Source organism: Pseudomonas sp. BRG-100 (assembly GCF_000737955.1).
Classification (GTDB): Bacteria; Pseudomonadota; Gammaproteobacteria; order Pseudomonadales; family Pseudomonadaceae; genus Aquipseudomonas; species Aquipseudomonas synxantha_A.
Genome location: NZ_JPRX01000001.1, coordinates 1,660,177 through 1,775,519 on the forward strand (window position 1 = coordinate 1,660,177; position 115,343 = coordinate 1,775,519).

Genomic DNA, 115,343 nt, shown 5'->3' on the forward strand with positions numbered 1-115,343 from the left:
CCATTTTCGAGCTGCAGCCATGAGCCCGCTGGACGTCCAACAACTGCGGGAGGCCACGCCCGGTTGCCAGTCGGGCCTTGTGCACTTCAACCATGCCGGGGCGTCCTTGCCCAGCCAGGCGACGCTGGACGCCATCATCGAACAGTTGCAACACGAAGCCCGCAACGGCCCGATGGAAGCCGGCGAACAGGGCGCCGTGCTGGTGGAAAACGCCCGCCGCGCCGCCGGGCAACTGCTCAATGCACCGCCCTCCTCGATTGCCTTCGCCAGCAGTGGCTCAACGGCCTGGAGCATGGCGTTCCAGGCCCTGGGGCCTTGGCGGCCGGGCGACCGCATCCTGGTGGGGCGCCATGAATGGGGCGGCAACCTGGCGAGCATGGAGTTGGCCGTGCAAGCGGGCGCGCGCGTGGAAGTTATCCCCTGTGATGCCACCGGCGCGGTTTGCCCGGTAGCACTGGAAGCGATGCTCGACGCCCACGTGAAGCTGATCGACCTTGCCTGGCTGCCGGCCAACGGCGGCCTGATCAACCCGGCCCAGGCCATCGGCGAAGTGGCTCGTCGTCACGCCATCCCCTACTTTATCGACGCAGGCCAAGCCGTCGGCCAATTACCGGTGGATGTGCAAGCGTTGCAGTGTGACGTGCTCAAATCCGCCGGCCGCAAACACCTGCGCGGCCCGCGCGGTACTGCACTGCTGTATGTCAGGCCGGATTTTCTTGGGCACCTGAACCCGGCCCAACGCGACGTGTTTTCGGCGCCCTGGACCACCGACGGCTTCGACCTGCGCAACGACGCCCGGCGCTTCGAAACCAGCGAAGTGTCCGTCGCCCTGCTGGCGGGCTTGGGCAATGCATTGCAAGAGATCAATCGACTGGGGATCGAGCGGGTGTGGGAAAGGATCTCGCAGACCAGCGCCCGAATCCGCGAAGCGCTGCATCAGATACCTGGGATTAGCCTGCATGACCTGGGCAGTAAACATTCGGGCTTGATCGCTTTCAACCTGGCCGGCTGGGATAGCTTTGAACTCAAGCGGCGCTTGGGGTTAAAGCGCATCAACATCGGTGCCAACGGCGTGGCCTATACGCCGCTGGATATGCAAGCACGTGGGTTGCGCAGTATTGCGCGCCTCTCCGTCAGCCCACTCAACACCGATGACGATATCGAACTGTTGATCAAGGCCCTGCATGAATTGAACGCTTAAACCTCGATGTCCACCCACAAGCCCTGGCGCGGCGCGTCTTCGATCAGCGGCGCCACAGGCACCGTGTTGTCAGCATTGAGCAAGTCACCGGGGATAGGCAAATGCTGCTCGGCGTCATCGTCGGCTTCGCGCCGACGCTTGTGCTGCTCCTGCTGACGACGCTGCTCTTCGCGCAACAGAAAGGTCGATTGCTCGGCATCGCCTTTTTTCAGGTCGATCGTGCTCTCGCTGGAGCCCGGTTGAACGGGCACCACCGGCGGAATATCCGGCTTCTGGCGTGCCGGATCGAGTTGCGACGTGACCGGCACAACACTGACGGGCAGCATGGGTGGCAGCATGATAGTTATTCTCCTGATCAACAGGCTGTCGGCGGGTTGCAGGGCGACTTGAGCGCAGGCTCGCCAAGCTGTGACTCAGTCGACACTCGCAAGTGCCCGCCACCCGTCGATTCAGCACTCTGCCCGCCGGCCAAACGGAGTAGTTTTTGTCAGAGTCCTTGGGCGCAAGGGCTTGTTCCGTTAAGATAGTCGGCTTTTTCACGGCGGGAGTCAGGCAGCATGGCGCAGCAGTATCAACCGGGGCAACGCTGGATTAGTGACAGCGAAGCAGAGCTGGGGTTAGGCACCGTTCTGGCACAGGACGGGCGCTTGTTGACCGTGCTCTATCCGGCCACTGGCGACACCCGCCAGTATGCGCTACGGAATGCGCCCCTCACTCGCGTGAGGTTTTCGCCGGGTGACACCATCACCCATTTCGAAGGCTGGAAAATGACCGTACAGGAAGTCGACGACGTCGACGGCCTGCTGGTCTACCACGGCCTCAATGGGCAGAACGAGCAGGTCACCCTGCCGGAAACCCAACTGTCCAACTTCATCCAGTTCCGCCTGGCCAGCGACCGTCTGTTCGCCGGGCAGATCGACCCGCTGGCGTGGTTCTCGCTGCGCTACCACACGCTGGAACACACCAGCCGCCAGTTGCAGTCCTCGTTGTGGGGCCTGGGTGGCGTGCGTGCACAACCTATTGCGCACCAACTGCACATCGCTCGTGAAGTCGCTGACCGTATCGCGCCGCGGGTCTTGCTGGCTGACGAAGTGGGCCTGGGCAAGACCATCGAAGCGGGCCTTGTGATCCATCGCCAACTGCTCTCGGGCCGCGCCAGCCGTGTGCTGATCCTGGTCCCGGAAAACCTGCAGCACCAGTGGCTGGTGGAAATGCGCCGCCGCTTCAACCTGCAGGTCGCGCTGTTCGACGAAGAACGCTTTATCGAAAGCGATGCCACCAACCCGTTCGAAGACACCCAGCTTGCACTCGTTGCGCTGGAATGGCTGGTGGACGACGAGAAAGCCCAGGACGCGTTGTTCGCCGCTGGCTGGGATTTGCTGGTGGTCGACGAAGCGCACCACCTGGTGTGGCATGAAGACAAGGCCAGCGCCGAATACTCGCTGGTCGAACAACTGGCTGAAGTGATCCCAGGCGTGCTGCTGCTCACCGCCACCCCGGAACAACTGGGCCAGGACAGCCACTTTGCGCGCCTGCGCCTGCTGGACCCGAACCGTTTCCACGACCTGCAAGCCTTCCGCGCCGAGAGCGAAAACTATCGCCCGGTGGCCGAAGCCGTGCAGGAGCTGCTCGACAAGGGCCGCCTGTCTCCGGCCGCGCACAAGACCATCCAGGGTTTCCTCGGTAACGAAGGCGAAGCCCTGCTCAGCGCCGTCAACGATGGCGACAGCGAAGCCAGTGCGCGCCTGGTGCGTGAACTGCTCGACCGCCACGGCACCGGCCGCGTGCTGTTCCGCAACACCCGCGCTGCCGTGCAAGGCTTCCCCGAGCGCAAGCTGCACGCCTACCCGCTGCCGAACCCGGATGAGTACCTCGAACTGCCGTTGGGCGAACACGCCGAGCTGTACCCGGAAGTCAGTTTCCAGGCGCAGCCGGATATCGAGGAAGAAAACCGCTGGTGGCGTTTCGACCCGCGTGTCGAGTGGCTGATCGATCAGCTGAAAATGCTCAAGCGCACCAAGGTCCTGGTGATCTGCGCCCACGCCGAAACCGCCATGGACCTGGAAGACGCCTTGCGCGTGCGCTCCGGCATCCCGGCCACGGTGTTCCACGAGGGCATGAACATCCTCGAGCGTGACCGCGCCGCCGCCTACTTTGCCGATGAAGAGTTCGGCGCCCAAGTGCTGATCTGTTCGGAAATCGGCAGTGAAGGCCGCAACTTCCAATTCTCCCACCACCTGGTGCTGTTCGACCTGCCGTCCCACCCCGACCTGCTGGAACAGCGTATCGGTCGTCTGGACCGGATCGGCCAGAAACACGTGATCGAACTGCACGTACCGTACCTGGAAACCAGCCCGCAACAGCGCCTGTTCCAGTGGTACCACGAAGCGCTCAACGCCTTCCTCAACACCTGCCCGACCGGCAACGCCTTGCAGCATCAGTTCGGCCCGCGCCTGCTGCCATTGCTCGAAGCCGCCGACGACGGCGAGTGGCAAGCCTTGATCGACGAAGCCCGTGCCGAGCGCGAACGCCTGGAGCAGGAGCTGCACACCGGTCGTGACCGCTTGCTGGAACTCAACTCCGGCGGCGCCGGTGAAGGCGATGCGCTGGTCGAGGACATCCTTGAGCAAGACGACCAGTTCGCCCTGCCGATCTATATGGAAACCCTGTTCGACGCCTTCGGTATCGACAGCGAAGACCATTCGGAAAACGCGCTGATCTTGAAACCCAGCGAAAAAATGCTCGACGCCAGCTTCCCCCTGGGTGACGACGAAGGTGTAACCATCACCTACGACCGTAACCAGGCGCTGTCGCGTGAAGACATGCAGTTCATCACCTGGGAACACCCGATGGTGCAAGGCGGCATGGACCTGGTGCTGTCCGGTTCCATGGGCAACACCGCCGTGGCGCTGATCAAGAACAAGGCGCTCAAGCCGGGCACCGTGCTGCTGGAACTGCTCTATGTCAGCGAAGTGGTTGCCCCGCGCTCGCTGCAACTGGGCCGTTACCTGCCACCAGCGGCTTTGCGTTGCCTGCTGGACGCCAATGGCAATGACCTGTCCGGTCGGGTGTCGTTCGTGACCTTGAATGACCAGCTCGAAAGCGTGCCACGGGCCAGTGCCAACAAGTTCGTGCAGGCCCAGCGCGATCAGCTCACGCCGCGCATCAATGCCGGTGAAGAGAAAATCGCCCCGCGTCACGCCGAGCGTGTGGCCGAAGCCAAGCGCCGCCTGGCCGCAGACACCGACGAAGAGCTGGCGCGCCTGACCGCGTTGCAAGCGGTCAACCCCACCGTGCGTGACAGCGAGCTGGTTGCCTTGCGCAATCAACGCGAGCAAGGCCTGGCCATGCTCGACAAGGCGGCGCTGCGACTGGAAGCGATTCGCGTGTTGGTGGCGGGCTGATCATTCGCTGTCAGTAGAAGGCCCGCGCAATGCGGGCCTTTTTTATTCGATCCTTCAGGACCTCATCGGGGGCAAGCCCCCGATAGGCATAGGTATCTACACAACTTTATAGCTGCCGATCGTAACCACGATGCGAAGCGAGCCGCTCTTGATTTTGATCTGCTTTTGATCTCAGGCGCCCCGTTAAACCACGCTGGCCGGAATTCGACGGGGATTTGGGGGGTAAACCGGCAGGGATGCCGGTTTAGCCGCCCCGCGCCATGGATGGCGCGTGGCGGCGGCCCCCCAAATCCCTGTCGGATTACGGGCACACCGAGCCTAGGCGAGGTGCCGAGTGGTGGGGCAAGAGCGTTTTGCTTACTTTTGCGCTTTTCAAAAGTGAGCCGCCGTAAGGGCGGAACCAATAGCGGCCTTTACCCAAACAACGGATATGTACTCGGTCTGATCCAACATCCTGGTCGGCCCTGAGGCCGCCATCGGGAGCAAGCCCCCTCCCACATTTGACCGAGTTGTCTGAACTCTACTCGGTCAGTGTGGGAGGGGCGGTGCGACGATTCGACTTGCTCCCGATAGGGTCACCGCGGTCTCAAGCTGTAGCGGCAGCCGCCGGCACCTCAACCGCACTCAACCCATCCTTCATGCGCTTGGCATCACGCACAAAACTGCGCGAGGCCTGAAACAGAAACAGCATGGTCAAGAACAGCGCCACCGGAATCAGGTACATGGCGTCATGCAACCCCACGGCTTTATACGCCTCAGTCATTTGCTCTGCCCCGGCCGCATACATTGCCGAATGGGCAAAGTGATCGGACAGCGCCCCGACCACCACCGGCCCCATGCCACCGCCGAGCAAATACAGGCCTGCAAAGAATAGCGCCATGGCCGTAGCGCGCAGGCGCGGTTCGACCACGTCCTGGATCGCGGTATACACGCAGGTATAGAAATTGTAGGCAAACAGCCAGCCCACGCTGAACAGCGCGACAAACACGCCAATCTCGATACGCCCGGCATGCAAGGCCCAGGCAGTAGTCACCGTGGATATGATCAAGCTGCACGCGGCAAACAGCAGACGGCCGTTGGCGACCCGCTGATGGATCTTGTCGGCAATCCAGCCACCCAGGGTCAAGCCCACCAGACCGGTCAAGCCGACGATCACACCGGTGGCGACGGCCGCGTCCTGCAATGGCAGGAGGAAATAGCGTTGCAGCATCGGCACCAGGAACGAGTTGCACGCATACGTGGCAAAGTTAAAGCACAACCCGGCCAGCACCAGCCACAGGAAGGTCGGCACCGCCAGTACGCGGCGGATCGGGCGGTCGACACGCTCCTGGGACACTTGCACGGTTTCCGCCGCGCCGCGTTTAGGCTCTTTGATATAGAACATGAACACCGCCAGGATCATTCCGGGCACGGCGGCGATAAAGAATGGGGCACGCCAGCTATCAAACGCCTTGACCATCGCGCCAATGGTGAAAAACGCCAGCAGCAGCCCCAACGGCAGGCCAAGCATGAAAATCCCCATGGCCCGCGCGCGGCGGTGGGCGGGGAACAGGTCGCCGATCAGTGAATTGGCGGCCGGCGCATAGCTGGCTTCCCCGATGCCGATGCCCATGCGCACCAGGAGGAAGGTCCAGAAACTCCCGACCATGCCATTGACCGCCGTCAGCCCGCTCCAGGCGAACAGGCCCCAGCCCATCAATTTGCTGCGCGAGCCGGTGTCGGCCAGTCGCCCGAGCGGCAGCCCGGCAAGGGCGTAGACGATGGTAAAGGCAGTGCCGATGATACCGAGCTGAAAGTCGCTCAGGTGCCATTCCATGCGGATCGGCTCGATGATGATCGCGGGGATGGTGCGATCGAAGAAGTTGAACAGATTGGCCAGGAACAGCAGGAACAGAATGCGCCAGGCATTCGCCGCTTGGGTCGAGTTCTGCATGGGTCCGTCTCTTTTATTGTTATGAGCGCTACGATGCCCGATGCATCCTGCCCGGTACCTGCAACATAGTCAGCTGAGGCGGGGTTGTCTGTAATGATTCGTAAAGCTGATAGGGCATGATTTCACCCGGTAACACGGGGATTTGTCCCACAAAAATATAAGTGCGCGCCCCCCTTCCCAACGGCCATGGCACGGATAGAATGGCGAGCCTTCCTGTAACACCCCCAACCTACTTTCTTATTGATGACGCCCATGTCCGAAGCCAGTCCGTGTCTGAATTGCGGTGCCTGCTGTTCACACTTTCGCGTGTCTTTCTTTTGGGGTGAGTGCGCCTCATCCGGGGGCACGGTGCCCGATGATCTGGTGGTGCAGATCAACCCGACCCGGGTGGCAATGATCGGCACCGATCAAAAACCTGCGCGCTGTTGCAGCCTTGAGGGCGAAGTGGGCAAAAGCACCAGTTGCTCGATCTATGCACAACGTTCGAGCCCGTGTCGCGAGTTCGATGCTTCCTGGAGCCAGGGTGTGCAGAACGTTGATTGCGATGCTGCCCGTGCTGCCTTCGGCCTGGCCCCTTTGCAAGCTCCGCCGTTTGAACTGGACCTGCCCATCAGCGCTTAGCACCAAACGCTATGCACAGCATGACAAATTAATTGAGATCAAAATGCCATTACCCATGGCAAATCCCAGGAGGCTTCTATACTCGACATGGTAGGTCATCGCCTCTGGCAGTGACGTGGCTCTATGACGGGATACGCTATGGAATGGCTGGGCCAGTATTTTTTCACCGACCTTCCAGACAGCGGGCATTTATTGCTCAATTGCAGTCATAACCCCTTTCTGGTGCTACTGGCGTACCTGGTTGCCTGCGCAGCGGGGTTCGGCACCCTGGACATGGCCGAACGCGTCGGCCATGTAGAAGACCCCACCGCCCGCCGCCACTGGCGCTGGCTGGGAGCGGGCTGCCTGGCGGGCGGGATCTGGTCGACCCATTTCATCAGTATGCTGGCCTTCCAGGCCCCAATCGCCATTCATTACGAATTGCTCACGACGTTTGCCTCGCTGTTGATCGCCCTGATCGCCTCGCTGTTCGCCATGAAAACCCTCAGTCATGCCCATCTGCGTTTGCACCAATACCTGCTGGCTTCGGTATGGATAGGGCTGGGCATCGCGCTGATGCATTACGTGGGCATGGCGGCGATGCGCTCCCAGGCGCAGGTGTACTTTGAATCGCGGTTGTTCATGGCCTCGGTGGCGATTGCCATCGTTGCCAGCCTGGCGGCGTTGCTGCTGTCCAGTTACCTGCGCAACGGTGCCGGGGTGTTTCACCAACTGCTCAAGTACGCCGCCAGCCTGGTTCTTGGCGCGGGGATCCTGAGCATGCACTTCACCGGCATGGCGGCCATGCAAATGTTGGTACCCAGCGGCGCGGACTTGTCGTTGCCGGTGGACAACAATCCGATTCAACTGGGCCTGTCGGTGGCGGTGATTACCCTCTTGGTGATCGGCAGCGGTGTCAGCGCAGCTCTGGCAGACAAAAAACTGCAGCACAAGGAACGTGACCTGCGCCGGGTCAATGCGCTGCTCAGCGAACTCGACCAGGCCCGCGCCTCACTGCAACAAGTGGCCCATTTTGACGCGCTGACCAACTTGCTCAACCGCCGTGGTTTCAATCAGATCTTCGCGGAGAAAGTTGCAGAAAAAACCCGAAGCCAAGGCATGATGGCGGTGATTTTCCTCGACATTGACCACTTCAAGCGCATCAATGACAGCCTCGGCCATGACGCTGGCGACCAGTTGCTCACGGTGCTGGCCGGGCATATCAAGGGCTCGATACGTAGCCGTGAGGATGTGGTCGCACGGTTTGGCGGCGATGAGTTCTGCATCCTGATCAATATCCATCACCGTGACGAAGCGCGGCACATGGCCCAGCGCATCATGCAGAAAATGAAAGAACCCATCGAACTGGCCGGCCGCCGCATGGTGATGACTACCAGCATTGGTATCAGCCTGTTCCCCGACGATGGCCACACCTGCGAAGAACTGCTGAAGACCGCCGACCTGGCGCTGTACCAATCCAAGGACACCGGGCGCAACAGCCTGAACTTCTTCAGTTCCAACCTGAAAACCCGCGCCTCCCTGGAACTGCAACTGGAAGAGGAGCTTCGTGCCGCATTGCGCGCACGCGCCGAACTGGTGTTGTTCTATCAACCGATCTTCGACATGAAACTGGGCAAGGTCACGCGCCTTGAGGCACTGGTGCGCTGGCAACACCCCCAGCATGGGTTGCTGGCCCCGGACCGGTTTATCGGGATCGCCGAGAACAATGGGCTGATCGCCGAGTTGGACCACTGGGTATTGCGCCAGGCCTGTCACGACCTGAGCCTGTTGTCTGACCGGGGCTACACCGAGCTGACCATGGCCGTGAACTGCTCGGCCCTGAACCTGGCGCGGGACGAGCTGGCCGATGAAATCGAAGACGCCCTGCGCTTTGCCGGCGTGGCGGCCAACCGCCTGGAACTGGAAGTCACCGAAAATGCGCTGATGGGCAATATCAGCAGCACCCTGGCGCTGTTGCGGCAAATCCGCGCCCTGGGGGTCTCCCTGGCGATCGATGATTTCGGCACCGGCTACTCATCCCTGGCCTATCTCAAGCGCCTGCCGCTTAACACCTTGAAGATTGATCGCTCGTTTATCCAGGACATCCCCAAATCCACCGCAGACAGCGAAATCGTCCAGGCGATTATCGGCATGGCCCACACCCTGCACTTGCAGGTGGTGACCGAAGGTGTGGAAACCCAGGCGCAGTTTGAGCTATTGCTCAAGCACGACTGTGACTTCATCCAGGGTTACCTGCTCAGCCCGGCGGTGCCGTTCAACGACATCATCGGTGTGATGCAAGGCATTGCGATGCGCAATCCGCTCTACCCCTTCAGCGTGGAAGGCAATAAAGACAGCACGCCCACCAAAGACCCTGCGCCAGTGCGAATCTGCCCGCCGTCTATTGTCAGGCCAATTCGCTGAAGCCCAAATCAGAATGCTGGTGGTGCGACGACTGCAATCGCCAGTGCCATGGCACACATGGAAACAATTCTTCAGCGGTTTCCCGGCGGCCTGAACTGTTCCCGTGACGTTTACGTCACCCTAGGCTGTGACCTTTCTCTACGGCAAGGTGCCATCACTGGCAACGCGGTTACTCCGCTACACACTTATGGGGACAGAAAAGGTGCACCTTTTTCGCGCACTCCATTCTTACGCCGCCCTTTCCTGGATCAGAATCCAAGGCGAGACCACCACCGCCCACAGGCTTGGATCACGCTCCACCAAGTCCAATGCCCGCGTTGCAGACACTTCGCCAAGGCTCCCTGAAGCCAGCCAGGCGGCGACTTTATCACGGTTGTCTTCAGCCATTCCCTCGGCCGCTTCGATCAAATCCAGTCCGGCATCGACCCACAATAGGGCACCCTTGGCAAAGAACGGCTCTAGCTCCTTCCAGGAAATTTCAGCGGTTTCACCGAGCAGCTTGGCATAGAGGGTGCTAGGTTCTTGCGTCATGGGAGTTCACCTGAGTAAAAAATCGGCGCAATCATAGCCTTCTGACTCAGGCAGAAAAACCCAGTAGCAAATGAGGTAGCGATTGAAAGGGCCGGGAAAGCCAGGGAACACCTTGAAAACGGGTGTAAGCCCGCCGCAATTCTGTCTTTTTCTTTCATTTAAGCGACACGCTCAGGTTTTGCCCCCCGTTGCCAGCTTTTCAATTGATCAACCGGCGCTCTACACTGTACCGGTACAGTTGCCAGGGCAATACCGGGGGGATATCCGCGATATCTGATCCGGTTCTGCAGCTCACAAGGCCGCTAGAACTATAAAAAATACAACAGTAAGAGTGGAGCACTATGAATAAGGCTACTAAGCAGATTTCCAAACTGTTTGCCGCTATGGTCCTGGCTGGGGTTGCCGGCCATTCGTTCGCAGCCGACACCATCAAGATCGGCATCGCCGGTCCCAAGACCGGTCCGGTAACGCAATACGGCGACATGCAATTCATGGGTGCCAAGCAAGCCATCAAGGACATCAACGCCAAGGGCGGCGTGGATGGCAAAATGCTTGAAGCCAAGGAATACGACGACGCTTGCGATCCAAAACAAGCGGTCGCCGTAGCCAACAAAGTGGTCAATGACGGTGTCAAGTTCGTAGTCGGCCACCTCTGCTCCAGCTCCACTCAGCCAGCGTCGGATATTTATGAAGACGAAGGCGTCATCATGATTACCCCGGCTGCCACCAGCCCTGAAATCACTTCCCGTGGCTACAAGCTGATTTTCCGCACCATTGGTCTGGACAGCGCACAAGGCCCGGCAGCCGGCAACTACATCGCCGACCACGTGAAACCGAAAATCGTTGCGGTACTGCACGACAAACAGCAGTACGGTGAAGGCATCGCTACCGCCGTGAAAAAGACCCTCGAAGAAAAAGGCACCAAGGTTGCCGTCTTCGAAGGCTTGAACGCCGGCGACAAGGACTTCTCCTCGATCATCCAGAAACTCAAGCAAGCCAACGTCGACTTCGTCTACTACGGCGGCTACCACCCTGAGCTGGGCCTGATCCTGCGCCAGGCCAAGGAAAAAGGCCTGAACGCCAAGTTCATGGGCCCAGAAGGTGTCGGCAACGACTCCATCTCGCAAATCGCCCAGGGCGCTTCCGAAGGCCTGCTGGTGACCCTGCCGAAATCCTTCGACACCGACCCTGCCAACAAAGCCATCGTTGAAGAGTTCACCAAGAACAAGCAGGACCCAACCGGTCCGTTCGTGTTCCCGGCGTACTCCGCGGTTGAAGTCATCGCCGGCGGTATCGCTGCCGCGAAGAGCGAAGACACCGCCAAAGTGGCTGAAGCCATCCACGCCGGCACCTTCAAGACCCCTACCGGCGACCTGAGCTTCGACGCCAAGGGCGACCTGAAGGACTTCAAGTTCGTGGTCTACGAATGGCACTTCGGTAAACCAAAAACCGAAGTTTCCCCTCAGTAAGCCAGGCGTTACTGGTCAACAAGCCCACTGTGCAAGCAGTGGGCTTTGTTTTACGAGGTTTATGGGCCATGTCACCCGCGATCCGGGCGCTGGCTCACCTGAAAATCTTAAAACCGTCACCAGCGGTTCGCTGGCAAACGCTTCGTGCAACCTGGTCACAGAACAGGGCACCGAGCCGGAAATGACTCCACCAGTGAAATGCGTATCGGGTTTTTAGGAGCGCTGTAATGCCTGAGATCTATCATTTTTTCCAACAGCTGGTTAATGGCCTGACCATTGGCAGCACCTATGCCTTGATAGCCATTGGCTACACAATGGTTTACGGCATCATTGGAATGATCAACTTCGCCCATGGCGAGGTATACATGATTGGTTCCTATGTGGCCTTCATCGCCCTTGCCGGGCTGGCCATGATGGGGATCCACTCCCTGCCGCTGTTGATGACCGCTGCGTTCCTGGCATCGATCATCGTGACCAGTGCCTATGGCTACAGTATCGAGCGGGTTGCCTACCGTCCCTTGCGTGGCAGCAACCGTTTGATCCCGCTGATTTCCGCCATCGGCATGTCGATTTTCCTGCAGAACACCGTATTGCTGTCCCAGGACTCCAAGGACAAGTCCATTCCCAACCTGATCCCGGGGAGCATCTCCTTCGGCCCGGGTGGCGCACAAGAAGTGCTGATTTCGTACATGCAGATTCTGGTTTTCGTGGTCACCCTGGTGGCCATGCTGGGCCTGACCCTGTTCATTTCCCGCTCCCGTCTGGGGCGCGCCTGCCGGGCCTGCGCCGAAGACATCAAGATGGCCAACCTGCTGGGCATCAACACCAACAACATCATCGCCCTGACCTTCGTCATTGGTGCTGCGCTGGCGGCCGTGGCGGCCGTGTTGCTGAGCATGCAATACGGCGTGATCAACCCCAACGCCGGTTTCCTGGTGGGCCTCAAGGCCTTTACCGCAGCGGTATTGGGCGGCATCGGCAGCATTCCGGGCGCCATGCTCGGCGGGCTGGTGCTGGGTGTGGCCGAAGCCTTTGGCGCCGATATCTTCGGCGACCAGTACAAGGACGTCGTAGCGTTCGGCCTGTTGGTTCTGGTGCTGTTGTTCCGTCCGACCGGCATCCTGGGCCGTCCGGAGGTTGAGAAAGTATGAGCAGATATCTTAAATCGGCGTTTTTCAGCGCCTTGCTGGTATGGGCCGTGGCCTTCCCGGTACTCGGCCTCAAGCTGAGCATTGTCGGCATCAACCTGGAAGTGCATGGCACCGGGCCCGTGACCCTGACCGTCATCGCCTTGTGTTCGGTGCTGATGTTTCTGCGCGTGCTGTTCACCCAGCAGGTCGGTGCCTTGTTCAAGGGCAACCGTGCTCCGTTGGTGTCGCCCAAGGTCAGCCAATTCCTGACCCTGCCGCGCACCCAGCGCTACATCATCATCGGCCTGATTATCGCCGCGCTGATCTGGCCATTCTTCGGCTCACGCGGTGCGGTCGACATTGCGACGCTGATCCTGATCTACGTGTTGCTGGGCCTGGGTCTGAACATCGTGGTGGGCCTGGCCGGCCTGCTCGACCTTGGTTACGTGGGCTTTTACGCCGTGGGTGCCTACACCTACGCGCTGCTCTCGCACTACCTGGGTTGGAGCTTCTGGATCTGCCTGCCGCTGGCCGGCATGGCGGCCGCTACGTTCGGCTTCCTGCTGGGCTTCCCGGTGCTGCGCCTGCGCGGTGACTACCTGGCCATCGTGACCCTGGGCTTCGGTGAGATCATCCGCCTGTTCCTGCGTAACCTCACCGATATCACCGGTGGGCCCAACGGTATCAGCAGCATTCCCAAGCCAACGTTCTTCGGGCTGTCGTTCGACCGCACCGCCGCTGAAGGTATGCAGACCTTCCACGAGTACTTCGGGATCGCCTACAACCCGGTCAGCAAAGTGGTGTTCCTGTACCTGGTGGCGCTGCTATTGGCGTTGGCGGCACTGTTCGTGATCAACCGTTTGCTGCGCATGCCCATCGGCCGTGCGTGGGAAGCGTTGCGCGAAGATGAAATCGCCTGCCGTGCCCTGGGCCTGAACCCGACCATCATCAAGCTTTCCGCGTTCACCCTGGGCGCCGCGTTCGCCGGTTTCGCCGGCAGCTTCTTCGCTGCGCGCCAGGGCCTGGTTACCCCGGAGTCGTTCACCTTTATCGAGTCGGCGATCATTCTCGCCATCGTGGTATTGGGTGGCATGGGCTCGCAACTGGGCGTGATCCTGGCGGCGATCGTGATGATCCTGCTGCCGGAAATGATGCGTGAGTTCAGCGAATACCGCATGTTGATGTTCGGCGCCATGATGGTGCTGATGATGATCTGGCGCCCTCAAGGCCTGCTGCCCATGCAACGTCCACACATGGAGCTGCGCAAATGAGCCGCGAGATCCTGAAAGTTGAAAACCTGAGCATGCGCTTCGGCGGCTTGCTGGCGGTCAATGGCGTGGCCCTGACCGTGAAAGAGAAACAGGTCGTGGCGCTGATCGGCCCCAACGGTGCCGGCAAGACCACGGTGTTCAACTGCCTCACCGGCTTCTACAAGCCGAGCGGCGGCAGCATCCTGCTGGACGGCCAACCGATCCAGGGCCTGGCGGGTCACGAGATCGCTCGCAAGGGCGTGGTGCGTACCTTCCAGAACGTGCGGTTGTTCAAGGACATGACCGCAGTCGAGAATCTGTTGATCGCCCAGCATCGTCACTTGAACACCAACTTCTTCGCTGGCCTGTTCAAGACCCCAGCGTTCCGCAAGAGCGAGCGCGAGGCCATGGAATACGCGGCGTACTGGCTGGACAAGGTCAACCTGACCGAGTTTGCCAACCGCCCGGCAGGCACCCTCGCCTACGGCCAGCAGCGTCGCCTGGAAATCGCCCGTTGCATGATGACCCGCCCGCGGATCCTCATGCTCGACGAACCTGCCGCGGGCCTGAACCCCAAGGAAACCGAAGACCTCAAGGCGCTGATCAGCGTGCTGCGTGAGGAAAACAACGCCACGGTGCTGTTGATCGAACACGACATGAAACTGGTCATGAGCATTTCCGACCATATTGTGGTGATCAACCAGGGCACGCCGCTGGCCGACGGCACGCCGGAGCAGATCCGCGACAATCCTGAAGTGATCAAAGCCTATCTGGGGGAAGCGTAAAATGTTGCAGTTCGAAAACGTTTCCACGTTCTACGGCAAGATCCAGGCCCTGCACGACGTCAATGTCGAAGTGCGCCAGGGTGAGATCGTCACCCTGATCGGCGCCAACGGTGCCGGCAAATCCACCTTGCTGATGACCCTGTGCGGTTCGCCGCAAGCCTACAGCGGCAGCATCCGCTACATGGGTGAAGAGCTGGTGGGCAGGCACTGCGCCGAAATCATGCGCAAGAGCATTGCCGTGGTACCGGAAGGCCGCCGCGTGTTCTCGCGCCTGACCGTGGAAGAGAACCTGGCCATGGGCGGGTTCTTTACCGACAAGGGCGACTACCAGGAACAGATGGACAAGGTGCTGCACCTGTTCCCCCGCCTCAAGGAACGCTTCAGCCAGCGCGGCGGCACCATGTCGGGCGGCGAGCAGCAAATGCTCGCCATCGGCCGGGCGCTGATGAGCAAGCCCAAGCTGTTGCTGCTGGACGAGCCCTCCCTGGGCCTGGCACCGATCATCATCCAGCAGATCTTCGATATCATCGAACAGCTGCGCAAGGACGGGGTGACGGTGTTTTTGGTGGAGCAAAACGCCAACCAGGCATTGAAAATCGCTGACCGGGCCTATGTGCTGGAAAACGGCCGGGTGGTGATGCAGGGCACTGGCGAGCAACTGCTGACGGACCCGAAGGTGCGAGAAGCATATCTGGGAGGTTAAGACCCGGTTACTGAGTAAACTGGATCTAAATGTGGGAGGGGGCTTGCCCCCGATAACGGTATATCAGTCACATGTCCTGTGCCTGACACACTGTCATCGGGAGCAAGCCCCCTCCCACATTTTGTTTTGCGTAACTTGAAAAAAATTCGACTGGTTTTGTAACGAACTCAATCCCCCTCTCTCTAGTGGTGCAAGCAGGCAATCAAGCCTGCGCATTCGACCACTGCTGGAGACACACCATGACCACCAAACTGTCCGCCGCCACCCTCGTCCTCGCCCTGGGTTCGGCCCTGAGCCTGTCCGCCCTGAGCACCACTGCCCACGCAGCCGATGACATGCAGAAATGCTTCGGCGTGGCTGAAGCCGGCAAGAACGATTGCGCCGCAGGCGCCGGCACCTCTTGCGCCGGCACCTCCAAAACCAAGGACCAGGCCAATGCCTGGAAGCTGGTCCCCGCCGGTACCTGCACCAAGACCCCAAGCACCACCTCGCCGACCGGCTTCGGCCAGGAAACCGAATTCACTGCCAAATCCTGAAACCTTGTGCAGCCTGAGTACTGATGATGACGCCTACATCCCCTTACACGGTCTCACCGACTCAGGTGCCCGGCCTGCCCTTGCGGGCCGGGCTGGGGTTGAAGACCGAGCACTTCACCCAAGTGCTTGAGACCGGCCCCGATATCGGTTTTTTTGAAGTACACGCCGAAAACTACATGGTGGCCGGTGGCCCGTTTCATCACTACCTGGGATTGATCCGTGAGCAGTACCCGCTGTCGTTGCACGGCGTGGGCCTGTCCATCGGCGGCGAAGGTGCCCTGGATCGCGAACACTTGGCACGCTTGGCGACGTTGATCGAGCGCTATCAACCCCAGTCTTTTTCCGAACACCTGGCCTGGTCCAGCCACGGCCCGGTGTTTCTCAACGACTTGCTGCCGCTGGCTTACGACGCCACCACCCTGAACCGAGTGTGCGCACATGTTGACCAGGTGCAGAGCACACTCAAGCGGCCGATGCTGCTGGAGAATCCCTCGACCTACCTGCAGTTCCAGCGCTCTACCCTGGATGAAACCGACTTCATCAGCGAGGTCATCCGCCGTACCGGTTGCGGCCTGCTGCTCGACGTCAACAACGTCTACGTATCCTGCATCAATCACCAGCGCGATCCATCGGCCTACATCGACGCCCTGCCCTTGCACGCAGTGGGAGAGATTCATCTGGCCGGCTTTGCCGAAGACGCAGACAGCCTGGGCGACCGCCTGCTGATCGATGACCACGGCGCGCCTATCGATAACGCCGTGTGGCAACTGTACGAGCACGTGCTGGCGCGGACCGGTCCGGTAGCTACATTGATCGAGCGGGATAACCAGGTGCCGCCCTTCAGCATATTGCAGGCCGAAGCCCGGCAGGCTGAAAGCTATTTGTCGCAGGTGGCCCGATGAGCCTTCAACAGGCATTCGCCCACGCGCTGCTGACGCCGGACGCAACCTGCCCCGAGGAGGTGTTCAGCAGGAACGGGGCCGACCCGGCGAGTCGCTTCGCGGTGTATCGCAATAATGTCCACAGCGCGTTGATAAATGCGCTCGTCGCCGCCTATCCGGTGACGCGGCAACTGGTTGGCGATGAGTTTTTCCACGCCATGGCCAGCCTGTATGTCCAGGCTCACCCGCCCACCAGCCCTTTGATCAGCGAATACGGCAGCACGTTGGCAGCGTTTATCCAGCGCTTCGAACCGGCCTCAAGCGTGCCATACCTGGCAGATATCGCTCGGCTGGAGCGCCTGCGGGTTCGGGCTTATCACGCGGCGGATCGCCAGGCACTGGATCAGCACAGCGTGCTCCAACAACTGCAAGGCTGCGCGCAGCTGGGGCAATTGCGGGTGCGACTGCATCCATCCCTCGAAACATTGGAATCTCCCTACGCGATCGTGTCGGTTTGGGCTGCGCACCAGACCGACGGGGTTATCGCCACCTTGAACCCATGGTACGCCCAAGGCGCGCTGGTCCTGCGCCACGGGTTGGCGGTCAAGGTGTTCGCCATCGACAGCGGCTCGGTGACGTTTATCAACCGCCTCAACCAAGGCGCCGGGCTGGAGTTGGCCATCGCTGACGCCCTTGAAGCCTCAGCCGAATTCGACTTGCACCAATGTCTCACGCTGCTGATCAGCCACGACGCCATTACTCATTTGCATCTGCCACCCAAGGTATCGCCATGAACACTCCCGCTCCGTGCCTGGTAAAACGAACCGTCGCACTGTTTGAAAAAATCCCCTACAGCCTGATCGCGTTTATTGCGCGCTTCTCCATTGCCGCAGTGTTCTGGAAATCCGGGCAGACCAAGGTCGAAGGCTTTGCCATTGACGTGATCAGCGGCACATTCCAAGTCGGTGAACCCAAGCTCGCCGCCTCGACACTCTGGTTGTTTCGCAGCGAATATCAGTTGCCCCTGGTGCCGCCGGAGGTGGCCGCGTACCTGGCAACCTTTGCCGAGCACTTTTTCCCGGTATTGATCCTGCTGGGGTTTGCCACACGCTTCTCGGCCCTGGCCCTGATCGGCATGACCTTGACCATTCAGTTGTTCGTCTACCCTGACGCCTACCCCACGCACGGCACCTGGCTCGCGCTGTTGTTGCTGTTGCTCGCCAAGGGGCCAGGCCGCTTGTCCATCGACCACCTGATGGCCCGTCGCTTGCGTTAAAGCCGATCCAGCGCCTCGCCGCTGCGCCGGAACCAATCCACCAGGTAATCGGCCAGCACCTGGGTGCGTCTCGGCAGGCCACCCTGGTAGGGATGAACCAGGTACATCGGCATTCGGCGTGTCTGATAGTCGCGCAGGATCCAGCGCAATCGCCCATCGGCCAACTCCGTCGGCAACACGTAGGACGGCAGGCGGGCGATACCGGCGCCCACCAGGGCGGCTTTTTTCAGCAGGTTGTAATGGTTGGAGGCAAACGTGCCGCTCACCCGCACTCGCAGTAATTCATGCTGCTGGTGATACAACCACTCCTCACGACCGCTGTAGTGACTGTTGAGCAAGCAGCTGTGCGTCGACAGGTCCGCCGGGGTCAGCGGTTCGCCATGCTGCTCCAGATACGCCGGGCTGGCGCAGGTCACCTCGTGCCAGGCCAGCAGAGGCTTGGCGACCAGGCGTTCATTTTCGATGGCAGCCGCGCGCACGCCCAAGTCAAAGCCATCGCGCGCCAAGTCTCGGTAGCTGTTGTTAAGCTCCAGCTCGATCTGCACCTGCGGATATTGCCGCGAAAACTCCAGCAACAAGCCATCGAAGAAGGTTTCGCCCAGCGACACCGGCACGGTCATACGCACAGGGCCGGCCAAATCATCCTTGAGCCGCGCCAACGCCTGCCGCGCGCGTTCTACCTGTACCACCAGCGCTTGTGCCTGGGGCAGCAACGCCGCGCCGGCCGCGGTGAGGCTGAGCTTGCGGGTGGTGCGGTGCAACAGCACCACGGCAAACTGCGCTTCCAACTGGCTGATGCGCTTGGACAACTGCCCTTTGCTGCAGCCCAGCTGTTCGGCCGCCACGGTGAAACTGCCCGCTTCGATCAGCACAGCAAAGGCTGCCAGATCATCCATTTCGCTCATGGATTGTTTCCATTTGAAAACCAAAGGTTGCCTATTAGCGCGTTTATTCGCCTGAAAAGCCACACTAGACTGGACCTTCAGTTAACCCCCTGGAGGAACAGCACGATGAAAATCCTATTGATTGGTGCCAGCGGCACCATAGGTTCAGCGGTCAAGGCAGAGTTGGCGCAACGCCACGAAGTGATCAGCATCGGCCGTACCAGCGGCGACTTCCAGGTGGACATCAGCGATAGCGCCTCGATACGCAGGCTGTTCGAGCAGACCGGCAAGTTCGACGCCCTGATCTGCGCCGCAGGCAGTGTGAACTTCGTGGCACTGGGAGAGATGAGCCACAGCGATTTCGAACTGGGCCTGCGTGACAAGCTGATGGGCCAGGTCAACCTGCTGCTGATCGGACGCGAATACGCCAATGACGGTGCCTCGTTTACGTTCACCAGCGGCATTCTCAACCGCGACCCGATCCGTACCGGTGCCTCGGCCGCGCTGGTCAACGGCGCGCTGGATGCCTTTGTCAAAGCCGCGGCGATCGAGTTGCCACGGGGCTTGCGTGTCAATTCGGTGAGCCCGACAGTGCTGCTGGAAGCCATGGGCAGCTACGCTCCATACTTTCGTGGGTACAAACCGGTGCCTGGTGCAGATGTGGCGTTGGCCTACTCGAAGAGTGTCGAGGGCTTGCAGACAGGGCAGACCTTTATCGTGGGCTGACCTGCCAAAGAAGGTTCTCGGTACCTGCCACCTTTAGTGCAGGTACCGAGTTGCCCATTCCGCAGCCAAGTCTTTGGGCACGGCTACTCTTAAGCTGCCCCCCATAATCCCTTGAACGTGGCTGGTGTATAAACGGCGACCATCGATATAAAGCGTCATCTGCTTTCCGTAGGTCAGCGTGGTAATGGCTGTGGTACGCGCCTTGGCCTCTTCGCTTAACGTAATGCTGGCCGATACGGTATCCGCATTCAGATTGTGGATACTCTTGAGTTCAAGCGAGATCTCGGTGAAGTCATTAGCCGACGAATACTCCAACCTCGCGGCGTCCTCAGCAAACACCGAAACGCTGGCAAACAGCAGTCCATATGCGCTCCATTTATTTGTCATCGCAACGCTCCCAGGCAAAGTCATCAACCCTTGCATACCGCCCCCGTCCTTGCATCAGTAAAGGCTTAAAGGCTGACGTATGCCGCAGGTATTGGTTTCGAGCTGTTTACAGACTTGTGGTGCGACGCGAGGCTGCGTAACGTGGCGGCACTTGTTTTGGAGACCCGATCAATGCGCGCCGCCCGTACTCTTGCACTGTTTGCCCTGCTGCCCCTGTTCACCGCTTGCCAGATGTTCGAGAGCGAGCCGGCCAAACCGTCTACTGCCGGGCTGACCCGTATGCAGGGTGAGTTGACCGCTGTGGAGGGCAAATTGTTGTTCCAACCGTGCGGCGACAAACGCAACTATGTGGTCAACGACACCGGCGGCACCAGCATCCTGCAGGAAGCCGCGTCCCTGGCCGGCCAGCAAGGCGCGTTGTTTGCCGACCTGCGCGGCAAGTTTTCCGGGGTTGCCAGCGGCACCCAGGGTTCGCTCGACCTGCAACAACTCTATCGCGTAGAGCGCTCGACCTCAGCCTGCGACGATCCGGACTTCAAGCGCATGATCCTGCGCGCCAACGGCCATAAGCCGGCCTGGGCAATGAATGTCACAGCCAAGGGCATGGTGCTGGAACGCGAAGGCCAGCCACCGCTGGCGGTGCCCTACGTCGAAGAACAACTGGGCGATGGGCGCTTCAACCTGATGACCGAAGCCAATAACCAGCACATCGAACTGTGGGTGGCGCCCCAGCGCTGCGTCGACAGCGTGAGCGGCAGCCTGCAACACATGAGCGCCGAGTTGCGGGTGAACGGCCAGGTGCAGCGTGGCTGCGCGGCGTTTGGCGGCTCCCGGGACGACTGATTGTGCCTTGGGCTGTTTTAACCTGACGGAAAACCACCTTTGGGGCTTATAATCGCCGGTTTGCAAAACAGCCGGCCTCCTTGCCCGCCGCCTACCGGATCCTGTCATGTTACGAATCACCGAACTCAAGCTGCCCATCGACCATCCCGAAGAAGACCTGCGGCCTGCCATCGTGCAGCGCCTGGGCATCGCCAGTGATGACCTGCTCGATTTCACCCTGTTCAAACGCAGCTACGACGCCCGTAAAAAGTCGTCGGAGCTGTGCTTCATCTACACCGTCGACCTGAACGTCAAGGGCGAAGCCGCCCTGCTGCTCAAGTTTGCCGATGACCGCAACGTCAATCCCGCGCCGGATGTCAGCTACAAGGTCGTGGGCCAGGCGCCGGCAGGCTTGGTTGAACGGCCGATCGTGGTGGGTTTTGGCCCCTGCGGGATCTTCGCCGGGCTTCTGCTGGCGCAGATGGGCTTCAAGCCGATCATCCTCGAACGCGGCAAGGAAGTGCGCCAACGCACCAAGGACACCTGGGGCCTGTGGCGTAAAAGCGTGCTCAACCCCGAGTCCAACGTGCAGTTCGGTGAAGGCGGTGCCGGGACCTTCTCCGACGGCAAGCTGTACAGCCAGATCAAGGACCCGAAATTCCACGGCCGCAAAGTGCTGCACGAGTTCGTCAAGGCCGGTGCACCGGAAGAGATCCTCTATGTCAGCAAGCCGCATATCGGCACTTTCCGCCTGACCGGCGTGGTAGAGAACATGCGCGAGCAAATCATCGCCCTGGGCGGTGAAGTGCGCTTTGAACAACGGGTCACTGATGTGTTGATCGAAGACGGGCAGTTGAACGGCGTGGTCATCGACGGCGGCGAGCAGATCCTTTCCAGGCACGTGATTCTTGCCCTGGGCCACAGCGCCCGTGACACCTTCCGTATGCTCCATGATCGCGGCGTGTACATGGAGGCCAAGCCGTTTTCGGTGGGCTTCCGTATCGAACACCCACAGTCGCTGATCGACGCCGCACGCCTGGGCAAATACGCAGGCCATCCGAAACTGGGCGCAGCGGACTACAAGCTGGTGCACCACGCCAAGAATGGTCGCTCGGTCTACAGTTTCTGCATGTGCCCTGGCGGTACCGTGGTGGCTGCGACCTCAGAACCGAACCGCGTCGTGACAAACGGCATGAGTCAGTATTCGCGTAATGAACGCAACGCCAACTCCGGCATCGTGGTCGGCATCACCCCCGAGGTGGATTACCCGGGCGGCCCGCTGGCCGGTATCGAGTTGCAGGAGCGCCTGGAGTCCCACGCCTACATCCTCGGCGGCAGCAACTACGAGGCGCCCGCGCAACTGGTGGGTGACTTTATCGCCGGCAAACCTTCCACCGCCATCGGCAGCGTGGAGCCGTCCTACAAGCCCGGCGTGTCCCTGGGCGACCTGGCCCTGGCCTTGCCGGACTTTGCCATCGAAGCCATCCGCGAAGCGTTGCCGGCGTTCGAAAAGCAGATCAAAGGCTATTCGCTGCACGATGCGGTGTTGACCGGCATCGAGACTCGCACTTCGTCACCCTTGCGCATTACCCGCGATGAGTCGATGCAGAGCCTGAACGTCAAAGGCCTGTTCCCGGCCGGGGAAGGCGCGGGTTACGCCGGTGGGATTCTGTCGGCAGGTGTCGACGGGATTCGGATTGCCGAGGCGTTGGCGCGGGATATGTTGGGCATCGAAGCCTGAGAACACTGTAGTGAAAAATGTGGGAGGGGCTTGCTCCCGATAGCAGTGGTTCAGTCACAGTATTTTTGACTGACACACCGCAATCGGGAGCAAGCCGCCTCCCACATTTTGATTTGCGCCGGGTCAGATATTGGCGCGCAGGATCGTTTCGGGCAGCGACTCGCCCTGCTCGACACTCGCAGCCACCGCCGCGATCAAGCTCTCCAACTCATACCCCTGCCCCGCCAACCACGCCTGATCGTAATAGGTCGTGGCATAACGCTCGCCGCCATCACACAAGATCGCTACGATCGAGCCCGATTCTCCCGCCGCTTTCATCTGGTGCGCTGCTACCAACGCGCCGATCAGGTTGGTCCCGCTGGAACCGCCGACCCGTCGTCCCAAACGCCCAGCCAGGTAATGCATCGCCGCCAATGACAAGGCGTCTGGCACCTTGACCATCGCATCAATCACCGCCGGCAGAAACGACGCCTCGACACGCGGGCGACCAATCCCTTCGATTCGCGAACCACACTCCAGGCGCAGGCTGGCGTCGCCGCTCTGGTAGAAGTCGAAAAACACCGAGCGCTCGGCATCGGCACACAGCACGCGGGTGCAATGCTGGCGATAACGTACGTAGCGGCCCAGTGTCGCGGTGGTGCCGCCAGTGCCGGGGCTGGAAATCAACCAACTGGGCTCCGGGTGCTGCTCGAAGCGCATCTGCTGGAAGATCGATTCGGCAATGTTGTTGTTTGCGCGCCAGTCGGTAGCACGCTCGGCGTAGGTGAACTGGTCCATGAAGTGACCACCACTTTCCTGGGCCAGGCGTTCGGATTCGGCGTAGATCTGCGTCGGGTCCTGAACCAGATGGCTCTTGCCACCGTAAAAGGCGATCTGGGCGATCTTTTCCTGGGAGGTGGTGGCCGGCATGACGGCAATGAACGGCAACCCCAACAGGCGAGCGAAGTAGGCTTCAGAGATGGCTGTGGAACCGCTGGACGCTTCGATCACCGGGGCGCCCGGCTTGAGCCATCCATTGCACAGCGCGTACAAAAACAGCGAGCGAGCCAGCCGGTGTTTCAGGCTGCCTGTGGGGTGGCTGGATTCGTCCTTGAAGTACAACTCGATGCCGGGCAACCCAGGTAACGGCAACGGGATCAGGTGGGTGTCGGCGCTCCGCTGGAAGTCCGCTTCAATGATGCGAATGGCTTCGCGGGCCCAGGTACGGTGGTCGCTCATGGTGGACTCTCTAAGGTTTTCAGCCTGAATCTTAAGATGTTTCGTACACCTCACACAGATACAGTACCGACTCAATTTGACACACAACTGCTAGTCTTTTACGCATCTACAACCCGACTCATCTCTTATAACAAATAAGAATATAACTTTTGTTTTAACAACTAACTGTACGGGTTAGGGTACCCACCTATTGAACCTCAAATGGAGAGCATCCCTTGCCTCTGCGTAGCACTTTTACTCGTTTCTTCCAGCTGGAAGCCGCCAGTGGTCTGTTGTTGATCGCCGCTGCCGCTTTGGCGCTGATCATCAACAACTCACCGTTGTCGCACCTGTACAACGCGTTTCTCGATACACCTGTGGTTGCCCAGGTCGGCGCGTTGAAAATCGCCAAGCCGGCACTGCTGTGGATAAACGACGGCCTGATGGCTCTGTTTTTCCTGCTGATCGGCCTGGAGGTCAAACGCGAACTGCTCGATGGTCACCTCTCCAAGCCTTCCCAGGTTGTGCTGCCCGGCGCAGCGGCCATCGGCGGCATGGTGGTGCCGGCGCTGATCTACTGGGCGCTGAACAAGGACAACCCGGCCGCCCTCGCCGGCTGGGCGATCCCGATGGCCACGGATATCGCGTTCGCTCTGGGCGTGCTGGCACTGCTGGGCAAGCGCGTACCGGTGTCGCTGAAGTTGTTCCTGATGACCCTGGCAATCATTGATGACCTCGGCGCCATCATCGTCATCGCGCTGTTCTATTCCGCTGACTTGTCCGGCGCGTCCCTGGCGGGCGCGGGGGCTTGCTTGATTGCCTTGATTGCGATGAATCGCCTGGGCGTGATCAAGCTTGGGCCTTACCTGATCATCGGCCTGATCCTGTGGGTGTGCGTACTCAAGAGCGGTGTGCATGCCACACTGGCCGGTGTGACCCTGGCATTCTGCATTCCACTGCGCACCCGGAATGCCGAAACCTCACCGCTGCTGACCCTGGAGCACGCCCTGCACCCGTGGGTGGCCTACGCCATCCTGCCGTTGTTCGCGTTCGCCAATGCCGGGGTTTCCCTCACCGGCGTGAGCCTGGAGAGCTTCACCCATTCCGTGCCCATGGGCATCGCCGCCGGCCTGTTGATCGGCAAGACCATCGGTGTGTTCGGCCTCACTTGGCTGGCGATCAAGACTGGTATCGCGTCCCTGCCCAGCGGCGCCAACTGGGGTCAGGTTCTTGGCGTGGCTGTTCTGTGCGGTATCGGCTTCACCATGAGCCTGTTTGTCGGCTCCCTGGCGTTTGTGCCGGGTGCCAGCGAGTTTGCCGGTGAAGACCGCATGGGGATTCTGACCGGATCGATCCTGGCAGCCTTTATCGGGTATGCGGTGACGGCGATGGCGAGTCGCAAAAAAGCCTGAGCCCCTGGGAAAGCAGCATAAAAAAACCCCAACCGGTCACCCGGTTGGGGTTTTCTTTGCCCGATTACTTACCGCTTAGCGAGTAACGCGGCTGGTACCGTCAACGGTCATGATGCGTACGCGGTCACCGATGCGGAAGATTTCATTTTCCTGCACGGCTTGTACGTAGGCGCGCATGCTGCCGTCGTCTTCGCGCACGGTGATTTCCACGCCCTGGGTGCGGGTCAGGCCTTCTTCGGTGGCCGAGCCCAGCAGGCCGCCCGCGACCGCGCCGATTACAGCGGTGACGATGCTGCCACGGCCGCCACCGATGGCGCTGCCGCCAACACCACCGATGACTGCGCCAGCAGCGCCGCCGATTGGGGTCTTGGTGCCTTCGATTTTCACCGGACGCAGGGATTCGATGGTACCCATGCGCACGGTCTGAACGCGACGCGCCTCATCACGGGAGTACGAGTCGCCGGTCAGACTCGAGGCGCAGCCACCCAACAGCAATGACAGGGTGGTAAAGCAGGCAACTAGTAAAACGGACTTACGCATAGCATCAACTCCAAAGGACAGGTATTCATTAAACGCTGTGGCTTGGCGCCTGTCACGGCAAGCCGGGCAGAAAATTGCTTTCATTCAGCCTGAGTACAGACTGCCAGCACCAGAAAACACGACCAACGGTAGCCTAACTGTGGTGCGCAACGGTGCCATCAGCTGCTTGATCATTGTAGCCGCACAATCAAAAGCGCCGAAGTCTCCTGAATAGAGACGTCGGCGCAATGGGCATGATTCAGGCGCAATGACGAAAGGTGACGCTCAGGGCGCCAGACGCTCGCGGATCCATTGAGCGTCTTGTACACGATAGTTGAGACGATCATGCAGGCGGCTGGCGCGGCCCTGCCAGAACTCGATGCGCTCGGGCAGCAAACGGTACCCACCCCAATGCTCGGGGCAATCGGGCTGGGTATCGCTGAAACGCTGTTCGGTGGCCTTGAGCAGATCGTGCAGCTCTTCACGGTCACGAATGACCCTGCTCTGCGGGGATGCCCAGGCGCCGAGGCGGCTGCCCAACGGGCGCACCTGGTAATAGGCATCCGACTCTTCAGGGGTGACCTTGACCACGCGCCCTTCAATACGCACCTGGCGTTCCAGGGTCGGCCAGAAGAACGTCATGGCCGCAAACGGCCGCGCCGCAAGTTGCTCACCCTTGGCGCTCTGGTAGTTGGTGAAGAAGGTAAAGCCCTGTGCATCCAGGCCCTTGAGCAACAGGATACGACAGTGCGGGCGACCGTCCTGGTCGACCGTCGCCAGGGTCATGGCATTGGCCTCCACCGGCGGCTGTTCGGTTTTCACCGCGTCGCCAAACCATTGGTGGAACAAAGCAAACGGCTCGCCGGGGGCCTGGGCCTCGCTCAAACCGTCCCGTGTGTAGTCACGGCGCATATCAGCCAGTGCCTGGGTCATGCGGCTTTATCCTTATGGTTCAACGGCTCAGTTTTTCGCCTGGTCGTTCGAAGCGGGTGCAGCAGCCTTGGCTTTGGTTGCAGCCGGCTTCTTCGCAGCAGGTTTGGCCGCGACCTTTTTAGCCGCTGGCTTGGCGGCCGCTTTCTTGGCCGGAGCCTTCTTGGCTGGTGCTTTTGCCGCTGGTGCCGGGGCTGGAGCATTCTGCACGGCAACCATTTCAGCAACCGGTGGCGTCTTGCCCGAATTGTACTGGCTCAGCAGTGCAAGCATCGTTGTACGCTGAGTGAACATGATTTCCATGCGACGATTCAGCGCACGCCCCTGGTTGCTGTCGTTGGCGGCACGCGGCATAAGGTCGCCCATGCCACGCAGCATCAAGCGGTCCTGCTTCAAACCACTGAGGCTGAAGATCGAAGCAATCGACTGCGCACGCTCCTTGCTCAACGCCTGGCTCGCAGGAGCGCTGCCGGTGGCATCGACGTGGCCCAGAACCAGTACGGCGGTCTTGGGATCAGCCTCAACGGCCTTGGCCACACGAGTGAACGGGCCCAAAGTCACCGGCAGCAGCATCGCTGGACGCTTCGGGTTGTAGGAACCGTCTACCGGGGCAATCACGACCAGCACGTTGTCGCGACGCTCCAGTTGCAGCGAACTGCCCTTGATGGCCTCGCGCAGGCGTGGCTCGTAGTCGTCCAGCCAGGCTTGGGTGATTTTCGGGTCAGGCATTGGCACATTGGTCACGTCGACCTTGGCCAACGGCTTTGGCTTGCTTTCGAACGGCCACCACCAGCGGGGTTCGGCGTCGGTCTTGGCGACGACAGGTGCCGCGTCGGAAGTCGGGGTTGCGGCCTTCAGGTCGGCTTTCAGGTCGGCCTTGGCATCGGCGGCTTTTTCTTCGGCACTCTTGGTGGAGAACGGCCACCAGCTGTAGCCGGTATCAGCCTTGGCGGGCGAAGCAGGTGCAGCAGCAGCGGCGACAGGTTCAACAGGCTTGGCGCCGGCAGCTGGTTTGGCATCCGGCTTGGCGTCGGTTTGGGTCACTGCGTCCTTGGTCGCAGCCTTGTCCGATCCAAATGACCACCAATGCCCACCTTCGGCATCATTTTGTGGAGTTTGTGCGCAACCTGTAATAGTGAGGCACAGCGCCAGTGCCAAGGACTTGTTCGATAACATGAGATATCCACAAAATGAGAAAAAACCAGGGGGCCTGATGACCCGTTAAACAGACACTTAAAGAACATTCAAGTTACAACATGTCGTTCAGCATCTTTTTATACTTGCCTTTGTAACAAAAAATTGTGAAACAGCAAGGGGTTTATAGACAACCGGCCAATATTCCGACCAACTTCTGCGCACGCGGGTCCATAAGTACGTAAGGGCCCAGGGTATTAGTCACAAAACCGAACGCTACATCATGTTCAGGGTCGGCAAAACCCACTGAGCCCCCTGCGCCGGGATGCCCGAAAGCACGTGGCCCGAGGCCGAACGTGGCATTGGGCAGCTGCGGTTGATCCAACATGCAGCCCAGGCCGAAACGGGTTTGGGTCAATAAGGTTTTATCCGGCCCAATACTGTGTTCACGGGTCAATTGTTCGAGCATGTCGCTTTCCAGCAGACTACCGTCCAACAAACCGCTATAAAACCCGGCCAGGCTGCGCGCATTACCGTGACCATTTGCCGCGGGCTGCTGCATGCGTCGCCATTCGGGCTTATTAGTACTGGTCAGAATAGACGGTGGATTGGCAAATGCCCGTGTGGTCATCGCCGCCGGTTCGCGCATCATTACTTGAAGTAACCGTTGCGCGGCCTCATCCCCCATATTGCCCTTGCTGCGCGCTATATGGGCCACCCGATAAAACTCTGCATCCGCCAGGCCAACGTGGAAGTCCAGCCCCAGCGGCCGTGCGACCCGTGCCACGATCGACTCACCCGGCCCGCGCCCATCGGCGCGGCGCAACAGTTCGCCGACCAGCCAGCCGTAGGTAATCGCCTCGTAGCCATGACCCTCGCCTGGTGTCCACCACGGCGCCTCGGCCGCCAGGGTGTCGACCATCAGTTGCCAGTCATACAGGGCTTCGGTAGGCAGCATTTCGCGGATGGCCGGCAGCCCGGCCTGGTGGCAGAGCAACTGGCGCAATGTGATCGCCTCCTTGCCCGCCGCCGCGAATTCCGGCCAGTAGTCAGCCACCGGTGCATCAAGCTTGAGCTTGCCCTCGGCCACCAGTTGCAAGGCAGTGACAGCCGTGAAGGTCTTGGTGCAGGAGAACAGGTTGACGATGGTATCACTGTGCCAGGCTTCGGCTCCGTCCTTGTCGGCAGTACCGGCCCACAGATCGACGACGGTTTGCCCGCCTACCTGGATGCACAGCCCGGCACCACGCTCCTGGGGATCATCGAACAATGCGGCAAAGGCTTCGCGTACCGCTTCGAACTGCAGCTCGTAATGACCCTGAATCTGCACCTGATTCCCCTCGCAAAGCACCATGAAAAGTGGCCGCCATTCTTTCAGCCATTGTGGGTTTTGTGAACCCGTCAACGACGAATCAATGACCGTTGCCGGAGTGCCCACCGGCATGTCCAGCGCCCTGCCCTGCGCCTTTGCCGCCCTGCCCCTGCTTGGCGCCTTCACTTTCACGCGCCGTGCGGGTCGCCTTGGCTTTTTGCGCCTCACGGCCCAACTGGTCGACCGCCGCCAGGTTGCTCTTGCGCACACTGTCAACGAAGCCCTGGAAAGGTACATCGGTGATGCCGACAAGGCCGAAATGGCCATTTTCGCCATCCAGCAGACGCCCGGTGACCGGCTGGTCCAGGTACTGGAACCAGTGCACGCCAACAATCGACGGCTCGGCCATGGCCTGCTTGAGGAACGTGGCGTACGCCGTACCGCGATCTTCTTCGCGGGCCAATTGCGTCACGCCGCCCCAGAACGGGCCACGGTCGGCCGAGCCGAAGTTGAATTCGGTGATCAACACCGGTTTGTCCAACGCACGCAGGGCGGCGAAGTCATAACCGTCCTGGGGTTTTAGGGTGTACATGTTGAAGCTCAACACATCGCAATACTGCGCGCACGACGCCACTGCTTCCGGGGTGCTCACGGCAAAACGGCCGCCCAGCAACAGTTGGTTCGGCGCGTGCCACTTCAGCGAGTCGGAAATGGTCTTGAAGTAAGCGTCGGCGAAGGTCTTCTGGAAGTACTTGAAGTCAGCTTCGATTTCCGGGTGTTCAGGGCTGGGCATCGGTGGTTCGAAGCCTGGGTCTTCCATCAGTTCCCAACCCGCCAGCTGAATACCCCAGGCTTTGGACAGACCTTCCTCGTTGCGATATTTGTCACGCAGCTGCTTGAGGAACGCGCGCTTGGCCGGGACATCGGTGGTCATGCGCAGGGTGCCGTAAGCCAAGGCGTAGCGGGATTTTGCATCGTCGCCAGGACCGGCCCAGGCCAGTTCGTTGTCGGCAAAAAAGCCGATCAACCACGGATCGTCGCGGTGATCACGAGCGGCGATGGCCACGGCGCGTTCGGTGGCCATCGCGAAACGTGGATCGAACGGATCGGGCATACCGCCCCACCAGTCGGTGCCGGTGCTGATGCTCGCGTAGTCACCCACAATCGACAGCGGCAGGGTATAAGGCACGCGGTCGGCAGTGGCCAGGTCCTCGTCGCTCCAGTTGCCCACGGTATTGAAACCCCAGGCTTGCAGACGGTCCAGGGTGTGCGTCACCCAGCGCTTCTGGTCCAAACCCTCGCCGCCGTAAGTGCGCTGCAGGTTGGCGCCATAAAAGTCATACCAACGCCCCGAACCAAAGCCGCGACCTTCGCCGGCACCGTTGCCGGTGCGGTTATCGCTGCTGCCGTAGTACTTGTCGAAGGGTTCGCCGGCCTTGGGCAACGCCGCGAACATCCACTCACGCCCTGCCACGTAGGTCTGGCTGTTGTCCGCAGCCACGGTGTTGACCCCCAGTGAATAGAACGGATGACCTTCAGGCGTCACCAGATACCAGCGGCCGTCGCGCTCCTCTGTGCGGAAAAAACCGCTGGAATCGAACGCCGGGCCTTTGTTCCAGCCGCCGTATTGGTCCAGGGAGGATTTGTCTCGCTCAGCCAACCAGGTTTTGAGCTGCTGCTGCTCTTTGGCGGCCGACGCCTTGAGCTGCTCGTCGCTGCTGACCTTTTCCGGCCAGCGCGCCCGGGTGGACTGGCCAAAAGCATCGACCAATTCGCTGTAGGCGGCCTTCGTTACCGGCTCGCTGTCCTGCACGCCAAAGCGCTCCAGCAGGATGCTTTGGGCGACATTGGGCTTGATCATCGACAGGGTCACCGACACCACCTGGCTGCGGTCGATTTCGCCGGCACTGCCGGCCAGCAATACGCGCTGGCCATCCACGGTCATCGGCATCGGCGGGCCAGCCTTCATGCCCTGGCTCAGTGGCGAGTTGGCTTGCAATGGTACCAGCAGGGTCTGCGCAGGCCCGGCCGGCAGGTCGATGCGGCTGACCAGGGTCTTGCCGTCGGCGCTCTGCACCTTGACGTAGAGGGTCAGTGCCCAGTTCATCGCGCTCTGGATACGCAGGCTCATGGCGCTCGATTGCGACCAGTCCCACACACCGGATTGCGGGCTGAGCACCAGGCTTGGCTCGGCCGCCGGGTTGAAGGTGATACGGCGCAGCACCTCGCCTTCGGGAGTTTGTTCGGCGTTGTATTGGGGCAGGCTGGCGTCCTGAGTCGCCACCTTGACCACATCGGCAGGCCGGACGAAGTTGAACAGCGTTTGTTGCCCGGCAGGCGCGGCCATCAACGGCGCAGCGAACAGCAAGGCAAAAAGAGCGGGCAGCGTGCGAATCATACGAACAAGGTTCTCCCAAACGGCCGGTGAATGGCCTGGTGATAGTGATGAGATAGACCACAAAGTGGGCGAATTCGCCCACGGGGGTTTAAGAAATTTCGCGCCTGAACGGCGGCAACGCATTGAGGATAGCTTTGCCATAGCGTTGGGTGACCAGGCGGCGGTCAAGCAAGGTGATGGTGCCGCGGTCTTGCTCGGTGCGCAGCAAGCGCCCGCAGGCCTGCACCAGCTTCAATGAGGCATCCGGCACCGAGATTTCCATGAACGGGTTGCCGCCACGGGCTTCGATCCATTCGGCCAGTGCGGCCTCGACCGGATCATCGGGCACCGAGAACGGGATCTTGGCGATCACCACGTGTTCGCAATAAGCGCCAGGCAAGTCCACGCCCTCGGCAAAACTTGCCAGGCCGAACAATACGCTGGAATCACCGCCGTCGACCCGCGCCTTGTGCTTGTTCAGGGTTTCCTGCTTGGACAGGTTGCCCTGGATAAACACCTGTTTGCGCCAGTCGCGATCGAGGCCATCGAACACGTCCTGCATCTGTTTGCGCGACGAGAACAGCACCAGGGTGCCGCGCGAACCTTCCACCAGTGACGGCAGATCGCGAATGATCGCCGCCGTGTGGGCCGCCGCATCCCGAGGGTCAGCCTTGAGGTCCGGTACGCGCAGCACACCGGCATCGGCATGATGAAACGGGCTCGGTACCACAGCGGTAACGGCCTTTTTCGGCAAACCGGCGCGCATACGGAAGCGATCAAAGGTGCCCAGGGCGGTCAGCGTGGCCGACGTCACCAGGCAGCCGTAGGCCACGTTCCACAGGTTGCGACGCAGCATTTCAGCGGCGAGGATCGGGCTGGCGTTGACCTCGATATCAAACAGCGCACCGCTTTCCGACAGGGTAAGCCAACGGGCCATGGGCGGGTTGTCTTCCGGATCTTCCACGGTGAACGCGGTCCACAGCTCCCAGTTGCCCTGGGAGCGGGACAACAGGCTGCCGAACAGCGGGTACCACTCCTCGGCCTGGTTGCTGGCGATACCGATATTAACCTCGCCATCCATGCCTTCCTTGAGCAAATCCGTAAGGCGGGTGAACAAGTCGGTCAGGCGTGAAAAGCCTTTCTTCAGCTCGATGCCCATTTCGCGCATGTGCTCGGGGATCATGCCGCCGACAAAACGGTGGCGCGGGCGCTCACGGCCCTCGACATCTTCGCCGGGTTTGAAGTCGGCCACCTGTTCGCAGGCGCTGAACATGAATTGCTGTTGGGTCTTGATCTCCCGCGCCAGTTCCGGCACCTGTTCGATCAGCTTGCCCAGGTCGCCGGGCAGCGGATGCTGGGCCAGCAACTTGGTGAGGTTCTTGGCAGTGGTTTCCAGCCAGTCGGCAGTGGAACGCAGGCGCGTGTAATGGGCGAAGTGGCCGATGGCTTTGTCCGGCAGGTGGTGACCTTCGTCGAACACATAAAGCGTGTCGCGTGGGTCGGGCAGCACCGCGCCGCCGCCCAGTGCCAGGTCGGCCAGCACCATGTCGTGGTTGGTGACGATGACATCCACCTTGCCCATGCCTTCGCGGGCCTTGTAGAAGGCGCACTGGCCGAAATTGGGGCAATGGCGATTGGTGCACTGGCTGTGGTCGGTGGTCAGGCGCGCCCAGTCGGAGTCTTCCAGGGCGGTGGGCCAGCTGTCGCGGTCGCCGTCCCATTTGTTGCCGGCCAGTTTCTCGATCATGCTGGTAAACAGCTTCTGGCTGGCCTCGTCGACCTCGATCTTGAAGCCTTCTTCTTCGAACAGCGACGCGGTGGCGGTTTGCGCATGGCCTTCCTGCAGCAACACGTCGAGCTTGGACAGGCACATGTAGCGGCCACGGCCCTTGGCCAGGGCGAAGGTAAAGCTCAAGCCGCTGTTGCGCATCAGGTCGGGCAAGTCTTTGTAGACAATCTGCTCTTGCAGAGCGACGGTGGCGGTGGCGATTACCAGGCGCTTGCCGGCGGCCTTGGCGGTGGGGATCGCGGCCAGGCTGTAGGCCACAGTCTTGCCAGTACCGGTGCCGGCCTCGACGGCCACGACCGCAGGTTCGCCCTCGCGGCGACCTTCGTCGTCGGTGTCGATATCCCCGAGGACTTTCGCCACTTCGGCGATCATCAGGCGTTGGCCGTAGCGCGGTTTCAAGCTCTTGGCTTCGAGAAAACGCGAATAGGCGCCCTGGATCGTGGTTTTGAGTTCAGTGCTGATCATGGATAGTCGGGCGCAAAAAACGCTGGATAAATTTTCAGTGGTTCGGATCGGCCGCTATCATACCCCGCTAATTAATCCCGCGCAGAACGGAGTACCACAATGACCGCGTTTAGCCTCGCTTACACCCTGCATGTACTGGCCGCCCTGATTTGGGTCGGCGGTATGTTTTTCGCCTGGATGATCCTGCGACCCGCCGCCATGGCGGCCCTTGAGGGCCCTGCCCGGCTCAAGTTGTGGGCAAATGTGTTTCAACGTTTTTTTGTGTGGGTGTGGGTCGCGGTCGTGATTTTGCCGATCAGCGGCGTTGGTTTGCTGCAACTGCGCTTCAACGGTTTTGAAACTGCACCGCGCTATGTGCAGGTGATGATGGGGTTGTATCTGGTGATGACCGCGCTGTTTATCCGCATCCAGGCGTTGAAGTTTCCTGAACTGAAGGCCGCGGTGGCGGCTGAGGATTGGCCGGCGGGCGCGGCTGCGTTGGGGCAGATTCGCAAGTTGGTGGGGGTTAATTTGATTGTGGGGTTGGTGGTGGTGGCGATTGCTTCGGCCCGGCCGATGTTTTGAAGGCGAGGCTTGCACTGCCATCGGGGTGTGGATATCTACACAACTGCAGTTCGCAGCACCCAACGGTAACCACGATGCGAAGCGAGCCGCTCTTGCTCTTGATCTGCGTTTGATCTCAGGCGCCCCGTCAAACCACGCTGGCCGGAATTCGACAGGGATTTGGGGGGTAAACCGGCAGGGATGCCGGTTTAGCCGCCCCGCGCCATGGATGGCGCGTGGCGGCGGCCCCCCAATCCATGGCGGATTACGGGCACACCGAGCCCAGGCGAGGTGCCGAGTGGTGGGGCAAGAGCGCTTTGGTTACTTTCGCCTGGGCCGGCATTCCGGCTTTTCGAAAGTGACCCGCCGTAAGGGCGGAACCAATAGCAGCCGTTACCCAAACAACGGATATGTACTCGGTCTGATCCAGCATCCTGGTCGGCCCTAAGGCCGCCATCGGGGGCAAGTCGGAACAGTCGACTCAGAGCCGCTGAATAGTCACCGCCCCCGCAGGCCCAGCCGGCCCCGGCTGCCCTTCAAGCCCAGGCCGGCCCTTGTCGCCACCATCGGCGCGGTACACCAGGCAGCCCTTGGACTGCCCACCCTTGCCAGGTTTACCCGCCACGCCAGGCAACCCACCGGCACCGCCGTCCACCCAGACCTTGATTTGCTCAATCGGGAAGTCCTGCGGCAACTCCAGGCGTACCTGCGCACCCGCCGCACCCGGCAGGCCGTCACCGCCGTTGTCACCGTTAAACCCGCGCCCGGCCGAACCCCAGGTGCAGCCTGGGTCCACGCCGTTGGCGCCATCCAGGCCCGCGTACCCTTGGGCACCGGCACCGCCGCGGGCGTCTACCGACAACACTTCAGCAGTGAGGGAATTGATCCGCAAGGTCAGGTCACGCCCAGCCTTGGCAGGTTTTTCATGGGTGCCGGGGGCGCCGCGGGACGTGATCTGGCTACCCTGCTCCAGTTGCGCCTGGCGCACTTGCATTTGCAGCGCGCTAGCGCCGGGAACAATGGTGATGCGTGCGTCACGCCCCAGGTGCAACTCATCCACAGTGACCTGACTGATAGTGGCCGGAATCAGCAAAGTGCCATAGTCCGCCACGTCCAGGCGCTCAAGCTGCAACACGCTGGTACTGCTGGGCAGGCGCATCAACGAGTTGGTTTCGACACTGACGCTCTGGGCCAGGGCAATGGGGCTGACCAGCAGGGCCAACAGAAAAACCTTACGCATCATGGGGCTCCTGAGTGTTTTCAAATTTTTCTTTGAGCGCACAGTAACGACTTCTACCGGCGATTTGCCAGTGAAGGATCAAAAAACTTCCGCAGGTACGGTACAAGCCGCCGTGGCCCTGACCGCAATGTCCTAGGCTCGCACGCCCAGCCGCGCTAGTCTCTACCGTCCTGATGTGAGGATCTGCAATGACCGCTGGAATTTCTTCCCGTACACCCCAGCAAGCCCTGGCTGCCCTGCTTGAGTTGCACCAGCCCAAACGCCTGCTGTTATTGGGCGCCAGCCAGTTTCCGGCGCTGGAGGCGTTTAAAACCGCGCACCCGGATGTGAACGTCTGTGTCGCCGCACCTGGGCCACTGCCTGCCGAACTGGCAGCGCAGCGTTTTGATTTGGCGCTGGTAGTCGATTGCCTTGAACACTTGCCCAAGCCTCAAGGTCTGACGCTTCTGGGCGGCATTCGAAACCTCAATGCCAGCCGGATCGCGGTGCTGGTCGACCTGCGCGCCTGCGAATGGAAGGACACCGACTTCTTTTCCCTGGCCCTGCAAGCCGGCGAGCGATTCCAGCGCGATGAGCAAGTTCTGACGCTGTTTACCTATGATCTGCTTGACTATAAACAAGTGCCCGACTGGCTCAACGCACGCTTCTGGGCCAACCCGGAGAATTTTGGAAAGTATTGGTGGTAACCCGATGAGTACATCCATTTGCCCGTGCGGCAGCGGCAATCTGCTGGATGCCTGCTGCGGCCATTATCACGCCGGCCACCCGGCGCCCTGTGCCAGTGCGTTGATGCGCTCGCGCTACAGCGCCTATGTGATGGGCCTGGTCGATTACCTGGTGGCCACCACCCTGCCCGCGCAACAGGCCGGTCTGGACCGCGACGCCATCGCCGCCTGGAGTGCGCAGAGCACCTGGCTGGGCCTTGAGGTGGAAAGCTCCGAGGTCTTCGGCGGCCAGCCGGAACACGCATTCGTCACCTTTACTGCGCGCTGGCATGACAGCACCGGCGAACATAGCCACCGCGAGCAGTCTTCTTTCGTACAGAATGAGGGGCGCTGGTACTTCATAGACCCGACGGTGGAACTGAAGGCCGGGCGTAATGACCCGTGCCTGTGCGGCAGTGGGCAGAAGTTCAAGAAGTGCTGTTCCAGCTACCTTTAATTCACTCACAGGGATAACGCCATGCTTCGGATTTATAGCTTGATGCTGGCGTTAACCCTGGGCCTGACCGGCTGCGCCTCGTGGTTCGAAGATGACTCGCCGCCACCTCACGTATCGCTGGTGAAGGTCGAAGTCGTGCGCGCCAAGCTGCTGGAGCAGAAATTCAAACTCTACTTTCGCGTGGACAACCGCGACGATGCCGACCTGACCGTGCGCGGCCTGATCTACAAGGTCACCCTTGGCGATCTGGTGTTGACCGAAGGCGAATCCAATGAATGGCTGACCGTGCCGCCGCGCGGTCATAAAGTCTTCCGGGTCTCGGTACGTACCAACCTCTGGCCACGCGTACGCGATGTGGTGCAGATGCTGAAAAATCCCGAGCGCCCCGTGCCCTATCGCCTGGAGGGCGAGCTGAAAACCGGATTATTCATCGGTAATGACGTGCAGGTGGCTCACAATGGCGAGATAATCCCCGGCGATTTTATTCCGGAGCAACATCGATGACTCAGCAACCCCATGTCCATGGTCCTGACTGCAACCACGATCACGATCACCATGATCACGACCACGGCCATGTCCACGGGCCGAACTGCGGCCACGCTCACCAGGAACCGGTGCGCAACGCCTTGAAGGATGTTGGCCGCAACGATCCTTGCCCGTGCGGCAGCGAGAAGAAATTCAAGAAGTGCCATGGCGCATAAGCCGCACTGATGATCAAAATGTGGGAGGGGGCTTTCTCCCTCCTACATTGATTTGCACATAGCTTGAGCACTCACGCAATTACACAACTCCCGCTTGCGTCGTTTCGCCGCGCTCACTAACGTAGCGCCTTTACTGACGCTACCCCCCGCAGGAGCTTTGCCATGGCCTCGCCAGCCCTCTTACACTTTCTTCCCCGGTTCGGCGTTGCCGCGGCAGTGGCCAGTGCCTTGGGCCTGGCGGGTTGCCAGCTCCAGAACACCGAGGACACCCTGCCACCCGTGGCGGGCGTACAGCCAATCAAGGGCCTGGCACAGAATGTCTCGATACGCCGCAATGCCCAAGGCATGCCGCTGATCGAAAGCAACACCTTCCACGACGCGCTGTTCAGCCTTGGTTATGTGCACGCCAGCGACCGCATTACCCAGATGGTCACCTTGCGCCTGCTGGCACAGGGCCGCCTGGCGGAAATGTCCGGGCCGCAAGTGCTGGATGTCGACCGTTTCATGCGTGCGGTCAACCTCAAGAAAAGCGCGGGCGAGCTGTACAACGCCTCGTCGCCGCGCCTCAAGCGCTTCTTTGAAGTGTATGCCCGGGGCGTCAATGCCTACCTGTTCCGCTATCGCGACAAGCTGCCGGCGGACCTGGCCCAAAGCGGTTACACACCCGAATACTGGAAGCCGGAAGACTCAGCGCTGCTGTTCTGCCTGCTCAATTTCAGCGAGTCGAGCAACCTGCAGGAAGAGATTTCGTCCTTGGTGCTGGCGCAAAAGGTCGGCGTCGACAAACTCGCCTGGCTCATCCCAAGCGCGCCGGACGAAGCCGTGCCGCTGGCCGAGGCCGACAAGCTCAAGGGCGTGAACCTGGGGCAGATCAGCGGCCTCGCCGCCCTGGACACGGTAAGCCAGCAGTTGAGCGGCCTCAACACGCTCGGGGTCACCACCTCAAGCAACTGGGCCATCGCCCCGCAACGCAGCCGCAGCGGCAAAAGCCTCCTGGCCAACGATATCGCCGCCACGCCACAAGCCCCGTCGCCATGGAGCTACGTGCAGATTCGCGCGCCTAAATATCAGGCCGTGGGTGCTTCGATCGCTGGCCTGCCGACCCTGCTATCCGGTTTCAACGGCAAGGTGGCGTGGAGCATGAGCGCGGTCAAGGGCGACACCCAGGACCTGTTCCTGGAGAAGGTCAAGCGCCAGGGCAACGCGTTGTACTACGAGAACAACGGCAAATGGCTGCCGGCTGGCGTGCGCAACGAAACCTTCTTTATCAAGGGCCAGCGCTCGATTCGCGAAACGGTGTACGAAACCCGTCACGGCGCGCTGCTCAATAGTAGCCAGGCCCTCACCAGCGGTCTTGGCCTGGCCCTGCAGACTGCCGACTTCAAGGAAGACAAGAGCCTGGACGCGTTCTTCGACCTGTCCCGTGCGCAAAACGCCGGCAAGGCCTCGGACGCCACTCGCGAGATTCGCGCCATCGCGTTGAACATGATCTTTGCCGACGCCAGCAATATCGGCTGGCAAGTCACCGGTCGCTTCCCCAACCGCCGCGAGGGCGAGGGCCTGTTGCCATCGCCGGGTTGGGACACGCGCTTTGACTGGGACGGTTATGCCGATGCGATGCTGCACCCCTACGACCAGGACCCGGCCCAGGGCTGGATCGGCACGGCCAACCAGCGCACCGCACCGCGTGGCTACGGGATGCAGTTGTCCAACTCCTGGGACGCACCGGAGCGCAGCGAACGTCTGGCGCAATTGGCCGGTGCCGGCAAGCATGACAGCCGCAGCCTGATTGCCATGCAATACGACCAGACCACGACCTTCGCCGCCAAGCTCAAGAGCATGTTCCAGGCCCCGGGCATGGCCCAGCCGCTCAAACAGGCAATCGACGCCCTGCCGCCAGCGGAGCGCGCCAAGGCTCGCGAAGCACTGGAGCGCCTGATGGCATTCGATGGTCGCCTTGCGCCAACCTCGGCTGACGCGGCGATCTACGAGCTGTTCCTGCAGGAAAGCGCCAGGCAGATTTTCCTCGACAAACTCGGCCCGCAAGGCAGCGCCAGCTGGAAAGCCTTTGTCAGCAACGCCAGCCTGTCCTACTCAGCCATCGCCGACCACCTGCTGGGCCGCGAAGACAGCCCGTTCTGGGATGACACGCGGACCGCGCAAAAAGAAGACAAACCGGCGATCCTGGCCCGCACGCTTGCCGCCGCTATCACTGCCGGTGACAGCCAACTGGGTGCCGATCACAAAGCCTGGCAGTGGGGCAAGCTGCACAGCACCACCTGGAAAAACACCAGTGGCCAGGTGATTCGCGGTCCCTTCGCCAGTGGTGGCGACCACAACACCTTGAACCCGGCGCCGTATAACTGGGGTGAGGATTTCAACACCGCCCAGGTATCGGCGCTGCGCATGATCATCGACTTCGGCCTGGCCGAACCCATGCTGGGCCAGGGCGGTATCGGCCAGTCCGGCAACCCGGCCAGTCCGAACTATGCCAACGGCATCGACCCGGCGCTCAAGGCGCAATACCTGAGCTTCCCGATGCAGCCGCAGAACTTTGAAAAGGTGTATGGCAAGATCAGGTTGACCCTGACGCCCGGCAAGTAACCCGGTTTCCCAGCAGAAACCGAATCCAAATGTGGGAGGGGGCTTGCTCCCGATAGCGGTGTGACAGTCAACACATTCATTGACTGAACTACTGCTATCGGGAGCAAGCCCCCTCCCACATTTGGATCCCATGCATTCAGATAGAACTTCTACACCCAGCCCCGCCTCATAACTAACAAGCCCATCTCCCCGGTCACCCCATGGACCTCGTCATCGCCCGCCCCGAAGGCCTCTATTGCCCTGCGGGTGATTTCTATATCGACCCCTGGCGCCCAGTGGAACGTGCGGTCATCACCCACGCCCACGGCGACCACGCCCGCACCGGCAACCAACACTACCTGGCCGCCGCCCCCGGCGAAGGTATCCTGCGCTGGCGCCTGGGCCAGGACATCAACCTGCAAACCCTGGCCTATGGCGAGCAGTTGGTGCATCACGGTGTTACCTTGAGTTTCCATCCAGCCGGTCACGTGCTCGGTTCGGCTCAAGTGCGCCTGGAATATCAGGGTGAAGTCTGGGTCGCGTCCGGCGACTATAAGGTCGAACCCGATGGCACCTGCGCGCCTTTCGAGCCGGTGCGTTGCCACACCTTTATCACCGAATCCACTTTTGGCCTGCCGATCTACCGATGGCAGCCCCAAGCGCAGATCTTTGCCGGGATCAATGACTGGTGGCAGGCCAATATCGCCACTGGCAAGGCCAGCGTGCTGTTCTGCTATTCCTTCGGCAAGGCCCAGCGCATTCTGCATGGCCTCGACGCCAGCATCGGTCCGATCCTCAGCCATGGCGCCGTCGAGCCGTTGAACCGGGTCTACCGCGAGGCCGGCATCTACATTCCCGAAACCCTGTATGCCGGGGATTTCAAGAAGACCGACCCGTTGCTGCGCCAAGCTTTGATCATCGCCCCGCCCTCCGCCGGCGGCAGCACCTGGATGCGCCGTTTTGGCGACTACAGCGACGCCTTCGCCAGCGGCTGGATGCGCCTGCGCGGTACACGGCGCCGGCGTGGGGTGGATCGCGGCTTTGTACTGTCAGACCATGCCGATTGGCCCGGGCTGTTGTGGGCCATCGAACAAACCGGCGCCGAACGGGTGATGGTTACCCACGGTTCGGTCGGCGTGCTGGTACGCCACCTGCGAGAAAAGGGCCTGGACGCCCAGGGCTTCAGCACCGAATACGGTGATGACGAAGAAGAGGCCACGGCATGAAAGCCTTCGCCGAGCTGTACGCCAACCTCGACGCCACCACCTCCAGCAATGCCAAGCTCGCAGCCCTGCAAGCCTACTTCCTGCAAGCGCCGCCGGAAGATGCGGCATGGGCGGTGTACTTCCTCTCCGGCGGGCGACCACGGCAACTGGTGCCCACACGCTTGCTCAGGGATATGGCGACTGAGGCGGCGAGCATCGAGCCGTGGCTGTTCGAAGAGAGCTACCAGTCCGTAGGCGACCTGGCCGAAACCATCTCCCTGCTGCTCCCCGAATCGACCTACAGCTCTGAAGACGGGCTTGCCGTGTGGCTGGAAGAAAAACTGCTGCCGCTGCGCGGTCTATCGCCCATGGACCTTGCCGCGCGCCTGCCGGCGCTATGGGCGCAACTGGATCAACCGAGCCTGATGGTATGCATCAAGTTGATCACCGGCAGCTTTCGCGTCGGCGTCTCCAAGCTGCTGGTTACCCGCGCCCTTGCCGCCATGGCCAATCTGGATAGCAAGCGCGTGGCGCAGCGGTTGGTGGGCTATACCGACCTGTCCAACCGTCCTACAGCCGAGGGTTATCTCAAGCTGATCGCTGCCGAATCATCCGACGAACATGCACAACGTGGCGGGCAGCCGTATCCGTTTTTTCTCGCCCACGGGCTGGCGCAACCCGTCGAGCAATTCGACAGCCTGCTCGGCCCCCCCGCCGACTGGCAGGTGGAATGGAAGTTCGATGGCATCCGTGCGCAGTTGGTCAAGCGCGAGGGGCGCCTGTGGATCTGGTCACGAGGCGAAGAGTTGGTGACCGAGCGTTTCCCCGAGCTTCACAGCCTGGTCAGTGGCCTGCCCGACGGCACGGTGATCGATGGCGAAATCGTGGTGTGGAAAGACGCGGTGCAACCCTTTGCGCTGCTGCAACAGCGGATCGGTCGCAAAACCCTGAGTAAAAAGGTGCTTGAGGATGCGCCCGTCGCCGTGCTCGCTTACGACCTGCTGGAGTATCAGGGCGACGACTGGCGCAACCACATCCAGGCCGAGCGCCGCACGCAATTGGAACAGGTGATCGCTGTGTGCAACCAACCGGTGCTGTTGCCTTCGCCGCTGATCGAGGGGCCAACCTGGGCAGCGCTGGCGACCCAACGCGAAGCCTCTCGCAGCCTTGGTGTTGAAGGCATGATGCTCAAGGATCGCAAGGGCCTGTACGGTGTGGGCCGCACCAAGGACATGGGCCTGTGGTTCAAATGGAAGGTCGACCCCTTCAGCGTCGACGCCGTGTTGATCTACGCCCAGCGCGGCCATGGCCGGCGCGCCAGCCTGTACAGCGACTACACCTTCGCGGTATGGGACGGCCCGCCGGGCAGCGAGCGCACGTTGGTGCCGTTCGCCAAGGCCTATTCCGGGCTGACCGACGAGGAAATGCGCAAGGTCGATGCGATTGTGCGCAAAACCACCGTGGAGAAGTTCGGCCCGGTCAGCAGCGTGACGCCAAGCATGGTGTTTGAATTGGGGTTTGAGGGTATCGCCCTGTCCAAGCGGCATAAGAGCGGGATTGCGGTGCGGTTTCCGCGCATGTTGCGCTGGCGTCAGGACAAGACGGTGGAAGAGGCTGACAACCTCGCCACACTGCAAGACCTACTGACTTGACATAAATCCCTGTGGGAGGGGCTTGCTCCCTCCCACATTGGGATCCCCACAGACCTGCAATGGTGCACTCACTTTCAGATGCCCATTTTCGGGCATCTCCTACACTCAGCCTTGCCTTATCCCACCTTTTAAAAAGCCCGTCCGGAACTATGGTGCAGAAATTGCTACTTGTGCTGCGTCTGACACCGTTCAGTAACAGTCCTAAACGCGCCACAAGCGCTTATCTTGGTTTCCAGGGAATACATAATGAAAAAAGCATTGCTGACCCTTTCTGCACTGGCTCTGTGCATGGCCGCTGGTGTCGCTACCGCCAAGGAATACAAGGAATTGCGTTTTGGTGTCGACCCGTCCTACGCACCGTTCGAATCCAAAGCCGCCGACGGCAGCCTGGTGGGCTTCGATATCGACCTGGGCAATGCGATCTGCGCGGAGCTGAAGGTCAAGTGCAAGTGGGTTGAAAGTGACTTCGACGGCATGATCCCAGGCCTCAAGGCCAACAAGTTCGATGGCGTGATTTCGTCCATGACCGTAACGCCGGTGCGCGAAAAGGCAATCGACTTCTCCACCGAGCTGTTCTCCGGCCCCACGTCGCTGGTGTTCAAGAAAGGGGCTGGCTACTCGACACCTGAGTCCCTCAAGGGCAAGTCTGTGGGCTACGAGCAAGGCACCATCCAGGAAGCCTACGCCAAGGCCGTGCTGGACAAAGCCGGGGTAACCACCAAGGCCTACGCCAACCAGGATCAGGTGTATGCCGACCTGACCTCCGGCCGCCTCGACGCGTCGGTGCAGGACATGCTGCAAGCCGAACTGGGCTTTCTCAAGTCGCCGGCTGGCGCCGGTTATGAAGTCAGCGCCGCCATCGACGACCCGTTGCTGCCGTCGAAAACCGCTGTCGGTATCAAAAAAGGTAACACTGAACTGAAGGCGCTTTTGGATAAAGGTATCAAAGCGTTACACGATGATGGCACCTACGCCACCATCCAGAAGAAACACTTTGGCGATTTGAACCTGTACAGCGGCAAATAATGCCTGGAGCGCCCCTCCCTGCAGGGGCGCTTTTCTATCGCCATAGGTCCTGATTTATGTTCGAAGAACTGTTGCAAACCCTCGGGTTGAGCGCGCTCAGCTTGAAGGGTTTCGGCCCGCTGTTGCTGCAAGGCACCTGGATGACCATCAAGTTGTCGGTGCTGTCCCTGGCCGTCAGCGTATTGCTGGGCCTGCTCGGCGCCAGCGCCAAACTGTCCAGCCTGCCGTTCCTGCGCATTCCCGCCCAGCTCTACACCACGCTGATTCGCGGGGTGCCCGACCTGGTGCTGATGCTGCTGATTTTCTACAGCCTGCAAACCTGGCTCAGCAGCTTTACCGACTTCATGGAATGGGAATACATCGAGATCGACCCGTTCAGCGCCGGGGTGATCACCCTGGGCTTTATCTACGGCGCCTATTTCACCGAAACGTTTCGCGGCGCTATCCTCGCCGTGCCCCGCGGCCAACTGGAAGCCGCCACTGCTTACGGGCTCAAGCGCGGGCAGCGGTTTCGCTACGTGACCTTCCCGCAGATGATGCGCTTCGCCCTGCCGGGCATAGGCAATAACTGGATGGTGATGCTCAAGGCCACCGCGCTGGTATCCATCATCGGCCTGGCAGACCTGGTGAAAGCCGCCCAGGATGCGGGCAAAAGTACCTATCAACTGTTCTACTTCCTGGTACTCGCCGCGCTGATCTACCTGTTGATCACCAGCGCCTCCAACTTTGTCTTGCGCCGTCTGGAACGTCGCTACTCCGCCGGCGCCCGGGAGGCAGTGCGATGATCGAGCTATTGCAGGAATACTGGCGCCCCTTCCTTTATAGCGACGGCCAGCACATCACCGGCCTTGCCATGACGATGTGGTTGCTGACGGCTGCACTGGTCATCGGCTTTCTGGTGTCGATCCCGCTGTCCATCGCCCGCGTCTCGCGCAAGCGCCTGGTACGTTGGCCGGTGCAGTTCTACACCTACCTGTTTCGCGGTACGCCGCTCTATATCCAGTTGCTGATCTGCTACACCGGTATCTACAGCATTGCCGCCGTACGCGAACAACCGCTGCTGGATGCGTTTTTTCGCGACGCGATGAACTGCACCATCCTGGCCTTCGCGCTCAACACTTGCGCCTACACCACGGAGATTTTCGCCGGGGCGATCCGCAGCATGGCGCATGGCGAAGTCGAGGCAGCCAAGGCTTACGGCCTCAGCGGCTGGAAGTTGTACGCCTACGTGATCATGCCGTCAGCGCTGCGCCGTGCGTTGCCCTACTACAGCAACGAAGTGATCCTGATGCTGCACTCGACCACGGTGGCGTTTACCGCAACGATCCCGGACATCCTCAAAGTGGCACGGGACGCCAACTCCGCCACCTTCATGACCTTTCAATCATTTGGCATCGCCGCGTTGATCTACCTGGCGGTGACCTTTGCCCTGGTCGGCCTGTTCCGCCTGGCGGAGCGCCGCTGGCTGGCCTTTCTCGGGCCGAGCCACTAAGGAGCCTTCATGCGCCATCAGCGACATGACCTGATCGCGCCGGTGCCCGGCACGGCGCGGCAGATCCACAGTTTTCACTTCGGCCCGCAGCAGGCCGCAGGCAAGGTCTACATCCAGTCGTCGCTGCACGCCGATGAATTGCCGGGCATGTTGGTGGCCTGGCATTTGAAAGTACGCCTGGCCGAGTTGGCCGCGGCCGGGCGCTTGCGTAGCGAAATCGTGCTGGTGCCGGTCGCCAACCCGGTGGGCCTCGAACAAGTGTTGATGGACATCCCCTTGGGCCGCTATGAACTGGAAAGCGGGCAGAACTTCAATCGCCTGTTCGTCGACCTTGGCGAAGAGGTCGGCAACCAGGTCGAAGAGCTGCTGGGCGATGATCCCCAGCACAATGCCCGCTTGATCCGCAGCGCATTGTCCAGCGCCCTGGCCGCGCACACCGCCCAGACCCAACTGCAATCCCAACGCCTGGTACTGCAACGCCTGGCCTGTGATGCCGACATGGTGCTCGACCTGCATTGCGACTTCGAAGCCGTGGCGCACCTGTACACCACACCTGAAGCCTGGCCACAGGTAGAGCCATTGGCGCGGTACCTCGGCTCCGAGGCCAACCTGCTGGCCACCGACTCCGGCGGACAGTCCTTTGATGAGTGTTTCACCCTGGTGTGGTGGCAGTTGCAGCAACGTTTCGGCGAGCGCTTCCCGATTCCCATGGGCAGTTTTTCGGTGACCGTCGAACTGCGCGGCCAGGGCGATGTAAACCATGGTCTTGCCGCGCTGGACTGCCAGGCCATCATCGATTACCTGATCCACTTCGGCGCCATTACCGGCGATGTGACGCCCCTGCCCGCCCTGGCTTACCCGGCCACGCCATTGGCGGGTGTGGAGCCCGTCACCAGCCCGGTCGGCGGCTTGCTGGTGTTCAGTGCCTTGCCGGGTCAATACCTGGAGGCCGGGCAACTGCTCGCCGAAATCATCGATCCCATTACCGACCGCGTAACGCCGGTGCGCTGCGAGCACGCCGGCCTGCTGTACGCCCGTTCGCTGCGACGCATGGCCACTGCCGGGATGGTCATCGGCCATATCGCCGGCACGCAGGCCTACCGCAGCGGCTATCTACTTTCGCCTTGAGGATGCACGCCCCATGTACAAACTGACCGTTGAAGGCCTGCATAAAAGCTATGGCGACAATGAAGTGCTCAAAGGTGTTTCGCTCAAGGCCAGGACCGGTGACGTGATCAGCCTGATCGGCGCCAGCGGCTCCGGCAAGAGCACGTTCCTGCGCTGTATCAACTTCCTGGAAACCCCCAACGATGGCGCCATGACCCTGGACGGCCAGGCGATCCGCATGGTCAGCGACCGCCACGGTATGCGCGTGGCCGACGACGCCGAGCTGCAACGCTTGCGCACACGGCTGGCGATGGTGTTCCAGCACTTCAACCTGTGGAGCCATATGAGCGTGCTGGAAAACATCACCATGGCCCCGCGCCGCGTGCTGGGGTGCAGCAAGAAAGACGCCGAAGACCGCGCCCGCCGCTATCTGGACAAGGTCGGGCTGCCGGCACGTGTAGCCGATCAGTACCCGGCGTTCCTGTCTGGCGGCCAGCAACAGCGGGTAGCCATCGCCCGCGCCCTGGCGATGGAGCCTGAGGTGATGCTGTTCGATGAACCCACCTCGGCCCTCGACCCGGAACTGGTGGGTGAAGTGTTGAAGGTGATCCAGGGCCTGGCCGAGGAAGGCCGCACCATGATCATGGTGACTCACGAGATGAGCTTTGCGCGCAAGGTCTCAAGCCAGGTGCTGTTCCTGCACAAGGGCCTGGTGGAAGAGCAAGGCACCCCCGAGGATGTGCTGGGCAATCCGAAAAGCGAGCGCCTGCAGCAGTTTCTAAGTGGCAATTTGAAGTAAACCTTTGTGACGCCTGGAGGGTCTCTGCAATAGAGCCTCCAGAGCGTCCGCTGCCGCATGGCAAAAAACCCCGATTTCGCCAAACAATGGTTTGCCGCCAAAGGTTGGAAACCGTTCGCCTTTCAGAAACATGTATGGGCAGCGGTCAAGGCTGGCCAGTCAGGGCTGCTGCATGCCAGTACCGGTGCAGGTAAAACCTATGCCTTGTGGTTCGCCGCCCTCAACCGTTTCGCCATCACCCGCCCGCCCGCTACCGGCAAGCGCAAGCCACCCGCTGAACCATTGACGGTGCTGTGGATCACGCCGATGCGTGCCTTGGCTGCCGATTCCGCACGTGCCCTGCAGGCACCCTTGGACGCCCTGCAAATTCCCTGGAGCGTGGGCCTGCGTACCGGCGACACCAGCAGCAGCGAGCGCGCACGCCAGACCCGCCGCCAACCCACCGCTCTGGTCACCACCCCGGAAAGCCTGACGCTGATGCTCGCACGGGCCGACAGTGAGACGAGCCTGGCGCACCTGCGCATGGTGATCATGGATGAATGGCACGAGCTGATCGGCAATAAGCGCGGCGTGCAGTTGCAACTGGCGCTGGCGCGCTTGCGGCGCTGGCATCCTGAGTTGATGGTGTGGGGCATTTCCGCGACGCTGGGTAATCAGGCCCACGCTTTGGAGGTTCTGGTCCCACAGGGCGGTGGGATCAATGTACAGGGGCAGACGGCCAAGGCACTGCAGGTCGACACCTTGCTGCCGCCCGTCACCGAGCGCTTTCCCTGGGCCGGGCATATCGGCTTGAAGATGTTGCCGCGAGTGGTCGCAGAGGTAGAGGCCAGCAGCAGTTGCCTGGTCTTTACCAACACCCGGGCGCAATCGGAGATCTGGTATCAGGCGATTCTCGATGCCCGCCCGGACTGGGCCGGATTGATTGCCCTGCACCACGGCTCGTTATCGCGGGAGACCCGGGATTGGGTGGAGCGAGCATTGAAAGATGGGCAGCTCAAGGCGGTGGTGTGCACCTCCAGCCTCGACTTGGGTGTGGACTTCCTGCCGGTGGAGCGAGTGTTGCAGATCGGCTCCGCGAAAGGTGTGGCGCGGCTGATGCAACGCGCCGGGCGCTCCGGCCATGCACCGGGTCGGCCGTCACGGGTGACGCTGGTGCCGACCCATAGCCTGGAGCTGGTGGAGGCGGCTGCCGCCCAGGATGCAATTGCGCAGCGGCGCATCGAAGCGCGGGAATCGCCACACAAGCCGCTGGATGTGCTCGTGCAACACTTGGTCAGCATGGCCCTGGGGGGTGGGTTTACCCCGGATGCGCTGCTGGCGGAAGTGCGCGGCGCCTGGGCCTATCGCGATCTCACCGAAGCGGATTGGGCCTGGGCCCTGGGGTTTGTACGCCATGGTGGCCTGTCACTTACCGCCTATCCGGATTACCGCCGTGTTGAGCCCGATGAGCATGGCATCTGGCGTGTCCCGGATGCCCGCCTGGCACGCCGTCACCGCATGAGCGTCGGTACCATCGTCAGCGACGCCAGTATCCAGTTGAAATTCTGGAGCAAGGGTGGCGGCGGCAAGAACCTGGGCAGTGTCGAAGAGGGCTTTATTGCGCGGCTCAAGCCGGGGGATGGGTTTCTGTTCGCCGGGCGTTTGCTGGAATTGGTGCGCGTGGAAAACATGACCGCCTACGTGCGCCGCAGCAGAGCGAAAAAAGCCGCGGTGCCACGCTGGAATGGCGGGCGTATGCCGCTTTCCAATGAACTGGCCCAGGCGGTGGTCGAACGTTTTGATGCGGCGGCGCATGGGCACTTCGACGGCCCGGAGATGCAGGCGGTACAACCGTTGTTGCACACCCAACTGCGCTGGTCTGGCCTGCCGACGCGCGACAACCTGCTCGCCGAAACCCTGCAATCGCGAGAAGGCTGGCACCTGTTTCTGTACCCCTTCGCCGGCCGTCAGGTACACCTGGGCTTGGCGAGCTTATTGGCGTGGCGGGTCAGTCAGCAGCAGCCGGTGACCTTCTCCATAGCCGTGAATGATTATGGCCTGGAACTGTTGAGCGCCACGCCAGTGAACTGGTCGTTGTTGTTGAATACGGCGTTGCTGAGCCCACAGCGCTTGCTGGAGGATGTGGCCGCCAGCCTTAACGCAGGAGAACTGGCCCTGCGCCGCTTTCGCGAAATCGCGCGGATCGCCGGGCTGGTGTTCGCCGGGTATCCCGGTGCGCCGAAAAGCACGCGGCAGGTGCAGGCTTCCAGCGGATTATTCTTTGAAGTGTTCAAGCAATATGACCCGCAGAACCTGCTGCTGGCCCAGGCAGGGGAAGAAGTCTTGCGCGATGAGTTGGATATTCGTCGGCTGGAAGAGACATTAAGTCATCTATCGGCACTGAAACTGGACGTGCATACGATTCAGCGGCCCACGCCCCTGGCCTTCCCGCTGTTGGTGGAACGAATGCGCGAAAGCATGAGTTCGGAGAAGTTGTCGGAGCGCATCGCACGGATGGTCAAGGACCTGGAAAAAGTCGCCGACAAAGGAAAAGCTTGATGCATTGTGCACTGACGCTTGCAGGCGAAGAACTGTGGTTATTGGCGGACAACGCCGTGTACTGGCCCGCTCGTCAGTGCCTGCTTATTGCCGATGCGCACTTTGGCAAAGCATCGGCCTATCGCAGCCTGGGACAACCTGTGCCCCAGGGCACCACCACGACGAATCTGGAACGCCTGGACAGGCTGTTGTCGGCACTGCCGTGCGCGCAGTTGATCTTTCTCGGTGACTTCCTGCATGGCCCAGGTTCTCACGCCAGCGGCACCCTCAGCGCGATCCGGGCCTGGCGTGCACGCAATGGCGAACTGGCCTTGACCTTGATTCGCGGCAATCACGATAAACGCGCCGGCGATCCCCCGGACGACTTGAGAATTGAGGTGGTCCCGGAGCCGCTATTGATGGGCCCTTTCGCCTTGCAACACGAACCCGACGTTCACCCCAGCCACCACGTATTGGCGGGGCACGTGCATCCGGTGTATCGCTTGCGCGGCAAAGGCCGTCAGCGCTTGCGCCTGCCGTGCTTCCAGATCGGTGAGCGGGTCAGCCTGCTGCCGGCGTTTGGCGCATTTACGGGAGGTTATGCCGTGGAGCAGGGTGATGACCGCCGAATCTTTGTGATCGGCGATCAAACCGTTTGGCCGATTCAGTGAAGTGCTGACCGGCCGTCCGAATATCAGGCGACGGGGGCCGGTGGTGGCTCGTCAGGCAGGGTAGGCTCACCTGGTTCGGTGGGCTGCGGGTAATCGGGCTCTGGTTGGCCGGGGGGAATGCCGCCCGCGTGAGCGGGGTTAGCCATCAGGGACCAGGCCAGAACACCAATCTGGTTGGGTTCAAGCCGGGCGAGTTCTGCGCTGATTCGCGGGTCGATCTTCATAAGGTACTCCTCAAGCGTGGCCCGACGCGTTTTGCACGCGCCGAGGCAGTACACCTGAATAGAGTCACTTTGTGCAGACTAATTCCCTTTAACCGTAGGAGCTTTCGATCAAGCGCGTGGGAGAGTGACGCCACGTTGGCCCTGGTACTTGCCGGCGCGGTCTTTGTAGGACACTTCACAAGCCTCGTCGGACTGCAGGAACAGCATCTGTGCCACGCCCTCATTGGCATAGATCTTTGCCGGCAAGGTGGTGGTGTTGGAGAACTCCAGGGTCACATGACCTTCCCACTCCGGCTCAAGCGGGGTGACGTTGACGATAATGCCGCAACGAGCGTAAGTGCTTTTACCCAGGCAGATGGTCAATACGTCGCGGGGAATGCGGAAGAATTCCACGGTACGCGCCAGGGCGAAGGAGTTGGGCGGGATGATGCACACGTCGCTCTTGACGTCGACGAAGCTTTTTTCATCGAAGTTCTTCGGATCGACAATCGCCGAATTGATGTTGGTGAACACCTTGAATTCATCGGCGCAACGCACGTCATAGCCATAGCTGGAGACCCCGTACGAAATCACCCGCTCATCACCTTCGCCACGAATCTGGCGCTCGACGAACGGCTCGATCATGCCGTGTTCCTGCGCCATGCGGCGAATCCACTTGTCCGATTTGATGCTCATGGCGGTGTCCTGAATAGCGAGGTGGAAAAATCTGTGGGCCATCTTACCGGGGCCAGCCTTGGGGTTCAAAGGCCGCAAGGGTTTTCTTGATCAAAGCCCTGCCCGCTATAAGCCTCAGCCAACGCGGCCGGGGCCGGGATTGCCGTCAGGGATGGCTGTAAATACCACCGCCAGTCACGAAAATAGAGAAACCTTCGGAAATACCATTGGCACGTTCCGGAAAAAGGGTTAAGGTGGCGCCACTGTGCTGCTTGTGTCACTGAGAATCTCTACACGATATGTTGAATTTCGATCCAACCATCTCCAAGAATTTTTCCTGCTCTTTGCACTCAGTCTCGGCCAGGGCTTTTCCTGAGTCGCAGTTAACTTTGTCCAAGGAGTTACACCATGTCTAATCGCCAAACTGGTACCGTTAAGTGGTTCAACGATGAAAAAGGCTTCGGCTTCATCACTCCACAATCCGGTGACGACCTGTTCGTTCACTTCAAAGCTATCCAATCCGACGGCTTCAAAAGCCTGAAAGAAGGCCAACAGGTTTCTTTCATCGCTACCCGCGGTCAGAAAGGCATGCAAGCTGAAGAAGTTCAAGTTATCTAACTTGTACTGACTCAGTCGAAAAACCCCGCCCTTAAAAGCGGGGTTTTTTTATGCCTGGATTTTGAGAGAGGCCTGAACAAAAGCCGGGCATAAAAAATGTGGGAGGGGGGCGTACCCCCTCCCACATCCAAGCTTTCAAGCGGCGTCGCTTACTGGAACAACGACTCACTCGACAAGCCATTCTTCTCAAGGATCTCACGCAAGCGCTTGAGGCCCTCCACCTGGATCTGCCGCACCCGCTCACGGGTCAGGCCAATCTCCAGGCCTACATCTTCCAGGGTGCTGCTCTCGTGACCACGCAGGCCGAAGCGGCGAATCACCACCTCACGCTGCTTGTCCGTAAGCTCTGACAGCCACTGGTCAATACTTTGGGAAAGATCATCGTCCTGCAACAGCTCGCAGGGATCGGTCGGGCGATCATCCGTCAGGGTGTCCAGCAGGGTTTTATCCGAATCCGGCCCCAGCGAGACATCGACCGACGATACACGCTCGTTAAGGCCCAGCATGCGCTTGACCTCCCCTACCGGTTTTTCCAGCAGGTTGGCGATCTCTTCAGGCGAAGGTTCATGATCGAGTTTTTGCGTCAGCTCACGCGCCGCCCGCAGGTAGACGTTGAGCTCCTTGACCACATGGATCGGCAGCCGGATCGTGCGGGTCTGATTCATGATCGCCCGTTCGATGGTCTGGCGAATCCACCAGGTGGCATACGTCGAGAAGCGGAAGCCCCGCTCGGGGTCGAACTTCTCCACCGCCCGAATCAAGCCCAGGTTGCCCTCTTCGATCAAGTCCAGCAGCGACAGCCCACGATTGACGTAGCGTCGGGCGATTTTCACCACCAGGCGCAGGTTGCTTTCAATCATGCGTTTGCGCCCAGCCGGATCGCCCTTCTGCGACAAGCGCGCAAAATGGACTTCTTCTTCGGGAGTGAGCAGAGGGGAAAATCCGATTTCATTGAGGTACAACTGAGTCGCATCGAGCGCCCGAGTGTAGTCAATGTACTTGTGTTGCTTTAACGCGGAGGCGTTCCTGGATTTGGTACGAACTGAAGGTGGTGCCGCTCCTTCATTATCTGACATCGGATCCGTATCGATGCCGGCCTCCATAAGGAGAACCTCATCGTCGATGTCAAACTCCGGCGCTTCTTTACTGAGAGCCATTGTTATAGTCCTTTGGTGAGTTCGACCTCAAGCTCAAGCGACGCCTTTATCCTTGGCAACGCTGGAGCCTGTTCCTTCTACGTGAGGGAACAGGCTGTGCAACACATCAACGACGGGGCAGGAATTGCAGCGGATCTACAGGCTTCCCTTGGCGGCGAATCTCAAAGTGCAGTTTCACCCGGTCTGTGCCCGTTGAACCCATTTCGGCAATTGTCTGTCCGACTTTGACCTGCTGCCCCTCCCGAACCAACAGCCTGCGGTTATGACCGTAGGCACTGACGTAGGTATCGCTGTGTTTGATGATGACCAGCTCGCCGTAGCCCCGTAGACCACTCCCGGCGTACACCACTGTCCCATCAGACGCAGCTAAAACAGGCTGTCCCAAATCCCCGGCGATATCAATGCCTTTATTCAAACTACCGTTTGAAGAGAATTTTCCAATCAGTACGCCATTTGAAGGCCATCCCCAGCCGGTCGGCGCCGGCCCTGCAGGTGGCAACGGCGCGGGTGCGGGCTTGCTTGCAACGCTAGGCGAAGCACTGCCTGCAGGCCGGGTGATGACGGTGGTTTTGCTCGAAGACGATGGCGAAGATCCCGACTTTGTCACAACTGCCGTAGCCGCCGAACCTGTGCGGCCATCGAAACGAATGGTCTGCCCTGGATGAATGGTGTAGGGCACGGGAATGTTGTTACGAGCGGCCAGCGCCTTGTAGTCCCAGCCATAACGGAAGGCAATGGAGAACAGTGTGTCGCCTTTGCGCACCACATACTGGCCCGTGGTCACCGTGGGCCGCTGCGGTGCTGCGTTGGTGCGGTCAACGACACGCGCACCGCCCGATGGCGTGCTCGAGCAGGCGGCCAATAAGGAACTCAAGACAAGGCCAAGCACCAGTCGCTGAAAGCTTGTTTTACTCATTCGCTGCGCAGGACCTGTGAGACTCACCCGCCGCTCCCTTTGTGGTGGCTGAACGTTAACGCCTGGATCAGGCTTGAAATATGACGCAAGTATAACTGGGCATTGGCTTTTTACTGGCACCCGACTGAAACGAAAAATTCATCTTGTTCAATTGCGGCTGCCAAGCCTGTTGATTCAATAGACCCCGGCGTAAGACACATCCTCGCCAGCAGAATTCACTGCCAGGGAATAAATGCTCAGGCCAAGGGGCCATTCAACAGCGGCACGAAGCGCACCGCGCCCAGCACGTGCCGGGAAAAACCTTCTTCCTCGCGGATAATAAGCATCAACTGTTGCACTTCGCCGGAGCCCACCGGGATGACCAGCCGCCCGCCCGGCGCCAACTGATCCAACAGAGCTTGAGGCACATCGGTGGCCACGGCGGTGACAATAATGCCGTTGTACGGCGCCAGCGCCGGCCAGCCTTCCCAGCCATCGCCCCAGCGAAACACCACGTTGCGCAGGTTCAGTTCTACCAGGCGCTCCTTGGCACGGTCCTGCAGCACCTTGATGCGCTCTACCGAAAACACTCGCTCTACCAACTGTGACAGCACAGCTGTCTGGTAACCGGAGCCGGTGCCGATCTCCAGCACCTTGTCCAGGGGCCCGGCCGCCAGCAACAGCTCGCTCATGCGCGCAACCATGTAGGGCTGGGAGATGGTCTGGTTGTGGCCGATAGGCAACGCCGTGTCTTCATAGGCGCGGTGCGCCAGGGCCTCATCGACAAACAGGTGCCGCGGCGTACGCCGAATCACTTCCAGCACCTGGGCGTTGGACAAGCCTTCTTCGTACAGACGCTGGATCAACCGCTCCCGGGTGCGCTGGGAAGTCATCCCGATGCCACGGCGCAACAAGTCGTCTTGTTCACGAGCCATCAACGCAGTCCCTCCAGCCAGCCATCGAGGCCACTGAAGGCATCACTGAAGGTGCGATCCAATTGCAACGGGGTAATTGACACATAGCCTTGCATCACCGCATGAAAATCCGTGCCTTCCCCGCCATCCTCGGCATCACCGGCCGCGGCGATCCAATAGCCTTCCCTGCCGCGCGGGTCGACCACCTTCAGGGGCGCCGCCGCGCGCGCGCGATGGCCCAGGCGCGTCAGCTGGATACCGCGGATACGGTCGAGGGGCAGATTGGGAATATTCACGTTGAGTACCGTACGCGGCGGCAGGTCCAGAGACTCATGGGCCTGCACCAGCTTGCGCGCGAAATACGCCGCGGTCGCCAGGTTATCCAGTTGCCGCGAAGCAAAGGAAAAGGCGAACGCGGTGCGCCCCAGGAAGCGCCCTTCAAGGGCCGCCGCCACGGTGCCGGAATACAGCACGTCATCACCCAGGTTGGCGCCCAGGTTGATTCCCGACACCACCAGGTCCGGCTCATGCTCCAGCAAACTGTTGATTGCCAGGTGCACGCAGTCGGTGGGGGTGCCGTTTACGCTGATAAAGCCATTGGCCAGAACCTGCGGGTGCAGCGGACGGTCGAGCGTCAGCGAACTGCTGGCGCCGCTCTTGTCCTGGTCGGGGGCAACCACCACGCACTCGGCGTAATCCTGCAGCGCAGCATAGAGCGCGGCAAGACCGGGTGCGGTGGCACCGTCATCGTTTGATATCAGAATACGCATGGGCTGTCCGTCTGCCCCACCGGCACCAGATCAACAAGCTCGCGCACCAAGACAGTGGCGAAGCATCCGGCCGGCAGGACGAATTCCAATTGCAGAATGTCAGGCCCGGGATAATGCCACGTCAACCCGCCAATGGGCAGTCGCAGAATGCGACGTTCCTGGCTCATTCCTGCATTCACCAGCCAATCACGTAGGTCGGATTCGCTGGCAGCGACAGATTGTTCCAGATCATGCGTAAGACCTTTCGCCGGCGAGTCGCCTTCGCCCCATTGTGGGCCAGTCGGGTGCAAGTCCAGGATCGCCAGGCGCGGGTCGCTGCATTCAGCCTCCCCGGCAGGGAAAAAGCTGCGACTGTCGGTAAAGGCCAGCAGGTCACCCACCTGGGCGCGCTGCCAGGAACCGTCGGCGACACGCGCTGCCAGCACTTTGTTGAACAAGTAGCTACGAGCGGTGGACAGCAACCGCGAACGCACGTTGCGTTGCTCCGGCAGAGCCTTGCGAGCAGCCCATTCACGGGCATCCACCACGTTGCCACCGTTGTGGCCAAAGCGCTGGGCGCCGAAATAATTGGGAATGCCATGCCGGGCAATCAACTGCAAACGCGCGTCGATGGCGGCGGTATCGCCGGCCAGTTGGGTCAGACGCAAGGTAAAGCCGTTGGCCGAATGCGCACCACGTTGCAACTTGCGCTTGTGGCGGGTGGTTTTCAGGATCTTGAGGGTGTCGTTTTCCGCACCGCTCAGGTCCGGGTCGGCCTTGCCGGGCAACTGTACGCTGAACCATTGGCGGGTCAGGGCCTGACGGTCCTTGAGCCCGGCATAGCTGACGGTGCGCAGCGGCACACCGGCGGCCTTGGCGATACGCCGTGCGGCCTCTTCAGTATTCAAGCCGCGCTTTTCCACCCACAGCCACAGGTGCTCACCGTCACCAGTCAACGGGATGTCCAGCACCTCATCAACCTGGAAGTCTTCTGCCGTCGCCTTCAGCACCGCGCTGCCCAAGGCCTCGCCGTAGGCCCGCGGGCCCAGCAGTTGCAAATCGTTCATGCGCGCAGCAACAAGGCAACGGAGTGCACGGCGATGCCCTCTTCACGACCGGTAAATCCGAGCTTTTCGGTGGTGGTGGCTTTCACGTTGACTTGATCCAATTCAATTTGCAGGTCTGCGGCAATCAGCGCACGCATCGCTTCGATATGGGGGGCCATCTTGGGCGCCTGGGCCACGATGGTGTTGTCGACGTTGCCGACCTTCCAGCCCTTGGCATGGATCAACCCGACCACATGGCGCAGCAACACACGACTGTCCGCACCTTTGAAGGTCGGATCGGTGTCCGGAAAGTGCTTGCCGATATCGCCCAATGCCGCCGCGCCGAGCAAGGCATCGCTCAAGGCATGCAAGACAACGTCGCCGTCGGAATGAGCCAGCAACCCATGGTGGTGTGCGATGCGCACGCCGCCCAAGGTGATGAAATCGCCCTCAGCGAAACGGTGCACATCGTAGCCGTGGCCAATACGCATAAAAAAACGCCCCGATTTAATTCAGGGCGTGATTCTACCTACTTTTGCCTCACATTAACCGAGCAAAGCACGACCATGATGGCGCAAATGGTCTTCGATGAAGCTGGCGATGAAAAAGTAGCTGTGGTCGTAGCCAGGTTGCAGGCGCAGTTCCAACGGATGGTTGGCCGCCTTGGCCGCTTGCTGCAGGGCCTCGGGCTTGAGCTGAACCGCAAGGAAATCGTCACGATCGCCCTGGTCCACCAGTAGCGGCAGTTTTTCCGAGGCTTCGCTGATCAGCACGCAGGCATCCCATTCACGCCACTTGGAACGCTCTTCACCCAAGTAACGGGAAAAAGCTTTCTGGCCCCAGGGGCAGTCCATCGGATTGTTGATTGGCGAAAACGCCGACACCGATTGGTAGCGTCCCGGGTTACGCAGCGCGCATACCAATGCGCCATGTCCGCCCATGGAGTGACCGCTGATGCCGCGTTTAGCCGACGCCGGGAAATGCGCCTCCACCAAGGCCGGCAACTCCTGCACCACGTAGTCATGCATCCGATAGTGCTGGGCCCAAGGCTCCTGCGTGGCGTTCAGGTAGAAACCAGCGCCGAGGCCGAAGTCCCAGGCGTTGTCCGGATCGTCCGGCACACCGGGGCCGCGGGGGCTGGTGTCCGGTGCGACGATAATCAAACCCAGCTCGGCGGCCATGCGCTGGGCGCCAGCCTTCTGCATGAAGTTCTCATCGGTGCAGGTCAAGCCGGACAGCCAGTACAGTACCGGCAACTTACCGCCCTGCTCTGCTTGCGGCGGCAGATAGACGGCGAAGGTCATGTCGCAACCGAGCACATCGGAATGATGCTTGTAGCGTTTATGCCAGCCGCCGAAGCTCTTCTGGCATGACAGGTTTTCCAGACTCATGGCCGACCTCAGAAGTGAATGACGGTACGAATGCTCTTGCCTTCATGCATCAGGTCAAACGCTTTGTTGATATCTTCAAGGCCCATGGTGTGGGTGATGAAGGTGTCCAGCGGGATCTCACCGGTCTGGGCCATTTCCACGTAGCTTGGCAGCTCTGTGCGCCCACGCACGCCACCGAATGCCGAACCGCGCCAGACGCGCCCGGTGACCAGTTGGAACGGACGCGTAGCGATTTCCTGGCCGGCACCGGCCACGCCGATGATCACCGACTCGCCCCAGCCTTTATGGCAGCACTCAAGCGCCGCACGCATCAGTTGCACATTGCCGATGCACTCGAAGGAAAAGTCCACGCCGCCGTCGGTCAAATCGACAATCACGTCCTGGATTGGGCGGTCGTAATCTTTCGGGTTAATGCAGTCGGTAGCCCCCAGTTGCTTGGCGATTTCGAACTTGGCCGGGTTGATGTCGATGGCAATGATGCGACCGGCCTTGGCCTTGACCGCGCCGATCACGGCCGACAGGCCGATACCGCCCAGCCCGAAGATAGCCACGGTGTCGCCCGGTTTGACCTTGGCGGTGTTGAGCACCGCGCCGATGCCTGTGGTGACGCCGCAACCAAGCAGGCAGACTTTTTCCAGCGGCGCTTCCTTAGGAATCTTGGCCACGGAGATTTCCGGCAACACGGTGTACTCGGAGAACGTCGACGTGCCCATGTAGTGGAAAATCGGCTGGCCCTTGTAGGAAAAGCGCGTAGTGCCATCCGGCATCAGGCCTTTGCCTTGGGTAGAACGGATGGCCTGGCACAGGTTGGTCTTGCCCGACAGGCAGAATTTGCACTTGCCGCATTCCGGGGTGTACAGCGGGATCACATGATCGCCGACAGCGACTGAAGTTACGCCCTCGCCGATGGCTTCGACCACTGCGCCGCCTTCGTGACCCAGGATCGACGGAAAAATGCCTTCCGGGTCCGCACCCGACAACGTATAGGCATCGGTGTGGCACACGCCGGAGGCAACCACCCGCAACAGCACCTCGCCAGCCTTGGGCATGGCGACGTCCACTTCCACGATCTCAAGGGGCTTCTTGGCTTCGAAGGCTACGGCGGCGCGGGACTTGATCATCCGGGTTTCTCCAGGGGGTTAAAAATTGATTGCAGCAGTGTAAAACATGGCTGCCTGATTAATAATCCAGGCGAAAGCAAAACTTTATTGCTGTACAGGGATAATGACCATGCTGGAAAACCGCTGGGAAGGCATCGACGAATTCGTCGCAGTGGCCGAGTGCAGCCAATTCACGGCGGCGGCAGAGCGCCTGGGAGTATCGTCGTCCCATATAAGCCGCCAGGTGGCACGCCTGGAGGAGCGGTTGCAAACGCGCCTGTTGTATCGCAGTACACGCAAGGTGACGCTGACCGAAGCGGGTCAGACGTTTCTGCAACATTGCCAGCGTTTGCAGGATGGTCGCGAAGAAGCCCTGCGGGCAGTAGGCGACCTCACCAGCGAACCCAAGGGCATGTTGCGCATGACCTGCGCAGTCGCCTATGGCGAGCGCTTTATCGTGCCACTGGTGACCCGGTTCATGGCGCTCTATCCGCAACTGCGGGTGGATATCGAACTGAGCAACCGTCAATTGGATCTGGTGCACGAGGGCCTGGATTTGGCCATCCGCCTGGGTCGCCTGCAAGACTCGCGCATGGTCGCCAGCCGCCTGGCACCGCGACGCATGTACCTGTGCGCCTCCCCTTCCTACCTGGAACGGTATGGTCGGCCCCATAGCTTGTCGGAATTGAGTCGGCATAACTGCCTGATCGGCAGCTCGGATATCTGGCAACTGGCCCAGGACGGGCGGGAATTTTCCCAAAGGGTTCAGGGAAACTGGCGCTGTAACAGTGGGCAGGCGGTGCTGGATGCGGCGCTGCAAGGTGTAGGGCTGTGTCAGTTGCCGGATTATTACGTGCTGGAGCATTTGCACAGTGGTGCGCTGGTGTCATTGCTGGAGGCGCATCAGCCACCGAATACGGCGGTGTGGGCGCTGTACCCGCAGCAGCGGCATTTGTCGCCGAAGGTCAGGAAGCTGGTGGACTTTCTCAAAGAAGGCTTGGGTGACAATTCGGTCTATCGAACATAAACAGCTACCGTTCGTGCATTGCCTGGACACCGGTTAATAACCGCTTTCATTAGAAAACCAGGCAAGCCCATGACGTCCAACACTCGGCAACTCCAGCATATCAATCATTTTGTCCGAAAGGTTCTGGCCGACTTTCCGGTGCCCAGCGCAATCGCAGCCCAATTGCTTTGCGAGCATCTACAACCATTCACTCAGGAACAACTGGACCCGGATACTACGTTCCTGACCACTCTGGAATACAACCTCGACAATCCCAATGCACCCTACACTGCAGTGATCGTCCAATCCATGAGCCTGACCGAGGCCATGATCTGCAATGCGCCCCATGCCCCTGGCGGCATGATCAACAACACGGGCTTTTCCACTATCGCGCCGTACTTCAATATCGTCGATGAACTGCCGCGCCTGATGGATAACCGCATACCGCAAATGTTCAACGAAGAGTTCATCACTTCCGGCTGGATCCCGCCCAGACGGTATGAGGCGCTTTACCGGCAAAGCGAACCTCAGGTCTACGACCCGACCACCCAACTGGAGATCGCGCCAGCCGTTCTCAGAAAGGTGATTGACTCAAGCAACTTTGAACAAACCTATGACAAGGCCATCACCCAATTCTGGAGGGAGCATCGGGACAATTACACCACCCTGATGCGCATTGCCTTCGCCAAGGCTTACCTCAATCAGTACGAAGAATTCACGCTCACCGAAGCAGAACGGCAACTGGCCGCACGAGCGGCAGGTATCGGCGTCGACAGGGACGCCAGCAACCTGACCCTTGAAGATTTTCAGGCGCCCTACTCACCGGATAAAAACTTATCCGTGCGCGTGCTGCGCATTCATCAGTTCGACGCCACCGACATTCTTACGATTACCGACACCCAGAGCCAGATCACCCTGCTGTACGTCCCCGGCAACTCCTCCCCCATCCATGGTTTCAACAGCCCAACGGACATGCGCAATGCGCTGGTAAAAGTGGCCAAGGACCCGACCCAGCGCAAAGCGCTGACCAACCACTTTGAACCCGACTCGATTGACTCCGGCCTGATCTACTGTGGTGTCGAGGAAGCATTGATCGGTATGGCGATGTACCCGGAATCTTCCAGCCCCGCCGGTTTTTTCAATAGCTTGTTGCGCAACGGTTATTGGGACCCCGAGCAATACATTAATAACCCAATGTATCCGGCGCTCAGAAGCAACCCATTTGCGTTTATCGCACGACAGATCCGCAGTCGGATTGCAAAATTGGCAGCCAAAACCGTTGTCTCGCCCTTGGACACATTTAAAGCCGACACCCTCGACGCCTTGGATAAAGCCTGCCTGCTGGCGATCCCCGTGGCGCTGACCATGGGCACCGCGTTGCTGGCGGAGTTTTGTTTCATTACCTCAGGTTTGACTGGCATGGCGATCGGCGCCGATGACGTGCTCAAGGACAAACCCCACGCCGTTGAGCGCATGGTGTTCGGCGCCCTGAACGCGCTCCCGGTGGTTATCCACGGCATCAGCAAAGGCGCGAGCAGTCTCGAGGCGTTACGCCCCGTGCTTGGCCCGGCTACGCGGGCAGAGGAGGGCCAGATCAACGTCAAGGTGATCACTCAGGTCTCCGCCCAAACCGAGACTCGCCCCCTGGTCGCTGCAACATCTCCCAGCGGCTTGCAGACCGTCAAGATTCAGGGCGAGACCTTCCTGACCTACAAAAGCCCGAATGACTGGGGTTCTTTTGAGCTGTTCGTGAATAATCCAGAAGCCCCCGAGAAGATTCAAGCCACGGGTCTCTACGCTATTCAGAGCTCCGACCTGCAATGGCGACGTGCCGGATTGACCGGAGGGGGGGCATTTCGCAATGCCTGGCAACGGGTTTACAAACTGTTCGATAGCACCCAGCAGTTGAGTTTCTTCAGCGCCTACCAGATGCCAGCGCCCGTGCGCGAGACCGTCGTGCAGATGCTCACCGACACCAGCTCATTTTCGGAAGATTTCGAACCCTTCGGAATGGATGCACAGTCGATCAGCAACGCCCGGAGACTGTTCTTTGAGAAAAGGAGCCAATTAAACCAGGATTCGGCGATCTTCTTTCACCACCTGCCCTACTCGCCCCTGCAGCCGGTCCTCCCCCGCTTGAGCTTGAACGAATCACAGCAAAGCATTATCGAGAAACTGCTACGTGCCAGTGACGGCCTCGTGATCGGCGAAAGCCACAGCGCCGAATCGAGCAAAGCCTTTCTGATCGACAACATGCAGATACTCGCCAGCCAAGGTGTCAAACGCATCTACTTCGAACATCTGCTGACGGATGTGCATATTCCGATGCTGAAGGCTTTTTACCGGTCGAAGAACGCCCCTATGGCCGAGGCGCTGACAAACTTCCTGAACGGGATCTACCCATTGCCCCGAAACCACTATTACTCATTCACAAACGTCGTGACCAAAGCCCGAGAGGCCGGAATCAAGATCCAGCCGATCGACTGCACCGTGAGCTACATACTTCGCGATATGCGCGACAGTGCGGGAACCCTGCGCCAGCGGATGATGAACTATTACGCTACCGAGGTGATTCAGTGGATCCAGACCTCCAAGCGCCAACCCGGTAAATGGGTCGCACTGGTGGGCGATACCCATACCAATACGTTCAAGGACATCCCTGGGCTGGCCGAACTCACCGGCAGCATCGGCCTGCGGATAGAAGATAGGATGGGCACCCACCCGTTGGGAATCGAAGTCGATCCGGGGCGCACCGCCAGCCTGGGCCTGAACAAAGGGGAAGGCACGGTCAAAGCCAACCTGGTCTTGCGCGTTGATCCTGCCGCGTTGCAGCACTCAATGGAATCACAGCCCGGCCCTTCGCACAGTCGAGTGGTGAAGTCGGCCCAGGCACTGCTGACACGGCCAGGCCAATTCATGCTCACCGAGGCCACCCACATTGACTATCGGTCCCGACGCGGGGACCTGCGCAGTTTCAGGATCAACAGCCAGGAAGGCCGGAACTCCATCAACGTGGTCGGCTGGCCTATTGATGAGAAGCCATTCGACAGCATTGAGGCATTGGTGAGCGAGCTGAAAACCCTGCCCGGGTTGGAGCAAGTCTACGGCTGAGGGTCAGGACGCCTGATAAGCCCGGCGCTGACGCAGCCATTCAAGGTCTTCGGGACGGGTGACCTTTATATTGTCTGCACGCCCTTCGACCAGCCGCGGAGCCTGGCCGGACCATTCCATGGCCGACGCTTCGTCGGTGATCACGGCGTCCGCCACCAGGCTGTCGGCCAAGGCGCGGTGCAAGGCCCCCAGGCGGAACATCTGCGGCGTATAAGCCTGCCAGATCAGGCTGCGGTCAACGGTTTCCACCACGCGGCCATGCTTGTCGACGCGCTTGAGCGTGTCGCGAGCCGGCACCGCCAGCAGACCGCCCACCGGGTCATCCGCCAGTTCAGCCAAGAGTTTGTCGAGGTCATCACGGCTCAAGTTAGGCCGCGCCGCGTCATGCACCAGCACCCAGTCGTCATCGCTGGCACCCAGGGCATTAAGGTGCAGCAGTGCATTAAGCACCGAGCCCGAGCGTTCCGAGCCACCGTCCGCACGCTGGATGCGCGGGTCTGTGGCGCACGCCAGGGTGGGCCAATAAGGATCATCAACAGCAAGACTGACCACCAGGCCCTTGAGCGAGGGGTGGTCGAGAAAACAGCCGAGGCTGTGTTCGAGAATAGTACGCCCGCCCAATTGCAGGTATTGCTTGGGACGGTCCGCGGCCATACGGGCACCGACGCCCGCGGCAGGAATCACGGCCCAGAAGGCCGGTAGATCGTTATTCATTGGGCCAACTGGTAGAGGGTCTCGCCCTCCTTGACCATGCCCAACTCATGACGAGCCCGCTCTTCAACGGTCTCCGTACCTTTTTTCAGCTCAAGCACTTCGGCGTCCAGGACACGGTTGCGCTCCAGCAGGCGTTCGTTTTCGGCACGCTGGTCGGCAATTTGCTGGGTCAGCTCTTCCACCTGCGCAAAGCTGCCATTACCGACCCATAGGCGGTACTGCAGGCCAGCCAGCAACAAGAGCAAGACGAGGAACAACCAATTGGGACTGCGCATCGAAATCCGGATATCCAGTGAAAAAAGACAGTCATGCAAACCTTTTGCAGCAACTGATAGCACAAAGCCTGGAAAAACCAGGCTTGCGCTTGTCAGTCAGCAGATTAGCGCCGAAATTCACACTTTCGTGAAATTTCTGACGCAACCCGCCGACTTTTTACCATTTACTGCTTAGCCGCGAAACTCGCCGCGACCGTTGTACTTGGCTTTACCTGCCAATTGCTCTTCGATGCGCAGCAATTGGTTGTACTTGGAAACGCGATCGGAACGGCACAGGGAGCCGGTCTTGATCTGGCCCGCCGAAGTGCCCACGGCCAGGTCGGCAATGGTGGAATCTTCGGTTTCGCCGGAGCGGTGGGAGATCACGGCGGTGTAGCCCGCAGCCTTGGCCATCTGGATGGCTTCCAGGGTTTCGGTCAAGGTGCCGATCTGGTTGAACTTGATCAGGATCGAGTTGGCGATCTTCTTGTCGATGCCTTCTTTAAGGATCTTGGTGTTGGTCACGAACAAGTCGTCGCCCACCAGCTGGATTTTCTCGCCGATCTTGTCGGTGAGGATTTTCCAGCCATCCCAATCGGACTCGTCCAGGCCGTCTTCGATCGAGATGATCGGGTAGCGCTGGGTCAGGCCCTTCAGGTATTCAGCGAAACCTTCTGAGTTGAACACCTGGCCTTCGCCGGACAGGTTGTACTTGCCATCCTCAAAGAATTCGCTGGCCGCACAGTCCAGGGCCAGGGTCACGTCGGTGCCCAGTTTGTAGCCGGCGTTGGCCACGGCTTCGGAGATCACTTTCAGTGCATCTTCGTTGGAGGCCAGGTTCGGTGCGAAACCACCTTCGTCACCCACAGCGGTGCTCAGGCCACGGGCCTTCAGTACAGCCTTGAGGTGATGGAAAATCTCGGTGCCCATGCGCAGGCCTTCGGAGAAGGACTTGGCGCCCACCGGCTGCACCATGAATTCCTGGATGTCGACGTTGTTATCCGCGTGCTCGCCACCGTTGATGATGTTCATCATCGGTACCGGCATCGAGTAGACGCCCGGGGTGCCGTTCAGGTTGGCGATGTGCGCGTACAACGGCAGGTCCTGGTCCTGAGCTGCTGCCTTGGCGGCAGCCAGGGACACGGCGAGGATTGCATTGGCGCCGAGGCTGCCTTTGTTTTCAGTGCCGTCGAGCTTGATCATCGCGTGGTCCAGGGCTTTCTGGTCCAGCGGGTCCTTGCCCAGCAACAGGTCACGAATCGGACCGTTGATGTTGGCTACAGCCTTGAGTACACCCTTGCCCAGGTAACGGCTCTTGTCGCCATCACGCAGTTCCAGCGCTTCGCGCGAACCGGTGGAAGCACCGGACGGCGCGCAGGCGCTGCCGATGATGCCGTTATCGAGAAGCACGTCGGCTTCGACGGTGGGGTTGCCACGGGAGTCGAGAACTTCACGACCTTTGATGTCGACGATTTTTGCCATTGTTGTAAACACTCCAAAGTTGACGAAAACGACGCAGCTGAAGGAAATCTTTTGACCGACCGCAAGGGTGGAACAACGGGGCAGGCTTGCAGACGACAAGGCTCAGGCCCAAGGGCCTGAGCATTTAGCGTGGGAAATTCTACCGGAGAAATGGCAGTTACGCGGTCTCTACCGTCGGAAAACTCTTGACCAGCTCGTCCAACTGCTTGAGTTGGGCCAGGAATGGCTCCAGCTTGTCCAGGCGCAGGGCGCATGGGCCGTCGCACTTGGCGTTGTCCGGGTCCGGGTGGGCTTCAAGGAACAGGCCCGCCAGCGACTGGCTCATGCCCGCCTTGGCCAGGTCGGTGACCTGGGCACGGCGACCGCCGGCGGAGTCCGAGCGACCACCGGGCATTTGCAGCGCGTGGGTCACGTCGAAGAACACCGGGTATTCGAACTGTTTCATGATGCCGAAACCGAGCATGTCCACCACGAGGTTGTTGTAGCCGAAGCTCGAACCACGCTCGCAGAGGATCAACTGGTCGTTACCCGCTTCCACGCACTTGCTCAGGATGTGTTTCATCTCCTGAGGGGCGAGGAACTGGGCTTTCTTGATGTTGATCACAGCGCCGGTCTTGGCCATGGCGACCACGAGGTCGGTCTGGCGCGACAGGAAGGCCGGCAACTGGATGATGTCGCACACCTCGGCGACCACGGCAGCCTGCTCAGGCTCGTGGACGTCGGTGATGATCGGCACGCCGAAGGCTTGCTTGATGTCCTGGAAGATCCGCATGCCTTCTTCAAGGCCCGGGCCGCGATAGGAGGTCACGGAAGAACGGTTGGCCTTGTCGAAACTGGCCTTGAACACGTATGGGATGCCCAGCTTCTGGGTAACCCGCACGTATTCTTCACAGACCTGCATCGCCATGTCGCGGCTTTCCAGCACGTTCATGCCGCCGAACAGCACCATGGGCTTGTCGTTGGCAATCTCGATATCGCCTACGCGAATGATCTTCTGGGCCATCAGGGTTACGCCTTCTTCTGATGTTGCGTCAGTGCTGCTTTGACGAAACCGCTGAACAACGGGTGACCGTCGCGCGGCGTCGAGGTGAACTCCGGGTGGAACTGGCAGGCCACGAACCACGGATGATCCTGCGCTTCGACCACTTCAACCAGCTTGCCGTCACCGGAGCGACCGGAAATCTTCAGGCCAGCCTCTTTGATCTGCGGCAGCAGATTGTTGTTCACTTCATAGCGGTGACGGTGACGCTCGACGATTACGTCCTTGCCGTAGCAGTCGTGTACCAGCGAGCCGGCTTCCAGCAAGCAGTCCTGCGCACCAAGGCGCATGGTGCCGCCCAGGTCGGACGTTTCGGTACGGGTTTCAACGGCGCCGGTGGCGTCTTCCCACTCGGTGATCAGGCCGACGACCGGGTGGCCGCTGCTGTGATCGAACTCGGTGGAGTTGGCGTCTTTCCAGCCCAGCACGTTACGGGCGAACTCGATAACGGCCACTTGCATGCCCAGGCAGATACCCAGGTAGGGCACCTTGTTCTCGCGAGCGTATTGCACCGCGGTGATCTTGCCTTCCACGCCACGCAGGCCGAAACCGCCCGGCACGAGAATCGCGTCAACGCCTTCGAGCAGCGCAGTGCCCTGGTTCTCGATATCTTCGGAATCGATGTAGCGCAGGTTGACCTTGGTACGGTTGCTGATGCCGGCGTGGCTCATCGCTTCAATCAGCGACTTGTACGCGTCCAGCAGCTCCATGTACTTGCCGACCATGGCGATGGTGACTTCATGCTCAGGGTTGAGCTTGGCGTCGACCACGGCTTCCCACTCGGACAGGTCCGCGCCATTGCACTGCAGGCCGAAACGCTCGACCACAAAATCATCCAGCCCCTGCGAATGCAAGATGCCCGGGATCTTGTAGATGGTGTCGGCGTCTTCCAGCGCGATCACCGCACGCTCTTCAACGTTGGTGAATTGCGCGATCTTGCGGCGCGAGGAAATGTCGATCGGGTGATCGGAACGGCAAACCAGTACGTCCGGTTGCAGGCCGATGGAACGCAGCTCCTTGACCGAGTGCTGGGTAGGCTTGGTTTTGGTTTCGCCGGCGGTGGCGATGTACGGCACCAGTGTCAGGTGCATCAGCATCGCGCGCTTGGCGCCGACTTCGAAACGCAGCTGGCGGATGGCTTCGAGGAACGGTTGGGACTCGATGTCACCCACGGTGCCACCGATCTCGACCATCGCCACGTCGGCATCGCCTGCACCCTTGATGATGCGGCGCTTGATTTCGTCGGTGATGTGCGGGATCACCTGGATGGTTGCACCCAGGTAGTCACCACGGCGCTCTTTGCGCAGCACGTGCTCGTAGACACGGCCAGTGGTGAAGTTGTTGTTCTGGGTCATGGTCGTGCGGATGAACCGCTCGTAGTGGCCCAGGTCCAGGTCGGTCTCGGCGCCGTCGTGAGTGACGAACACTTCACCGTGCTGGAACGGGCTCATGGTGCCCGGGTCGACGTTGATGTACGGGTCCAGCTTGAGCATGGTGACTTTAAGCCCCCGCGCCTCCAGGATGGCCGCCAATGAAGCGGAGGCAATGCCTTTCCCCAATGAAGAAACAACACCGCCCGTGACGAATATGTAGCGCGTCATGAAAAACCCTAGAAGTCTGCGTTAAAGCGGTCCGAGCCGCCGGGGAAAGCGAAGGAAGGCCGAAGCCCCCGATCACCTGCATTAATCACAGTGCACCTTTCAAAAAAACCGCCGCGTTGTGACAGACCAGCAAGGAAACACCGGTACGTTGATCGCTACACATTTTTTGGAATCGCCCAGCAAAGACTGCTTGGTAATCGGCAACTGCTGCGATTCAGTCGAATCCACAGAAGTTGTATCAAGAAGGGAGCGTAGTCTACCGGAAAGGCGCTATCAGCTCAAACCTTGATCGCAGGTCTGTGGCAACCAATGTAATTGCCAGTCATCCAGCGGACTGGCCCTCAGCCCCGCAAGCGTTGGTACAGCCAGCAATTGCTCGCCCCGATAGACCAGCGGCAATCTGCCACGGACGAAGCCCGGCATACCACTTTCATTCAACAGGCGCTTGAGATCACGCCGGCCTCGACCTGGCACTTCGACGATTTCGCCACCCTGGCGATAACGAATCGACAAGGGTCCCTCGGGAGCCTTGCCGGCAAACATCAGTTGGCCGTTCCCGGGTAACTCTAGTGGATTTCGCGGATCGGGCCAGCTCACCGACACGTCGGAAAATTCCGACCACGTGGAAGGCAGCCACCAAATGCGTTCGCCGCAACGATGAAGCTGACCGTCGGCCAGGCGCCATAACGGCTGTGCGTCCCCCTTGGCATCGCGCAGGGCGTACCAACTGGCCCAGTGGTCACTGTCGGGCAGACGAGTCAGGGGATTCAGCCAATGACGCAAGGCATTGCGCTGGCGCGCATCGGAAAGATCGCGCAACGGAGCAAGGACCAAGGAAGGCAAAGGCAACCAGGGAAACGCTGAAGGCTGATCGGCGGCGGTCAGATCCATGTGCGCCAGTTCGTCGAGCAGGCCCTGGGCTTCACTCAGGTGCTCGGCAGTGCGCGCCAGGCTTGATACTGCCTGAGGCCAGCGCTGCGTCAGCGTTGGAAAGACCTGGTGACGCAGGTAATTGCGCGAGAACCGTGGATCGGCGTTCGAAGGGTCTTCAATCCACTTCAATTGGTGTTCGTGGGCGTAGGCTTCCAGTGCTCCGCGGGAAACCGCCAGCAATGGCCGCACCAAGTGCCCCGTCGCCAACGGGCGACGCTCGGGCATTGCCGCCAACCCACGCACTCCGGCTCCGCGTAACAGGCGGAACAGCAGGGTCTCGGCTTGATCGTCGCGATGCTGGGCGGTGAGCAGCACCTCCCCTGCCCCGATCACCTCGGTAAACGCCTGGTAACGTGCGTTACGCGCGGCACGCTCCAGGCTGGCACCGGGTTGCACCTGCACACGCAAGACCTGCAAAGGTATGCCCAGGCTGTCACATAACGCTTGGCAATGACTGGGCCAGGCGTCAGCGGCCGCTTGCAGCCCATGATGGACATGCACAGCGCTGATGGGCGGCAGGGTTTCGGTGTTTGCCAGGGAAGCCAGAAGGTGCAGCAGGACGGTGGAGTCGAGGCCACCGGAGAATGCAATGCGCCAGGCCGGAGCATTGCGCCAGGGGGCCAGGGTTTTCAGGAGTCTGGCGGGTAGAGCCGGTTTCATCAGATGTCCCCGCCGCAAATCTGGAATACATAAGCCGAGCATACACAAAGCAAATGTGGGAGGGGGCTTGCTCCCGATTGCTGAGTGTCAGTCACTGCATCTGGTGACTGATCCACCGCTATCGGGAGCAAGCCCCCTCCCACATTGAGTTACGGCGTCGACTTTAGAGACCGTAGCTCATAAGGCGCTCGTAACGACGGGCCAGCAGCGCTTCGTTATCCAGCTTCTTGAGCATCGCCAGTTGCGAGCCCAGTTCAGCACGGATGGTCGCGGCAGCCGCGGCCGGGTCACGGTGGGCACCGCCCAGTGGCTCGGCGATCACTTTGTCCACGATACCCAGGCCCTTGAGGCGATCGGCGGTGATGCCCATGGCTTCAGCCGCATCCGGCGCCTTCTCTGCGGTTTTCCACAGGATCGAGGCGCAACCTTCCGGCGAAATCACCGCGTAGGTCGAATATTGCAGCATGTTCAACTGGTCGCACACGCCAATGGCCAGCGCACCGCCGGAACCACCTTCACCGATCACGGTGGCGATGATCGGGGTTTTCAGGCGAGCCATGACGCGCAGGTTCCAGGCAATCGCTTCACTCTGGTTGCGCTCTTCGGCGTCGATACCCGGGTATGCGCCCGGAGTGTCGATGAAGGTCAGGATCGGCATCTTGAAGCGCTCGGCCATTTCCATCAGGCGGCAAGCCTTGCGGTAGCCTTCCGGACGCGGCATACCGAAGTTGCGACGGACTTTCTCGCGCACTTCACGGCCTTTCTGATGGCCGATCACCATTACCGGCTGGTCGTCCAGGCGAGCGATACCGCCCACAATGGCCGCGTCGTCGGAGAAGTGGCGGTCGCCGTGCAGCTCATCGAACTCGGTGAAGATGTGTTCGATGTAGTCCAGGGTGTACGGACGGCGCGGGTGGCGAGCCAGGCGCGCGATCTGCCAACTGGTCAGCTTGCCGAAGATGTCTTCGGTGAGCGTGCTGCTTTTGTCTTGCAGGCGAGCGATTTCGTCGCCGATATTCAGCGAATTGTCATTGCCGACCAGGCGCAGCTCTTCGATCTTGGCTTGCAGGTCAGCGATCGGCTGTTCGAAATCAAGAAAATTCGGGTTCATAAGCGTCCGTCTTGGGTCGACGGCCAAGGAGTGCCTGGCCAGCCGGTTGTCTATTCGCGCCCTACCTTAAGGGAGAGGCGCGTTTAGGTCGAGATTAAATGTTCAGCCGAGGTCAGGGGTACTGACCGTCAACGGTATTGGAGGAAGACGTTGTCTCGCCCGAACTGGTCACGCAAAGCTTGAATCAAGCCATCAGCCGGATCAATCCGCCACGTCTCACCAAACTGCAACATGGCCTTGGCGTCGCTGCCGGTGTACTCCATGGTTACCGGGCACGCGCCGCGGTGGCGCTTGAGCAGGTCACCCAACCAGCGTAGCTGATCGCCCTTGAGCGCTTCGGTCTTGACCTTCAAGCGCAGGCTTTCGGCCAGGTTGGTGCGCGCATCTTCCATGCTCATCACCCGTTTGATACGCAGGCGCAGGCCACCGGAGAAGTCATCATTGCTGACCTCCCCTTCCACCACCACCATGGCGTCGGTCTGCAAAAGTGACTGGGCGGAGTGGAACGCGTCGGCAAACAGTGACGCTTCGATCCGGCCCGAGCGGTCATCCAGGGTGATGAAACCCATTTTGTCGCCCTTTTTATTTTTCATCACCCGCAGGGCGATGATCATGCCGGCGACGGTCTGGGTATCCCGCGCGGGCTTGAGGTCGATAATGCGCTGGCGGGCGAAACGGCGGATTTCGCCTTCGTACTCGTCAATCGGGTGGCCGGTGAGGTACAGGCCCAAGGTGTCTTTCTCACCTTTGAGGCGTTCCTTGAGGGTCAGCTCCTTGGCCTTGCGATGATTGGCGTAGACATCCGCATCCTCTTCGACGAACAGCCCGCCAAACAGGTCGGCGTGGCCGCTGTCATGGGTGCGGGCAGTCTGTTCGGCAGCCTTGATCGCCTCTTCCATGGCGGTGAGCAGCACCGCACGGTTACGGTCGATATTGGCCTGGTAAGCCTTCGGCTCATCATGGAAATACGGGCCGAGACGGTCGAGCGCGCCGCTGCGGATCAAGCCATCAAGGGTACGCTTGTTGATGCGTTTGAGGTCAACACGCGCGCAGAAGTCGAACAGGTCCTTGAATGGCCCATCCTGACGCGCTTCGGTGATGGCCTCCACCGGGCCTTCGCCCACGCCCTTGATCGCGCCGAGGCCATAGATGATGCGACCTTCGTCATTCACCGTGAACTTGAACTCAGAGGCGTTCACGTCCGGCGCATCGAGGCGCAGCTTCATGGTGCGCACTTCCTCGATCAAGGTCACGACCTTGTCGGTGTTGTGCATATCGGCCGACAGTACCGCAGCCATGAACGGCGCCGGGTAGTGGGCTTTCAGCCAGGCGGTCTGGTACGACACCAGGCCATAGGCGGCGGAGTGGGATTTGTTGAAACCATAACCGGCGAATTTTTCTACCAGGTCGAAGATGTTACCGGCCAGGTCGGCGTCGATGTTGTTGGTGGCGCAACCTTCAATGAAACCGCCGCGCTGCTTGGCCATTTCCTCGGGTTTCTTTTTACCCATTGCGCGACGCAGCATGTCCGCACCACCGAGGGTGTAGCCGGCCATTACCTGGGCGATCTGCATCACCTGTTCCTGATACAGGATGATGCCGTACGTCGGCGCCAATACAGGCTTGAGGCCCTCGTATTGATAGTCGGAGTGCGGGTAAGCCAGCTCGGCGCGACCGTGCTTGCGGTTGATGAAGTCATCCACCATGCCCGATTGCAGCGGGCCCGGACGGAACAGCGCCACCAGTGCGATCAAGTCTTCCAGGCAGTCGGGCTTGAGCTTTTTGATCAGCTCTTTCATGCCCCGGGATTCAAGCTGGAACACCGCCGTGGTTTCGGCCTTTTGCAGCAGGCTGTAGGTCGGTTTGTCGTCCAGCGGGATAAACGCGATATCCAGCGGTTCTTCGCCGACCTTGGCGCGGTCGCGGTTGATGGTCTTGAGTGCCCAGTCGATGATCGTCAGGGTACGCAGGCCGAGGAAGTCGAACTTCACCAGGCCGGCCGCCTCCACGTCATCCTTGTCGAACTGGGTGACCAGGCCGTCGCCTTCTTCATCGCAGTAGATCGGTGAAAAGTCGGTGAGCTTGGTCGGCGCGATGACCACACCACCGGCGTGTTTACCGACGTTACGCACCACGCCTTCGAGCTTGCGCGCCATGTCCCAGATTTCGGCGGCTTCTTCATCGACCTTGATAAAGTCGCGCAGGATTTCTTCCTGCTCGTAGGCTTTTTCCAGGGTCATGCCGACTTCGAACGGGATCATCTTCGACAGGCGGTCGGCCAGGCCGTAGGACTTGCCCTGCACCCGCGCCACGTCGCGAATTACCGCTTTCGCCGCCATGGAACCGAAGGTGATGATCTGACTTACCGCGTTGCGGCCGTATTTCTCGGCCACGTATTCAATCACGCGGTCACGACCATCCATGCAGAAGTCGACGTCGAAGTCGGGCATCGACACCCGTTCCGGGTTCAGGAACCGTTCGAACAGCAGGTCATATTCCAGCGGGTCAAGGTCGGTAATCTTCTGAACATAGGCCACCAGCGAGCCAGCACCTGACCCCCGGCCGGGACCTACCGGTACGCCGTTGTTTTTGGCCCACTGGATAAAGTCCATTACGATCAGGAAGTAGCCAGGGAATCCCATCTGGATGATGATATCCAGCTCGAAATTCAGCCGATCAACGTAGACCTGGCGCTTGGCTTCGTAGTCTTCAGTGGTGTCCTTGGGCAGCAGAACGCTAAGGCGTTCTTCCAGGCCATCGAACGACACTTTGCGAAAGTATTCGTCGATGGTCATGCCATCGGGTATCGGGAAGTTGGGCAAAAAGTGCTTGCCCAGTTTCACTTCGATGTTGCAGCGCTTGGCGATCTCGACGGAGTTTTCCAGGGCCTCGGGCAAATCGCTGAACAGCTGCGCCATTTCATCGGCGCTTTTGAGGTATTGCTCTTCGCTGTAATTCTTCGAGCGGCGCGGGTCATCCAGGGCCCGGCCTTCGCCGATGCACACGCGGGTTTCATGGGCCTCGAAATCTTCTTTCTTGATAAACCGCACATCGTTGGTCGCCACCAGCGGAGCACCCAGCTTATCGGCCAGGGCTACGGCAGCATGCAGATGTTCTTCATCGTTGGGGCGGTTGGTACGCTGGACTTCCAGGTAGAAACGGTCCGGGAATACCTGCATCCACTCACGTGCCAGCACCTCGGCTTCCTGGGGATTACCGCCCAGCAACGCGATACCGATCTCGCCCTCTTTAGCCGCCGAGAGCATGATCAGGCCTTCGCTGGCTTCGGCCACCCACTCGCGCTCGATGATGATCGAGCCGTTGCGCTGGCCGTCGATAAAGCCGCGGGAAATCAGCTCGGTGAGGTTGCGATAACCCACGCCGTTCATCGCCAGCAGGCTGATGCGGCTCAGTGGGTTATCCGGGTCCTTGTTGGACAGCCACAGGTCGGCGCCACAGATCGGCTTGATGCCGGCGCCCATGGCGTTCTTGTAGAACTTGACCAGGGAACACATGTTGTTCTGATCGGTTACCGCCACCGCAGGCATATTCATGCCCACCAGGGTTTTGACCAGTGGTTTGATCCGTACCAGGCCGTCGACCAGGGAGTACTCAGTGTGCAGGCGCAGGTGAACGAATGAAGCCGGCATAGTGATCCTGTCTTGATACATGAAAACAACAAGGCCCGGATTGTACCGGGCCTTGGTAAAAACATCAGCCTTGCTGCTAAACCTCGATCAGACTTTCGCGGGCCTCATAAGCCAGGCGTACCGGGGCAAACGAGCGGCGATGGATCGGGGTCGGGCCCAGCCGAGCCAGGGCTTCCAGATGAACGGGCGTCGGGTAGCCTTTATGGCCGCCAATCCCGTAGCCGGGGTAGATCAGTTCGAACGCAGCCATTTCACGGTCACGGCTGACCTTGGCCAGGATCGAGGCGGCGGCAATGGCTGGAACCTTGCTATCGCCCTTGACCACCGCTTCCGACGGCATCGCAAGCTTCGGGCAACGGTTGCCATCGATCATCGCCATTTTCGGGGTGATATGCAGCCCTTCAACAGCACGCTGCATGGCTAACATGGTTGCATGGAGGATATTAAGTTTGTCGATTTCCTCGACTTCAGCGCGAGCGATATGCCAACTCAGGGCCTTTTCACAGATCTCGTCATAGAGCTTTTCGCGACGGGCCTCGGTAAGCTTTTTCGAATCATTGAGGCCCAGGATCGGGCGGTTCGGATCTAGGATTACCGCCGCCGTGACCACTGCGCCACACAGCGGGCCGCGTCCTACTTCGTCAACACCGGCCACCAGTTCGTGAGCTTGGGCAACCAGGCTGAAATCCAGCCCCATTTGCGTGGTCATAAGGCTTCCTGTTTATGGCCGATCAAGGTCAACACGGCGTCGGCCGCCTGGTTCGAGGCATCACGACGCAACGTGCGATGAATGTCGTCGAAACCACGGGTCTGCTCTTCGCCGCCGTCAATCAAGGGCAGTAGGGTCTGCGCAAGCGCTTCAGGCGTTGCATCGTCCTGCAACAACTCTGGCACCAGCAGGCGCTGGGCCAGCAGGTTGGGCAGGGAGATATAAGGGCTCTTGACCATGCGCTTGAGAATCCAGAAGGTCAGCGGCGCCAGGCGATAGGCTACAACCATTGGCCGCTTGTACAGCAAGGCTTCAAGGGTGGCAGTGCCCGACGCAATCAACACCGCATCGCAGGCTGCCAGAGCCAGATGGGACTGGCCGTCAAGCAGGGTCAGCGGCAGGTTGCGACCTTCCAGCAGGGTCTCGATCTGTGCGCGGCGTTGCGGGCTGGCACACGGCAGCACGAAGCGAACCCCCGGCTTTTGTGCCTGCAGACGTTCGGCGGCATCAAAAAACAGCGCCCCCAGGCGCCCTACCTCACCGCCACGACTGCCCGGCATCAACGCCACCAACGGGCCGTCGGGCAAACCCAGCTCGGCACGCGCGGCAGCACGATCGGCTTGCAACGGAATGGCATCGGCCAGGGTATGGCCGACAAACCGCACCGGTACGCCCTTCTCTTCGTAGAACCTGGCTTCGAACGGCAACAGGGTCAACATCAGGTCGCAGCCTTCGCGGATCTTCAACACGCGCTTCTGCCGCCACGCCCATACGGATGGGCTGACGTAGTGCACGGTCTTGATCCCGGCCTGACGCAATTTTAGTTCGATATTGAGCGTGAAATCCGGTGCATCGATGCCGATAAAGACGTCAGGCTTTTCATCGATCAGCGTCTTGATCAACAGCTTGCGGCGAGCGAGCAGCTCACGCAGGCGTCCCAACACCTCCACCAACCCCATGACCGACAGCCGCTCCATGGGGAAGTAGGAGGCAAGCCCTTCGGCCTGCATCAGCGGCCCACCCACACCGATAAACTCCACCGCAGGATGCTGGGCCTTGAGGGCTCGCATCAGGCCAGCACCCAGAATATCGCCGGACGCTTCACCGGCCACGAGTGCAATACGCAGATTGGCCATGATCAGCGAGTGATGCCGCGAGTCGACGCCTGGATCGAGTCACGGAACACCGCGACTTCCGGAAACAGGGTTGCCGGCTCGGTCAGTTCGGTCAGCGCCTGCTCAACCGTCAGCCCCTGACGGTAAACCGTCTTGTAGGCACGGCGCAGAGCGTGGATCGCCTCTTCGCTGAAACCACGGCGGCGCATGCCTTCGAAGTTCATGCTGCGAGCCTCGGCAGGGTTGCCGAACACCGTCACGAATGCAGGCACATCCTTGCCAATGGCGGTGCCCATGCCGGAAAAGCTGTGGGCGCCGATATGGCAGTACTGATGCACCAGGGTGAAACCGGACAGGATCGCCCAGTCGTCAACGTGCACATGGCCTGCCAACGCAGTGTTGTTGACCAGGATGCAATGGTTGCCGATCACGCTGTCATGGCCGATGTGCGCATAGGCCATGACCAGGTTGTGATCACCCAAAGTGGTTTCAGCGCGATCCTGTACGGTGCCGCGGTGAATGGTGACGCCTTCACGGATGATGTTGTGGTCACCGATTACCAGGCGTGTTTCTTCACCCTTGTACTTCATGTCCGGGGTGTCTTCGCCTACCGAGGAAAACTGGTAGATACGATTGTGTTTGCCAATACGGGTTGGACCTTTAAGGATCACGTGTGGCCCGATGACAGTCCCCTCGCCGATTTCCACACCTGCGCCGACGATCGACCAAGGGCCGACCTCAACGTCGGCGGCCAGTACGGCCGACGGATCGATGATTGCGCGAGGGTCAATCAAACTCATAGTTTGCGTTCCGCACAGATGATCTCGGCAGAGCACACCGGCTTGCCATCTACCGAGGCCTGGCATTCGAACTTCCAGATCTGGCGCTTGCAGCTGATGAACCTGGCTTCCAGGATCAACTGGTCACCCGGGGTGACCGGGTTGCGAAAACGCAGCTTGTCGGAGCCCACGAAATAGTAAAGCGTGCCGTCGGCAGGCTTGAGGTCGAGCATTTTGAAACCAAGGATACCGGCAGCCTGGGCCATCGCTTCGATGATCAACACGCCCGGCATGATGGGATGCGCTGGGAAGTGACCGTTGAAGAATGGTTCGTTGATGCTGACATTCTTGTAGGCACGAATGCGCTTTTCCTCGACATTGAGGTCCACTACGCGGTCCACCAGCAGGAACGGGTAACGGTGAGGCAGGTATTCGCGAATCTCGTTGATGTCCATCATTTCGGGGGGAAGCCTGTAATAAAGATTGGGGGCGGGCGAACTAAGCGCACGCCCCGCTAGCAAATCAAGGAGGCAGTCTAGCGGCTGTGCACACTTGATATGGAAATGGTATCAGCCTTCAGATGAAGCATTACCGCCAGGGGTCACGTCCCCAACACGCTTTTCCAGCTGTTTGATACGTCGTGCCATGTCGTCGATCTTCCTCAAACGCGCCGCACTCTTGCGCCATTCAGCCGCAGGTTGCATGGCGGTACCGGAAGAATAGGCCCCCGGCTCGGTAATCGAGTGAGTCACCATGGTCATGCCGGTGATAAAGACGTTGTCGCAAATATCGATATGCCCCACCAGCCCGACGCCGCCGGCGAGCATGCAATGCTTGCCGATTTTGGTGCTGCCGGAAATACCCACGCACGCAGCCATGGCGGTGTGATCGCCAATCTGTACGTTGTGGGCGATCTGGATCTGGTTGTCGAGCTTCACGCCGTTACCGATCACCGTATCGGCCAAAGCCCCGCGATCCACCGCAGTGTTTACACCGATCTCCACATCGTCGCCGATCAATACGCCGCCGACCTGGGCAATCTTGTGCCAGACACCTTTGGCGTTGGCAAAGCCAAAGCCTTCGCCGCCGATAACAGCGCCGGACTGAATGACCACACGCTGACCAATACGCACATCGTGATAGAGGGTTACACGTGGGGCCAGCCAACCATTGGCACCGATTTCACAGCGTGCGCCGATAAAGCAGTGGGCGCCCACGGTGACACCTGCACCAATACGCGCCCCGCTCTCGATCACTGCAAACGCACCGATGCTGGCCGCAGGGTCAACCTGGGCATCATCGGCAATTACCGCCGATGGGTGAATGCCACCGGCCGCTTTCGGCTTGGGATCGAACAGGTGTGACGCCTTGGCGTACGACAGGTACGGGTCGGCCACCACCAGCGCATCCCCGATAAACCCTTCAGCGTCAGCGGCCTTCAGCAACACGGCTGCGGCCTGGCAATCAACCAGGTATTTACGGTATTGGGGATTTGCGAGGAAGCTCAACTGAGCTGGGCCAGCCTCCTGCAAGGTGGCTAGCCCAGTGATTTCTTTCTCCGGGGAGCCACGCAAGGTGGCTCCCAGGAACTCGGCCAACTCGCCGAGTTTGATAGTCGCAGTCATGGCTTACTTCAGCTGGTTCATGCGCTCGATCACCTGACGGGTGATGTCGTATTGAGGCTTGACGTCAATCACGGCGCCGCGCTCGAACACCAGGTCGAAGGCACCCTTCTTGATGACTTCTTCCACGGCGCTGTCGAGCTTGGGCTTGAGCTGCTTGAGCATTTCACGGTCGGCAACAGCCTTGGCTTCGTTCAGCTCCTTGGACTGGAACTGGTAGTCACGAGCCTTTTGCTTGAATTCAAGCTCCAGACGCTCGCGCTCGCCTTGCTGCATCTTGTCGCCACCGGCTACCAGACGATCCTGGATGCCCTTGGCGCTGCTTTCCAAGGTTTTGAGCTTGGTCAGTTGCGGACCGAATTTCTTCTCGGCATCCACGGCGTACTTCTTGGCCGCGTCGGATTCCAGCAGAGCCATCTGATAGTTCAGGACGGCGATTTTCATTTCGGCGAAGGCCGGGGTGGTTACCAGCACAGTGGCCAGCAGGACCAATTGAGTCAACTTACGCACGATGTACTCCTACAGAATCCGTTGTCGTTATCTTGGGTCAGACGCTTAGAACGTCTGGCCGAGGGAGAATTGGAAAATCTGGGTTTCAGCGTTATCCGGTTTCTTGATCGGCATGGCCAGAGCAAAGCTCAACGGGCCCAGCGCAGTCACCCAGGTCACACCCACACCCACGGAGCTCGCCAGGTTGCTGAGGCTCACGTCGTTGCATTGGGTGTTGGACCGCGAACCGTTCGGGTTGGTGACTTGTTCACACTTGGAGTCGAACACGTTACCCACGTCCCAGAAGACTGAGGTGCGCAGCGAACGCTGGTCCTTGACGAATGGCAGCGGGAACAGGATCTCTGCACCACCCTGGATCAGCACGTTACCACCGAATGGCAGCGGGTCGTTGTCGTCGTCACGTCGAGTTCCGACGTTACCGGTGTCAGCAAAACCACGGCTTGGCGTACCACGCGGGCCCAAAGTACTGTCCTTGAAGCCACGTACCGAGTTGAAACCACCGGCGTAGTAGTTCTCATAGAACGGCAAGCCATCAGTGGAACCATAACCGTCGCCATAACCCAGCTCTGTGTGCAGGCGCATGGTGTAGTTATCGCTCAACGGCTGGAACAACTGGCCGCGGTAATCGAGTTTGAAGAACGACAGGTCGCTGCCCGGCGTGGTGACTTCCGCAGTCAGGCTCTGGGAATGACCACGGGTTGCCAGCACACCTTTGTTCAGGGTCGACTCGGACCAGCCGGCAGACGCCTTGAAGTTCAGGAACTTGTCGCCTTCACGACGGGTGAAGTCAAAGATCTCGTCCACAGTGTACACACCGGTCTTGATCTCATCCTGTTGCGCAGTGATGCCAAAGGTCAGGCGCGAGGTTTCGCTGATCGGGTAACCGATGTTTGCGCCCACACCCAGGCTGTCGATCGCATAGCTTGCAACGTCGACGTCGAGGTCTTTGTAGTCGGTGGTGCGGTAGAAGGCGTTATAGCCCAGGCTCACACCGTCAGCTGTCCAGTAGGGGTCGACATAACCGAAGTTATAGCGGCTCTGGTATTCGCTTCGGGTCAGGCCGATGGAAACCTTGTTACCGGTACCGAGGAAGTTGTTCTGGGTGATCGAGCCACCCAGGATCAGGCCGGCGCTCTGTGCGAAACCGACGCTGGCGGTGATCGAGCCCGAAGCTTGCTCTTCAACGGCGTAGTTCACGTCAACCTGGTCATCCACACCCGGTACGGCCGGGGTTTCGACGTTGACTTCCTTGAAGAAGCCCAGACGCTCAAGACGGGTCTTGGACTGGTCGATCAGGTAGGTCGAAGCCCAGCCACCTTCCATCTGACGCATTTCACGACGCAGCACTTCGTCCGCAGACTTGGTGTTGCCACGGAAGTTGATGCGGTTTACGTAGGCGCGCTTGCCAGGATCGACGACGAAGGTGATGTCTACCGTGTGATCTTCATCATTCGGGGTCGGCACGCCGTTGACGTTGGCGAAGGTATAGCCTTCGTTACCCAGGCGGCGAGTGATCAGTTCGGAGGTAGTGGTCATCAGCTTGCGCGAGAACACCTGATCCTTCTGCACCAGCAGCAGGGACTTGACCTGGTCCTCAGGGACTTTCAGGTCGCCGCTGAGCTTGACGTCACGAACCTTGTACTTCTCGCCTTCGTTGACGTTCACGGTGATATAGACGTGCTTCTTGTCCGGGGTGATGGACACCTGGGTCGAAGCGATGTCCATGTTGATGTAGCCACGGTCCAGGTAGTAGGAGCGCAGGCGTTCAAGGTCACCGGAAAGTTTTTCACGGGCGTATTTGTCATCGTTCTTGAAGAACGACAGCCAGTTGGTGGTCTTGAGCTCGAACAGGTCGATCAGGTCGTCATCAGCGAATTTGGTGTTGCCCACCACGTTGATGTGCTGAATGGCCGCGACGGTACCTTCGTTGATGTTGACCTTGAGGCCCACACGGTTACGAGGCTGCGGGATCACTTCGGTTTCCACGGTCGCGGAGTAGCGGCCCTGGGCAACGTACTGGCGTTGCAGTTCGTTACGCACACCCTCAAGGGTCGCGCGCTGGAAGATCTCGCCTTCGGCCAGGCCGGATTGCTTCAGGCCCTTCATCAGGTCTTCAGTGGAGATGGCCTTGTTACCTTCGATCGCGATACTCGCAACGGAAGGTCGTTCGACGACCGTGATGACCAGGACGTTGCCTTCGCGACCCAGTTGGATATCTTGAAAGAACCCGGTTTTGAACAGCGCACGAGTGGATTCCACCAGGCGACGATCATCCGCCTGTTCCCCGACGTTCAACGGCAAGGCACCAAAGACGCTACCCGCGGAAACCCGCTGGAGGCCGTTGACGCGAATATCGGAGATGGTGAAGGACTCGGCGTGAACTTCGGCGATCATCAATACGGTGAGAACCGCAGTTAGCAGCAGACGTTTCATGAAGTCCTTTCTTATTCCAACTGGCAATAAACAAACTGCCGCAAAATGCGGCAGATTCGCAATTCAGCGAAGCGTTACAGTCGTCCCAGATCGTTGACCAGAGCTAACAACATCACCCCGACCACCAAACTGATACCGATCTGTATCCCCCAACCCTGCACCCGATCCGACAAGGGGCGACCACGCACCCACTCGACCAGATAAAACAGCAGATGCCCCCCATCCAATACTGGAATGGGCAGCAAATTCAGAACCCCAAGGCTAATACTCAGATAAGCCAGGAAATTCAGGAAATCCGCGACACCCGACTGGGCAGAAGCGCCCGCCACTTTAGCAATGGTTATCGGTCCACTCAAGTTTTTTACCGAGAGCTCACCGAACAACATTTTCTTGAGGGATTCGAGGGTCAGTACGCTCATGGTCCAGGTGCGTTTCGCACCCTCGCCAATCGCGGCCAAAGGCCCGAAGCTGACCTCTCGAACCATCGATGGCGGCCATTCGACACCTTTGACCCCGGCACCCAGGTAACCCCCGGCCGCCTTGGCCTCCCCGCGAACCGACAAGGTCACGGGAACATCGATTTGAGCACCCTCGCGCTCAACTTTCAGCACAATTCTGGTATCAGGACGCACACGTACCAGGTCGACCACTTGCTGCCAGTCACCCAGCGCCTGGCCATCGAGGGCCAGCAGGCGATCACCGGTTTTCAGGCCTGCGGCCTGGGCCGGACCTTTCGGATCCAGCTCAGCCAGTACCGGCGGCAAGGCCGGACGCCAAGGACGAATCCCCAGGGATTTGATCGGATCAGGCTCATCGGCGCCCTTGAGCCAGTGGTCCAGACCCAACGCCCGCGGGGTTTCGGCACTGGAATCCTGGTCACGCACCACCACATTGACGGTGCCGCTTTCACCCAGGCGGCGCACCAACTGCAAATTGACCGCGCCCCAACCGGTGGTCGGCTCGCCATCAATGGAAACAATTTCCTGCCCTGCCACCAAGCCGGCCCTGGACGCGATGCTGTCCGCCTCGACTGCACCGATGACCGGGCGCACCTGCTGGCTGCCCATCATGGCCAGAACCCAGAAGAACACCATTGCCAACAGGAAGTTGGCGATCGGGCCCGCTGCAACAATTGCGATACGCTGACGAACGGTCTTGCGATTGAAAGACTGATCCAATTGATCAGCCGGCACTTCACCTTCGCGCTCATCGAGCATCTTGACGTAGCCACCCAACGGGATAGCGGCAATCACGAACTCGGTGCCACGACGATCATGCCAGCGCAACAATGGCATGCCGAAACCAACGGAAAAGCGCAATACCTTGACGCCGCAACGACGCGCCACCCAGAAGTGGCCGAATTCGTGGAAGGTAACCAGCACACCCAGAGCAACCAGGGTGCCGACAATCATGTAGAGCGCACTCATCTAATTTCTCCGCATTTCAATCCGATGCCTGGAGGCTCAAACGCGCCCACCCTAACGTGTGTCGCGATCCAGCCATTGCTGGGCCAAGGCTCGGGCCTTGGTATCAGCCTCAAATACCGCTCCCAGGTCATTTACAGCCACGACTGGCTCAAGATTCAGGACGTCCTCGATGATACTCGCGATCTGCGGAAAGCGGATGCGCCGTTCGAGAAACGCCGCCACGGCCACTTCATTGGCCGCATTGAGCATGGCCGGCGCGCTGTTACCCGCCTCGGCCGCTTGCCGCGCCAGGCGCAGGCACGGAAAACGCTGCTCGTCCGGGGCTTCGAAGTCCAGGCGCGCAATCGCAAACAGGTCCAGGGGCGCTACGCCGGAATCGATCCGCTCCGGCCAGGCCAAGGCATTGGCGATCGGCGTGCGCATATCCGGGTTGCCCAACTGCGCCAACACTGAACCGTCCACGTAATCGACCAGGGAGTGGATCACGCTTTGCGGGTGAATCACCACCTCGACCTGATCAGGCCGTGCATCGAACAACCAGCACGCCTCGATCAGCTCCAGGCCTTTGTTCATCATGCTCGCCGAATCCACGGAAATCTTGCGCCCCATGGACCAGTTCGGATGAGCGCAGGCCTGATCGGGAGACACATGCTCAAGCTCAGCCAGCGGAGTCTGCCGGAAGGGACCACCGGACGCCGTCAGCAGAATCCGACGCACACCGACCTGGCTCAAGCCGCGGGCGAAATCCCCGGGCATGCACTGGAAGATTGCGTTGTGCTCGCTGTCCAGCGGCAGCAGGACCGCCCCACTCTTGCGCACGGCTTGCATGAAGAGTGCGCCAGACATGACCAGGGCTTCTTTATTGGCCAGCAGAATTTTCTTGCCGGCATCGACTGCCGCCAGGGTAGGACGCAACCCCGCCGCGCCGACAATCGCCGCCACCACGGTATCCACATCGGCGTCGGCCGCCACCTGGCACAACCCCGCTTCCCCGACCAGCACCTGGGTGGTCAACCCCGCAGCCCGCAGATCATCCTGCAGCCCACGGGCCGCCGCGGCCTCAGGCACTACAGCAAAGCGCGGTGAGTGGCGCACGCACAAGGCCAGCAATTCGCGCAAACGCGTGAAGCCGGTCAGGGCGAAAACCTGGTAACGATCCGGGTGACGAGCGATGACATCCAGCGTACTCAGCCCCACGGAGCCGGTCGCGCCCAGTACGGTAACCTGCTGCAGGCCGCTCACGAAGCGATCATCCACAGCAACACCGCGAAGATCGGCAGCGCGGCAGTGAGGCTGTCGATGCGGTCCAGCACGCCACCATGACCCGGCAGCAGGTTACTGCTGTCCTTGATCCCGGCCTGGCGCTTGAACATGCTCTCGGTGAGGTCACCCACCACCGAGATAAACACGACGATAGCGGTGCCCAGCAAGGCCAGTAGAACCTCTTTCACCGACCAGTCACGCACCAAACCGACCACCAGCGTGATCAGCAGCGTCAAGGCCAGGCCACCGTATACGCCTTCCCAGCTCTTGCCCGGGCTGACGGCCGGAGCCAGCTTGCGCTTGCCAAATGCGCGACCAGAGAAGTAGGCGCCGATATCGGCCCCCCACACCAGCACCATCACGGCCAGGATCAATTCATTACCGATGGGGTAGCGCTTGATTTCCACCAGCCCTTGCCAGGCCGGCAGCAGGATCAGCAATCCGATCACCAGCTTGCAGGCCACGCTGGACCATTGACCGCTGGTGCGTGGGTAAGTCAGCACCAGGAATGTTGCCAACGCCCACCACAGCACCGCCGCCCCCAATACCCAGGGTGCGATGTCCGGCAGGATATACATCAGGAACAACAACACCGCGACCACTGCGGCGTACGCCACGCGCGGCAACTGGTTGCCGAAGCCTGCCAGGCGCGCCCATTCCCAGGCACCCAGGCTCACGACCAGGCCGATGAACAGCGCAAAGCCGGAGCCTTCAAGCAGGAAAAAACCGCACAAGGCAATCGGCAGCAGGATCAGCGCCGTGATGATTCGTTGTTTAAGCATTTAAACCCGGGCTCCAGCTTCGATCTGCTCGCTCGTTTTACCGAAACGACGCTGACGGGAAGCGAAATCGGCCAGCGCATTGCGCATGGCATCGTGTTTGAAGTCCGGCCAGAACAGGTCGGAGAAGTACAACTCGGTATAGGCTAGCTGCCACAACAGGAAATTGCTGATGCGATGCTCGCCACCGGTACGGATACACAAGTCCGGCAACGGCAGGTCGCCGGTCACCAGGCAGGTTTGCAACAGTTCGGGCGTGATGTCGTCGGGGCGCAGATGGCCGGCCTGCACTTCGCGGGCAAGCCGTTGCGCAGCCTGGGCGATATCCCACTGGCCGCCGTAATTGGCTGCGATCTGCAGCACAAAACGATTACTGCCTGCGGTGATAGCCTCGGCTTCGCGCATGGCCACTTGCAGTTCCGGGTGGAACCGCGAGCGATCACCAATGATGCGCAGACTGATGTTGTTGTCATTGAGGCGTTTGGCCTCACGACGCAGCGCCTTGAAAAACAGGTCCATCAAGGCACTGACTTCGTCGGCGGGCCGCTGCCAGTTCTCACTGGAAAAGGCGAACAAGGTCAACACTTCGACCTTGGCCTCGGCGCACACCTCAATCACCGCCCTTACCGCGTCAACACCCGCTTTATGCCCGGCAACACCCGGCATAAAGCGTTTTTTCGCCCAGCGATTATTCCCATCCATGATGATCGCGACATGGCGCGGCACCACGGAGGGCACAGTCTGCTTGGTCTTTTCCATAAAGGCGTCCTGACCCCTTATACGGCCATCAGGTCCTTTTCTTTTTCTTCGGTAGCCTGGGTGATCTTGGCTTCGGCGTCCTTGGTCAACTTGTCGATATCAGCAACGGCACGACGCTCTTCGTCTTCGCTGATTTCCTTGTCCTTGACCAGCTTCTTCAGGTCACCCAACGCATCGCGACGGATGTTACGCACGGCAACGCGCGCATCTTCAGCGGCACTGCGCGCCTGCTTGGTGAAGCCCTTGCGGGTTTCTTCGGTCAGGGCTGGCATGGAGATCAACAACAACTCGCCGAGGTTGGTCGGGTTGAGGTTCAGACCGGCGCTCTGGATCGCCTTGTCGACTGCCGCGAGCATGTTGCGCTCGAAGGCCACGACTTGCAGGGTGCGCGAGTCCTTCACGGTCACGTTGGCCACGCCGCTGAGCGGGGTGTCGGAACCGTAGTAAGGCACCATCACGCTGCCCAGGATGCTCGGGTGCGCCTTGCCGGTACGGATCTGACCAAATGCATGGCTCAGGGATTCCAGGGATTTCTGCATACGCGCCTGGGCGTCTTTCTTGATTTCATTGATCATTGTTGGCCTTCCTCGATCAGAGTCCCTTCCGCGCCGCCGTGTACGATATTCAGCAGGGCGCCGGGCTTGTTCATGTTAAATACGCGCAGCGGCATTTTGTGGTCGCGGCACAGGCAGATAGCAGTCAGGTCCATCACACCCAGCTTGCGATCCAGCACTTCATCGTAGGTCAGATGATCGAACTTCTCGGCATGCGGGTCTTTGAATGGGTCTGCAGTGTATACGCCATCTACCTTGGTGGCTTTGAGCACCACGTCGGCATCGATTTCGATAGCGCGCAGGCACGCCGCCGAATCCGTGGTGAAGAACGGGTTGCCTGTGCCAGCGGCAAAGATCACCACTTCCTTGGAGTTCAGGTGGCGCATGGCTTTGCGGCGATCGTAGTGATCGGTCACGCCAACCATGGAGATAGCCGACATCACGATGGCCGAGATATTGGCACGCTCCAGGGCGTCGCGCATGGCCAGGGCGTTCATCACAGTGGCCAGCATGCCCATGTGGTCGCCAGTGACCCGATCCATACCGGCCGCACTCAGTGCCGCGCCGCGGAACAGGTTGCCGCCGCCGATCACCAGGCCGACCTGCACACCGATACCGACCAATTGGCCGACTTCCAGCGCCATGCGGTCAAGCACCTTGGGGTCGATCCCGAACTCTTCCGAGCCCATCAGGGCCTCGCCGCTGAGCTTGAGTAGAATGCGTTTATAGCGAGCCTGATAACCACTGCCCTGCTGAGCCATTGCGAATCTCTCCTGCGGCGTATTTTTTAAAAATTCTTGGCGAGCCGTTTACGGCTTGCGTTCACTCTAGCTGGACGCTGTCACAGCGCCATCGGAACACGGCTTTGTAAGCCAGTTCCGAGAGGAAACCAAATAAAATTGGCCTTCCCATTTGAAAAGAGGCTGCGCGCGTGAGCGGGCAGCCTCTTTCGGCGACAGTTTGGGACTGTCTTATTGCTTGGCGGCAGCCAGCTGGGCAGCAACTTCTTCAGCGAAGTTGTCGACCGGCTTCTCGATGCCTTCGCCTACTTTGAAGTAAGTGAAGGAAACGATTTCAGCACCGGCTTTCTTGGCCAGTTCGCCAACCTTGATTTCAGGGTTCTTGACGAACGCCTGCTCAACCAGGCTTGCTTCGGCCAGGAACTTGCTGATACGGCCTTTGACCATGTTTTCAACAATGTTTTCTGGCTTGCCTTTGATTTTTTCTTCGTTCAGCTGCAGGAACACAGCTTTTTCGCGCTCGATCGCTTCGGCAGACACTTCCGAAGGCAGCAGGAACTCAGGGTTGCTCGCAGCAACGTGCATAGCGATGTCTTTGGCCAGCTCAACGTCGCCGCCTTTCAGAACAACTGCTACACCGATTTTGTTGCCGTGCAGGTAACCACCAACAACATCACCTTCAACGCGAACCAGGCGACGGATGTTGACGTTTTCGCCAACCTTGCCGACCAGTACCAGACGAGCTGCTTCTTGAGCTTCGATCAGAGGCTCAACAGTGGTCAGCTTGTCAGCGAAGGCTTTTTCGACGCTGGCAGCAACGAATGCCTTGAAGTCATCCTGCAGAGCCAGGAAGTCGGTCTGCGAGTTGACTTCCAGCAGAACGGCGGATTTGCCGTCTTCTTTCAGGGCGATAGCGCCTTCAGCAGCGACGTTGCCTGCTTTCTTGGCAGCCTTGATGGCGCCGGAAGCACGCATGTCATCAATGGCTTTTTCGATGTCGCCGCCGGCCTTGGTCAAGGCCTTTTTGCAATCCATCATGCCTTCGCCGGTACGCTCACGCAGTTCTTTAACCAACGCTGCAGTAATCTCTGCCATTTCAAAATCCTCTTGGATAGGTTTTCAACCATTCCACCCGATCAAACGGGCGATCAATTCTTCCCGAATTTCCGTTGTAGGCCGCTGCACGTTACAAATGATGTAGCTGCGCTGCCGACAAATGGTTTTCGAGGTGGCAAAAAGGGGGCCAAGCCCCCTTTTTGCTTACTGAGTCAACGCCAGGGCGTCAGTTACTCAGCGGCAGCTACCGGAGCTTCTTCAACGAACTGCTCGGTACCGCCAGCAACGTGGTTGCGACCACGGATTACAGCGTCAGCCATCGAACCCATGTACAGCTGGATAGCGCGGATTGCGTCATCGTTGCCTGGGATGATGTAGTCAACGCCTTCCGGGCTGCTGTTGGTATCGACTACGCCGATAACCGGGATGCCCAGCTTGTTGGCTTCGGTGATCGCGATGCGCTCGTGATCAACATCGATAACGAACAGTGCGTCAGGCAGACCGCCCATGTCCTTGATACCACCCAGGGAACGATCGAGCTTTTCCAGGTCACGGGAGCGCATCAGCGCTTCTTTCTTGGTCAGCTTGGCGAAAGTACCGTCTTCGGCTTGCACTTCAAGGTCACGCAGACGCTTGATGGAAGCACGGATGGTTTTGAAGTTGGTCAGCATGCCGCCCAACCAGCGGTGATCGACGTACGGCGAACCGCAACGTGCTGCTTCTTCAGCAACGATCTTGCCAGCGGAACGCTTGGTGCCGACGAACAGGATCTTGTTTTTGCCCTGGGCCAGACGCTCTACGAAAGTCAGAGCTTCGTTGAACATTGGCAGGGTTTTTTCAAGGTTGATAATGTGAATCTTGTTACGCGCGCCGAAAATGTATTTACCCATTTTCGGGTTCCAGTAACGGGTCTGGTGACCGAAGTGCACACCGGCCTTCAGCATATCGCGCATGTTGACTTGGGACATGATAGTTCCTTAATAAGTCGGGTTTGGCCTCCACGTATCCCAATGACCAACCAGCGGCATCAAGGCCTCCGGCACCCAGGTCATCGTGTCGACACGTGTGTGGATTTAAGCTTTTCGGGGTATCCCCGGAAAGCGGCGCATTTTATACCACAGCAAGGGCGAAAACGAAACCCGCAATCACACCTGACCGCAGCGATCTGTGCGCAAGCCGTTGAATAGAGCGGATTTACCCCCACCCTATAGATAGAAGCGATCGTCAGGGGCTCATGGTTTACCGCCCGCGTCTGTTAGAATCGCGTTTTTTGTGGCTTGTGCGAATTCAGCAACCTTTTGTCGCACGCCCGTAAACCGTATTGATTTCAGCGCGTCGCGCTAGAGAGAGCCTGTATGACCGTTAGTTTGAAAACCGCCGAAGACATCGCCGGCATGCGCATCGCCGGCAAACTGGCCGCTGACGTGCTGGAAATGATTGCAGAGCATGTAAAGCCGGGCGTCACCACCGAAACCCTGAACCAGATCTGCCACGACTATATCGTCAATGTGCAAAAGGCCATCCCTGCGCCGCTGAACTACAAAGGCTTCCCCAAGTCGATCTGCACCTCGGTCAACCACGTGGTGTGCCACGGCATTCCCGGTGACAAGCCGTTGAAGGACGGCGACACCCTGAACATCGACGTCACCGTGATCAAGGACCGCTACTTCGGCGACACCAGTCGCATGTTCCACGTCGGCAACGTGCCGGTCTGGGCCGAGCGCCTGTCCCAGGTGACCCAGGAATGCATGTACAAGGCCATCGAAATCGTCAAGCCAGGCTGCCGCCTGGGTGACATCGGTGAAGTGATCCAGAAGCACGCCGAAAAGAACGGCTTCTCGGTGGTGCGCGAATTCTGCGGCCACGGCATCGGCACCGTGTTCCACGAAGAACCACAGATCCTGCACTACGGCCGCGCCGGCACCGGCATGGAACTCAAGGCAGGCATGACCTTTACCATCGAGCCGATGATCAACCAAGGCAAGGCCGATACCAAGGTGCTGGGCGACGGCTGGACCGCTATCACCAAGGACCGCAAGCTCTCGGCCCAGTGGGAACACACGCTGCTGGTCACCGAAACCGGCTACGAGATCTTCACGTTGCGCGCAGACGACACCATTCCTCGCGTTTCGGCGTGAGGGTTGCTTCGGTTTTCCAGCTTCAACCGTGTGACTGACTCAATAGATAGATAGGAAAGCCGACCGATGCCCCAGGTGGATCCCGAACTCTTCGACCGTGGCCAGTTCCAGGCCGAGCTGGCATTGAAGGCGAGCCCCATCGCCGCCTTCAAGAAAGCCATCCGCCAGGCGCGCGAGGTGCTCGACGCGCGTTTTCGCAGTGGTCGGGACATCAGACGACTGATCGAGGACCGCGCCTGGTTCGTCGATAACATCCTGCAGAAAGCCTGGGAACAGTTCAGCTGGAGTGCAGACGCCGATATCGCCCTGGTGGCGGTCGGCGGCTACGGTCGCGGCGAACTGCACCCCTACTCCGACATCGACCTGTTGATCCTGCTGGACAGCGCCGACCACGAAACCTTTCGTGATTCCATCGAGCGTTTTCTGACATTGCTGTGGGACATCGGCCTGGAAGTCGGCCAGAGCGTGCGCTCGGTGGATGAATGCGCCGAAGAGGCCCGTGCTGACTTGACGGTGGTCACCAACCTGATGGAAAGCCGCACCATCTGCGGCCCCGAGCGCCTGCGCCAGCGCATGCTCGAAGTCACCAGCACCGCACACATGTGGCCGAGCAAGGATTTCTTCCTGGCCAAGCGCGCCGAACAGAAGGCGCGGCACCACAAGTACAACGACACCGAATACAACCTGGAACCCAACGTCAAAGGGTCCCCGGGCGGGCTGCGGGATATCCAGACGATTTTGTGGGTGGCGCGCCGCCAATACGGCACGCTGAACCTGCGCGCCCTGGCTGGCGAAGGCTTCTTGGTGGAGAGCGAAAACACCCTGCTGGCCTCGTCCCAGGAGTTCCTGTGGAAGGTGCGCTACGCCCTGCACATGCTCGCCGGGCGCTCCGAGGACCGCCTGCTGTTCGATCACCAACGCTCCATCGCCACCCTGCTGGGCTTTGAGGGCGAAGACGCGAAGACCAGCATCGAAAGCTTCATGCAACAGTACTACCGGGTGGTCATGAGCATTGCCCAGCTCAGCGACCTGATCATCCAGCACTTCGAGGAGGTGATCCTGGCCCCCGAAGACGAAGCGCCGCCGCAGCCGATCAATGCGCGCTTCCAACTGCATGACGGTTATATCGAAGCACGTAACGACAACGTGTTCCGCCGCACCCCGTTCGCCATGCTGGAAATCTTCGTGCTGATGGCCCAGCAGCCGGACATCAAAGGCGTGCGCGCCGATACTATCCGTTTGCTGCGGGAAAACCGTCACCTGATCGACGACGAATTTCGCAACGACATCCGCAATACCAGCCTGTTTATCGAACTGTTCAAGTGCCGCATCGGCATCCACCGCAACCTGCGGCGCATGAACCGCTACGGCATTCTCGGGCGCTACCTGCCGGAGTTCGGCTTTATCGTCGGGCAAATGCAGCACGACCTGTTCCACATCTACACCGTCGATGCCCACACCCTGAACCTGATCAAGCACCTGCGTAAGTTGCAGTACACCCAGGTGTCAGAGAAATTCCCACTGGCCAGTAAACTGATGGCCAAGCTGCCCAAGCCTGAGCTGATCTACCTGGCGGGCCTGTATCACGACATCGGCAAGGGTCGCCATGGCGATCACTCGGAAATCGGTGCAGTGGACGCCGAAGCCTTCTGCCAGCGTCACCAGTTACCCCTGTGGGACAGCCGTCTGATCGTCTGGCTGGTGCAAAACCACCTGGTGATGTCGACCACTGCCCAGCGCAAGGATTTGTCCGATCCACAGGTAATCCACGATTTCGCAGGAATCGTCGGCGATGAAACCCGTCTCGACTATCTTTATGTGCTGACCGTCTCCGACATCAACGCCACCAACCCCACGTTGTGGAACTCCTGGCGCGCCAGCCTGTTGCGCCAGCTGTACACCGAGACCAAGCGCGCCCTGCGCCGCGGCCTGGAGAACCCGGTGGACCGCGAAGAGCAGATCCGCCGCACCCAAAGTGCGGCCCTGGATATTCTGGTACGCGGTGGTAACGACCCGGACGACGTCGAACAGCTCTGGTCGCAACTGGGCGACGACTATTTCCTGCGCCACACCGCCGGCGACGTGGCCTGGCACAGCGATGCGATCCTGCAGCAGCCGGCCGACGGTGGCCCGCTGGTATTGATCAAGGAAACCACCCAGCGCGAATTCGAAGGCGGCACGCAGATCTTCATCTACGCGCCGGACCAGCACGACTTCTTCGCCGTGACCGTGGCCGCCATGGACCAGCTCAACCTGAACATCCATGACGCTCGGGTCATCACCTCCAGCAGCCAGTTCACCCTCGACACCTACATCGTGCTCGACACCGACGGCGACTCTATTGGCGATAACCCGGCGCGGGTGAAAAAGATCCGCGAAGGCCTCACCGAAGCCCTGCGCAACCCGGACGATTACCCAACCATCATCCAACGCCGGGTACCACGCCAGCTCAAGCATTTTGCCTTTGCGCCCCAGGTGACCATTTCCAACGACGCGCAGCGACCGGTGACGGTGCTGGAACTCAGCGCGCCGGATCGCCCGGGCCTGCTGGCGCGCATCGGCGGGATTTTCCTGGAGTTCGACCTGTCGTTGCAGAACGCCAAGATTGCGACCCTCGGCGAACGGGTGGAAGACGTGTTCTTCATCACCGACGCTGATAACCAGCCGCTGTCCGACCCTGAGCTGTGTCGCCGCCTGCAGGATGCGATCGTGGAACAATTGAGCGTGACCCAGGAACCCGGCGTTGAGCTGACCCGACTGACTATTTGAATTCTTAACTTTGTGAACACGAGTCATGTGGGAGCTGGCTTGCCTGCGATGCAGACACCTCGGTCCGTCAGGTCGACCGCAGTGATGCCATCGCAGGCAAGCCAGCTCCCACAGGGGCCGCGCTCACCGTGATAGAGGCTTATATGAACAACGCCCTTAACCAGTTGCAGCCCTACCCTTTCGAGAAACTGCGCGCCCTGCTCGGCAGCGTGACGCCGAACCCGGACAAACGCCCGATTGCACTGTCCATCGGCGAACCCAAGCACAAGTCCCCGACCTTTGTCGCCGAGGCGCTGAGCAACAACCTCGACCAGATGGCGGTGTACCCCACCACGCTGGGCACCCCTGCCCTGCGTGAAGCCATCGGCGCCTGGTGCGAACGCCGCTTCAATGTGCCCAAGGGTTGGTTGGACCCGGCGCGTAACATCCTGCCGGTCAACGGCACCCGTGAAGCCCTGTTCGCCTTCACCCAGACCGTGGTTAACCGTGGCGACGATGCGCTGGTGGTCAGTCCCAACCCGTTTTACCAAATCTACGAAGGCGCCGCGTTCCTGGCCGGGGCCAAGCCGCATTACCTGCCGTGCCTGGATAGCAATGGCTTCAACCCGGACTTCGACGCCGTCTCCCCCGACATCTGGAAACGTTGCCAAATCCTGTTCCTGTGCTCCCCAGGCAACCCGACCGGCGCGCTGATCCCGGTCGACACACTGAAAAAACTCATCGCCCTGGCCGACGAATACGACTTCGTGATCGCCGCCGACGAATGCTACAGCGAACTCTACTTCGACGAACAAACCCCACCGCCTGGCCTGCTCAGCGCCTGCGTCGAACTGGGGCGCCGGGATTTCAAACGCTGTGTGGTGTTCCATAGCCTGTCCAAGCGCTCCAACCTGCCAGGCCTGCGCTCAGGTTTCGTGGCCGGCGACGCCGACATCCTCAAGGCCTTTTTGCTGTACCGCACCTACCATGGTTGCGCGATGCCGGTGCAAACCCAGCTAGCCAGCATCGCTGCCTGGCAGGACGAGGCCCATGTACTGGCCAACCGTGACCTGTACCGCGAAAAGTTCGATGCGGTGCTGGCGATCCTCAAACCGGTGCTGGATGTACAAAGCCCGGACGGCGGCTTCTATCTGTGGCCGAAGGTGAACGGTGACGACGCGGACTTCTGCCGCGATCTGTTTGTGGAAGAACATGTGACGGTAGTACCGGGCTCTTACCTGTCCCGCGAAGTCGACGGTTTCAACCCAGGCGCAGGGCGTGTGCGCCTGGCATTGGTTGCGCCATTGGCCGAATGTGTCGAAGCGGCTGAGCGGATTCGCGATTTCATACAGCGCCGCGTTTGAGTTTCAAGCCGCTCCCACACCGTGGGAGCGGCCATTACCGATGTATCTTGCAACCCATCAATGGGAACAAAGCCTGTTAAATGCTCCACCCACGTTCATCTGGTACACACGCTCAGGTGAACGACATGCCCCCCACCATCCCAACCCGTCCCGTTTCTCCTCACTCCGTGAGCGCACCTCACAGTAGAGCCAAACGCGGCGTCGCCATGCCGGACAAACTATGGCCTCAACATTCAGTGCTGACCATCTCGCGACTGAACATGACACAGGAACAAAAGGATCTGGTACAGCACAACATCAATAAATGGGCGCCGCACACTAACCTCTACTTGAAATTTATTGACAGCCCTAACGGTGACATACGCATTACTGCAGACAATAACAGTCACGCCGGATGGTCAAGCGTGGGAACCGATGCAAAAAACGTCCCCCTCTCCAAACCGACCATGAGTATTGGCTTCAAAGATTCACCGGACAGCATTGCCGCGACGGTTCAACACGAATTCGGCCACGCCCTGGGTTTGAAGCATGAGCACCAGCATCCGGATCGCACACTGGACCTGAATAGACAGAATATCTATGACGAGTACGAGTCGCGTAGGCAATTCAGCTATGAGGCCGATAACAATATCATCAGGACTTTTTCACGCCCCCAGGTAACAGCCTCTGCAAACTATGATGACAAATCTATCATGCACTATGGCTTTCCTGCTTCAAGACTCAACAGTGGTCCCCCCATCCCGCGCAACTTCAAACTGTCTGAAGACGATAAAAAGTTCATGCAGTCGCTCTATCCAGAAGATAAAACTCTTTTGGGCAAACTGCTCAATTCAAGCATCCGGGCAATGATCAGTTCCAGCCCTACTTAACACTTCCCAAGTTCGCTTCACTCATATCCAGATCCGCCAATACCTCGCGCAGTACATCGTCGCCAATCTGATGCTGGCGACTCAAACGGTAGAGCTCCAGGCGCTGCGCACGTAGCGCCTTGAGCCTCAGCCTGCGCTCCAGTTGATCCATTTGCAGCGCCAGTGCCTGAGCCTCGGCCGAGTCATTGAATACGTCCAACTGATGACGATACTCCGCCATCAGCCGCGCCTTGAGCTCGGTGGCCAATGCAGCCTGAGCGGCATCCGGCGTTTCGGCTTCGACGGGTTCTTCGACCTCCAACGCATGGATCGCCGCCACGGCGGTCTTTTTCCAGGCCTCGCGCACTTCGTTGTGGCGCTTCTCATCCGGACTTTTCTCCACGCCACGCAACAGCAACGGCAGGGCAATGCAAGCGGCGACCAGCGATAGCAGGATGACCCCGGCGGCGATAAAGATCAGCAGGTCACGCTCAGGGAAATCCTGGCCCGGCGCCAGCAGCAAGGGCACCGACATGACACCCGCCAACGTCACCGCACCGCGGACACCGCCGACGGTCAGCAACCAGCAGGAGCGGGCCGTCGGCACCAGGGTCAGCGCGCTTTTGCCACGCAGCCTGCGCAGCAACCCCGACAGCCGCCAGATGCTCTGCACCCAGATAAACCGCAGCACCACCAGCACCAGAAAGATCGCCACCACGTCCAGGCAGCGGTACAACAGGGTGGGCCACAGGGTGGTTTCGTGGCTGACCACAGCCTTGATGATGTCCGGCAGTTGCAGGCCGAGCAGCAGGAAAATCAGGCCATTGAAGGCAAACTCCAGCAGCGACCAGACGCTGCGGTTGAGCAACCGCGTACTGGTCTGGCGCGGCAGCAGGTCGAGCCAGCTCTGCATCATGCCCGCCGCCACCGCCGACAAAATGCCCGAAGCGCCCAGACGCTCAGCCAACACGTAGGCAGCAAAGGGCAACAACAGCATGAACACCACATGGGTCGCGGGGTCATCCCAGCCCCGTGCAATCATCCACGCGCGCAGACGGCCGACCAGCCAGCTCAACGCCACCCCGACCGCCAAGCCGCCCACGGCGACCAATACAAAGGTCAGGCTGGCATCCGCCAGGGAAAACACCCCGGTCAACGCCGCCGCCAGGGCAAACTTGAAGGTCACCAGGCCTGACGCGTCATTCATCAGCGCCTCGCCTTGAAGCATGTGCATCAGCGGTTTAGGCAAGCGATTCTGAGAAATGGCCGACACCGCCACGGCATCCGTCGGGGATAAAACCGCCGCAAGGGCAAAGGCCACCGGCAAGGGGATCGAGGGCAGCAACCAATGAATGAAGTAGCCGGCGCCGACCACGGTAAACAGCACCAGGCCCACCGCCAATGTCAGAATCGGGCCACGCAGGCGCCACAATTCGCGCTTGGGCATGCGCCAGCCATCGGAAAACAACAGCGGCGGCAGAAACAGAAACAGGAACAGCTCCGGGTCCAACGCCACATGCAGCCCCAATGTGGGCCAGGCCAGCAAGGCACCGGCGGCAATCTGTAGCAAGGGCAACGGCAGTGGGATGATGCGCCCGACCAGACGCGAAAAGCTGACCAGCATCAGCAGGATAAGAACGGTGTAGGCGGTTTGCATAACGCGGGTTTCCCGGACAATCGACTTGCAACGACACATCAGGCAACAACTGGCCGTTGAAGTGCCATATTACCCCGCTATGTTACTCGCCTAAGCCGCGCACCGGCTTTTGCACAAAAGTCGCAGGATGCTGACGAGCGGCGCCGAAACCGGCTGGTCGTGGCATAATCCGTGATCTTTCATTTTTCATTGGTCCAAAGGGGGGCAATTCCTTGACCGCTTCAAGCAAAACCCTGCACCTTTTCGGCATCAAAGCCTGGGATGCCGCATAAGAAACGCTCAAGGCCTTTAATATCAAGGCCTTGACCCTTAAAACACCCACCAAAAGCACCAACTTTTGCGACTCTTCTAAACCCAATAAACATTGGTCCAAACGGTTGCGTTTTGGGGAAGAAACTCCAACGCGAAATCCCGCCACCGGCGTCCTGCCGACGAACACCACTCCCAAATATGAAACACCTCGATTACTGTACGCACATACAGCATTTGAGATTCACGCTATGAACGTAGACATGGACACCGATGATTGGCTCGGCTGCCCCACTCCCCTTGAGATGTACAAGCACCAATGCTCAATCCTCGTAGATGAACTGGTCGAGACAGAGCGCATGTTGCGCAGAGCACGAGCGAATATCGCCGGACTGGTCCAGATGAATGACCTGCTAATGAAAGGCAAGGCTCAGGCCGATCAGCAGTTAAGCCTGGCAAGCTCAGAGCTCGCCGACCTTAAGGGCTCGCTCACAGAGCCTGGAGTGCTCAGTATTAGGCTTGTGGCCGGGCAGCGCGATCACTTCATGCGAGAAAATCAACGACTGCTGGCAGAACTCAGGACCCTCAAGGGGCCACAGCCCTGACGTATGCCTGACAAGCACGCAACGCGATTATGGCGTTATCCCCGTCGTCTGTGATGGCGATAATTCTTTGAGAATGCGCTGGGTCAAGTTGGGCTCGACGGGCTGCATGAACCACGCCGGCGGTGCCGGGGGTGGTAGGCACGTTGCAGCCACTGGCTGGATCCTCGGCAAGGAGGACTGACAGCCGGACATCAGCAGTAGCAAGCTGGTCGCGCAGGCGAGCCTGGTTGCGCTGGGCATCGGATAATTCCTTGGTTTGCTGTTGGTCCTGGAGCGCGAGCTGTTGCTCAGTGGCCAGGCGCTTGTCCTGCTCGGCCTTCTGCTGCCGCCAGGCCTCGCTGGTAATGGTGTCGAGTTGGCCCTGGTGCGCGGCGTTCTGCGCGGATAGCTGTTCAGACAGCTTCTTGCCCATGCGCCAGTCCTGAATCTGCCAAGCCACGCCCGCGGCACCCGCCATAAGCAGCAGGATCAGCACCAACAGGCCGGCCAGCTTCTGTACCGGCGTCATGCCAGTGCCCGCCGCACGCCTTCGGCCAACACCGCATCAAGGTAGGCATAGCCTGCGTTCTCGTGATGGATGATGGCTTTGACGAAGCCAGCCATTACGGCGGGCCGGGCCAGATCCACCTCGGCGCCAGGCCGGGTGCCGGTGTTCGCTTCGACCGCGCGCACGTACGCCGCGGTGTCGTTCTCTACCGACGGCGCCCACCGGCTGATGATCGCCTTCACAGTTTTCAGGCCATGTTTGCGCTGATAAGTCAGCAGCAGCTTGCCCAGGGCGCGGATACCATTCTCGGGCGTATCGAACCTGGCGAAGCGCTTCTCTAACGCAGGGTCTGGCTTCAGCTGGCCCTGCCACTGGTTGGCCGGGTTGTAATCAATGTTGCCGGGGTTGTTGTTTCGTACCCCGCGGGGTTCGGTCGTCGGCATGGTTTCCTCCAGGCGAAAAAAAGCCCGCTCATGGCGGGCATCGGTGTTCGGGCGACTATCAGGCGTCAGTGACCACTTCCGGTTCAGCTACAGGTTGAGGCATTTGCACCACGGGCGCATCCGGCACCAGGATGTGCAAAGTAATCATGTGCTTGAGATCATACGGTTGGCCGTCCTTGGTAACCGTTACGGTCAGAAGATTGTCAGAGAAATCCGTTTCAACATCAGCTCTCCAATCAACCTGGTTCACGGTATAGCCCCAGCCGTCATCCACTGGGGGGAATGGGACCATACCCAGGCAGCCAGTGATTTGATAAACACCCGTGGATAATCGAGCCGACGTGACGACGGTATTACCCTGCGTCACGAAGTCGTAGGTTGCGCCCGTTGCGCCCAGCACGTTGATAGCCGCTCTTGTCATGATCAGATCGCCTTTAGGGTGCCATCGGAGGCACGAGTAGTATTTTTGTTGGTGTACACCACATTCCAGGCTCCAGGCGATCCGCCGGCACCGAATTGACGGTAGGCCAAAACTGGGGCGTCCACGCTGGAGGCGGTAATAACAACTTCATTGAAGAAATTGCCACCGACATTTTGAGTGATACGCGTGCCGCCAGATCCGGCAACTGGCGACTGATTTCCATCGGTCCCGTGCGTGCTGAAGCCAACGTTGGGCATAAAGGCCGAAAGCGGCGCGGAATTTGATCCTAACCCAAATGCCCCAACCGCCATAACGTTGCCGGCCGCGGTCCCAATCGTTGCAGTAGCAGCATTACCAAGGCCTAGATTCGTACGGGCGGACGCTGCCACAGTCGCGCCGGTACCTCCGTTTGCAACGGGAACGGTTGTCATGCTCGCCACCGGACCAAGCCCAGAAAGCGTGGCCCCCCACTGCTGAACCATCAGATTGACCGCATCAGCCAAAGCTTTTGGATAGCCGTTAACAGGAACGATCCCGTAGGCAGCGCCTGCTGACGTGGCCCCCCGGTACGCCGGCGAGATCGACACGGAGGTATCGCTCGACGGGTTGATTACCTGATAGATGCCGCTGTCTGGACCGACAAACATGTCGCCAGACCGGCAGTTAGAAAACTTCGTACCGACGCCAGTTACAACGGCATTGCCGTTAGTGACTGTTACCGTCCCTTCTGCGAACCAAGATGACATAGGTTTCCCCAAAACTTTTTAGTTAATATTTAACATACCGTCTGATGCTACTGAGCAATCCTTCCAACCATCACAGTTACGCCTGTGACAATCGCGTTCTGCACCCCAATCATACCGAGAGTGAGAATTCTGCTTGGATAGTTCCACATAGCTGCAATCTGGCGATTAGCTGTACCAGAGCCAATTGTTACCGCCTGCATACATAGATTATTTATGAGCATGTACTCGTCTTCATTCAGATTAAACTGTGAATTAAAGTACGTTATTGACACACCTTGCCCAGTAGTGCCGCTCCCGGCATAAGTCCAAGTATTGCTAGCCCTGACAAACTGAGCGGCGGGCGTACCTGAATCGAAAATCGTTTTGCGACTTGCATCACGAAGCCTCACACCAAAAATAGCTAATGGCTGGGCCACGTACCCAGCAACGAACCATCGCCCCACTGGCTTGATCGTATACATATTGAAAATACGAACCCTGAACCCCGTCCAGTTACCCGCAGATCCAAATATTTCAAGGTTGCTCATGCCAATGATGCCGTTTGCACTATCAGGACGAATGAAAACAAGGGGCTGTTCTTGGGTTGTGATGGGTGATGGGAAATAGGTTGAAGAGGAGTTACCACCCTCCTCGGTTCCAACGTACCTACCCTTGTACATAACAACGAGCCTCGAATACTCCGAATCAATTACCACTCGATTATCGTCACCAGACTTAAATATGAGGCCATACGATTCTGCCATATCATTTAAACCTTACGACTGTCAGTCGCTGCCTTGTAATTGTTATGGTAGATGTATTGTATGGATCGCCCTTGATGGTTCTCCATACCCGCACCGCACCATTTAGAATCTCTGGCTCTACCTGCGCGTCGGATAGCGAATTGACTGCCTGAACTGGCGTAGGAAAAGCGGCGGCGTTTTGAGGGGTGATTCCGGGAATCGCTATATCTATAAACTTCGCTCCCCAAGTTTGAGGAGTTATTATTTCGGAGTACACCACCCTCATTGTGAATGACGTTTCATCAAGTTCAACGACGCCTGTTGGCCCCTTGATCCGCATACTGAAAGTCATACCGAAAGCCTCCCGACCGATACGCGGTCAACACCGCCTGCATCAAACACCGTCAATCCGTCGTTGTTGAGCAGCGATGAACCACCAGTGCCCGCGCTTCGCAACGTGAAGGTGCCAGCAGGAATATTGATTTCCAGCAGTGGGCGCCCAAGCGAGTCCACCGCCGGGGAACGAAGCACCATGCCAAGAACAATTTCCTGAATGATCGCTTTACTGATGATTGCAGTATTGAAAACGGCCTGGCCGTTCTCGATGACGAACATCGGGTCAACCTTCCCGTTCACCTCATTCACTACCGCGAAGCGCTGTGCGAAGATCAGGAATTCCGACTGATCGCCGTTCGATCCAAAAGCTAGTCCCGACACCACCCTCCTCCCATCCACGATGGTTTGAGCCTTCATGGTGGTTTGTGCTGACACCTTGCCGTCGAGCCGAACTACCGTCTCGCTAACCGATTGCACCGATGCACTGGTCTGTCCAATGCTCGACTGGAGCGTTTCCGAAACTTTGGCCTGGGCCTCGATTTCAGATGCACGCACTTTCTTCTCGGTGCTGATTGCCGCGGTGGACTCCCACGCCTTGATCGCCCCCGCCAGATCACCAGCCCCATCGTCCCCGCGAACAGAGGCCCGCAGCGCCTCATTGCTCGATGCCTGGGATGTGATCTTCCCGTCCAGGTTTGTGACTTTGGTGTCGAGATTGGTCAGCGCTTGAGCAGTGCCGTTCGCCTTTTCATCGACCGCAGACAGATCGCTGTTCAGTTTGGTGATCTGCGCTGCGGACGTCTCGCGGTTCGATGCAACAACCTGTTCCAGTACAGTCAGCGACGACTTGTTGTCGCCCACCTGGGCGCCCAGGGTGAGCAACTGCTGAGCCACCGCATCGTTTTCGCTGGCTCTGGTTTTACGCTCGACCGCCAGATCTGCCGTCGAAGTCCAACCCTTGATTGCGTCGGCCAGATCGCCGGCGCCGTCATCACCACGGGCAGCTGAGCGCAACGCCTCAACTGACGTGGCGGTGGCCAACACCTTACCGTCGATTTCCTCGATCTTCGTTTCGATGATCTGGACCTGAGACACCAGTGCATCAGTCGTTTCAAGGATGGTGCCGATATCGATCCAGTACGTGACGTCGGGCGGCGTTGCTCCCACAGGCACAGGGCCTTTCGCTTGGTAGAGGCGCTGATCAAGCCGAACGATGTCGCCCTTCAGATAGGGCTTTGCCGGGTCGTAGGCGAGCGCGTCGTTCACCTGGTCGATCAGGTCTTTCAGCTCCTGCTTGGCTTCCTCGAGGCGTTCATTTACTGAGCCCGGGCCGTCGCCGGTGATCAGCTCGATCTCTTCGCGCAGGCTCTGGTACAGGGCGCCCTTACCGATCTTCTCGTCGTAGTACGCCTCGTAATCGCTCTGCTTTGTGCTGGCCTGCCCGTTGACCGCACCAGGTATCGGGAAGAACGGCCCGACGTTGCCAGTCCGGTCAACCAGGCGCGCCCAGAAGAACAGACTCGCCCCCGCCAACAGGCTGTGCATCTCGTGCGAGGCCTGCGGGTAGCTGAAGTCGCTCAGCTTGACCGCCGTCGTCAAGTCGGGCGACTCGCTGTACCAGAGCTCCGTCCGCTGGGTGTCCTCGGCACCTGGTGGGAATCCCCATTGAATCCCTATGCCGTAGATCAGGCTGGTGGTGGTCAGGAACGACACCGCCGGCGGCAGGCCTACCTTCCCTTCCAGGTTGGTCAGGTTGGAGCTTTTCCAGATCGAAGAAATTTCGAAAGCGCTCACCGAGCGAACACGGGCCAGGTAGGCGCCCGAATAGATGCCGGTGACGTCCACGCTCGTCGAGCCAGTACGCTGCACCTTGATCCAGTTGCCGCTGTCCTTGCGCCACTCCACGTCATAAGCGACGGCGCCAGCAACAGCGGGCCATGAGATGTTCATGGTGCTGATGGCTATGCCCTGATCTACCGCGTAACTCGACGTAAGCGTGACGCTGGCCGGTGGCGGTACAACAGTGATCGGGATAACGCTGATCGGCCGCTCTTCCAGACGCGCGCCAGTGTCGATGCTGGCGAACTTGCCTGGCTCGTACTGCAAAGCGCTGATGTCGTAGTCGCCCTCTGGCGTCCTTGCTGTCCTCATCACTCTATATAGAGGGATTGCCAGGTCGTCAGCGTCGATTGCCCACTGAAGCTGTGCAGCCGGCGCCTCGCTGTAAGCAATGGTCACGGTTACGTTGCGCCCGCTAACGCTTTCCACGGTGCGGCCTTCTGCCCGCCCTCCCGGAAGATTGACCACCAACCGGTCCCCGGCCTTGGCCATGGTGTCCCGGTCCAGCGTGATGACCTTCCCCGCCGCTGCCGCAATGCGCCCGCCGATCTCCCGACCAGCCAGCAGCGAATCCGCGACGGGGATGATGAACCCTGGCAGCGGGATACGGCCTTCCATGCCGGTCCTGAAGCTAATCGTGCGGTCCTGGTTGTTGCTCAGCACCAGCCATTTAGCGCGGCGCTGGGCCTCAGATGCGCGAGTGCAGCCGATAGCACTGATCTCAGTCGGCTTGTCACCCAGGCGGCGCTGGAGCGGCAAGTCGGAATAGACCGTGACGTCGGTGTCGTAGTTGTTCAGTGGGTTGTCGTAGCTGACAAGACACCGAGTAAAGCGAGTCTTGGCCGAAGCGCTTCCGTAGGAGATTTTGCCGTCGATGACATTGGAGCGAGTAAAGACGTAGTCGATGTCCTGCGCTCGAGGCATATCCGCTTGCATGACCAACTGACCCTGAGCCCAGTACGTCATGCCGCGATAAATGCCGGCGATGTCGCGAAGTAGCGACCAGGCGTCAGCCTTGCCCTGCAGGTTCATGTCGCAAAGAAAGCGTGGCTCAACACCGTCGGCGCCGTCAGGCACCAACTGGTCGCAGTATTGCGCGATTCGGTAGAGTTCCCACTTATCCACCATCCACGGCTTGATGCGGCGGCCAAGGCCGAAACGGTCCTGGGTGCAGATGCCGTAGGTGATCCAGGCCGGGTTGTTGGTCCAGGCCTCCTTCATGGTGCCATCCCAGGCGCCGGTGTACGTGCGGGACACTGGGTCGTAGTTGCTCGGAACCTGCCAGCGACGGGCCTTGCACTTCACGGTCACGGCCGGGATGTTGGTGAACTGCTCGGCGTCGAATTCAACGAACAGCAGTGCGGTGTTCGGGTAGCGCAGCTTTGCGTCGATCACCTGGGTGTAACCGGCGATGAACAAGGTGTCCGCGACTTTGTCGGTGTTCTGAGAGTTTGGCGTGAGGCGGCGAACGCGGATGAGCCAGCCACTGGTGGCCGGCGGCAGGTCTATGCGCAGAGACCGCTCGTAGCGGGTGGTGGTCTTCCCGTCCATTGCGCCAACCAGAACCTGCTGATATGCCCCGCCGTCGGTCGCCACATCGACCGCATACTCAATACGGTAGCCGTTGATGTTGCCTTCTGCGTCCTGGCTCGCCAGGCGCGGCGTGGCCAGGCGTATGCGTGCCGCTGAAAGTTGAAGGTTGGTCAGCGACTGGACCCATGGCGCGCCGCTGCGCAGCTCGATGTTCAGCGAGGTCTCATTGTCGACAGACGGAATACCGGGGATATAAGTCTGCTCAACAGAGCCAGGACGCCATTCCCACTTGACGTTGGTGAAGTTGAAATTGCCGCTGGCATCCTGAATAGGCGTGTTGTCGAGGAAGATATCGCGCGCGGTTGGTGTGCCGTCGAATTCACCCTCGCCAACGGCGATCAGGATCTTGGCCAGGTTGGTGGAACGCAGGCTGTCGGGCGCCTCTACTGGCGACTTAGGCTTGCTCTCGCCACCTTTGGCACCGTGAATATCCAGCTTCTGTGCTGCGCCCATGATTTCCTCCAGGCAATAAAAAACCGCCTCTTGGGCGGCCTGCTCGCTGTGTCGTTGTTATGTCTTGTCTTCGGCGTAGACCGATGCCGATATAATCGCCCCACCCCACCTGCGCTCACCGATGCAGATGGGGACAGGATTGCCGCTGGCCGTGGTGTTCTTTGCGCTGCCGAATGCGTAGCTGGGCATGTTTTCCGGTGAGGCGCTCTGCTTCAGGCCGGCAGCCTGCGGGCTCAGCATCTGGATTACGCCGCCGGCCAACAGCGCGATACCCGCAGGCGCGGTCGGCGCGCCGAAGTAGCTCGCCGCGATCAGCACCACGCCCAGCACGATCTGCAAAATGCCACCCCGCTTACTACCCTCGATAACCGGAACAATCCTTATCTCCCCGGCCCCGCCCATGCCGAACTTGTCCGCCCCGACGTTTTTACGGTTGCGGAAGATGGCAAAGCGAAGGCCCAGGCGATCAAGACGGCGGATCTCGGCCTCGAATCCTTCAATGGTGGCCTTCAACGCCCGGAAAACTTCCCATGTGTCGCCCGATGCGACCTGGCGCCGATGCAGCCTGCCGAACTTCTGGGCCAGCGAGCCGGACAGCTTGATGGTGGTCATCGGTGAATAAGCGATGGCGCTCATCGGGCCTCCTTGTGTCGAAGAATTAAACGGGTTCGCTGTAGCCACGGGCCGCCGTAGACGAACACCTCGGAGGGCCGGCCATACAGGTGGTGCAGCACAAACGGCCCAGGTCCGAAAATGCCAGCATCTTCGCCAGGCAGCACTGGGTCAGTCCCCAGGTAGATCCCGGCATGGTTCGGGTGAGCGGTGCGGCCCACCTCCATCACGATCATGTCGCCGCGCTGCGGTCTGTCGACCTGCTCGAAGCCGGCGGCGGCGTAGTTCGCCTCATAAAGGCTGGTGCTGTCTGCGCTCTCCCACCAGCCATCAGCCCTCTTGAAGTTCTCAAACTTAAGGCCCCACTCGCGCTGGTACCACTCTTCGCATACAGCCCAACAGTCCCAAACACCATGAACAAACGGTCGCTTGAGCAGGGGCACGGCGCCTGACGGCGTGATCGTCCTGAGGTCTCCTTCGGGCCAGGACAGGATGTGCCAGGGCAAGGCCGTTGCCTCACACATGGCCAGGTCGCGCGATGACGGGCGACTGGTGGCGTCCGGGTGGGAGTGAACGATGCCGATCACCTGACCCTGGTCTTCCGCCGCGGCGTAGTCCTCTGGCTCAAGTCGGAACTCTTCGTTTGGCTCGGTTGCTATGTTCCGGCACGGGAAGTACTTCTGGGCCCGGCCCACGGCCAGCAAAAGTCCACAACACTCCTTCGGATATTCGGCCGCCGCATGAGCCTGGATGGCCGCAATGATGTGTTTGCGCATTATTCAGCTCCGGGCAATGAGTGACACAGCGGGAAACCCCCCGAATGGGTAAGGGTTACCCTCGCCAAAACGCGGGATGCAGCCCTTGCCCAGGGTGGCGTCGCACACGTCCAATTCAGGATCATCGGTAACCACCCCGTCCTTCGTGACGTAAGGGCCGGTGTATCCACAGTTGGGGCCTCTGTATCCACCCGTCAGGCACCAGTGGCACAGAGTGGTCATCTGCCTGCCGATCGTCTCGCCGCCGACATCGCCCGGACTGGCCAGGTCCCAGCTGACTGTCTCGCCGTCCTCGTTGGTTTTCTGGTCGACATACCAGACCTCGATCGATTCCTGGGTGGGATCGGCCGTGGGGTTGCCGCCTTCGAAGTTCACGGCGTCGAGAAACTCGGCCAGCGTATTGCGAATGGTCAGCTTGAACTCGAGCAGATCCTCGAAGGCCAAGCAGAGCGCGGTGATTCGCCCGTTCACGTTGCCGACCGAAAGCTTGGGCCGTACCGCGGTGCCGTCACCATTCGCCTCGCTGCCCTCGTACTGCATGGGCCAGGCGCCATACTCTTCACCCTTCCACCAGATCGACTTGGCCGGCATCTGGTCAGCGTTGCCGCCGGCGGCGATCAGTTCTGCAGGTGTGTGCGGTATCGCATGACCATGAAAGCGCAGAACATCGGCGCCGTAATCACTGCCGTCCAATTCGAACAGCATGACTTCGTTGCCAGGCTCAAGAGTCTGGATGGCATTGATCAGCGACATGGATTGACCTTTACGGGTGGAAAGCGCGCTCGAACGTCGCTGTCACTTTGAATATGCCCCCGCCCATGGGCGTAGGGGTTGGGTTCTTGCAGGTGAACAGGCCCAGCTGGCCGAGCGGCGTGGTCCACAAGAAGGCCTTGGCGCCCTGGTGGCGGTCGAAGAAGGCCATTAAGGCCAGGGCCGTCGACGTGTTGCCCGTGTGGGTGATCGGGTAGGAATCGACTTTGTTGTTGATCCCATCCCCGACCTCTTGCTTGTAGCCATCCCCAAACTGGGAGGTGCGCACCCGATAGGTGATATCGGGCGCCTCTCCGTGCTGGGTGGGCCAGGTGAACGTTTCAATCGCCATGGTTACCTCCCGTTGATGGCTCGCCAGATAGCGCCGCCAGGCTGTACGCCGCGCGCTATGGCCGCCTCGGCTTCAGTCTTGGTGACCTGCTGGATATTCCTTCCGGCCTGAGTTGTGTCCTCCTGCGTGGCAGCACTGCCGTCGCCAGCTGTCTGCACGAACACCGACACGGGGAAGTTGTAGGTGTTTCCACCCCCGCCACCGCCTGCCGCCGCCATGATCGAACTGCCGCCCGTCATTAATGGCGTGACGCTGCCACCCTGAGCGCCAGTCATGAGGTACGACCGTCCACCCTGACTGAACAGCTCGGGCCCCTTTTCGTTGACCTCGTACAGGGTATTCGGATCGACCGGGCCACCAGATGCTCGCCCTTCAACGAGAGCGCTACCGATGCTGGAGCCGAAGCTGCCAGCGCCGGTCGCCGCGCCGCCACCGAAGTACGCGCCCAGCGCACTACCTGCGATGCTCGAAAGCAAACCAGACGCGGCCTGCCGGGTGGCGATGCGCGCCATGTCGGCGATGATCGACTTGGTGAAGTCGGAAAACGAAAGTTTGCCAGTGACGGCAAAATTCGCGACCGCGTCCTCCATGCCGGAAAAGGCATTGGTGAACAAGCTTTTCGTCTGGCCCGCCACATCGTTGGCTGATTGAAGGTAATCCTCGAAAGCGGACGTAGCCCCGTTTCGCCATTCACCTTGCGCTTCAGACATCTTGTCGTAGTTGTCGACCACGGTGTCGCGGTACTTCCTTTCCGCATCCTCCAGGCTGCCAAGGTCGCGCATGTAGTCTTCCTGGCTGTACTTGTCAGGTGCGGTCTTGCGGCGATCCAGAAGCTTGGCGCGCTCGTCGTTGAACTTGTCCGTGGTTGCGTCGAGGCTCGCTTGCAGTGCCGCTTGCCGGTCGCCCACCCCTAGCCCGTTTGCTGCGCGGGAGCCAGCGGCTTCCAGTGCGGCTCGCTGCCGCTCCAGCTGGTTGACGTACGCCTCCGAGGCGGCCGTCAGTTGCTCCAGTCGGCCCTTCTCGTTCGTTGCAATGACGGTCAGCTGACTGTCGGCATCCTTCTGAGCCTTGACCATCCCTTGCCGTGCATCGGCGATCTTCTGGTCAAGTTGGATGCTCTGAGCCGCTGTCGTGGACTTCTTGCCCTTCGCAGCCTCCAGAGTATCAATCTCGGCCTGGTACGCCGCGGTGACATCGTCCTTTTCCTGATTGATCAGAGCCGACCGTTGCTTGGCGTAGTCAGACAGCGATACCACTCCAGCCTTCTGCTGCGCCTCCAGTTCCTTCTGGGCGTTTCGGTAGTCCGTGACGATATCGGAGAGGTTGTTTTTGGCGTGGGTGAAGCTGGTCAGATCGACTTGGGAGCCGGCGGCTTTCGGGTCTTTGTTTTTGTCGTTGAGGCCCTTTAGTAGCTTGTCGTAAGCGCCGCCGGAGAACTTAGCGCCGTCATAAATAACCCCATCGAGCAGCGGCGTTTTCTGTCCTGTTTTTTCGGCGTTCTCGTACAGAGCTCGGAACTGGTCGTTGAGTTTTTTAAGCCCCGCCTGACGTTTGGCGAGAGGATTTACGTCATCAAGCTGAGCGTCGAGCGCTTTCTGAGCCTCAATTGCTTTTTGGTTGGCATCCGTAGCCTCACCAGTAGCGGCCGTCTGAGCAGTGCTTGCGGCAAGGCGAGATTTCAGCCCCGCCAGTTTCTTTTCCAGCGCCTCAGTTGAGTCGTCATGCTCTCCGGTGCCTAGACCGAGCGCCGTATTGAGCGAGCTAAGCCCATTGGAGACTGCCCCAGCAAACCCGCCACCCTTGCGGGTATCAAGCACACGCTGAGTGATTTCGATCTGCTTTGTGAGGTCTGGAAAAGCTTCTGCCCTTAGGTATGAATAAGCGCGCTTTGTAGCGTTTCCGATGTCATCCCAGTCGCGCTCTATGTCGGAGAGAGAGCCTCGATAGGTTTTCAGGCGCTCTAACGCTGCCTGATTCAAGTCACCGCTCAGAACATCAAGCGCACGCTGATGATCGCCCTGATCATCGATACCCTTGATCACCTGGTACTGCTCGAGGGTGATCAGCCCGTACTGGCTGCTGATCTTGCCTGCCGCTTCTGTGGCTGTTTCGCCGGCGGTGGCAAAGGACTTGGCGAGCTCGCCAGCGCCCTGCCCGGTTATTTCACTCACGGCCGCTGCCGCTTCAGCCAGATTTCGCATCTGCGTGCCGCTGGTAGCTGCGCCGGATGCAAGCGAAACAACGGCCTCACGAGCACCGGACAGGTTGCCGGTGACGCGCCCGGCGCCGTCGGCCATATCCTTCAGGCTGGCGATTGTCTGACCGGCGCCGTTGGTACCGCCATTGATAGCTGCATTGAATTCGCGCGCCTGCTTCATAGCGTCGAGATATGCGTATGCGAGTGACCCGATTACTGCAACGAGTAATCCGGCAGGAATGACCATGCCGGCAAGGCTTTTCGCGGATTCTCCCGCACCGGCACCCAGTTGGGCGATTGCTCGAGCTCCACTGCCCAGGTCACCCGATTGCAGGGCGTTGGCGAGCTGCATTACGTTTTCTTGCGCTTGGCGTGTGCCAAGCTTCAACCTGTCGAACGCAGTTTCCGTAGCTGTCAGCCCGGCACGATCCTTGCCGATTTTTGCTAAAGCTTCGTTGTAGCGATTGGCGTCAGTCTCGCCTAGCTTATGAAGCTCGTTGAGTGCTCGCTCACGCTCTTCAAGCTTCGCCAGCTTGGAGGTTAGGGGGTCGATTCCATTCACGGTGCGCTTCAGCGCTTCGATCCGTCGACCCTCAGCCTCTATCAGGCGCTGCTTCTGCGCCAGTTCTTTGGCTTCAGCCTTTTCAAGCCTGTCGTGGGCCTTCCCCAACTGATCCTGATACTTGACCTGGTCCTCTATCGTTACCAGTCCACCTTTCTTGGCACGCTCGAGCAAGCCCTCGGCCTTGATCAGCGACTCCATGCTGGTGATATTGCCGGTCATCGCCTTGTCCAGCTGGCTGATGACATTGATCTCAGCTACCGCGCTGTCGGCGGCTTTGCGGCTTGCACCGGCTCTGCGGTCTATCGCGGCGGTAGACTTGTCGACACCCTGTGCCACCTCACTTTCAGCTTGAGTGATCTTCTTGCCCGTGTTGGCCAAGCCCTCACCAGTCTTGCCTAGGTCGTCGATCGCCTTCTGTGCACCTTCTGCCGAGTCGACCAATTTATCCAGGTCGTCAGCGGCCTTTGCCGCTTGCGAGGACTCAACGGCAATGCCCAGGGAGGCGAAGTTGGTGCTCATTATTTTTCTCCGGGCATAAAAAAACCCGCCTGGGCGGGTCTGTTTTGGGTGTGCTGTGCCGGCAATTAGCCGTCACATAATTTTCACGAAAATACCGCTAGATCCTACTTCCCAAGCACCTGCAATTTTCCCATTGCGAAACAAGAATTTGTAAGGCTTTGCGCCGACGTACCCGCCATAGCTGTTCTTTGCATTAACAGTCACGTCAAGCAAGTAACCTGCTTGAAGCTTTCTCCCTTCGAAGGCACTTCCTACAAAGTAACCTTTGTAGACTGAACCGAAAGAGTATCTGGCGGACTCGGGATCCTTCAAGTACAGGCCGAATGCACCTTTGGCTTGGCTTACCGCATCATCCTGGGATATCGGATAGCCGTAATCAGCAGAGCTGATTTCTTGCTGCGTCGGCATGGGCGCACAGCCCTGGAGAAGGCCAGTAGTTGCAATACAAAGAAGTCCCGCAAAACACATCCTTTTGAGCATCGCCTCATCCTCGCTATCAGAGATGGCGGAAATGTATCACAAGATCGTCAAGTGCTCTTTCCAAACGAGAGAGCAACACGAAAGCCCCGCATGGGCGGGGTTCTTCGGGTTTGGTGGAGGCTAGGCGGTGTCGATGGGATTGACCAGATGCAAAAAGCCCAACGCGTGGGCTGGGCTTTGAGTGCATCAGTCTTTCTTTGGGGAAGGCGCAGGCGGTGGAGCTTTCGGCGCCTGGGCGGGCAGCACATTTCTCGTCCGGTCAGGATTCACATTCATCCCGTCATTGACGTGTTTGCGCTCCAGAATGTGATGCTTTGGTTGTTGATCATTCATTTTGCGTCTCCTTGAGGCTCTAGAAATTCGACCCATTGAACATCGCTGTTAGCAATAAGTAGATACGTTACTCCGTCCTGAGGAACCAGATCGTCACCAACCACCCATGTAGGAAACTCCATAACGAAATGTCCGCTCTCTGGCTCCGCCGGCCAGGCTAATGGATATCCCATAAGCCTGCGTCCGTCCTTAAGACTCAGCACCACCCCGCGATCAGGAAAGCGCAAGAAAGCATACCTCCACTCACCAACGGATGCCTTGGCCGTCAGCCCTACCTTCCGCGCAAACTTGTATAAAACATCGTGGCGTGAGAAGTAGGCTAGAGCTAGTCCAAATCCAATCGCGAGGACGACCGCCCAAGACGTGGCAACATTCTCAGTCCATACGCCAAGTGTGCCCCACTGGCCAACCCAAATAGCGATAACGGCTATGCCATCTACCAGGATCTTGATCAAGCCCGTACAGATGAGCGCCTGAATTACCTGTTCAAACTGGCCGGGCTTCTTCGCATCAGCTAACCAATAAAACACCACCATGGCCAAAAAACCTGGCAGCAAAGCCTGCAAGATTGGCATCAGCGTTCCTGCGATTTCACCCATGGAAGGACATCCATATTGATCCAGGCTGTTAGATTACCCCGGACCTGGCCAGGCATCCAGTGTGTATGAAATGCCAGTGGCGACCAAGCGCCGCGCGGTAGTAGCCTCCTGCCATACGCAAGGACTCCCCAGTCCTACGCCTGCAAGCCCGAGGACTGGGATAGCGCCAATATCGGCGCGTTTATGACCTGGAGGTCAATGTGATTAACAAGCCAGATTTTGTGTACATCTATCAAGGAGATATTGGATACCTCGCAGATTCGCTAGGCGATGCCCTGAAGGTATCTCCCCGGGCTATTTCTGATGGCCTCTACATGTTCGGGTCCAGCCTTGCCTTAGAGGATGTTGAGGACAGAATGAGAAAAGCAGAGAAAGACTTCGCCGTTATCGAGATAAGAAATTACTACGCCCAAGGCACAGGTACCCCACTGCTAGGCGCATTATTCGCTTTGTTTTAAGACGGCTTATGCTTCCCAGAGCTATAGATCACCTTACCCCCCTTGACCTCGATTGATGCGCCTTCGGTAAGATGATACGGGCCGCTGAGCAAGTACTCGGCGCGCCCGTCCTGAACATCAACTTCGACAGGCTCGCGACGCGGATTGGTCAGTCCTCGACGCCAGGCGATTATTGGGAAAAACGGATCAGACTGATTCATAGATCTCTCCTGCGGCCATGCCGCGTCATGTTGGTTTTCTTGCGTCTTTGGGCCTGAGGATCAGCCCCCCCTCGCGCTCTCCCGCTGTTCCGCCATCACCTGTAGGGCTTCAGCCTCCATATGTCGGAAGTCGCTGAAAATGGTTTGTCGCTGGCTGATCGGCACGCCGCACATACGAATCACCCCGGAGAGAACGCTGTAGTCCATGCCTGTTGCGCCGAACGCGCCTGTGCGCCACTGGGTGCTCATGGCCTCGAAGACTTTGAAGGCCTCCCAGTTGTCCGGCCAGATGCCGACTTCCTTGTCGGGGATATCCTGGCGCGATAAGCCGAAGGCCATCAGGTCCGCATCTGATGGCCCAGACTCATACAGGGCGCGGGAGGCGCTTAGGAGTTTCCCAAGCGGGCTTCGCTGAAGGCCTCGGCGTACGCGTTCAGCACTGCCTTAGGCGCCGAGTTGATCGAGTTGACGAGGATACGCACGTTCTCAGGCGTGAATTCCTCTTCGATATCCCAGCCCACCACCACATCCAGCAGTTGGTCAGCTTGCAGGGCGATCTGGGCGGCCGTGAAAGCTTTGAGGTCCATATCCCCGACCTGCTTGCCCAGTTCGTCGTGTCGCTCGTTCCAGCCGGTGTACAGCTCGGCCAGCGCGGTACGGTCCAGGTACTTGAACTCGAACTCCACCTTTTCGGCGTTGTAGCCTGCGCGCTGGATCATCACCGGCGCCTTGAAGGTCGGTTTCTGGATCAACTTGAACTTGGCCATGGATTACACCGCTGCCGCGTAGCGGGTTGGACGACCGGTCAGGGCGATGCTGATGACGCGAGTCATCAAGTTGTTGCGGGACATGGTCGGCGTCGAAGTGATCGACACGTAGCCGTTGTAGATGATGCTGCTGCCGCCAGGAAGGTTGAGTCGGAGCAGGCGCGCTTGCTTGTCGTCGTCGGCAGCCTCACAGACCTCCACATAAGGCTTGGAAGGATCATCGGCGACGGTGATGGTCAGCGTGATCGGATTCTTGGTCGTTGGCATCTGGCGATCATCGTCGTCCGCCAGGAAGCCAAAGGCCAGAAACTGCTGGTCGCCGCCGCTGGAATTCAGCTCGGTGATTTGCGAAATCTCAGTGAAACCCGTCACCTCGCGCACCGAGCCAATGCCCGAGCCGGCCGGATACTGCTGGACGTTGACGGTATTCACGTTTTCCAGCGCGAAAGTGCCGCTGGCGATCTCGCCGACACGAACACCACGCCCTTCAAGGCGAGTCCAACCGGAGTTGACGGCGATGACATCGCCTTCGGCCAGGCCATGCGCTGCCGCGGTAGCGACGGCTGGATTGGCGTTCGTCAAGGCGGTGAATGGGATTGCGGGGCCGTAGGCGGCTGCAATCTCAAAGGTGGCGCCGTTGGGCATTTGGATGCCGGCCATGGGTGTTTCCTCTTTTTCAGAAATGACAAAACCCGCACAGAGGCGGGTTTCAGGGTTTGCCCAACGGGCGTAATCAGATGGCGATGTCTGCTCGGTATTCGAACGAAACCGGCACGGTGAAAGTCGGTGGATCAGGGATGCCCGGGCCAGGGTCGACCGGTGACATCGTGACGACGGTGATGCCGGCCTTCGTGTCTCTCGCGTAAAGCGGAAACAGCGCGGTCAACTCAGCCACGATTGGGTTCGTCTTGGTCTTGCCGGTATTGGCCGGAGCCACAATGCTGACCTGGTAGACGCCGATGAATGCGCGGTGGTCGCCAGCGAGCGTGCTGCTCGCGGTATCACCTGGGAGCATGAACGCCCGCAGATAGGTCTCGCCGTCGGCCGGGTCGTATTGGACGTTTTCGAACACAACCTTGATCGGCTCCGTCCGGGCCTTGCTCCAGGCAATCAGCTTGGCCTCGTAAATGGACGCAATGATGGCGTGGCTCATACCTGATTTTTCCTGATTGCATCGTCGACAGTCTTTTGGAAGTTGGCCAAGGTGACTCGAACCATCCCGTGCGGTGCTTGCTTGCTATGCCCATACTCAAGCGGGATTCCGTAGGGCAGGTTGTTCACGATGTAGGCGGTTTGCCCCGCCGTCAGGGATTGAACCTGTGCTTTGAGCACAGCGATGCTGACGTTTCCGCTGACATCGATCTGATCAAGAACGCCATCTGCTGGAGTATCAATCGAGAACTGCCAGTTCCCGCGGAACCTTCCGCCTACGTAATCTTTGCCTGCCACGAGGCCGTTCACGTTGAAGTTCTGGTCGCGCTCGGTCTTGGTCAAGGGCTTCGCGTACTTCACACCC

Annotated in this window: 110 protein-coding genes (2 of these 110 only partly in view); 42 read left to right on the forward strand and 68 right to left on the reverse strand. The window is 59.7% G+C overall.

Annotated features, from left to right (window positions below; translation table 11 throughout):
- Together JH25_RS19955 and JH25_RS19950 are read left to right on the forward strand one after the other, a co-directional pair.
- Positions 1-23, forward strand: the 3' end of a protein-coding gene (locus tag JH25_RS19955; RefSeq protein ID WP_032877327.1) for a RidA family protein. 448 nt of this gene lie to the left of the window's left edge; 23 of the gene's 471 nt are visible here — the last part of the coding sequence; its start codon lies off the left edge, out of view; it ends in the stop codon at positions 21-23.
- On the forward strand, positions 20-1,201 hold the full coding sequence (locus JH25_RS19950; RefSeq protein WP_032877328.1) for an aminotransferase class V-fold PLP-dependent enzyme: 1,182 nt from the start codon (positions 20-22) through the stop codon (positions 1,199-1,201). The genes JH25_RS19955 and JH25_RS19950 overlap by 4 nt, the downstream gene beginning before the upstream one ends.
- Here the strand turns inward: JH25_RS19950 and JH25_RS19945 are convergent.
- Positions 1,198-1,539: a hypothetical protein gene (locus JH25_RS19945; protein ID WP_032877329.1), complete on the reverse strand. Its 342-nt coding sequence runs from the start codon at positions 1,537-1,539 to the stop codon at positions 1,198-1,200. The two genes, JH25_RS19950 and JH25_RS19945, sit on opposite strands and share 4 nt — an antisense overlap.
- 219 nt (positions 1,540-1,758) lie before the next feature.
- Between JH25_RS19945 and rapA the strand changes: the two genes are divergently transcribed.
- The gene (gene rapA / locus JH25_RS19940) at positions 1,759-4,605 is read left to right on the forward strand and encodes an RNA polymerase-associated protein RapA (protein WP_032877330.1); all 2,847 of its coding nucleotides are present in this window, start codon (positions 1,759-1,761) and stop codon (positions 4,603-4,605) included.
- 586 nt (positions 4,606-5,191) lie between these two features.
- Here rapA and JH25_RS19935 read toward each other — a convergent pair.
- The gene (locus tag JH25_RS19935; protein ID WP_032877331.1) at positions 5,192-6,538 is read right to left on the reverse strand and encodes a spinster family MFS transporter; all 1,347 of its coding nucleotides are present in this window, start codon (positions 6,536-6,538) and stop codon (positions 5,192-5,194) included.
- Positions 6,539-6,790: 252 nt separating this feature from the next.
- Here JH25_RS19935 and JH25_RS19930 point away from each other — a divergent pair, with 252 nt between their 5' ends.
- Positions 6,791-7,159, forward strand: coding sequence for a YkgJ family cysteine cluster protein (locus JH25_RS19930; protein ID WP_032803342.1), 369 nt, complete (start codon positions 6,791-6,793; stop codon positions 7,157-7,159).
- Positions 7,160-7,297: 138 nt separating this feature from the next.
- Positions 7,298-9,562 (forward strand): putative bifunctional diguanylate cyclase/phosphodiesterase, encoded by a 2,265-nt coding sequence (locus JH25_RS19925; protein WP_032877332.1) that lies wholly within the window; start codon positions 7,298-7,300, stop codon positions 9,560-9,562.
- A gap of 228 nt (positions 9,563-9,790) precedes the next feature.
- On the opposite strand, the gene JH25_RS19920 is transcribed toward JH25_RS19925, so the two are convergent.
- A complete protein-coding gene (locus JH25_RS19920; RefSeq protein ID WP_017735930.1) occupies positions 9,791-10,093 on the reverse strand; it encodes a DUF2288 domain-containing protein in 303 nt (100 codons plus the stop codon).
- A gap of 341 nt (positions 10,094-10,434) precedes the next feature.
- Between JH25_RS19920 and JH25_RS19915 the strand changes: the two genes are divergently transcribed.
- From JH25_RS19915 to JH25_RS19875, 9 genes are all read left to right on the forward strand, one after another.
- A complete protein-coding gene (locus tag JH25_RS19915; protein WP_032877333.1) occupies positions 10,435-11,562 on the forward strand; it encodes a branched-chain amino acid ABC transporter substrate-binding protein in 1,128 nt (375 codons plus the stop codon).
- 227 nt (positions 11,563-11,789) lie between these two features.
- Positions 11,790-12,713 carry a high-affinity branched-chain amino acid ABC transporter permease LivH gene (livH, locus tag JH25_RS19910; RefSeq protein WP_003193535.1) on the forward strand — a complete coding sequence of 308 codons (924 nt, stop codon included), beginning with the start codon at positions 11,790-11,792 and terminating at the stop codon, positions 12,711-12,713.
- On the forward strand, positions 12,710-13,963 hold the full coding sequence (locus tag JH25_RS19905; RefSeq protein ID WP_032877334.1) for a high-affinity branched-chain amino acid ABC transporter permease LivM: 1,254 nt from the start codon (positions 12,710-12,712) through the stop codon (positions 13,961-13,963). The genes livH and JH25_RS19905 overlap by 4 nt, the downstream gene beginning before the upstream one ends.
- A complete protein-coding gene (gene livG, locus JH25_RS19900) occupies positions 13,960-14,727 on the forward strand; it encodes a high-affinity branched-chain amino acid ABC transporter ATP-binding protein LivG (RefSeq protein WP_005785832.1) in 768 nt (255 codons plus the stop codon). Before JH25_RS19905 ends, livG begins: the two co-directional genes overlap by 4 nt.
- Position 14,728: 1 nt before the next feature.
- Positions 14,729-15,430: an ABC transporter ATP-binding protein gene (locus JH25_RS19895; RefSeq protein WP_005785830.1), complete on the forward strand. Its 702-nt coding sequence runs from the start codon at positions 14,729-14,731 to the stop codon at positions 15,428-15,430.
- A gap of 239 nt (positions 15,431-15,669) precedes the next feature.
- On the forward strand, positions 15,670-15,966 hold the full coding sequence (locus tag JH25_RS19890; RefSeq protein WP_032877335.1) for a BufA1 family periplasmic bufferin-type metallophore: 297 nt from the start codon (positions 15,670-15,672) through the stop codon (positions 15,964-15,966).
- A 23-nt stretch (positions 15,967-15,989) separates the two neighbouring features.
- On the forward strand, positions 15,990-16,868 hold the full coding sequence (gene bufB, locus JH25_RS19885; protein WP_032877336.1) for an MNIO family bufferin maturase: 879 nt from the start codon (positions 15,990-15,992) through the stop codon (positions 16,866-16,868).
- Positions 16,865-17,641 (forward strand): HvfC/BufC N-terminal domain-containing protein, encoded by a 777-nt coding sequence (locus JH25_RS19880; protein WP_032877337.1) that lies wholly within the window; start codon positions 16,865-16,867, stop codon positions 17,639-17,641. Before bufB ends, JH25_RS19880 begins: the two co-directional genes overlap by 4 nt.
- A complete protein-coding gene (locus JH25_RS19875; RefSeq protein ID WP_032877338.1) occupies positions 17,638-18,123 on the forward strand; it encodes a DoxX family protein in 486 nt (161 codons plus the stop codon). The genes JH25_RS19880 and JH25_RS19875 overlap by 4 nt, the downstream gene beginning before the upstream one ends.
- On the opposite strand, the gene JH25_RS19870 is transcribed toward JH25_RS19875, so the two are convergent.
- The gene (locus tag JH25_RS19870; protein WP_032877339.1) at positions 18,120-19,028 is read right to left on the reverse strand and encodes a LysR family transcriptional regulator; all 909 of its coding nucleotides are present in this window, start codon (positions 19,026-19,028) and stop codon (positions 18,120-18,122) included. The two genes, JH25_RS19875 and JH25_RS19870, sit on opposite strands and share 4 nt — an antisense overlap.
- 105 nt (positions 19,029-19,133) lie before the next feature.
- Between JH25_RS19870 and JH25_RS19865 the strand changes: the two genes are divergently transcribed.
- A complete protein-coding gene (locus tag JH25_RS19865; RefSeq protein WP_032877340.1) occupies positions 19,134-19,733 on the forward strand; it encodes a short chain dehydrogenase in 600 nt (199 codons plus the stop codon).
- Between the two features lie 33 nt (positions 19,734-19,766).
- Here JH25_RS19865 and JH25_RS19860 read toward each other — a convergent pair whose 3' ends face one another.
- A complete protein-coding gene (locus JH25_RS19860) occupies positions 19,767-20,156 on the reverse strand; it encodes a hypothetical protein (protein WP_050549332.1) in 390 nt (129 codons plus the stop codon).
- 135 nt (positions 20,157-20,291) lie between these two features.
- Here JH25_RS19860 and JH25_RS19855 point away from each other — a divergent pair, with 135 nt between their 5' ends.
- Both JH25_RS19855 and JH25_RS19850 read left to right on the forward strand, forming a co-directional pair.
- Positions 20,292-20,963, forward strand: coding sequence for a COG3650 family protein (locus JH25_RS19855; protein ID WP_032877341.1), 672 nt, complete (start codon positions 20,292-20,294; stop codon positions 20,961-20,963).
- 106 nt (positions 20,964-21,069) lie between these two features.
- Positions 21,070-22,683: an NAD(P)/FAD-dependent oxidoreductase gene (locus JH25_RS19850; protein ID WP_032877342.1), complete on the forward strand. Its 1,614-nt coding sequence runs from the start codon at positions 21,070-21,072 to the stop codon at positions 22,681-22,683.
- Positions 22,684-22,806: 123 nt separating this feature from the next.
- Here JH25_RS19850 and JH25_RS19845 read toward each other — a convergent pair whose 3' ends face one another.
- The gene (locus tag JH25_RS19845) at positions 22,807-23,901 is read right to left on the reverse strand and encodes a PLP-dependent cysteine synthase family protein (protein WP_032877343.1); all 1,095 of its coding nucleotides are present in this window, start codon (positions 23,899-23,901) and stop codon (positions 22,807-22,809) included.
- A gap of 215 nt (positions 23,902-24,116) precedes the next feature.
- Between JH25_RS19845 and nhaA the strand changes: the two genes are divergently transcribed.
- Positions 24,117-25,292 carry a Na+/H+ antiporter NhaA gene (gene nhaA / locus JH25_RS19840; protein ID WP_005785813.1) on the forward strand — a complete coding sequence of 392 codons (1,176 nt, stop codon included), beginning with the start codon at positions 24,117-24,119 and terminating at the stop codon, positions 25,290-25,292.
- 75 nt (positions 25,293-25,367) lie between these two features.
- Here nhaA and JH25_RS19835 read toward each other — a convergent pair whose 3' ends face one another.
- The 6 genes from JH25_RS19835 to dinG form a co-directional block, all read right to left on the reverse strand.
- A complete protein-coding gene (locus tag JH25_RS19835) occupies positions 25,368-25,832 on the reverse strand; it encodes a glycine zipper 2TM domain-containing protein (RefSeq protein ID WP_003189251.1) in 465 nt (154 codons plus the stop codon).
- A 264-nt stretch (positions 25,833-26,096) separates the two neighbouring features.
- Positions 26,097-26,744 (reverse strand): pyridoxamine 5'-phosphate oxidase, encoded by a 648-nt coding sequence (pdxH, locus tag JH25_RS19830; protein WP_032877344.1) that lies wholly within the window; start codon positions 26,742-26,744, stop codon positions 26,097-26,099.
- A gap of 27 nt (positions 26,745-26,771) precedes the next feature.
- Positions 26,772-27,917 carry an OmpA family protein gene (locus JH25_RS19825; protein WP_032877345.1) on the reverse strand — a complete coding sequence of 382 codons (1,146 nt, stop codon included), beginning with the start codon at positions 27,915-27,917 and terminating at the stop codon, positions 26,772-26,774.
- A 142-nt stretch (positions 27,918-28,059) separates the two neighbouring features.
- Positions 28,060-29,205: an EstA family serine hydrolase gene (locus JH25_RS19820; RefSeq protein WP_032881067.1), complete on the reverse strand. Its 1,146-nt coding sequence runs from the start codon at positions 29,203-29,205 to the stop codon at positions 28,060-28,062.
- 82 nt (positions 29,206-29,287) lie between these two features.
- Positions 29,288-31,585, reverse strand: coding sequence for a beta-galactosidase (locus tag JH25_RS19815; RefSeq protein ID WP_032877346.1), 2,298 nt, complete (start codon positions 31,583-31,585; stop codon positions 29,288-29,290).
- An 88-nt stretch (positions 31,586-31,673) separates the two neighbouring features.
- On the reverse strand, positions 31,674-33,818 hold the full coding sequence (gene dinG / locus JH25_RS19810) for an ATP-dependent DNA helicase DinG (protein WP_005785803.1): 2,145 nt from the start codon (positions 33,816-33,818) through the stop codon (positions 31,674-31,676).
- A gap of 99 nt (positions 33,819-33,917) precedes the next feature.
- Here dinG and JH25_RS19805 point away from each other — a divergent pair, with 99 nt between their 5' ends.
- On the forward strand, positions 33,918-34,382 hold the full coding sequence (locus JH25_RS19805; protein ID WP_032877347.1) for a CopD family protein: 465 nt from the start codon (positions 33,918-33,920) through the stop codon (positions 34,380-34,382).
- Between the two features lie 460 nt (positions 34,383-34,842).
- On the opposite strand, the gene JH25_RS19800 is transcribed toward JH25_RS19805, so the two are convergent.
- Positions 34,843-35,601, reverse strand: a complete 759-nt coding sequence (locus JH25_RS19800) for a collagen-like triple helix repeat-containing protein (protein WP_032877348.1) — start codon at positions 35,599-35,601, stop codon at positions 34,843-34,845.
- Positions 35,602-35,789: 188 nt separating this feature from the next.
- Here JH25_RS19800 and JH25_RS19795 point away from each other — a divergent pair, with 188 nt between their 5' ends.
- The 14 genes from JH25_RS19795 to pdeM all read left to right on the forward strand — a co-directional run bounded on the left by JH25_RS19795 (position 35,790) and on the right by pdeM (position 50,515).
- Positions 35,790-36,287, forward strand: a complete 498-nt coding sequence (locus tag JH25_RS19795; RefSeq protein WP_032877349.1) for a DUF6231 family protein — start codon at positions 35,790-35,792, stop codon at positions 36,285-36,287.
- Positions 36,288-36,291: 4 nt separating this feature from the next.
- On the forward strand, positions 36,292-36,762 hold the full coding sequence (locus JH25_RS19790) for a YchJ family protein (protein WP_032877350.1): 471 nt from the start codon (positions 36,292-36,294) through the stop codon (positions 36,760-36,762).
- Between the two features lie 21 nt (positions 36,763-36,783).
- Complete coding sequence (locus JH25_RS19785) at positions 36,784-37,266, forward strand: LEA type 2 family protein (protein WP_005785795.1); 483 nt, start codon at positions 36,784-36,786, stop codon at positions 37,264-37,266.
- Entirely contained in the window at positions 37,263-37,463 is a 201-nt protein-coding gene (locus tag JH25_RS19780; RefSeq protein WP_003189235.1) for an SEC-C metal-binding domain-containing protein, read from the forward strand. The genes JH25_RS19785 and JH25_RS19780 overlap by 4 nt, the downstream gene beginning before the upstream one ends.
- 162 nt (positions 37,464-37,625) lie before the next feature.
- Entirely contained in the window at positions 37,626-40,067 is a 2,442-nt protein-coding gene (locus tag JH25_RS19775; RefSeq protein WP_032877351.1) for a penicillin acylase family protein, read from the forward strand.
- 200 nt (positions 40,068-40,267) lie between these two features.
- Positions 40,268-41,272 carry a ligase-associated DNA damage response exonuclease gene (locus JH25_RS19770; RefSeq protein WP_032877352.1) on the forward strand — a complete coding sequence of 335 codons (1,005 nt, stop codon included), beginning with the start codon at positions 40,268-40,270 and terminating at the stop codon, positions 41,270-41,272.
- The gene (locus JH25_RS19765; RefSeq protein ID WP_032877353.1) at positions 41,269-42,903 is read left to right on the forward strand and encodes an ATP-dependent DNA ligase; all 1,635 of its coding nucleotides are present in this window, start codon (positions 41,269-41,271) and stop codon (positions 42,901-42,903) included. The genes JH25_RS19770 and JH25_RS19765 overlap by 4 nt, the downstream gene beginning before the upstream one ends.
- Positions 42,904-43,149: 246 nt before the next feature.
- The gene (locus JH25_RS19760) at positions 43,150-43,929 is read left to right on the forward strand and encodes a transporter substrate-binding domain-containing protein (RefSeq protein WP_005785784.1); all 780 of its coding nucleotides are present in this window, start codon (positions 43,150-43,152) and stop codon (positions 43,927-43,929) included.
- Positions 43,930-43,985: 56 nt separating this feature from the next.
- On the forward strand, positions 43,986-44,714 hold the full coding sequence (locus tag JH25_RS19755; RefSeq protein ID WP_005785781.1) for an ABC transporter permease: 729 nt from the start codon (positions 43,986-43,988) through the stop codon (positions 44,712-44,714).
- Complete coding sequence (locus JH25_RS19750; protein WP_032877354.1) at positions 44,711-45,421, forward strand: ABC transporter permease; 711 nt, start codon at positions 44,711-44,713, stop codon at positions 45,419-45,421. The genes JH25_RS19755 and JH25_RS19750 overlap by 4 nt, the downstream gene beginning before the upstream one ends.
- Before the next feature lie 9 nt (positions 45,422-45,430).
- Positions 45,431-46,549 carry a succinylglutamate desuccinylase/aspartoacylase family protein gene (locus tag JH25_RS19745; RefSeq protein ID WP_032877355.1) on the forward strand — a complete coding sequence of 373 codons (1,119 nt, stop codon included), beginning with the start codon at positions 45,431-45,433 and terminating at the stop codon, positions 46,547-46,549.
- Between the two features lie 13 nt (positions 46,550-46,562).
- Positions 46,563-47,327 (forward strand): ABC transporter ATP-binding protein, encoded by a 765-nt coding sequence (locus JH25_RS19740; protein ID WP_005785775.1) that lies wholly within the window; start codon positions 46,563-46,565, stop codon positions 47,325-47,327.
- 57 nt (positions 47,328-47,384) lie between these two features.
- On the forward strand, positions 47,385-49,865 hold the full coding sequence (locus JH25_RS19735) for a ligase-associated DNA damage response DEXH box helicase (protein ID WP_032877356.1): 2,481 nt from the start codon (positions 47,385-47,387) through the stop codon (positions 49,863-49,865).
- On the forward strand, positions 49,865-50,515 hold the full coding sequence (gene pdeM / locus JH25_RS19730) for a ligase-associated DNA damage response endonuclease PdeM (protein WP_032877357.1): 651 nt from the start codon (positions 49,865-49,867) through the stop codon (positions 50,513-50,515). Before JH25_RS19735 ends, pdeM begins: the two co-directional genes overlap by 1 nt.
- Before the next feature lie 23 nt (positions 50,516-50,538).
- On the opposite strand, the gene JH25_RS19725 is transcribed toward pdeM, so the two are convergent.
- Both JH25_RS19725 and dcd read right to left on the reverse strand, forming a co-directional pair.
- On the reverse strand, positions 50,539-50,739 hold the full coding sequence (locus JH25_RS19725) for a hypothetical protein (protein WP_032877358.1): 201 nt from the start codon (positions 50,737-50,739) through the stop codon (positions 50,539-50,541).
- A gap of 108 nt (positions 50,740-50,847) precedes the next feature.
- The gene (dcd, locus tag JH25_RS19720) at positions 50,848-51,414 is read right to left on the reverse strand and encodes a dCTP deaminase (RefSeq protein ID WP_003189215.1); all 567 of its coding nucleotides are present in this window, start codon (positions 51,412-51,414) and stop codon (positions 50,848-50,850) included.
- Between the two features lie 387 nt (positions 51,415-51,801).
- Here dcd and JH25_RS19715 point away from each other — a divergent pair, with 387 nt between their 5' ends.
- The gene (locus tag JH25_RS19715; protein ID WP_002554837.1) at positions 51,802-52,011 is read left to right on the forward strand and encodes a cold-shock protein; all 210 of its coding nucleotides are present in this window, start codon (positions 51,802-51,804) and stop codon (positions 52,009-52,011) included.
- Between the two features lie 149 nt (positions 52,012-52,160).
- Here the strand turns inward: JH25_RS19715 and rpoS are convergent, their stop codons facing one another.
- The 8 genes from rpoS to JH25_RS19675 form a co-directional block, all read right to left on the reverse strand.
- On the reverse strand, positions 52,161-53,168 hold the full coding sequence (rpoS, locus tag JH25_RS19710; protein ID WP_032877359.1) for an RNA polymerase sigma factor RpoS: 1,008 nt from the start codon (positions 53,166-53,168) through the stop codon (positions 52,161-52,163).
- Positions 53,169-53,274: 106 nt separating this feature from the next.
- Entirely contained in the window at positions 53,275-54,111 is an 837-nt protein-coding gene (locus JH25_RS19705) for a peptidoglycan DD-metalloendopeptidase family protein (RefSeq protein ID WP_032877360.1), read from the reverse strand.
- Positions 54,112-54,320: 209 nt separating this feature from the next.
- Positions 54,321-54,956, reverse strand: a complete 636-nt coding sequence (locus JH25_RS19700; protein ID WP_010176736.1) for a protein-L-isoaspartate(D-aspartate) O-methyltransferase — start codon at positions 54,954-54,956, stop codon at positions 54,321-54,323.
- A 41-nt stretch (positions 54,957-54,997) separates the two neighbouring features.
- Entirely contained in the window at positions 54,998-55,747 is a 750-nt protein-coding gene (gene surE, locus JH25_RS19695; protein ID WP_032877361.1) for a 5'/3'-nucleotidase SurE, read from the reverse strand.
- Entirely contained in the window at positions 55,735-56,793 is a 1,059-nt protein-coding gene (gene truD / locus JH25_RS19690) for a tRNA pseudouridine(13) synthase TruD (protein WP_032877362.1), read from the reverse strand. The genes surE and truD overlap by 13 nt, the downstream gene beginning before the upstream one ends.
- Positions 56,790-57,263, reverse strand: coding sequence for a 2-C-methyl-D-erythritol 2,4-cyclodiphosphate synthase (ispF, locus tag JH25_RS19685; protein WP_032877363.1), 474 nt, complete (start codon positions 57,261-57,263; stop codon positions 56,790-56,792). The genes truD and ispF overlap by 4 nt, the downstream gene beginning before the upstream one ends.
- 54 nt (positions 57,264-57,317) lie before the next feature.
- Positions 57,318-58,163: an S-formylglutathione hydrolase gene (fghA, locus tag JH25_RS19680; protein ID WP_032877364.1), complete on the reverse strand. Its 846-nt coding sequence runs from the start codon at positions 58,161-58,163 to the stop codon at positions 57,318-57,320.
- 8 nt (positions 58,164-58,171) lie between these two features.
- On the reverse strand, positions 58,172-59,284 hold the full coding sequence (locus JH25_RS19675) for an S-(hydroxymethyl)glutathione dehydrogenase/class III alcohol dehydrogenase (protein ID WP_005785751.1): 1,113 nt from the start codon (positions 59,282-59,284) through the stop codon (positions 58,172-58,174).
- A 109-nt stretch (positions 59,285-59,393) separates the two neighbouring features.
- Between JH25_RS19675 and JH25_RS19670 the strand changes: the two genes are divergently transcribed.
- Together JH25_RS19670 and JH25_RS19665 are read left to right on the forward strand one after the other, a co-directional pair.
- Positions 59,394-60,290: a LysR substrate-binding domain-containing protein gene (locus tag JH25_RS19670; protein ID WP_005785749.1), complete on the forward strand. Its 897-nt coding sequence runs from the start codon at positions 59,394-59,396 to the stop codon at positions 60,288-60,290.
- Positions 60,291-60,359: 69 nt separating this feature from the next.
- Positions 60,360-63,380: a membrane-targeted effector domain-containing toxin gene (locus tag JH25_RS19665; RefSeq protein ID WP_032877365.1), complete on the forward strand. Its 3,021-nt coding sequence runs from the start codon at positions 60,360-60,362 to the stop codon at positions 63,378-63,380.
- A 3-nt stretch (positions 63,381-63,383) separates the two neighbouring features.
- On the opposite strand, the gene ispD is transcribed toward JH25_RS19665, so the two are convergent.
- The 23 genes from ispD to rpsB form a co-directional block, all read right to left on the reverse strand.
- Positions 63,384-64,094: a 2-C-methyl-D-erythritol 4-phosphate cytidylyltransferase gene (gene ispD, locus JH25_RS19660; protein ID WP_005785745.1), complete on the reverse strand. Its 711-nt coding sequence runs from the start codon at positions 64,092-64,094 to the stop codon at positions 63,384-63,386.
- Entirely contained in the window at positions 64,091-64,369 is a 279-nt protein-coding gene (ftsB, locus tag JH25_RS19655) for a cell division protein FtsB (protein ID WP_003189195.1), read from the reverse strand. The genes ispD and ftsB overlap by 4 nt, the downstream gene beginning before the upstream one ends.
- Positions 64,370-64,540: 171 nt before the next feature.
- Positions 64,541-65,830, reverse strand: coding sequence for a phosphopyruvate hydratase (eno, locus tag JH25_RS19650; protein ID WP_032877366.1), 1,290 nt, complete (start codon positions 65,828-65,830; stop codon positions 64,541-64,543).
- A 157-nt stretch (positions 65,831-65,987) separates the two neighbouring features.
- Positions 65,988-66,833, reverse strand: coding sequence for a 3-deoxy-8-phosphooctulonate synthase (gene kdsA / locus JH25_RS19645; protein ID WP_003189190.1), 846 nt, complete (start codon positions 66,831-66,833; stop codon positions 65,988-65,990).
- 5 nt (positions 66,834-66,838) lie between these two features.
- Entirely contained in the window at positions 66,839-68,470 is a 1,632-nt protein-coding gene (locus JH25_RS19640; protein WP_032877367.1) for a CTP synthase, read from the reverse strand.
- A gap of 273 nt (positions 68,471-68,743) precedes the next feature.
- Entirely contained in the window at positions 68,744-70,063 is a 1,320-nt protein-coding gene (gene tilS / locus JH25_RS19635) for a tRNA lysidine(34) synthetase TilS (protein ID WP_032877368.1), read from the reverse strand.
- A gap of 163 nt (positions 70,064-70,226) precedes the next feature.
- Positions 70,227-71,174, reverse strand: a complete 948-nt coding sequence (locus JH25_RS19630; RefSeq protein WP_003189182.1) for an acetyl-CoA carboxylase carboxyltransferase subunit alpha — start codon at positions 71,172-71,174, stop codon at positions 70,227-70,229.
- Positions 71,175-71,302: 128 nt separating this feature from the next.
- Positions 71,303-74,824: a DNA polymerase III subunit alpha gene (gene dnaE, locus JH25_RS19625; RefSeq protein ID WP_032877369.1), complete on the reverse strand. Its 3,522-nt coding sequence runs from the start codon at positions 74,822-74,824 to the stop codon at positions 71,303-71,305.
- Positions 74,825-74,900: 76 nt separating this feature from the next.
- Entirely contained in the window at positions 74,901-75,533 is a 633-nt protein-coding gene (gene rnhB, locus JH25_RS19620) for a ribonuclease HII (RefSeq protein ID WP_032877370.1), read from the reverse strand.
- Positions 75,530-76,669, reverse strand: a complete 1,140-nt coding sequence (lpxB, locus tag JH25_RS19615) for a lipid-A-disaccharide synthase (protein WP_032877371.1) — start codon at positions 76,667-76,669, stop codon at positions 75,530-75,532. Before lpxB ends, rnhB begins: the two co-directional genes overlap by 4 nt.
- A gap of 2 nt (positions 76,670-76,671) precedes the next feature.
- A complete protein-coding gene (gene lpxA / locus JH25_RS19610) occupies positions 76,672-77,448 on the reverse strand; it encodes an acyl-ACP--UDP-N-acetylglucosamine O-acyltransferase (protein ID WP_005785728.1) in 777 nt (258 codons plus the stop codon).
- On the reverse strand, positions 77,445-77,885 hold the full coding sequence (gene fabZ, locus JH25_RS19605; RefSeq protein ID WP_005785726.1) for a 3-hydroxyacyl-ACP dehydratase FabZ: 441 nt from the start codon (positions 77,883-77,885) through the stop codon (positions 77,445-77,447). The genes lpxA and fabZ overlap by 4 nt, the downstream gene beginning before the upstream one ends.
- Positions 77,886-77,996: 111 nt before the next feature.
- Positions 77,997-79,052: a UDP-3-O-(3-hydroxymyristoyl)glucosamine N-acyltransferase gene (gene lpxD, locus JH25_RS19600; protein ID WP_005785724.1), complete on the reverse strand. Its 1,056-nt coding sequence runs from the start codon at positions 79,050-79,052 to the stop codon at positions 77,997-77,999.
- 3 nt (positions 79,053-79,055) lie between these two features.
- Complete coding sequence (locus JH25_RS19595; RefSeq protein ID WP_003172279.1) at positions 79,056-79,559, reverse strand: OmpH family outer membrane protein; 504 nt, start codon at positions 79,557-79,559, stop codon at positions 79,056-79,058.
- 45 nt (positions 79,560-79,604) lie between these two features.
- Positions 79,605-81,992, reverse strand: coding sequence for an outer membrane protein assembly factor BamA (bamA, locus tag JH25_RS19590; protein ID WP_032877372.1), 2,388 nt, complete (start codon positions 81,990-81,992; stop codon positions 79,605-79,607).
- 74 nt (positions 81,993-82,066) lie between these two features.
- Positions 82,067-83,419, reverse strand: coding sequence for a sigma E protease regulator RseP (rseP, locus tag JH25_RS19585; protein WP_032877373.1), 1,353 nt, complete (start codon positions 83,417-83,419; stop codon positions 82,067-82,069).
- A 51-nt stretch (positions 83,420-83,470) separates the two neighbouring features.
- Positions 83,471-84,661, reverse strand: a complete 1,191-nt coding sequence (gene ispC, locus JH25_RS19580) for a 1-deoxy-D-xylulose-5-phosphate reductoisomerase (RefSeq protein WP_005785718.1) — start codon at positions 84,659-84,661, stop codon at positions 83,471-83,473.
- On the reverse strand, positions 84,658-85,464 hold the full coding sequence (locus JH25_RS19575) for a phosphatidate cytidylyltransferase (protein WP_032877374.1): 807 nt from the start codon (positions 85,462-85,464) through the stop codon (positions 84,658-84,660). Before JH25_RS19575 ends, ispC begins: the two co-directional genes overlap by 4 nt.
- On the reverse strand, positions 85,465-86,220 hold the full coding sequence (uppS, locus tag JH25_RS19570) for a polyprenyl diphosphate synthase (RefSeq protein ID WP_032877375.1): 756 nt from the start codon (positions 86,218-86,220) through the stop codon (positions 85,465-85,467).
- 17 nt (positions 86,221-86,237) lie between these two features.
- On the reverse strand, positions 86,238-86,795 hold the full coding sequence (gene frr, locus JH25_RS19565) for a ribosome recycling factor (protein ID WP_032877376.1): 558 nt from the start codon (positions 86,793-86,795) through the stop codon (positions 86,238-86,240).
- Positions 86,792-87,535 (reverse strand): UMP kinase, encoded by a 744-nt coding sequence (pyrH, locus tag JH25_RS19560; protein ID WP_003189161.1) that lies wholly within the window; start codon positions 87,533-87,535, stop codon positions 86,792-86,794. Before pyrH ends, frr begins: the two co-directional genes overlap by 4 nt.
- Positions 87,536-87,745: 210 nt before the next feature.
- Entirely contained in the window at positions 87,746-88,609 is an 864-nt protein-coding gene (tsf, locus tag JH25_RS19555) for a translation elongation factor Ts (RefSeq protein WP_005785711.1), read from the reverse strand.
- Between the two features lie 191 nt (positions 88,610-88,800).
- Positions 88,801-89,538, reverse strand: coding sequence for a 30S ribosomal protein S2 (gene rpsB / locus JH25_RS19550; protein WP_003189158.1), 738 nt, complete (start codon positions 89,536-89,538; stop codon positions 88,801-88,803).
- A gap of 387 nt (positions 89,539-89,925) precedes the next feature.
- On the opposite strand from rpsB, the gene map reads away from it, so the two are divergent.
- The 4 genes from map (at position 89,926) to JH25_RS19530 (ending at position 95,689) form a co-directional block, all read left to right on the forward strand.
- Positions 89,926-90,708: a type I methionyl aminopeptidase gene (gene map / locus JH25_RS19545; RefSeq protein ID WP_032877377.1), complete on the forward strand. Its 783-nt coding sequence runs from the start codon at positions 89,926-89,928 to the stop codon at positions 90,706-90,708.
- Positions 90,709-90,774: 66 nt separating this feature from the next.
- Complete coding sequence (locus JH25_RS19540; RefSeq protein ID WP_032877378.1) at positions 90,775-93,477, forward strand: [protein-PII] uridylyltransferase; 2,703 nt, start codon at positions 90,775-90,777, stop codon at positions 93,475-93,477.
- Between the two features lie 143 nt (positions 93,478-93,620).
- Positions 93,621-94,820 carry a succinyldiaminopimelate transaminase gene (dapC, locus tag JH25_RS19535; protein WP_032877379.1) on the forward strand — a complete coding sequence of 400 codons (1,200 nt, stop codon included), beginning with the start codon at positions 93,621-93,623 and terminating at the stop codon, positions 94,818-94,820.
- A 125-nt stretch (positions 94,821-94,945) separates the two neighbouring features.
- Positions 94,946-95,689, forward strand: a complete 744-nt coding sequence (locus tag JH25_RS19530) for a M12 family metallopeptidase (RefSeq protein WP_164699506.1) — start codon at positions 94,946-94,948, stop codon at positions 95,687-95,689.
- Here JH25_RS19530 and JH25_RS19525 read toward each other — a convergent pair.
- Together JH25_RS19525 and JH25_RS28600 are read right to left on the reverse strand one after the other, a co-directional pair.
- A complete protein-coding gene (locus JH25_RS19525) occupies positions 95,682-97,325 on the reverse strand; it encodes a Na+/H+ antiporter (protein ID WP_032877381.1) in 1,644 nt (547 codons plus the stop codon). The two genes, JH25_RS19530 and JH25_RS19525, sit on opposite strands and share 8 nt — an antisense overlap.
- 82 nt (positions 97,326-97,407) lie before the next feature.
- Positions 97,408-97,773 carry a hypothetical protein gene (locus tag JH25_RS28600; protein ID WP_164699507.1) on the reverse strand — a complete coding sequence of 122 codons (366 nt, stop codon included), beginning with the start codon at positions 97,771-97,773 and terminating at the stop codon, positions 97,408-97,410.
- A 52-nt stretch (positions 97,774-97,825) separates the two neighbouring features.
- On the opposite strand from JH25_RS28600, the gene JH25_RS19520 reads away from it, so the two are divergent.
- The gene (locus tag JH25_RS19520) at positions 97,826-98,179 is read left to right on the forward strand and encodes a hypothetical protein (RefSeq protein ID WP_032877382.1); all 354 of its coding nucleotides are present in this window, start codon (positions 97,826-97,828) and stop codon (positions 98,177-98,179) included.
- On the opposite strand, the gene JH25_RS19515 is transcribed toward JH25_RS19520, so the two are convergent.
- From JH25_RS19515 to JH25_RS19470, 14 genes are all read right to left on the reverse strand, one after another.
- Positions 98,160-98,687 carry a lysis system i-spanin subunit Rz gene (locus JH25_RS19515; protein WP_032877383.1) on the reverse strand — a complete coding sequence of 176 codons (528 nt, stop codon included), beginning with the start codon at positions 98,685-98,687 and terminating at the stop codon, positions 98,160-98,162. The genes JH25_RS19520 and JH25_RS19515 overlap by 20 nt on opposite strands.
- Positions 98,684-99,109: a structural protein gene (locus tag JH25_RS19510; protein WP_032877384.1), complete on the reverse strand. Its 426-nt coding sequence runs from the start codon at positions 99,107-99,109 to the stop codon at positions 98,684-98,686. The genes JH25_RS19515 and JH25_RS19510 overlap by 4 nt, the downstream gene beginning before the upstream one ends.
- A 58-nt stretch (positions 99,110-99,167) precedes the next feature.
- Entirely contained in the window at positions 99,168-99,530 is a 363-nt protein-coding gene (locus JH25_RS0126960; RefSeq protein WP_050549333.1) for a hypothetical protein, read from the reverse strand.
- A gap of 2 nt (positions 99,531-99,532) precedes the next feature.
- On the reverse strand, positions 99,533-100,276 hold the full coding sequence (locus tag JH25_RS28890; RefSeq protein WP_177327397.1) for a hypothetical protein: 744 nt from the start codon (positions 100,274-100,276) through the stop codon (positions 99,533-99,535).
- A gap of 47 nt (positions 100,277-100,323) precedes the next feature.
- Positions 100,324-101,019: a hypothetical protein gene (locus JH25_RS0126970; protein ID WP_050549334.1), complete on the reverse strand. Its 696-nt coding sequence runs from the start codon at positions 101,017-101,019 to the stop codon at positions 100,324-100,326.
- Positions 101,020-101,346: 327 nt separating this feature from the next.
- Complete coding sequence (gene gpJ, locus JH25_RS19505) at positions 101,347-105,219, reverse strand: TipJ family phage tail tip protein (RefSeq protein WP_032877385.1); 3,873 nt, start codon at positions 105,217-105,219, stop codon at positions 101,347-101,349.
- A 57-nt stretch (positions 105,220-105,276) separates the two neighbouring features.
- Positions 105,277-105,855 (reverse strand): tail assembly protein, encoded by a 579-nt coding sequence (locus JH25_RS19500; RefSeq protein WP_032877386.1) that lies wholly within the window; start codon positions 105,853-105,855, stop codon positions 105,277-105,279.
- Positions 105,852-106,607 (reverse strand): C40 family peptidase, encoded by a 756-nt coding sequence (locus JH25_RS19495; protein WP_032877387.1) that lies wholly within the window; start codon positions 106,605-106,607, stop codon positions 105,852-105,854. Before JH25_RS19495 ends, JH25_RS19500 begins: the two co-directional genes overlap by 4 nt.
- Positions 106,608-106,610: 3 nt before the next feature.
- Positions 106,611-107,360 carry a phage minor tail protein L gene (locus JH25_RS19490; protein WP_032877388.1) on the reverse strand — a complete coding sequence of 250 codons (750 nt, stop codon included), beginning with the start codon at positions 107,358-107,360 and terminating at the stop codon, positions 106,611-106,613.
- Between the two features lie 10 nt (positions 107,361-107,370).
- Entirely contained in the window at positions 107,371-107,709 is a 339-nt protein-coding gene (locus JH25_RS19485; RefSeq protein ID WP_032877389.1) for a phage tail protein, read from the reverse strand.
- Between the two features lie 2 nt (positions 107,710-107,711).
- Positions 107,712-110,990, reverse strand: a complete 3,279-nt coding sequence (locus JH25_RS19480; RefSeq protein WP_032877390.1) for a phage tail tape measure protein — start codon at positions 110,988-110,990, stop codon at positions 107,712-107,714.
- A 72-nt stretch (positions 110,991-111,062) separates the two neighbouring features.
- On the reverse strand, positions 111,063-111,470 hold the full coding sequence (locus JH25_RS19475) for a hypothetical protein (protein WP_032877391.1): 408 nt from the start codon (positions 111,468-111,470) through the stop codon (positions 111,063-111,065).
- A 186-nt stretch (positions 111,471-111,656) separates the two neighbouring features.
- On the reverse strand, positions 111,657-111,803 hold the full coding sequence (locus JH25_RS28605; protein ID WP_164699508.1) for a hypothetical protein: 147 nt from the start codon (positions 111,801-111,803) through the stop codon (positions 111,657-111,659).
- Entirely contained in the window at positions 111,800-112,402 is a 603-nt protein-coding gene (locus JH25_RS19470; protein ID WP_032877392.1) for a DUF6338 family protein, read from the reverse strand. Before JH25_RS19470 ends, JH25_RS28605 begins: the two co-directional genes overlap by 4 nt.
- Before the next feature lie 200 nt (positions 112,403-112,602).
- Between JH25_RS19470 and JH25_RS19465 the strand changes: the two genes are divergently transcribed.
- On the forward strand, positions 112,603-112,860 hold the full coding sequence (locus JH25_RS19465; protein WP_032877393.1) for a hypothetical protein: 258 nt from the start codon (positions 112,603-112,605) through the stop codon (positions 112,858-112,860).
- On the opposite strand, the gene JH25_RS19460 is transcribed toward JH25_RS19465, so the two are convergent.
- From JH25_RS19460 to JH25_RS19435, 6 genes are all read right to left on the reverse strand, one after another.
- Positions 112,857-113,060, reverse strand: coding sequence for a hypothetical protein (locus tag JH25_RS19460; RefSeq protein ID WP_032877395.1), 204 nt, complete (start codon positions 113,058-113,060; stop codon positions 112,857-112,859). The genes JH25_RS19465 and JH25_RS19460 overlap by 4 nt on opposite strands.
- Before the next feature lie 60 nt (positions 113,061-113,120).
- Entirely contained in the window at positions 113,121-113,399 is a 279-nt protein-coding gene (locus JH25_RS19455) for a DUF1799 domain-containing protein (RefSeq protein ID WP_032877396.1), read from the reverse strand.
- A gap of 47 nt (positions 113,400-113,446) precedes the next feature.
- Positions 113,447-113,827, reverse strand: a complete 381-nt coding sequence (locus JH25_RS19450; RefSeq protein ID WP_032877397.1) for a phage tail assembly chaperone — start codon at positions 113,825-113,827, stop codon at positions 113,447-113,449.
- 3 nt (positions 113,828-113,830) lie between these two features.
- Positions 113,831-114,487 (reverse strand): phage tail protein, encoded by a 657-nt coding sequence (locus tag JH25_RS19445; protein ID WP_032877398.1) that lies wholly within the window; start codon positions 114,485-114,487, stop codon positions 113,831-113,833.
- A 73-nt stretch (positions 114,488-114,560) separates the two neighbouring features.
- On the reverse strand, positions 114,561-114,980 hold the full coding sequence (locus JH25_RS19440) for a phage tail terminator-like protein (RefSeq protein ID WP_032877399.1): 420 nt from the start codon (positions 114,978-114,980) through the stop codon (positions 114,561-114,563).
- On the reverse strand, positions 114,977-115,343 hold the 3' portion of the coding sequence (locus JH25_RS19435) for a hypothetical protein (RefSeq protein ID WP_032877400.1). It continues 290 nt past the right edge of the window; the window shows 367 of its 657 coding nt (coding positions 291-657); its start codon lies beyond the right edge, outside the window; its stop codon occupies positions 114,977-114,979. Before JH25_RS19435 ends, JH25_RS19440 begins: the two co-directional genes overlap by 4 nt.

Coding starts and splice junctions, on each gene's coding strand:
- JH25_RS0126970 (WP_050549334.1), bottom strand. CDS start 101,019: ATGGCAGAATCGTATGGCCTCATATTTAAGTCTGGTGACGATAATCGA.
- JH25_RS19675 (WP_005785751.1), bottom strand. CDS start 59,284: ATGATCAAGTCCCGCGCCGCCGTAGCCTTCGAAGCCAAGAAGCCCCTT.
- JH25_RS19835 (WP_003189251.1), bottom strand. CDS start 25,832: ATGCGTAAGTCCGTTTTACTAGTTGCCTGCTTTACCACCCTGTCATTG.
- fabZ (WP_005785726.1), bottom strand. CDS start 77,885: ATGATGGACATCAACGAGATTCGCGAATACCTGCCTCACCGTTACCCG.
- JH25_RS19755 (WP_005785781.1), top strand. CDS start 43,986: ATGTTCGAAGAACTGTTGCAAACCCTCGGGTTGAGCGCGCTCAGCTTG.
- JH25_RS19700 (WP_010176736.1), bottom strand. CDS start 54,956: ATGACTTCCCAGCGCACCCGGGAGCGGTTGATCCAGCGTCTGTACGAA.
- JH25_RS19780 (WP_003189235.1), top strand. CDS start 37,263: ATGACTCAGCAACCCCATGTCCATGGTCCTGACTGCAACCACGATCAC.
- truD (WP_032877362.1), bottom strand. CDS start 56,793: ATGAACGATTTGCAACTGCTGGGCCCGCGGGCCTACGGCGAGGCCTTG.
- JH25_RS19850 (WP_032877342.1), top strand. CDS start 21,070: ATGTTACGAATCACCGAACTCAAGCTGCCCATCGACCATCCCGAAGAA.
- dcd (WP_003189215.1), bottom strand. CDS start 51,414: ATGAGCATCAAATCGGACAAGTGGATTCGCCGCATGGCGCAGGAACAC.
- JH25_RS19865 (WP_032877340.1), top strand. CDS start 19,134: ATGAAAATCCTATTGATTGGTGCCAGCGGCACCATAGGTTCAGCGGTC.
- gpJ (WP_032877385.1), bottom strand. CDS start 105,219: ATGGGCGCAGCACAGAAGCTGGATATTCACGGTGCCAAAGGTGGCGAG.
- JH25_RS19815 (WP_032877346.1), bottom strand. CDS start 31,585: ATGATTCGCACGCTGCCCGCTCTTTTTGCCTTGCTGTTCGCTGCGCCG.
- JH25_RS19510 (WP_032877384.1), bottom strand. CDS start 99,109: ATGCCGACGACCGAACCCCGCGGGGTACGAAACAACAACCCCGGCAAC.
- JH25_RS19855 (WP_032877341.1), top strand. CDS start 20,292: ATGCGCGCCGCCCGTACTCTTGCACTGTTTGCCCTGCTGCCCCTGTTC.
- JH25_RS19945 (WP_032877329.1), bottom strand. CDS start 1,539: ATGCTGCCACCCATGCTGCCCGTCAGTGTTGTGCCGGTCACGTCGCAA.
- JH25_RS28605 (WP_164699508.1), bottom strand. CDS start 111,803: ATGAATGATCAACAACCAAAGCATCACATTCTGGAGCGCAAACACGTC.
- JH25_RS19485 (WP_032877389.1), bottom strand. CDS start 107,709: ATGGCGATTGAAACGTTCACCTGGCCCACCCAGCACGGAGAGGCGCCC.
- JH25_RS19800 (WP_032877348.1), bottom strand. CDS start 35,601: ATGCGTAAGGTTTTTCTGTTGGCCCTGCTGGTCAGCCCCATTGCCCTG.
- kdsA (WP_003189190.1), bottom strand. CDS start 66,833: ATGGCCCAGAAGATCATTCGCGTAGGCGATATCGAGATTGCCAACGAC.
- JH25_RS19460 (WP_032877395.1), bottom strand. CDS start 113,060: ATGAATCAGTCTGATCCGTTTTTCCCAATAATCGCCTGGCGTCGAGGA.
- JH25_RS19490 (WP_032877388.1), bottom strand. CDS start 107,360: ATGTCGCTGATCAATGCCATCCAGACTCTTGAGCCTGGCAACGAAGTC.
- bufB (WP_032877336.1), top strand. CDS start 15,990: ATGATGACGCCTACATCCCCTTACACGGTCTCACCGACTCAGGTGCCC.
- JH25_RS19630 (WP_003189182.1), bottom strand. CDS start 71,174: ATGAACCCGAATTTTCTTGATTTCGAACAGCCGATCGCTGACCTGCAA.
- JH25_RS19450 (WP_032877397.1), bottom strand. CDS start 113,827: ATGGCCAAGTTCAAGTTGATCCAGAAACCGACCTTCAAGGCGCCGGTG.
- JH25_RS19725 (WP_032877358.1), bottom strand. CDS start 50,739: ATGAAGATCGACCCGCGAATCAGCGCAGAACTCGCCCGGCTTGAACCC.
- JH25_RS19805 (WP_032877347.1), top strand. CDS start 33,918: ATGACCGCGTTTAGCCTCGCTTACACCCTGCATGTACTGGCCGCCCTG.
- JH25_RS19745 (WP_032877355.1), top strand. CDS start 45,431: ATGCGCCATCAGCGACATGACCTGATCGCGCCGGTGCCCGGCACGGCG.
- JH25_RS19775 (WP_032877351.1), top strand. CDS start 37,626: ATGGCCTCGCCAGCCCTCTTACACTTTCTTCCCCGGTTCGGCGTTGCC.
- eno (WP_032877366.1), bottom strand. CDS start 65,830: ATGGCAAAAATCGTCGACATCAAAGGTCGTGAAGTTCTCGACTCCCGT.
- JH25_RS28890 (WP_177327397.1), bottom strand. CDS start 100,276: ATGTCATCTTGGTTCGCAGAAGGGACGGTAACAGTCACTAACGGCAAT.
- JH25_RS19530 (WP_164699506.1), top strand. CDS start 94,946: ATGCCCCCCACCATCCCAACCCGTCCCGTTTCTCCTCACTCCGTGAGC.
- ispD (WP_005785745.1), bottom strand. CDS start 64,094: ATGAATAACGATCTACCGGCCTTCTGGGCCGTGATTCCTGCCGCGGGC.
- JH25_RS19735 (WP_032877356.1), top strand. CDS start 47,385: ATGGCAAAAAACCCCGATTTCGCCAAACAATGGTTTGCCGCCAAAGGT.
- pdeM (WP_032877357.1), top strand. CDS start 49,865: ATGCATTGTGCACTGACGCTTGCAGGCGAAGAACTGTGGTTATTGGCG.
- JH25_RS19845 (WP_032877343.1), bottom strand. CDS start 23,901: ATGAGCGACCACCGTACCTGGGCCCGCGAAGCCATTCGCATCATTGAA.
- ispF (WP_032877363.1), bottom strand. CDS start 57,263: ATGCGTATTGGCCACGGCTACGATGTGCACCGTTTCGCTGAGGGCGAT.
- JH25_RS19480 (WP_032877390.1), bottom strand. CDS start 110,990: ATGAGCACCAACTTCGCCTCCCTGGGCATTGCCGTTGAGTCCTCGCAA.
- JH25_RS19665 (WP_032877365.1), top strand. CDS start 60,360: ATGACGTCCAACACTCGGCAACTCCAGCATATCAATCATTTTGTCCGA.
- JH25_RS19785 (WP_005785795.1), top strand. CDS start 36,784: ATGCTTCGGATTTATAGCTTGATGCTGGCGTTAACCCTGGGCCTGACC.
- rseP (WP_032877373.1), bottom strand. CDS start 83,419: ATGAGTGCGCTCTACATGATTGTCGGCACCCTGGTTGCTCTGGGTGTG.
- JH25_RS19790 (WP_032877350.1), top strand. CDS start 36,292: ATGAGTACATCCATTTGCCCGTGCGGCAGCGGCAATCTGCTGGATGCC.
- lpxD (WP_005785724.1), bottom strand. CDS start 79,052: ATGACTGCGACTATCAAACTCGGCGAGTTGGCCGAGTTCCTGGGAGCC.
- JH25_RS19640 (WP_032877367.1), bottom strand. CDS start 68,470: ATGACGCGCTACATATTCGTCACGGGCGGTGTTGTTTCTTCATTGGGG.
- JH25_RS19920 (WP_017735930.1), bottom strand. CDS start 10,093: ATGACGCAAGAACCTAGCACCCTCTATGCCAAGCTGCTCGGTGAAACC.
- JH25_RS19575 (WP_032877374.1), bottom strand. CDS start 85,464: ATGCTTAAACAACGAATCATCACGGCGCTGATCCTGCTGCCGATTGCC.
- rapA (WP_032877330.1), top strand. CDS start 1,759: ATGGCGCAGCAGTATCAACCGGGGCAACGCTGGATTAGTGACAGCGAA.
- JH25_RS19860 (WP_050549332.1), bottom strand. CDS start 20,156: ATGCAAGGGTTGATGACTTTGCCTGGGAGCGTTGCGATGACAAATAAA.
- JH25_RS19925 (WP_032877332.1), top strand. CDS start 7,298: ATGGAATGGCTGGGCCAGTATTTTTTCACCGACCTTCCAGACAGCGGG.
- JH25_RS19715 (WP_002554837.1), top strand. CDS start 51,802: ATGTCTAATCGCCAAACTGGTACCGTTAAGTGGTTCAACGATGAAAAA.
- JH25_RS19880 (WP_032877337.1), top strand. CDS start 16,865: ATGAGCCTTCAACAGGCATTCGCCCACGCGCTGCTGACGCCGGACGCA.
- JH25_RS19670 (WP_005785749.1), top strand. CDS start 59,394: ATGCTGGAAAACCGCTGGGAAGGCATCGACGAATTCGTCGCAGTGGCC.
- JH25_RS19445 (WP_032877398.1), bottom strand. CDS start 114,487: ATGGCCGGCATCCAAATGCCCAACGGCGCCACCTTTGAGATTGCAGCC.
- fghA (WP_032877364.1), bottom strand. CDS start 58,163: ATGAGTCTGGAAAACCTGTCATGCCAGAAGAGCTTCGGCGGCTGGCAT.
- JH25_RS19765 (WP_032877353.1), top strand. CDS start 41,269: ATGAAAGCCTTCGCCGAGCTGTACGCCAACCTCGACGCCACCACCTCC.
- rnhB (WP_032877370.1), bottom strand. CDS start 75,533: ATGACCACGCAAATGGGGCTGGATTTCAGCCTGGTTGCCCAAGCTCAC.
- lpxB (WP_032877371.1), bottom strand. CDS start 76,669: ATGGCCAATCTGCGTATTGCACTCGTGGCCGGTGAAGCGTCCGGCGAT.
- JH25_RS19875 (WP_032877338.1), top strand. CDS start 17,638: ATGAACACTCCCGCTCCGTGCCTGGTAAAACGAACCGTCGCACTGTTT.
- dinG (WP_005785803.1), bottom strand. CDS start 33,818: ATGATCAGCACTGAACTCAAAACCACGATCCAGGGCGCCTATTCGCGT.
- JH25_RS19750 (WP_032877354.1), top strand. CDS start 44,711: ATGATCGAGCTATTGCAGGAATACTGGCGCCCCTTCCTTTATAGCGAC.
- lpxA (WP_005785728.1), bottom strand. CDS start 77,448: ATGAGTTTGATTGACCCTCGCGCAATCATCGATCCGTCGGCCGTACTG.
- JH25_RS19795 (WP_032877349.1), top strand. CDS start 35,790: ATGACCGCTGGAATTTCTTCCCGTACACCCCAGCAAGCCCTGGCTGCC.
- pyrH (WP_003189161.1), bottom strand. CDS start 87,535: ATGGCTCAGCAGGGCAGTGGTTATCAGGCTCGCTATAAACGCATTCTA.
- JH25_RS19905 (WP_032877334.1), top strand. CDS start 12,710: ATGAGCAGATATCTTAAATCGGCGTTTTTCAGCGCCTTGCTGGTATGG.
- tsf (WP_005785711.1), bottom strand. CDS start 88,609: ATGGCAGAGATTACTGCAGCGTTGGTTAAAGAACTGCGTGAGCGTACC.
- JH25_RS19950 (WP_032877328.1), top strand. CDS start 20: ATGAGCCCGCTGGACGTCCAACAACTGCGGGAGGCCACGCCCGGTTGC.
- JH25_RS19515 (WP_032877383.1), bottom strand. CDS start 98,687: ATGACGCCGGTACAGAAGCTGGCCGGCCTGTTGGTGCTGATCCTGCTG.
- JH25_RS19825 (WP_032877345.1), bottom strand. CDS start 27,917: ATGTTATCGAACAAGTCCTTGGCACTGGCGCTGTGCCTCACTATTACA.
- JH25_RS19495 (WP_032877387.1), bottom strand. CDS start 106,607: ATGCGCAAACACATCATTGCGGCCATCCAGGCTCATGCGGCGGCCGAA.
- JH25_RS19870 (WP_032877339.1), bottom strand. CDS start 19,028: ATGAGCGAAATGGATGATCTGGCAGCCTTTGCTGTGCTGATCGAAGCG.
- livH (WP_003193535.1), top strand. CDS start 11,790: ATGCCTGAGATCTATCATTTTTTCCAACAGCTGGTTAATGGCCTGACC.
- ftsB (WP_003189195.1), bottom strand. CDS start 64,369: ATGCGCAGTCCCAATTGGTTGTTCCTCGTCTTGCTCTTGTTGCTGGCT.
- JH25_RS19470 (WP_032877392.1), bottom strand. CDS start 112,402: ATGGGTGAAATCGCAGGAACGCTGATGCCAATCTTGCAGGCTTTGCTG.
- rpoS (WP_032877359.1), bottom strand. CDS start 53,168: ATGGCTCTCAGTAAAGAAGCGCCGGAGTTTGACATCGACGATGAGGTT.
- livG (WP_005785832.1), top strand. CDS start 13,960: ATGAGCCGCGAGATCCTGAAAGTTGAAAACCTGAGCATGCGCTTCGGC.
- frr (WP_032877376.1), bottom strand. CDS start 86,795: ATGATCAATGAAATCAAGAAAGACGCCCAGGCGCGTATGCAGAAATCC.
- JH25_RS0126960 (WP_050549333.1), bottom strand. CDS start 99,530: ATGACAAGAGCGGCTATCAACGTGCTGGGCGCAACGGGCGCAACCTAC.
- JH25_RS19895 (WP_005785830.1), top strand. CDS start 14,729: ATGTTGCAGTTCGAAAACGTTTCCACGTTCTACGGCAAGATCCAGGCC.
- JH25_RS19760 (WP_005785784.1), top strand. CDS start 43,150: ATGAAAAAAGCATTGCTGACCCTTTCTGCACTGGCTCTGTGCATGGCC.
- JH25_RS19770 (WP_032877352.1), top strand. CDS start 40,268: ATGGACCTCGTCATCGCCCGCCCCGAAGGCCTCTATTGCCCTGCGGGT.
- JH25_RS19890 (WP_032877335.1), top strand. CDS start 15,670: ATGACCACCAAACTGTCCGCCGCCACCCTCGTCCTCGCCCTGGGTTCG.
- dapC (WP_032877379.1), top strand. CDS start 93,621: ATGAACAACGCCCTTAACCAGTTGCAGCCCTACCCTTTCGAGAAACTG.
- JH25_RS19520 (WP_032877382.1), top strand. CDS start 97,826: ATGAACGTAGACATGGACACCGATGATTGGCTCGGCTGCCCCACTCCC.
- JH25_RS19935 (WP_032877331.1), bottom strand. CDS start 6,538: ATGCAGAACTCGACCCAAGCGGCGAATGCCTGGCGCATTCTGTTCCTG.
- tilS (WP_032877368.1), bottom strand. CDS start 70,063: ATGAAACCGGCTCTACCCGCCAGACTCCTGAAAACCCTGGCCCCCTGG.
- JH25_RS19455 (WP_032877396.1), bottom strand. CDS start 113,399: ATGGCCTTCGGCTTATCGCGCCAGGATATCCCCGACAAGGAAGTCGGC.
- JH25_RS19525 (WP_032877381.1), bottom strand. CDS start 97,325: ATGCAAACCGCCTACACCGTTCTTATCCTGCTGATGCTGGTCAGCTTT.
- dnaE (WP_032877369.1), bottom strand. CDS start 74,824: ATGCCGGCTTCATTCGTTCACCTGCGCCTGCACACTGAGTACTCCCTG.
- JH25_RS19500 (WP_032877386.1), bottom strand. CDS start 105,855: ATGAGCGCCATCGCTTATTCACCGATGACCACCATCAAGCTGTCCGGC.
- JH25_RS19930 (WP_032803342.1), top strand. CDS start 6,791: ATGTCCGAAGCCAGTCCGTGTCTGAATTGCGGTGCCTGCTGTTCACAC.
- JH25_RS19740 (WP_005785775.1), top strand. CDS start 46,563: ATGTACAAACTGACCGTTGAAGGCCTGCATAAAAGCTATGGCGACAAT.
- surE (WP_032877361.1), bottom strand. CDS start 55,747: ATGCGTATTCTGATATCAAACGATGACGGTGCCACCGCACCCGGTCTT.
- rpsB (WP_003189158.1), bottom strand. CDS start 89,538: ATGTCCCAAGTCAACATGCGCGATATGCTGAAGGCCGGTGTGCACTTC.
- map (WP_032877377.1), top strand. CDS start 89,926: ATGACCGTTAGTTTGAAAACCGCCGAAGACATCGCCGGCATGCGCATC.
- uppS (WP_032877375.1), bottom strand. CDS start 86,220: ATGGAAAAGACCAAGCAGACTGTGCCCTCCGTGGTGCCGCGCCATGTC.
- JH25_RS19440 (WP_032877399.1), bottom strand. CDS start 114,980: ATGAGCCACGCCATCATTGCGTCCATTTACGAGGCCAAGCTGATTGCC.
- JH25_RS19475 (WP_032877391.1), bottom strand. CDS start 111,470: ATGCTCAAAAGGATGTGTTTTGCGGGACTTCTTTGTATTGCAACTACT.
- pdxH (WP_032877344.1), bottom strand. CDS start 26,744: ATGACCCAGGCACTGGCTGATATGCGCCGTGACTACACACGGGACGGT.
- JH25_RS19915 (WP_032877333.1), top strand. CDS start 10,435: ATGAATAAGGCTACTAAGCAGATTTCCAAACTGTTTGCCGCTATGGTC.
- bamA (WP_032877372.1), bottom strand. CDS start 81,992: ATGAAACGTCTGCTGCTAACTGCGGTTCTCACCGTATTGATGATCGCC.
- JH25_RS19540 (WP_032877378.1), top strand. CDS start 90,775: ATGCCCCAGGTGGATCCCGAACTCTTCGACCGTGGCCAGTTCCAGGCC.